Raw genomic sequence first — 112,233 nt, 5'->3', positions numbered from 1 at the left:
TGTAGAGCTCGTTCAGGTCGGAGTTCAGCATCTCCCTGCGGAAGCCGCCGATGTCGGAGCCGTAGTAGTCGATGCCCGACATCGACATGTGCAGCTGCGCGTTCTGCTGCTGGGCCAGCGCGGTCAGCTTCGAGCCGATGTCGGCCGACCACATGGCCACGCCGTGCCGCTGCATGCCCGCCGCGCCGGAGCGGGCCAGCATGAACGGGCGCTTGCTGCCGGAGGCGTAGCCGCGGGCGATGCTCTCGGCCCACTTGAGGTTGTAGACGTTGTGGTAGTCGGCGTGGGCGTGCTTGCCGGGCAGCACGCCGGAGGTCCAGTCGCCGGCGTCGTACATCTCCGGCTCGCCGAGGTCCAGCCAGTGGCCCTGCACCCCGGCGTCGATCAGCGGCTGCCGCTTGACGGCGTGCCAGTGGTCGCCCGCGGCGTCCTGGGTCCAGTCGATCATGCCGCCCCGGCCCCACCAGTCGTTGGTCGTCAGGTACGCGGGCGTACAGCCCGCGCACCCGGCCCGGACCAGATACCCGCGGGAGGCCAGGTCGGCGTGCTCGGGCAGGTTCCTGCCGACGTAGGACTCCTCGATCGTCATCAGCCCGACGCCCTTGTTCGCCTGGTAGTCGGCGATGGTGGCCGCCGGGCTGGGGAAGGCGGTGGTGTCCCAGGTGAGGGAGCCCATCCTGGTGTTGTCGGAGCCGGCCGTCACCCCGCCGAACCACGGCAGGTCGAGCACGAAGCCGTCCACCGGGAACGCCGCCGCGCGCAGCCCGGCGAGCCGGTTGTCGATCTCGGCCCAGTTGTCGTAGCCGAACTCCGACACCCACATCCCGAACGCCTTCTTCGGCGGCACCGGCGGCCGGCCCGTCAGCTCCATGTAGTCCCTGCGCAGGTCGGGCAGGTCGGGGCCGGTCATCGTGTACCACCTGAGCTGGTCACCCCAGGTGTCGACCGTCCACGGGTCGGCGGTCAGGTTCCACTCCTGCTTGTAGACCTGGTCGAGCAGCAGGCCGTAGTTGAGGTTGGCGGCTCCGACGGCGAACAGGACCGGGATCTGGGCGTTGCCCACCGGGCCGTTGTCGCCGTCGAACACCATGGCGTTGCCGTACGGGCCGCCCGGGGAGCGGGTGCGGCCCACCCAGTCGCCGTCGGCGCTGCCGCCCGTGAAGAACTGCTCACCCAGCCCGTACGCGTGCTGCATCGACCCCTTGGTGATCGTCAGGCCCTTCCACGCCTGGGTCAGGTTGCGCGGGCACGCCTCGTACAGCAGCCGGGCCGGGTCGGACACCTTCACGCACAGCGTGCCGGTCGTCACCTCGACCTTCATGGCCGCCGTGGTGAGCGTGTTGCCCGACTGGCTGAAGCCGGACGGGCCCGGGTAGTCGGTCCTGGCCACCTGCGGCGTGGTGAACAGGGGAGAGCCGGTCCCCGGCGACGTGCCGCTCGCCAGCTCGAAGTGCACCAGGTCGTCGTCCAGCAGCTCCACGATGAGGTAGGTGGAGCCGCTGGTGAACTGCACCCGCTGGACCGCCGCCTGCGCGGGCGGCGCCACCAGCAGGGGCAGGAACAGGGCGGTCAGCAGGACGAGCGAGCGTTTCATGGCCGGGCCACCACCAGGTTGTCGAGGTTGATCCCACCGGTGTTCGAGGCGTCGTACGCGATCTTGACGGTGTGGGCGCCCGCGGTGAGCGAGGTGGTCAGCGTGGCCGTGCCCCAGGTGTCCCAGCCGGGCTGGGCGGGCAGCGAGAGCGTGCCCGCGGCGACGCCGTCCACGTAGATCGTCCGGGTGGCGGCCACCGTGGTGGAGTAGCGGAAGACGAGCCGGTGGCTGCCCGCCGCGTCCGCCTTGACGTGGAACGTCACCGCGTCCCCCGAGGTGGCGAACCCGTCGGTGAAGCCGGTGCCGGTGTAGCCGGGGTGGTCGGTGTTGGCGGAGGTCCCGGTGCCGGTGGCGAACTCCGACTCGTAGGCCGCCTTGTCCACGCCGTTGAGCGTGACGGTGCGGCTCGCCGCGGCGCTCGCCAGCTTGACGTGGGTGAGCTGCTGCACCGGGTCCCACCACCAGCCTTCGGCGGCGGCCTTGAGCGCGGCGAGGCTCGCCCGCGCTGTGGCGCCGGTCACCGACGCCGGCTTCGTGCTCGCGACCTGCAGCGTGCCGGTCGTGGTGAGCGCGGGCACGGTGACGGCCACCGTGTGCGCCGCCCAGTTCTCGGCCGAGGTGATCGTGCGGGTGGCGTTCGCCGCGTCCTCGAAGTAGGCGTACGACGTCGAGCCCGCGGGATGGATGCGGAAGGTCAGGTTCTGGTAGGTGTCCACGCTGTTGCCGATCTGGCCGCCGAGCTGGTAGTCGGCGTTGAGGTTGAGCGGGATGATCGCGCCCGGCCTGGCGTAGACGGGGATGCTGTCCAGGCCCGCGTTGTACGTCTTGGTGCCGGGCCCGGTGAAGCGCCCGCCGTTCCACAGGTCGTACCACTCGCCCGCGGGCAGGTAGACGTTCTTGGAGGTGGCGCCCTGCGCGGTGATCGGCGCCACGAGGAGCTGCGAGCCGAACAGGTACTGCTGGTCGTGCCCGGCCGCCGCCGCGTCACCGGGGAAGGCGAAGCTCATGGCCCGCATCATCGGCACGCCCGTCGCCGAGCTCGCCCTGGCCTCGGTGTAGAGGTACGGGATGAGGCTCATCCGCACGTTGGCGAACTTGCGGAAGGCGGGCACCACGCCGGTGTCGCCGGTGCGGGCCTGCACGTTCCACGGGGTGCGGGCCTCCGAGACGCCGGGGCTGGCCTTCTCCGAGTGGTACTGCATGATCGGCGAGAACGTGGCCTGCGCCGCCGAGCGCAGGTAGAGCTCGGCGCCGGGGAAGTCGCCGGTGAAGCCCGCCAGGTCCCACGCCGTGTACGGCACCCCCGACTGCCCCGCGCTGAGCTGGGCCCGCACCGCCTCCTGGAAGGCGGAGAAGCTGGAGTTCTGGTCGCCCGCCCAGTAGATGGACGTCGTCTGGGCGCCGGTCGTGCCCGCCCTGCTGAAGATCGTGCCGTCGGGCTGCTTGCCCTTGACGTAGGCGTTGTAGGCGCCGGTGTAGCTGTTGGGATAGGCGTTGTGCATCTCGTCGCCCTTGCGGCCGTCGGCGAACTGCACGCCCCTGCCGAACACGGCCTCGCTGCCGTCGGTCTTGAAGCCGTCCACGCCGACCTCGTCGATGAGGTAGTCGCGCTTGCTCATCCACCAGTTCGTCGCGGCCGCGCTGGTGAAGTCGGGGATCATGCTGTCGCCGAACCACTGGCCGGACGGCACGCGGTAGGGGCCGTTGGTCGCGTTCCTGGCGAGGTATCCCTGCGCCTGCGCGTACGCCTTGTCGTTGAGGTGCTGCTGCGGCGCGGCGGGCGGGTTGCTGTCGAAGTTCTCCTTCAGCACCGGGATCTGCCAGAGGATCATCCTGATCCCCTTGCCGTGCGCGTCGGTGACCATGGCCTTCGGGTCCTGCCACGCGCTGCCCGGCGGGAACGTCAGGTCGCCGTAGGCCGGCTTGCCGCTGCCGGGCTTGGCCGTGTACGTGGCGCCGTGCCACAGGTAGAACGTGGCCTCGTCGCTCCACTGCTCCAGCACCATCGCGGTGTGCGGGATCTGGTACGCCGTCACGTTCGCCAGCTCGGCGGTCACCTCGGCCTGCGTGTTCCACTCGTTGGCCGACATCCACACCCCGAACGCCCACTTCGGCGGGAGCTGGGGCCGCCCGGTGACCGCCGTGTAGTCGTCCACGATGTCGGCCGGGGCGCCGGCGAAGAAGTGGTAGTCGAGCGTCGAGTTCAGCCCGCCGCCGGTGTCCACGGTGAAGCCGGCCAGGTCGCTCAGGTGCGTGCCCAGGTTGAAGATCGCGTAGCGGGTGCCGGTGACGTGCACGCCGTACCCGGCCGAGTTCAGGAAGAACGGCACGCTCAGGTACGTGCGGCGGGTGGCGCCCTGGTCCCTGTACTGGTTGTAGACGTAGTTGTGCACGTCGGTGCCGCGCTGGTCGAGCCGGTCGTAACGCTCGCCGAACCCCTCGAAGCGCTCTCCGGCCGGCGACAGGAAGTGGTCCTCGATCTTCGTGATCGTGGTGGCGCCGTCGCTGGCCCAGCCGATGGTGCGGAAGACGGCGGGGTCGTACTGGCGGGTGATCAGCGTCGTCCCGTCGCCCTTGTAGACCGACAGCCGGTACGGCGACTTCTGGATCTTCAGGACGAGCGAGCTCGTGGAGATCGTCAGCGTGCTCGCCGAGTTCGCCACCGTGTACCCGGAGACGCCGGAGATGCCGAGCCCCGAGCCGCTGGGGGCGATCTGCGTGCGGAACCGGTCGAGCGCGGGGAAGGCGAAGCGGATCTTCGGGGTGAAGCTCCCCGCGCTGTCACCGGTCGTGACGTCCACCGACGTGCCGTTGTCGGTGAAGCCGGTCACGTTCGTCACCGTGCTCCACGAGGTGACCGTGAACGCGAACGGGCCGGTGCTGCGCTGCCCGCCCCCGTTCACGTCGGCGTTGACCGTGTAGGAGATCTTGTCGCCCCGGGCGAACGTGCCGAGGTTGATCTTCCAGTAGCTGTTGTCGCCGCTGTTGTGGTCCCAGGCGGCGCCCACCGGGGTCTGGCTCACCCCGTTCCTGGTCCAGGTGACCCAGACGGTCTGGCCGGGCTCGACCGGCCAGGTCGTCGCGTTGATCTGGACCGGTTCCCCGGCCATCGGGTCGCGCGGGACACGTTCGGTGGGCTCGCTGGAGTACAGGTCGTCGATTCCGGTCGGATTGTGGTGGACGCCGTCCAGGGCGAAGGCGGGGACGGCGACCAGGGACGCGAGCAGGACGAGCGCCGTGACGGTGCCGGCCGACCGTAACCAACTCATGGGGCGGGTGCTCCTCTCAAACGGTGAACACAGGGGAGAGACGGGTCCAGTGCTCCGCCGCGCACAACACGGGCGGGCGGTCGAGCCGGTCGGCGGGCAGGCTCACCGTCCGCCCGCCGGCCAGCTCGCGCCCGGTCCAGACGTCGACCCAGCCGCCCTGTCTCTCAGGGAGGTAGACGGACGTCCCGGTGATACCGGGCTCGGTCACGGGCGCGACGAGCAGCGCGTCGCCGAGCTGGAACTGCAGCGGGTGCCGCCACACCCCGGGATCGTCAGGGTGGTCGAAGAACAGGCCGCGCATCAGCGGCGCGCCGCCGGCCGTCGCCGCCCGCGCCTGCTCGGCCAGGTACGGCACCAGCCGCTCCCGCAGCTCGGCCAGCCGCCGGAACACCGGGACGACCCGCTCGTCCCCGCTCTGGGCGGCCACGTTCCACGGCGTGCGATCCCGGGCGGGCGTGCGGTGGTGGTTGAACTCGGAGTGGTACTGCATGATCGGCATGAACGCCGAGGCCCCCGCCGCCCGCAGGTACAGCTCGGCGTCCGGCACCGGCCCGGAGAAGCCCGCCAGATCCCAGCCCCAGTACACGATCCCGCAGGCCGAGGCCGTGATCCCGGCCCTGATCGAGGAGCGGAACGCCTCCCAGGTGGAGTCCTCGTCGCCCGCCCAGAACGCGCCGTGCGGCTGCGAGCCCGCGAACCCGGCCCGGCTGAACGTCACCGGCGCCTTGCCGCAGGCACGCAGTAGGTCGCCGAACGCGCGGGCGTAGTGCACGGGGAACAGCCCGTTGCCCGCCGCGCCGTCACGCCCGTCGGCGTAGCGCAGGTCGTGGCCCCAGGCGTGCTCGCCGCCGTCGGTCTTGAACCCGTCGACGCCGACCTCCTCGACCAGGTAGCGGCGCTTGGCCGTCCACCAGTCGCGGACCTCCTGGGAGGACAGGTCGGGCATGAGCGCCAGCGGGAACCACCAGCCCCGGTTGCGGTAGGGGCGGCCGTCGGCCTCGCGCACGCCGTAGCCGCGCTCGGCGAGCTGCCGGGCGTCCACAGCAGCCTGGTGGCGGGGGTGCGGGCGCATCTTCTGCAGCGGGATTTGCCACAGCAGCACCTTGACGTCCCTGCGGTGCAGCTCGTCCACCATGCCCTTGGGATCCGGCCACGGCCCGCCCGCGGGGAAGGTGTAGTCGGCCAGCCGGTGGGGCTCCTCCGACGGCTCGTACTCGGCCCCGCGGAACGCCGTGAACGTCGTCTCGTCGCTCCACGCCTCGATGACCAGCGCGCCCACCGGGATGCCGTGCTCGCGGTGCCGGTCCATCTCGGCCAGCACGCGCTCCTGGGTGTTCCACTCGTTGCCGCTGGCCCACAACCGGAACACCCACTCCGGCAGCTCGGCCGGGCGGCCCACGTCGCCGAGGAAGGCGTTCAGCACGTCCGCCGGGCGCCGGCCGTCGTAGAAGCGCACGCCCAGCTCGCCGTCCGGGCCGGTCTCGGCCTCGACCACGATCCGGCCCGGGCGCGACGCGCCGACGTCGTACCAGGTGCGCCGCGAGGTGCGCACGTGCCAGCCCCAGCTCTCCCGGCCGCCCACCACCATCGCGTACGGCATCGGCAGGTACGTGCGGCCGTGCCGGCCCTGCGCCTTGTACTGCTCGAACACCACCGCGTCGAGGGTGCGGCCCCGCTGGTCCACGGCGTCGAAGCGCTCGCCGAAGCCCACCACGTGCTCGTCCGGGCCGAGGGCCAGCTCGAAGCGCACCCGCAGCGGGCCGTCGCCGTCGGCGAGCCAGCGCACGCTGCCCGGCACCACCCGGTCGGCGCCGGCGATCTCCAGCTTGCCGCCCGCGTCCGTCCAGGTCGCCGCCGTCACCTCGAACCAGCGGGTGGTACGGCCGGCACCGTCGGCCGTCGTGGCGCGGAAGCGGTAGGAGTAGCGGGCGCCCGACCGGAGGGCCGGGGTGCGCACGGCCCAGGAACCGGCCGCGGCCCGGGCGGCACGCGCCTGCGCCGCGGCCAGATGCCCGCCGTCCACCGCCCCGGCCCCTTCCACCGCGCCGGTCGCCGGGCTGGTCCCTTCGGCCGCGTCGGCGGGCGGGCGGTCGTCCCCTCTGGTGAGGGGCAGTTCGGCGGGCGCGGCTCCGTCCACCGACCAGTCGCACACCACGGAGACGACCCGCGCCGACGCGCGCACCCGCAGCTCCACGCTCTCGCCGTCCAGCGGCCTGGCCGGGACGCGCTGGTCCTCCGTCTCCGCGTACGGGTGCCCCGAGCCATGAGGCCGATGCCGGATCACGCCGTCACCCCCAGCTCGTGGGCGAGGATCAGGTACATGCCGTGCGACCACAGCAGCGGCGTGGCCACCGGGCCCCACCGGTCCAGCCACTCCTGCCGCCGGTCCGGGGCCAGCAGCAGGTCCGACACCTGCTCGGGCAGGTCGCCCTCGGGCGTCGCCTGCGCCGCCATCCACTCCAGGTGACGCACGGCCTCGTCCCGCCGCCCGGCGCGGGCGTGGTTCCAGCCGAGGAACCCGGCCAGCAGCAGCCACCGCCCGCCGCCGTAGAAGGTGTCGTCGAGGTAGCGGTACACGCCGCCGTCGCGGGCGAGCTGCCGCTCGACCTCGGCGACCGTCGCCTCGCCGGCCGGATGCCCGGCCGGGTACAGCCCGAACGGCTCGACGCAGGCCAGCAGGCTGCCGTCCACCGCGTCGCTGCCGAGCCACTTGCGCAGATGCCCGCCCTCGGCGAGACCCTCGCGCGCCACGAGCTCCGCGATGCCCTCGACGGCCCCGGCCGCCGCCGCCGACTCCGTCGCGCTCAGCACACCGAGCGCGACGGCGGCCCGCAGGCCCGCGTGGATGGAGCCGAGCGTCGCCACGTGCCGGTGCTCGACGTGCTCCTCCCACCAGTCGTAGCAGGGCACCCGCCAGAACGCGGTCAGGTAGCGGGCCGCCGTCCTGACGCCCTTCTCGACGCCGGCCACCGCCCCGCCGTGCCGGACGACGTGCTCGCGCAGCGCCCACAGCCACGTGCCGTACCCGTCGAGCTGGAAGTCCCACCAGTCGTCGTCGCCGTCCACGCCGTCCAGCGTGAAGCGGGTCGGCAGCATCTCGGCCGCCGTGACCGCCTCGCCGCGCTCCGCGCGGGACACCAGCGCGTCCACCTGGCCCGCGCGGTCGCCGACCACCCGGGCGCACCAGGCGTGGAAGGCGTCCGCGCCGGCCACGTCGCCGTGCCTGCTCACCCCCTCGGCGATGAACGCGCCGTCGCGCAGCCAGGAGTAGCCGCGGTAGGCGGAGAAGGTGGGCGAGGCCGGGTAGGCCCCTGAAGGCGCCTGCAAACTCTTGATCACGTCGAGGCTGTGCGCGACGAGGGACAACGAAACTCTCCTGAGTGCGTAGAAGGGGGAACGGCTAGCCGAGCAGCGCGTCGACTTCGGTGGCGGCCGCCTTGAGCGCGTCCTCGACGCTCTTGCGCCCGGCCGCGGCCTCGCTGAGCTCCTTGGTCACCGCGTCCTGCATCTCCTGCTGGCGCTTGATCACCGGAGGCAGCGCGATGGACTTGAGCGAGTCGAAGACCGCCTGCCGGTTGGCCGGCTTCGGGTCCTTGAGGTAGCCGGACAGCACCTGCTGGTCGGAGACCGGCGGCAGCTCCCACGACGACTGGATCCGGGTGGTGGCCGCGGTGCCGGACGCCGACAGGAACCGGGCCCAGGCCCACGCCTGCTTGCCGTGCTTGGTGGTGGAGGAGGCCGCCACCGCGTTGTGGAAGACCGCGCTGGCCTTGGCGGAGTCACCCGGCTCGACGACGACGTCCCACTCGAAGGGCACGTCCTTCAGGCCGGCGAACTGCCAGATGCCGTTGTGCCACATGGCGAGCTTGCCGGACTTGAACAGGTTGGTGTCGTAGTCGGCGGTGCCGCCGATCTCGGCCTCGGTCGGCATCGTCTCGCCCACCTTGGACACCAGCCAGGTGGCGGCCTTGACGCCCTGCGGGCTGTTGAAGGCCGACTTCTTGCCGTCGGCCGACAGGAACTCGCCGCCCGCCTGCTTGAGCGTCTTGTAGAACTCGAAGAACTGCACCGGCTGGAAGTCGCCGTACACGCCCTTCTTCTTGTCGGTCAGCTTCTCGGCGGCGGCCTGCTCGTCCTGCCAGGTCCAGTCCGCGGTCGGCACGGGCACGCCGGCCGCGTCGAACAGGTCCTTGTTGTAGAAGAGCACGACCGTGGAGAAGGAGGCGGGCAGCGCGTACTGCTTGCCGTCCCGCTTGAAGGCGTTGAGCGACTCCTGCGCGTACACCGAGGTGTCCACGTCGCCCGCCACCGTGCCGAGGTCGAGCAGGGAGCCGGCGCTGGCGTAGGTGACGAAGTTCTCGTAGTTGAGCTCGAAGGTGTCGGGCGCGGTGCCGCCGGCGATGCTGGTCTGCAGCTTGGTGAAGTACTGGTCGAAGGGCGCGGTCTCGACGACCACGTCCACGTTCGGGTTCTCCTTCTCGAAGGCCTTCTCGATCGTGTCGAGGTCCTTCACGTGGTCGGGCGCGGCGGAGAAGGTGAAGTACCGCAGCGTCACCTTGCCGCCGGCCTCGGCGGTGGTGCCCCTGGTGGCCGATCCCTGCGAGCAGGCGGTGGCGAGCAACGCGGCCGCCGCGACGGCAGCGGTGATCTTGATGTGTCGTGACATGGGGGGTTTCCTTTACTTGAGCCCGCTCTGCGCGACGCTGGCGATGACGTGCTTCTGCGCGAAGACGTACAGGATGAGGATCGGGACGACGCTGACGACCGAGCCCGCCATCACCACGTCCCACTGCGTGGTGAACTGGCCGTGCAGGGTCGCCAGACCCAGCGGCAGGGTCATGAACTCCGGCGACTTGATGATGATCAGCGGCCAGAGGTAGCTGTTCCAGCTCGCCATGAAGCCGAAGATGGCGAACGTGGCCAGGGCCGGGCGGATCAGCGGCAGCACCACGTACAGGAAGATGCGGAAATGTCCGGCGCCGTCGAGGACGGCCGCCTCGTCGAACTCCCTGGGCACCTGGTTGACGGCCTGCCGCAGCAGGAACACGCCGAACGCCGAGGCGATCGTCGGCGCGAGCAGCGCGAAGTACGTGTCGACCAGGTTGAACGCGCGCATCTCGATGAACAGCGGCACGACCAGCACCGGCAGCGGCATCATCAGCGTCGCGAGGTAGACCGCGAACAGCGCGCCCCGCCCGGGGAAGGGCAGCCTGGCGAACGCGTAGGCCGCCATCGCGCTGGTGACGAGCTGCAACGTGGTGGAGGCGGCGCCGATCCAGGCGCTGTTGAGCACGATCCGCCAGAACGGCAGCGTCTCCAGCAGCCGCCCGTACGCGTCGAGGCTCGCGCCCTCCGGCGTGAAGTCGGGCGGAACGGACAGGACGGCGTCGCTCGGCGTGATCGAGGTGATCACCGCCCAGCCGAACGGGAACAGCATGACGAGCGCGCCGATCCCCACCAGCAGGTATCGCAGGACCTTACCCATAGGTCACCCACCTCTTCTGGCCGCGGATCTGCACGATCGTCACCAGCAGCACCAGCGCGAACAGCAGCCACGACAACGCCGAGGCGGCCCCGGCCCGGCCGTAGCGGAAGGTCAGGTCGTAGATCTGCGAGACCACCACCTGGGTCGCGCCGCCCGGCCCGCCGCCCGTCATGATCTGGACCTGGTCGAACACCTGGAAACCGTTGATCAGCGAGATCACCACCACGAAGAACGTCGAGGGCGACAGCAGCGGCAGCGTGATGTGCCGGAACCTGCGCCAGGCCGTCGCGCCGTCCACCATGGCGGCCTCCTGGTACTCCCGGGGGATCGCCTGCAGCCCGGCCAGCAGGATGATCATCACGAACCCCAGGTCCTTCCAGGCCGAGGCGAGGATGATCGACGGCATCGCCCAGTCGGGGTCGGTCCACCAGCCGGGCCCGCTCACGCCCACCAGGCCGAGCGCCCAGTTGACGATGCCGCTGGCCGGGTTGAGCAGCCACTTCCACATCAGCGCGACCACGACCCAGCTCGTGATCACGGGCAGGAAGTACACGCCGCGCAGCAGGCCGCGTGCCGGCATCGCCCGGTTGAGCAGCACCGCCAGCCCCAGGCCGCCGAGGTAGACCAGCGGCAGGTAGCCGGCGATGAAGGACAGCGTGTGCAGGAACGCGGCCCGGGTGTCGGGGTCGCCGATGAGCTCGACGTAGTTGCCGAGGCCCACCCAGCGCATCTCGGTGATGAGGTCCCACTCGTGCAGGCTGGTCCAGAACGAGCCGACCATGGGGATCAGCGTGTAGAGGGTCAGGGGCACCAGGCTCGGCAGCAGGAACAGCGCGACCGTGCCGGCGTAGCGCCATCCGCCCCGCCGCTTCGGGCGGGCGTGGCCGGCCGGCGCCTTGGGCGGGGCCTGGGGCATGGCCTGCCGGACGCTCACGAGGCGCCTCCCCTCAGCCGGGCGCGGATCAGCCGGGCGCGGATCGGGCGGGCATGGATCGGGCGGGCATGGATCAGCCGGGCGCGGATCGGGCGGGCGTTCACGAGCCGGCTCCGATCAGGCGGGCGCGGACCAGGCGGCCCTGCTCGCCCGCCGCTCCCGCGGAGTCGAACGGGGTGGCCAGCACGAGGGCCGCCGCGCCCTGCGCCCAGCTCGTGTCGTCCCAGCTCTCCACCTCGACCGAGATGTCGCGCCGCCCCGGGTACAGCTGCGCGCGCAGGGCCGGCTCGAAGCCGGTCCGCCACAGCGGCCAGTCGGCCGTGCCCTCGCCCAGCACCACCACGACCTCCGGGTCCACCACGTTGATCAGCCCCGCCGTGGCGCGGCCCAGGATCGCCCCGGCCTCGGCGAACACCTCCCGCGCCGCCGCGTCACCGCCCGCCGCGGCCCGGCCGAGCCCGGCCACCGCGCCGAGCGGATCCCGCGCCTCCGCCTGCGCCGCGTCCGTGCCCGGCGCGTGGGGGAGGGCGTACCGGGCGCGGGCGGTGGCCAGCAGCCCGGCCGAGCCGACGAACGCCTCCAGGCACCCCCGGGCGCCGCACCCGCAGGGCGGCCCGCCGGGATCCACCTGGAGGTGGCCGAACTCGCCCGCGCCGCCCCGCGCCCCCCGGTAGACCCGGCCGCCGGCGACGATCGCCGCGCCGACGCCGCGACCGATGGTCAGGACGAGGAAGTCGCTGTGCGTACGCCCCCGGCCGTACAGCCGCTCGGCCGCGGCCAGCGCGTTCACGTCGTTCTCGACCAGGACGGGCAGGTTGAGCCGGCGGCGCAGCCGCTCGCCCACCGGCATGGCCTGCCAGCCGAGCGTGGGCGCGTTGACGGTGCCGACGGCCTGGTCGTCCACGCTGCCCGGCACCCCGACCCCGACGCCCAGCAGCGGTGGCACCCCGGGGATCTCGCGGACCACGGACTCCACCGCGTCCGCCAGGTGCTCCAGCGCGTCGGGCGCCGCCGGGTCGTGAGGTCGTTCCCAGGAGCCGAGCACCTCGCCGTCGAGCCGTGCGTCCACCAGCACCAGGTGGTCGGCCGTCACCTTCACCCCGAGCGCCCGGCCGGCGCTGCCCACCAGCCCCAGCCGCTGGGCAGGACGGCCGCCGCGTGACGGCTTCAGGTCGAGCTCCTCCAGCATGCCGTGCCCGATGAGCTCCTTGGTGAGCTGCGTGACGGTGGCGGGGCTGAGGTCGAGCTCGCGGGCTATCTCGCTGCGGCTCAGCGGGCCGACCGTCCCGAGGAGGGCGAGGATGGCCGTCCTGGTGAGGTCGCCGCGGTCCGTGCCTGCCATGTAAGAGGACTTTCTTTAGGAATAAAGTTAGTGGTGAAGATACTGTGGCGTGGTCCCCCTCCTGTCAAGAGTCCGAAACCTTCCTGAAACCGAAGTGCCGGCGTGGTGGCACCACGCCGGCCGATGAGCCCGGGATCGACGGCTCAGAACGCGTTCACGCTGTCGACCCAGAGCTCCTGGTTCAGCGTGAGCAGGTAGAACTCGACACGAATCTGTTTCGGGGCGCCGCCGGTGACGTCCATCGTGCAGGTCACGAACCGCCACTCCGGGGTGGCCGTGAACCGGGCCGACACCGAGCGGCCGGCGCCGAGGTCCCAGAGCGCGAGCGACCCCCGCACCGGGGTCTGGGAGCCGGATCTGACCCAGGCGAAGCAGGAGACGCTCGCGGGCGGCCCGGCGGCGGTGAAGTCCTGGGCGACGGAGCCCTCCTGCTGGCTCGTGCTCATGACGAGAACGGCGCCGCCGGATCTGGCGTCGCCCGTGCCCCAGATCTTGGCCTTGACGGAGCCCGCCTGGTTCATCCGCGTCCAGGGTGCGAGGTCGGGAGCTTCGAAGCTTGGATTGCGCAGGTACGACACGTTCCTCCTCCTTGCCATCGCGGCTACGGCAAGGACAGGGTGCGGCAAGGGGCGGCTGCGCGCATCCGGGAAGGACTCCGGGGAAACCCTGGGCCCGGCGCGCCAGTGGCGTGCCGGGCCTGTGGAAACGGGGGTTCAGGAGGTCGCGGAGGTCTCCAGCGACGGCGAGTCCGCGCCGGCCGGGAGGTCACCGCCGCCGGCGGGCCTGCGCAGGACGGCGAGCGCCACCACGAACGCCGCCAGCAGCAGCCCGGCGGAGATGGCGAACGCGAGCCGGTACCCGCTGGTGAGCGCGGCGGCCTCGCCCGCCCCGGCCGCCAGCAGCTCGCCGGTGCGCGAGGCGGCCATCGTGGACAGCACCGCCACGCCGATGGCCATGCCCACCTGCTGCGTGGTGTTGAACAGGCCGGAGGCCAGGCCCGCGTCGCTGTCCCTGGCGCCGGACATGCCCAGGGTGGCCAGCGCGGGCAGCACCAGCCCGCCGCCCGAGATCAGCACCATGGGCGGGAGCAGGTGGGTGAGGTAACCGGCGTCCACCGTGACCCGGGTGAGCAGCAGCATCGCCGCCACGAGCAGCACCAGGCCGGCGATCAGCACCGTACGGGCGCCGAAGCGGGCGCTGAGCCGGGCGGAGACGAACAGCGAGATCGTGCCGATGCCCACCGCGGCGGGCAGCATGGCCAGGCCGGTCTCCAGGGCGCCGTACCCCAGGACCCGCTGCATGTAGAGCGCGACGAGCACCTGGAAGGCGAACATCCCGGACAGGCTCAGCATCTGGGCGAGGTTCGCGCCGGCGACGTTGCGCGAGCGGAGGATCCGCAGCGGCATCAGCGGGGCCTTCGCGGTGGCCTGGCGTGCCACGAAGGCGCCGAGCAGGGCGAGCGAGAGCGCGCCGAGCCCCAGGGTGTGGGCGGCGAGCCAGCCGTACTCCTCGACCTTGACGATCGTGTAGATGCCCAGCATCAGCCCGGAGGTCACCAGCAGGGCGCCGAGGACGTCGGCGCCGGCGGACAGGCCGGCTCCGCGGTCCGCGGGCAGCGCCGGCAGCGCGAGCAGCATCGTGACCAGCCCGATCGGCACGTTGATGAAGAAGATCCACGGCCAGCTCAGCCCGTCGGTGAGCACGCCGCCCACGACCTGGCCGATCGACGCGCCGGCCGCCCCGGTGAAGCTGAAGATCGCGATCGCCTTGCCGCGCTCCGCCGGGTCCGTGAACAGCGTCACCAGGATGCCCAGCACCACGGCCGAGGCCAGCGCGCTGCCCACACCCTGGAGGAACCGGGCGGCGATCAGCAGGCTCGCGTCGGTGGCCGCGCCCGCCAGCACGGAGGCGGCGGTGAAGACCGCGTTCCCGGCCAGGAACATCGCCCGCCGCCCGATCAGGTCGCCCAGCCGGCCCGCCAGGAGCAGCAATCCGCCGAAGGGGATCAGGTACGCGTTGACGATCCAGCTCAGCCCGGCGGCCGAGAAGTCAAGATCGCGCTGGATGGCCGGCATCGCCACGGTCACGATGCTGCCGTCCAGGATCGTCATCAGTCCCGTCGCGGACAGCACGCCCAGGGCGGTCCAGCGCGAGTTGAGCACATTCGACATGGTCTCTCCCGTCTCAGGTCGACAGGAGAGACCGTAGCAGATAGTTCCGTAATAGACGATCCCTGTCGGAACTACTTCGCACGTTCCCGTGCCCTGCGGGCCTGCTGCGGGCCCTCGGCCGGGGTCGCGAGATGCCCGCTCACCAGCCGGTTCAGGGCGCGGACCAGCACCTCGCGCTCGTCGTCCGGCAGCGTCCCGAGCGCCGCCCGGTGCACGTCGTCGACGACCTCCTGGCTGCGCCTGGCGATCTCGGCGCCCGCCTCGGTGACCGCGATGATCCGGGCCCTCCGGTCGGTGCTGGACGGGCGGCGCTCGGCGTAGCCCGCCTGCTCCAGGGCGTCCACGGTCACCACCATCGTGGTCTTGTCCATGTCGCCCAGCTCGGCGAGCTGGATCTGGGTGCGTTCCTCCTCCAGGGCGTGCACCAGCACGCAGTGCATGCGGGCCGTCAGCCCGATCTCGGCCAGTGCGGCCGCCATCTGGGTGCGCAGCACGTGGCTGGTGTGGTCGAGGAGGAAGGACAGGTCTGTTTCGGTACGTGCGGGAGCCATCGCTGTCATGCCTGCCAGTCTACCCAGATCATCCCGCCACAGATTATCTGCGAGTGAACGATCGACGTGGCGGCCAGGCGAGGACGGCCGGCAGGTGCAGCTCCGTTTCCGACCGGCCCGCCCGGGCGAGCGCGTCGGACGGGCTCCCGGCCGGCGTCATCACAGCCGCACGATCGCGAACGTGCCGGCGGGGCCGATCCACGCCAGGCAGAGCCGGCCGATCGGCTCGCCCGCCTCAGCACCAGTGACCGTCCGACAGTCCATTCGCTGCCCATTTCCCGCCGGCCCCGCGTCGCGCCGTTCACGACGTGTCGGCGCCGTAGAGCTCGCGGTGCCACAGGTCGGCGCAGACGCGTTCGACGCCGGCCGTCAGGTGGCGGCGGTAGGTGGTGAACGGCAGGCCGAGCTGCTCCGCGGCCAGCTCCTGGGTGGGCGTGCCGTGCAGGAACGTGACGGACAGTGCCCGGTGGAACTTGACCGAGCGCGGGTCCTCGCGCAGGCCGTCGATCGCCCGGCGGAGCAGGTCGCCCAGCGCCGTGCCCGGGTCCTGCCCGGCCCGATCGGCGATCAGCCGGGTGCGCGTGAGCGGGGAGGCGGCCAGCGCGCTCGGCCGCGACAGCTGGCGTAACGCTCCGCGGACCGCCTCCGCGAACTGCGCCTGGGACAACACCGCCAGCTCCGCGGCGGCGGCGCCCGGGCCGTCGGCGGAGCCGTGGAGGAGCAGGCGGTTCATCCGCTCCAGCCACGCCTGCGCCGGAACCGCGCGCCAGTCGTGCACGAAGAGGGTGTGGGCGTCGTCGTCCACTTGTGGCGGCCCGGGGATGAGGTGCATCCCGTAACGTTCGAGGTGCTGCACCCAAGCGTGGTTCGGCCGCCGGATCGCGATGTATGACCATGCCATGCGTTCGGTGCGCAGACAGTTGCCGATCATCCGCCACTGGATCAGATCCAGCACCGGCGAATCGCCGCAATACTGCGGCAGCACCCAGAAGCGGCTGACCGCCAGGTGCTCGCCGGCGCGCAACGGCGTGGTGGCCCGCGCGTGCGCCCACGCCGCGGCCACCACGGGATCGGCCGCCACCTCCTGCTCGTCCAGCTTCTCCAGGCGTAGCCAGGCCGAGAAGCCCACGAGCTCGCCGGTCTCGGTCCGCCGGTACAGCCGGAACGCCTCCGGCTGCCGTCCGGCCCAGAAGGCGGCGCGGTGCGCGGAGGCCGTGCCCTCGGCCGCCGTGGCCACCCGGACCAGTGCGCCGACGTCCTCCGGCCTGAACAACTCCTCCTGGAACTCGCCCTCGTCGCGGCAGCGGTCGAAATCGGTCAGCGCCCCGTTGTCCCGATGCAGGTAGAGCAGCGCCGCCACCGCGCCGAGCACGTCCGCCTCACCCGCCGTACGCACCTTCTCCGCCAGATACGCGTAGATACGGTCGTGCATCACCGCGTACCCCTCGGGATCCCGCCAGCGCAGATCCGCCTCCAGCAACTCGCGCACCACATCATGCGGGAACAACCCGAGACTGCTCGACTCCACGAACGGCAACCGCCGCAACCACCGGAACAACCTCGCGGCCTCCTGCGGCAACGCCGCCCGCAGCAACGCCTCCGTCGTCATGTGCGCATGCGCGCAGATCTCCAGGGCATGCTGGTGCGCCGCCGACGGCAGCTCACCCACCAGCTGATCCAGCAACGTGGCCACCACATCCTGATCCGGCACCCACCGCCGGCAGGCCCTGCCGTCCTTCACCGCCACCGCCGCCCCCAGCAGCAACGCCAGCGGATGACCGCCGGCGAACGCCAGCAACGGCTCGCGCATCTCGGCCGGCACCCCGCACGAGTCCAGCAGGGCCTGCGCATCAGCGGCCGGCAGGTCCCGCAACGCCAGCACCTCCAGCGCTCCCGCCCACCCCGGATCGGCCTGCCAGCGCATGTCCGGCGGGTACTGCCCGGCGATCACCACCAGCGCCCCCACGGGCACCCGCGGCAGGAACCGCTCCCGCAGCCACCCCTCCAACCCCTGGACGCGTTCGAAATTGTCGACCAGCAGCACCGCGCCCGCCTCCTCCAGCGCCGGCCCGGCCTCGGCCCCGAACGCCGCCGGCGACGGCTCCAGCGTCCGCCCGTCCACCACCGACACCGGCCTGCCCGCCACCACGGCCTCATGCCCGAGCCGCCGCAACAGAGCCGATTTGCCGATGCCGCCCGGACCGTGTACGTACAACACACTGGCGCCGCCGCCGAACAGCGCCGCCCTGAAAACCGCGACCTCTTCCTCCCGGCCCACGAACGCCAGCTCACGCGCCGCCTCCAGGCGCGATCCCAGCAATTCCGACTGGTTGTCAATCCCCGATGACATATCCCCGATCCCTCTCCGAACACCCGGCTGATACTGCTGGTGAGCGCGCTCCCGGGCGCGCCGGCCGGATTCTCGGTGAACCATCGACAGGTTCGGTCGGCCAGAAATCAACAGGACACACCATGGCGCATCGCCAGGATGTCCTTCTCACCCTATGAAAGGGCGATAAGTCGTGACGATACCGCCCGCTGCCTGCCCCAGGTATAGCAGGCTGTACATTCGCCTTGTTTGCATCGCATAAAACGAAATATCGCCTCTTTTAATGCGCGGATCGTTCATCTGATGATTTCGGGATTCAGTCGGTGGGGACGCCGCTGCCTTCGTAGGAGCCGAGGCCCTCGACGAGGCCGAGCAGTTCGGGGTGGTCGGCGAAGCGGTCGCGGTGCACCTGGGCGATCTTGTCGCCGATCTCGGGGTCGGGGTCGTCGGTGAGGTCCTGAGAGATCATGCCGGCCGCCAGCGGCAGGCCGATCGCGTCGATCCGGCGGTGCAGCGGGTCGTACATGTAGGTGCGGTAGGCGTCGATGTCCTTGAGTGCGTACATGGCGCCGTAGTGGAACTCGCCGCCGAAGTCTCGGCCGACCACGAAGAACTCGACGGCGTCGAGCCTGTCGCCGAGTGCGCGCATCAGGTCGAGCGCGTGCTGGACCTGGTCCTCCGGGGCGTCGGGCTTCAGGGCGATGCGGACCTGGTGGTAGATCATGGTGGTTCTCCTCTTCCATCCCTGATGCAACGATCTGTTGCTTTAACAGCCTAGCCCTTAACGCAACCGATTGTTGGCTTTATTTCGCTTAACGCACCCGGAAGTTGTGTCTAGGATCGGCGCCGCCCTAACCTGGCCGTATGGCAGGAGCCCCCGCGGACGACGTCCAGCACCTGCGCGGCGACGCCGCCACGGTCCGGCCGGGCGGCCGGACCGCGCGCGTGCGCGAAGCCGTCATCGACGCCACCATCGCGGAGCTGACCGAGGTCGGCTACGCCGCGCTGCGCGTCGACGCGGTGGCCGAGCGCGCGGGCGTCAACAAGACGACGGTCTACCGCCGCTGGGGCAACAAGGCCGGCCTGGTGTCCACCGCCCTCATCGAGCGCCGCGGCCGGCTGGTGCCGCCCGCCGACACCGGCACCCTGCGCGGGGATCTCATCGAGCTGCTCAAGGAGATCCGGCTCGGCCTCGACGTCCCCTGGGTCGCCGTGCTGCACCGCGAAGCCGGCCCGCGCGGCGCCGCCAACGCCGACCTGTACGAGCTCCTCGACAGGTTCTGGCCGGCCAGGTTCAAGGTCTCAGGAGTCATCTTCGAGCGCGCGGTCGAACGCGGCGAACTGCCCGCCGACACCGATCCCGGCTTCCTGCTGGAGATGATCTCCGGGCCGCTCTACTTCCACTGGCTCATGCTCGGTCACCCCCTGGACGACGACTTCCTGGAGCGCATGGCCGACTTCATGCTCCACGGCGCCCGGGCCCGGCCACCGGAGAGCGAGGCCCCGTCACCGCGTACGAGCCGTAGCCGCCCGCTGAGCACGTAGAGCCACTCGTCGCCTTCGCGACGCCGCGGCTCGGGCTCGGCCGGCCCCGCCGCGCCAGGGGAGGAGCGGCGGCGTCAGCCGTCCGCGTACGCGCCCGCCTTCCCGTAGCGGGTGCTTCTTGCCGGATCGGCAAGTTTTCGTGTGCCCGCGCCCGGAGGTGACGCACACTCCCACCCGTGCGGCGCCGGACATCTGCCGGCGCGCGGCCACGGCCAGAGAGGACGCTACGGTGAGCACCCATCACCTTCGGAACGCGGCCCCCGATCCGGGCACAGACCGGGTCGTCCCGCCCGCGAACGGCGACGACCCACCCTCCGCGCAGCGGCTGCGCCACGCCGCGGTCATCGTGCCCTGGTCCTCATCGAACGCCGCCACGCCGCCCCCGTCGTGCTGCTGGAGTTCTTCACGCGGATGCGCGGCGCCGCCCCGCTGCTGGCCATGATGCTGATCCCGGCGGGCCAGGCCGGTCTGCTGTACTTCACCGCGCTGTTCACCCAGAACGTGCTGGGCTTCACCCCGCTCCAGACCGGGCTGTCCGTGCTGCCCTTCAGCGCCGCGCTGCTCGCCGCGAACCTGCTGACCGGCCGCCTGGTGCCGCGCCACGGGGAGCGGATCGTCGGCTCCGCAGGGATGTCGGCCCTGCTGGCCGGATCGTGGTGGATGTCGCGGATCGACGCCGCCGACACCTTCGCCGCCGGCCTGCTCGGGCCGTTCGTCCTGCTCGGCCTCGGCGCGGGCCTGACCATCGCGCCGCTCACCGCCGTCATCATGCACCAGGCGCCGCCCGCCCACCTCGGCGCCGCGTCCAGCCTCAACCAGGGCATGCAGCAGCTCGGCGGCGCGCTCGGCCTGGCGGGGATGACCACCGTGTACGGCGGCGCGAGCACCGGCGAGGCGGCGTCCATCGCCACCGCCCTCACCACCGGCACCGTCTTCCCCCTGCTCGCCCTGACCCTCTTCGCCACCTGGGCCCGCCCCACCACGCCCGGCGGAGCCCCACGATGAGCGGCCTCACGACCTGCGGGGGCGGATGGCGCCGCCCCCTACGGTGATCGCGGCCGGGGCGGTCAGCCTCCTGTGGCCGGCCGGGATTGGCGGACGGCGGCCTCCACCAGGCACGCCAGTCGCATCCCGCTCCGAATGACCCCGAACGCCCGGGCGCGGAACCCGTCGGGGAGCACCTGGGGGAACAGCCCGTCGAGCGGCAGGTGGACCGAGCCCGCGACCCCCGTGGCGAGGATCGGCAGCGCCACCACCGCGGCGGGCGGGTCGGCCAGGGCGGGCAGCGGCAGCAGTGGGACGGTGAGGAGCATCGGCCGGACGAGCCGCGGCCGGGTGCGCGGCGGGACCAGCCGGCCGAGCACGAGCCCGTCCAGGGCGACCCCGACGGGGTAGGCGGCCATCAGCAGGCCGCTCGTGCCCGCCCGTCCGGCCCGCCCGTCCGGCCCGCCCGTCCGGCCCGCCCGTCCGGCCCGCCCGTCCGGCCCGCCCGTCCGGCCCGCCCGTCCGGCCCGCCAGCCGGCGAAGCCGGGGCCCGGCGCCGTGCACCCGCTCCAGCTTGGCCGGCTCCTCCAGCACCCGCCGTCCCGGCGTGGCCGGGATCGCCTCCGTCCCGGCCTCGAACCCGTGCTCGGCCTCGGCCGGCGTGACGAAGCCGGGAAGGGACGGCGCCCTGGGCTGCAGCGGGGCCGGCAGCGAGCGGACCATCCGGCCCCGCCCCCGGTCACCGCCAGCCGGTCCCGCACCTCGCGGATCCATCACGCGTGCGCCCAGCGGCCCGGACGTTCCTGAAGCCGGTGCCCCCCGTTCTCCAACGGCCGGGAACGCGCCCGCGTCCTAGGGACGATCACGGAAAGAACAGGTAACGAAAGCGGCTCCGCGGACGCTGACCGGCCGCTCCCATGGAACGGCGACCGGCCGCCGGACGATCAAGCCAATGGGGGAATCCCTGCCGTGAGCCTGCGACGTACGGCACCGGCGCCCCCGCAAGGAAGGTGATCGCGTGTCCCAGCCTGTTACGGTTCCCGGCCCGGGCCGGACGCCCGCGTGGCGCTACGCCATCGGGATGTTCGGCACCTCGATCCCGATCAACATGATCAAGGGGTCGATGATCCTCTACTACGTCGACATCCTCGGGCTCGACGTGCGCGCCTACGGCGCGGTCATGGTGATCTACGCGGTCATCGACGCCCTGGACAACCCGCTGCTCGGCCACCTGTCCGACCGCACCCGCACCCGCTTCGGCCGCCGCCGGCCGTGGCTGCTCGTCGGCGCGCCGATGCTGGCGGCCTGCATGATCGCGTTCTTCTCCGCGCCGGCCTCGCTGGAGGGCATGGGCCTCGTGCTCTGGTTCGCGGTGTTCGCGATCCTGTGCGAGGCTTTCGACTCGATGCTCAACGCGAACTACGGCGCGCTGCTGCCCGAGCTGTACCCGCGCGAGCGCGACCGCGCGGTCGCCAACAGCCTGCGGCAGGGCTTCCAGCTCGTGGCGCTGGTCATCTCGCTCGCGGTCACGCCGCTGCTAACGACGAGCGTGTTCGGCACCGAGGAGTCCACCGAGGGCTTCCGGACCACCGCGATCGTCTACGGCGCGATCGCGGTCGCCGTGATCGTGTTCATGGCGCTCAGCGCGCGGGAGAGGCCGCGCTACTCGACCAGCGAGCGGCCCCGGCTGCTGGCCAGCATCTGGTCGATCGTGCGCAACCCGATGTTCTGGACGGTGGGCCTCACGGGCGCCTGCTACGGCATCGCCATGGCGCTCGTGCTGTCGGGCATCCAGCTCTACGTGCGCTACTCGCTCGGCCTGCCGGTCGGTGACGCGCTCTACCTCCAGGGCGTGGTCATCCTCGTCTCGGCGGCCGGCCTCGCGGTGTGGACGCGCGTCGTGGCCCGCCGCGGCGCCCTGTGGACGTGGCGGCTCGCGTTCGCCGTCCTCGCGATCAGCTTCGCCGTCCTGTTCCTCGCCACCGACCTGGTCACCGCGATCGCCGCCGGGGTGCTCGTCGGGGCCGGGTGGTCGGGCATGCTCGCGACCAACGACCTCATCGTCGCGCGGGTGCTGGACGCCGACGCGACCCGCAACGGGGAGCACCGGGAAGGGCTCTTCCTGTCCGCCTTCGGGTTCTTCTCCCGGCTCAACGGGATCGTGACCGGGCTCGCGCTCACCTCGCTCGGCGTGTTCTTCGGCTACAACTCGGGGGCCGATCCCGGCGCCGACCCCGGCCTGGCGTTCCGGGTGTACCTGTGCGTGTACCCGTTCGTGCTGACGGCGATCGGCGCGGTCGCGGCGCGGTTCGTCTCGGTGCCGATCGAGACGCCGCCCGAGGCGGGCGAGCCTGCCTCGCCACCGCCTCCCGGCCCCGGCGGCGAGCCGGTCGCGCCGCCTCCCGGTTCCGGAGGCGAGCCGGTCGCGCCGCAGACCGGCGACAGCGGCTCGGAGGGGCCCCGATGAGCCGGCGCGTCGTGATCACGGCCGACGATCTCGGCAGGGAGCCGGGCACGACGGACGTCATCGTCGCGCTGCTCGCCGAGGGACAGGTGTCCGCGACGACGCTCATCTGCGTCTCGCCGGAGGCGGAGCGGGCCGCGCGGCGGGTGGCGGCGACCGGCGTCGTGCCGCGCCTGCACGTGACGCTCACCAGCGAGCGCGGGCTGCCGCGCTGGCGTCCGCTCGGCGGCGCGGCCGGCCTCGCCGACCCGGACGGGACGCTCAGCGACGACCCGTTCGTGCTCGGCGCCCGCGGCGAGGCCGGGGACGTCATCGGCGAGGCGGACGCGCAACTGCGGTGGATGCGCGAGCGCGGCCTGGCGCCCGTGGCCGCCGACTCCCACTCCGGCACCTTGTACGGCCTGCACGGCAGATCCTGGCTGGCCGAGACGCTCGCCTGGTGCGCCCGTCACGGCCTGGCCTTCCGGCTGCCCCGCGACCCGGAGCCGTACTTCGGCGGCCCCCTCCCGCCGCCCCTCGCCGCGGCCCACGAACGCGCCGTCGCCCACGCCGACGCGCTCGGCGTCGCCATCCCTCAGACGATCGCGACCAACCGCCGCACCGCCCGCGAGCTCGGCGGCTACGAGCGGCTGCGGGACGACTACCTGCGCCGGCTCGCCGCCCTTCCCGAGGGCACCAGCGAGCTGTTCCTGCACCCGTCCGGCGAGGACGCGGTCACGGGGCCCGACGGCGTCGTGCGGGTCTGGGAGGCGCGGCTGCTGCGCGACCCCGTGTGGCACAAGGCCCTCGACAGCGAGGGCGTCGAGGTCGCCGGCGGCTGGTGGGCCTGACCTGCGCCGCTACCCGAGCTCCGAGAGCTCCGCGAGATCGGCGGGGGACAGCTCCAGCGTGCCCGCCGCGACGTTCTCCTCCAGGTGGACAGGCGAGCCGGTGCCGGGGATGAGCAGGATGTTCGGCGATCGGGCCAGCAGCCAGGCCAGGGCCACCTGCGGCACCGTCGCGCCGTGCCGGGCGGCGACGGCGTCCAGGCGCGCGGCCGTGAGCGGCTGGAAGCCGCCGACCGGGAAGAACGGCACGTAGGCGATCCCCGGCCCGGGCGCAGGCGTCGACCAGCGGGTCGTCCTCGCGCCGCGTCAGGTTGTAGAGGTTCTGCACGCAGGCGATCGGCGCGAGCTTCCTGGCCTCGGCGAACTCGGCGGCCGTGACGTTGGAGACGCCCAGGTGGCGGATCAGGCCCTCCTCGCGCAGCGCGAGCAGCGTCTCCAGGGGCGCGACCGGCGAGCTCCCGTCGAGGGCGCCCATCCGCAGGTTCACCACGTCGAGGCGGTCCACGCCGAGCGAGCGCAGGTTCGCCCCGAGCTCCACGGCCCGCCGCAGGACCGCCAGGGCGGTGTCGCGGCCGGGCCGGTCGCCCCTCGGCCAGCCGGTCAGCTTCATCGCGCCGTAGCCGATCCTCGCGACGCTCAGCTCGCCGCCCAGCGCCCATCGTCCGGTTGTCACGATCACTCACTCTGGGGGCTCGCGGGGTGCGCCCTGGGCTGCCCGCTCCGGCCACCGCCACCGCCGTGCCCGCCCCGCACGCTGTCACCAGCGCAGCAGCACAGTCCCCGAGCTGAGCCCGCTGGCCACGCCCACCAGGGCGACGAGGTCGCCCCGCCGCAGCCGCCCCGCCCGCTCGGCCTGGTGCAGCTGCATCGGCAACGTGGAGGCGGCGAGGTTGCCGTGCTCGGCGATCGTCACCTCGGCCCTGTCCCTGGGCAGCTCGATCAGCTCGCACAGCCAGTGCAGCGCCGCCAGCGACGGCTGGTGCGCGCACACCACGGCCATGTCCTCCCAGCCGAGCCCGCGCTCGGCCAGCGGCTGCCGCAGCACGCTCAGGTCCAGCTTCTGCACCCCGATGGCCAGTGCGATGGGGTCGATGGCGAAGTCGCCGGCGCGGAAACCACCGGAGTCGTCCCGGACGAACGGCATGATCGAGGACTCCCAGTACGCGGAGTTCGCCCCGAACCGGTGCCCGAGCACCCCAGGAGTGCCGCTGGACTCCAGCAGCAGTGCCGAGCCCGAGTCGGACACCGTGTAGGACGGGATCGCCGGCTCGAAGTCCTCCTGCGACTCCACGCGCCACCGGATGCCGGTGGTGACGACCTCGCCGCAGACGACCAGGACCGTACGGTGGTGACCGGCCGTGATGAGCGCGTCGGCCAGGTGGATCGCCCGCAGGACGCTGTTGCAGGCGTCCCGCACGTCGAAGACCGGGCACCCGGCCCCCAGCTTGCTCGCGACCATGTGCCCCGTCGCGGGCTCGACGGCGTCGCCGGACACGCCCGCGTAGATGATCAGGTCGATCGACGGCGGCGTGTGCCCGGTCTGCCGCAGCAGCTCGCGGGCCGCCGCCACCGCCAGATCCGACGCCATGCACTCCGGCGGGGCGACGTGCCGCCTCCGCACGCCGCTCTGCCGCTCGATCAGGCCGCGCGGCACGCGGATCCCGGGGTTGCGCTCGGCCAGCAGGTCTTCCAGCTGCGGCGTCGTCAGGCCGCCGTCCGGCACGTGAACCGCCACCCCCGCCACCCGGGAGTACCGTGACCGGCTCATGCCGGCTTCCCGCGCACGGGCCGCGCAGCTTGCCGATGGAGCATCCTGAATCCGCCTTTCCTGGGCAACAGGCGCTCACGATAGGCAACACCCTGCGGCGAACCCAGCCGAACCGCCGGGGGCGCGACCTTGCTTGCCGCGGCCTTGACCGGCACCCCAGCGGGGCGGAACTGTGTCCGTGACGACCCTGGGCGACGCCGTGGCCCCGTTCTATGGTGACGCTCTCCCGACTCCGCTGGAGGGGCGCCGTGATCGACCCCGAGACCGTCGAACAGTACGACCTCCCCGGCCACCTCGAAGCGGTCCCCGACGAGATCGACGCCGTGGACCTGCCCGTGACCGGCGCGCTGCCGCCCGAGTTGGACGGCCGCTACCTCCGCAACGGCCCGAACCCCCTGCCCGGCCGGCGCGGCGGCCACCTCCAGGCGGGCCACGGCATGCTGCACGGCGTACGGCTGCGCGCCGGCCGCGCCGAGTGGTACCGCAACCGGTGGGTGCGCACCGGGGCCTTCCACGGCAGGCCGTTCGTCAGCCCCGACGGCAGGGTGGACCTGGCCTCGACCTCGGCCAACACCCACGTGATGGCCCACGCCGACCGCATCTACGCCCTGGTCGAGGTGGGCCTGCCGTACGAGGTGACGCCCGAGCTCGGCACCGTCGGCCCCTGCGACTTCGGCGGACGCCTCACCACCGCCATGACCGCCCACCCCAAGCGCGACCCGGACACCGGCGAGCTGCACTTCTTCGGCTACGGCTTCCGCCCGCCGTTCCTGACCTACCACCGGCTGGACGCCAAGGGCGAGCTCGTCCACAGCCGCGAGGTCCCGGTGCGGGCGGGCACGATGATGCACGACTTCGCCGTCACCGAGCACCACGTCGTCTGGCTCGACCTGCCGATGACCTTCCAGCTCGCGCTCGCCGGCCAGGGCATGCCGTACGGCTGGGACGAGGCCCACGGCGCCCGCCTCGGCCTGATGCGGCACGACCGGCCGCAGGCCGCGGTGACCTGGTTCGAGATCGAGCCGTGCTGGGTCTTCCACGTCGGCAACGCGCACGAGGACGCCACCGGCCGGGTCGTCGTGGACGCGGTCCGCTACTCGCCGGCCGAGTGGACGGCGCTGTGGGCGCTGCTGTCGCGGGCCGACGCCGCGCGCGGCTTCGCCCCGCAGGACCCGGCGGTCGGCCGCGCCCGCCTGCACCGCTGGACCCTCGACCCGGCCACCGGCGCCGCCGCCGAGCAGCGGCTCGACGACCGGGTGGTGGAGTTCCCGACGATCGACGACGACCTGACCGGGCGGCGCTCGCGCTTCCTCTACACGGTCACCGGCGGCGAGCCGCGCAGCCGCGACCGCTGCGCGATCGTCAAGTACGACCTCCACGACGGGACGAGCGCCGCCCACGTCCTGGACGGCGACACGATGATCGGCGAGGCGGTGTTCGTGCCCGCGGCGCAGGGGCCGCGCCGGGAGGACGACGGCTGGCTGATGGCCGTCGCCACCCGCCGCGACGGCTCCGCCTCGCAGCTCCTGGTCCTCGACGCCGGCCGCGTGCAGGGCGGGCCGGTGGCGTCGGTGGAGCTGCCCCGCGGCGTGCCGACCGGCTTCCACGGCTCCTGGATCCCGGACCGCCGTCCCTAGGGCGGCAGGACCCGGTCAGGGCCAGGCGGGCTCCCCGTGCCGGTCGGCTGCGACGTGCTGACCGACGGCGGACTCCGAGCTCAAGGTCGTGATCATGACGGCCGCGCCCGGCGTCGCACGCATGCCGGGCGGGCCGCGGGCGGCGACCGGCCCGGCCGCTCACCAGCGTTCCCAGTGCAGGACCTCCTCACGCGGGACGCGGGGAGCGGGCTTGAAATCGGTGCCGACGGTGAAGGCCAGCGGGATGAACGCGGCCAGCATGACCTCCTCGTACGGCACCCCGAGCACCCGGGCCAGCTCAGGCTCCAGCGGCCCCTGCGCCGTCGTCCACACCGTGCCCAGGCCGCGCGCCCGCGCCGCCAGCATGAAGCTCCACACCGCGGGCAGGATCGATCCCCACGTCCCGGCCTGCACGGTCACCGGGGCGCCGTCGGTGCGCCCCTCCACGGCGGGGATGACGAAGGCGGGCACCCGGTGGATGTTGGCGGCCAGGTGGCGCAGGCCGTCGAAGACGCGGTCGGTGGAGCCGGGGTGGTGGCTCATCCGCCACAGGTCGCGCTCGGTCAGCGGCTGGCCTGTGGCCAGGGCCTGGGCGCGCAGGAAGAGGTCGGCCACGGCGCGGCGCTGCTTCGGCTCGGTCACGACGAGGAAGTGCCAGCGCTGCCGGTTGCGGCCGGTGGGCGCCTGCACGGCCAGGTCCACGCACTGCTCGATCAGCTCGCGCGGCACGGGGCGGGTGAGGTCGAGCCGCTTGCGCACCGCGCGGGTGGTGCTCAGCAGCTCGTCGGGGTTCAGGTCCAGCATCACGACGTCCCTCTTTTCATCTGGATGCAAACAGTTGGGATGCAGATGATGCGAGAAACCGTATGCCTACAGATCGTCTATAGTCAAACTATCTGTACGGATATAGACTGGCGGCTCCGAACGGAAGGACGGCGATGGCGACGACGACCAAGGCGGCCCGCGGGACGGCGTACTTCCCGCGACTGGCGGCCGAGCGGCTGGACATCGCGCTGTGCCGGGCCTCTGCCGCGGTGGCCAGAGCCGCGGACGCGCACGCCGCCGAGGAGGGGCTCGGGGTGGGGCAGCATCTCGTTCTCCGGATGCTCGACGCCGTCGGCCCCTGCTCGCAGCAGACCCTCAGCGAGGAGCTGCGCATCGACCGCAGCGTCATGGTCGGCGTCTGCGACGATCTGGAGCGGGAGGGGCACGTCCGCAGGGAGCGCAACCCCCGTGACCGGCGTTCCTACGCCGTCACCATCACCGATTCGGGCCGGCGGCGGCTCGCCGCCGCGCAGGCCTCGATCCCGGCCTTCCTCGACGACACCTTCCAGGCCCTCACCGATGACGAGCGCGGCCAGCTGGGTGCGCTGCTCGGCAAGCTGCTGGGCGGGAGCCGCTAGCGTCGGCGGGAACGGGCGGCCGGGCCGGGCGAACGGCGCCGCCCGGCACGATGGGCGCGGGCGGCGGGGCGTCACGGCGCGCGATGGGCGGGAGCGTCGCGCGGTGCGATGGGCGCGGGCGGTGAATCTTACGCGGAGGCCCTGCCCAGCTCGCGTAGCTGGCCGGGGCTCAGCGCGGAGACGTTCTGGTCGACCGGCGAGTCGGTGTACTGGTGGATCGTCCAGGACTTCCAGTCGGCGGGCGGGGTGATCATGCCCTTGTCCCTGCCGTAGTGCGCCACCCAGAGCGGGTACTCGGCCAGCCCCCTGCCGTAGGTGTCGGCGAAGTTCCAGCCGCTGTAGAACATCGGGGTGACCCCGGTCCTGGCCTTCACGTGGGACAGCCAGGCCCTGGCCCAGGCGTTGACCTCGTCGACGGACCGGCCGTCGGTCGTCTCCAGGTCCAGCACCAGCAGGTCGCCGGGCGCGGCCGGCTGCGCGTTCACCGCGGCGAGGAAGTGGTCGGCCTCGGCGATGGGGTCGTTGCCGGGGTGACCGTAGTGGTAGGCGCCGCGGACGATCCCCTTGTCGCCCAGCTCGCGCCAGTTCCTGGCGAACGACGCGTCGCGGAAGCCGGTGCCCTCGGTGGCCTTGACGATGCCGAACTGGGCCGAGCTGGCGCTCCAGTCGTAGAGCGGCTCGTAGTTGGAGATGTCCAGGCCGTAGGAGAGCCGGTGGGCTTCCTGCCGGGTCTCGTGCGCGGCGACATGCCCGGCGGGCGAGGCCAGTGCCGTGCCCACCACTCCGGTCAGAGCGGCGGCGCCCGCCAGGATCGCGCCGCCGACGGCGAGGCCGAAGCGCTCGGAGATCCGGTTCTTGAGGGTGGCGGCAAGCCGGGGCTTGAGCATGAGGTGATGACTCCTTGCTTTCGTGCCGCCGACCGGGACGGGTTCGGGCTTCGGATGCGGGAGCGGCCTGGCGCTCGGTCCGGCCGGCGGGGCGGGCGACGACACCACAGCAAGGTGTCCGTACGTGCACCGCCGCCTACCGAAGGTACATATCGCCCCAAAAGCGGTGCAAATACGGCAAAAGCAATCCCCGCCTGTGAGGTGCCCGGCGGGGATTGCTTTTGCCGTCCCAGTCGGCGATTACGCGGCTGGGTAAAATATCCGGTTGGTTCGGCGGGAGCGGTGCTCAGTGGCCGGCGGTCACGCGGCGGCGGCCCAGGAGCAGGCCGAGGGCGATCATGCCGATGCCCAGCACCAGGTGCAGCCAGTTGTCGGCGGCGTTGAGCGGGACGAAGTTGGCCGGGCTGTCGTGGCCGACCAGCATGCCGTAGATCCACAGCAACAGGTAGATCACCCCGCCGCCGACGAGGAAGTTGCGCGCGCCGCTCCAGGTGCGGGCGAGCAGCACCCCGGCGATGCCGAACAGCAGGTGGACGATGTTGTGCAGGATGGAGATCTGGAAGACGCCGAGCAGGTGCGCGTCGGACTCATGGCCCGCGAACCGCAGGTCGTCGTAGCCGGTGGTGATGCCGGGGATGAAGCCGAGCACGCCGACGAGCAGGAACACCACGCCGACGACGAGCGCGGCGAGCTGCACGGGGGAGCGGGTGGCCGCAGTGCGCGGGGTGTCCATCAGGACCTCCCTGACTAGGTGAGCCCTCCCTCTACCCTCGGAGCAGTGGACAGTCGCGGCCACCGGGCATCCAGGCAAAATCTACAACGTAAAGGCGTCGGACCGGCTGTCATGATCGGCTCGCGGACCGGCTGTCACCATCGGCTCGCAGGCCGGGGTGTCACCATGGGCTCGCGGGGTCGAAGACTGTCGGCGGCGTCCGGCAGGATGGCCGCCCATGGACGAGGCCGCTGATCTGTTCGCCGGGCTGGACGAGGTTCGCTGGAGCCGCATGCGGCACGCCTACGGCTCCGCGGGCGACGTGCCGGAGCTGCTGCGCGGGCTGGCGCACCCCGATCCCGCCGTTCGCGAGACCGCGCTCGACGGCATGTACGCGGGCGCGCACCACCAGGGTGACGTCTACCCCTGCACGCTCGCGGCGATCCCGTTCCTGCTGCGCATCGCCGCCCGCCCGGGGCTGCCCGGGCGGGCGGAGGTGGTGCGGTTGCTGGCCGGCATCGGCTCGGCCGAGGATCCCGACGAGCTGTCGGGGCCGTACCGGAAGGCCAACCAGGCGGTCGCGGCGGCGTACCCGCTGTGGGAGCGCCTGCTTGAGGACGCCGATCCGCGGGTGCGGGAAGCGGCGGCCGAGGTCCTGCCCGCCTGCACCGGCCAGGGCCGCGCGGCGCTCGCCCGTTTGACGGCCCGGCTGGCGGACGAGGGCGACACGAGCGTGCGGGCCGCGTTCCTCCGTACGCTGGGCACGCTGGCGCGGCGCGCGGGGGAGTCCGGCGCGGCGCCGCGCGACCTGCTGGCCGGCATCGTCGCCGCCGATCCGGACCCGGAGCTTCGGCTGGTCGCCCTGGCCGAGCTCACCTCGCTGCCTGCCGCGGGCCGGCCCGATCGGGTGAGTGACGACGGTCCCGGCGCGACGGGAGAGAGCCGGCCCGGTCAGGGCGGTAACCATGGTCCCGGCGGGGCGGGCGGGCGTCGATCCGGCCTGGGCGGTGATGGCGGTCCTGGTGTGGCGGACGGGAAGCGACCCGGCCTGGGCGCTGATGGCGAGCCGGGCGGGAGCCCACCCGGCCAGGGGAGTGACGGCGGGCTTGGGCCGACGGGTGGTTCGCCGCTGGTCGAGGTCGGTGACGCGCTGCGGATGGTCGCCGCCGTCTACCGCTCGGGCACGGCCGGCGTCCCGACCGCGGGTTTCGAGACCGGCACGCTCGTCGGGGCCGTGCGCCGGCTGCGCGAGCGGGAGGACGAGGGCCGGCGCGCGCCCCGGGCCGCCGAGCTGGTGCGCAGCCTGAGCTCCTCCTACGGCGACCGGGTGGCCGACCGGGTGCGCCTGCTGACCGCGCTGCTGCGCGCACCGGACTGGGAGTGCCGCCTGGACGCGCTGTGGCCGTCGAGCCTGCTCATCGAGGGCTGGCGCGGCGACTACGGAGAGCTGGTCGGGGCGATCGGCGAGCAGGTCCGCGACGGGCACGCACGGACGCGCCCGCGTGCCGTCAACGTGCTGCAGTCGCTGGGCCCGCTGGCCGCGCCGGCCGCCGGCGCGCTGGTGGAGGCGCTGGGGGCCGCTCCCGTACGGGCGCTGCCGCACACGAGCGCCGACGAGGGGCACCTGGCCTGGGTCGTCGAGTGGCCCGGTGACCTGCCGACCGTCGGCGGGGCGCTGGAAGCGCTCAGCCATGCGGGGGACGAGCGGGCCCTGCCGATGCTGGCCTGGGTCCTCGACCGCGAGCCCTTGCCCCGCCACACCGGCTCGCTCCTGGTCCCCTTCGGGCCGCGCGCCGCCCCGCTGGTGCCGCTGGTGCGCCGCCGCCTGCGCGACCTGCCCGCCGGCGACCCGCACGACCATCGCCGCGACGGCATGGCGTACGCGCTCGCCGCCATCGGCCCCGTCGCCGCCGAGGCCCTGCCCGACCTGCTCGACGGGCCGATCACCCCCGCCGTGCTCCGCGCGCTCGTGGCCGTCGCGCCCGCCGAGCCGGCATGCCTGCCGATCCTGCGCGAGGCCGCCGCCGGCCAGGACCGGCGGCTGGCGGTGCCGGCGGCCGAGGCGTTGTGGCGAATAAGCCAGGCAACCAACGCCAACAACGACGGCCACGTCTGTGGCCATGACCGTGGCGACGCCCACCTTCACGCCGACGCTGCTGGCCGCGCTCACGCCGACGCCCATGGCCACGGCCGCGCTCACGCCGACGCCCATGGCCACGGCCGCGCCCACGGCAACGCGGACGGCAATGGCCGAGGCCACGGCGACGCCCGCGCCGAGGTCCGCGGTGAGGCCGAGGTCCGTGGTGAGGCCGAGGTCCGTGGTGAGGCCGATGCTGCGCTCGCGGTCGCCGGGCGCTGTCTTGACGACGACAGCCCGTACGCGTGGCGGGACGGGACGGAGTTGCTTGCCGCGATCGGCCCGGCGGCGAGGCCGTACCTGGCGCGGCTGCGGCGCCTGGCCCGGCGTAAGGACCCGCACCACTGGCTGCCGCTGTCGGCGGCCCGCGCGTTGTGGCGGGCGACCGGGGACCCGGGGCCGGTGCTGCCGGTGCTGGAGCGGGCCTGGGCGGCGAACGTGCACACGCGGGGCGAGGTCGCCGCGCTCTGGGCCGAGATGGGGCCGGAGGCGGCGAACGTTGCCGGGTTGCTGGCCGCCGAGCTGGGCCGGGTGCGCCGGCACAACGCGAGCGACGACAGCCACCACAGCGCGGCGGTCGGTGAGGACGAGAAACTGCTCGCCCTCTGCCGGACGGCGCTCGCCGCAGTGGACGGCGCCACACCGGAGGCCGGGGAGTAAGGACAGCCACGAGCGCTTCCCGCCGGTGTGACCGGCCTTGGCCGCCCCGGCACGGGGAAGCGCCCGCGCGTGCTCACCGGAGGCGGCGCTTGTGCCTGCGTGGGAGTCCGCCCGAGCCTGCGGGGGAGTCCGCCCGAGCCCGCGCGGGAGTGCACACGTGACCACGCGGGAGTGCAGACGTGACCGCGCGGGAGCCCGCCCGGGCCCGCCGGTCGGGAGGCTGCCGTCATGGTCGCCGTAGGAGAGCCCGCCCGGTAGCCGCAGTCGCGGCCACCGGGCGGGGCCCTCGCATCACGGTCGTGCCTACGTGCCCGGTCCGGTGTGTGCCGCCACGAACGTGAAGGAGCCCGAGGCGACCCGGTAGACGGCGTGTTCACCGTCCATCCGCAGGAACGTGGCCCGGTGCGGTGCCGTCACCAGGCGCCGGTCCCCGGCCGGGACCCACACCTCGGCGGTGGTGTTCGCAGGGATGCCGACCTTCAGCTCGAAGCGCCGATCGTTCCTGGTCCACTCCGATCGGGCGGTGCCCTGGGGTGTGTCGTAGCTGCCCTTGACGTAGGCGAGGTCGCCGACCGGCTTGGGCTGGATGACGAGCTCGCGGTAGGCGATGGAGCCGTCGGCCGCGCGGATGCCGGCCAGGCCGGTGTGGAACCACTCCTCGATCTGGGCGAGGATCATGTGGTTCTTGGAGTCGCCGCGGTTCCAGCGCTCGCCGATGGTGGTCATGCCGCCGGGGTTGGCGGGGGTGGAGGCCATGAAGTAGCCGTAGCTGGGCTGGGCGTCGCTCTGCAGCAGCTCCCACAGGACGTCGTCGCGCCCGCCGTCGGCCAGGGCCCGGACGGTGGGGGCCATGCCGATGGTGCCGCCGCTGAAGTGCGGGCCTTCGCCGTTGGGGTGGAAGGCGTGGACGAGCTCGACGAGGGCGTCGATGACGGCCTGGCGTTCCCCGTCGGGGACGAGGCCGGCGTCGAGGGCGAGCGCCTGGGCGGTCTGGGTGGCGCCTGTGGTGCCGGCGTTGCCGCCGGTGGTGTAGCGGCGCAGCTGCTGGTTGTAGAAGTGGCTGTTGAAGGCGGTCTTGATGTCGGCGGCGAGCGCCTGGTAGCGGGTGGCGTCGTCGGTGTGGCCGGTCAGCCCGGCCATCATGGCCAGCTTGGTGATCATGACGTAGTAGCCCCAGGTGCCGGTGATCCGGCCGGAGGTCTGGTCGGCGGAGACCCAGTCGGCCAGGGCGGCGTCCACGATGTGCGCGTTCTCGCCGGTGCCGGCCTTCTGCCGCTGGATGTAGTCGGCGAAGTCCACCATCCGGTCGTAGTAGCGGCTCATGGTCTTGGTGTCGCCGTACAGCTCGTACAGCATGGCCGGGACGAGGATGATGGCGTTGCCCCAGTTGATCTCGTCGCCGAAGCGGCCGCTGTAGCCCCAGTCGTAGACGGGTGTCTTGAGTGCGACGTTGCCGCGCATCGGGGTGTCGGCGAGCGACTGGCCCTCCACGAGGTGCCGCATGGTCGTCTTCAGGTACGCGGCGAGGTCGTGGTCGCGGTGGATGGCGCCCATCGGCATCGTGTAGTCGGCCGGGTAGGACAGCTTCTCGCGGCCGGGGCAGTCGGTGAAGACCGACATGATGTTGGAGGCGAAGGAGTAGCGGGACATCTTGTGGATGCGGTTGATCCGGGCGTCGGACGTGGTCACCCGTCCGGACACGGGGGTGTCGGCCTGGAGCCGGATGCCCTTGATCAGGTTCTCGTCCGGGGTGTAGCCCTCGGGCAGGCCGGTGACCTGGACCCACTGCATGCCGAAGTAGTTGAAGTCGGGGTGCCAGCTCTCGCCGCCGCGCAGCCCGGCCGTGGTGTAGGTGTTGAACAGGTCGCGGCCCCGGTTGCCGCCTCCGCCCATGAGGGAGGCCTGGTCGACGGTGCCGTCGGGGGCGAGCGATTCGGCGGGTGACATGCGGATCACGGTGCCGGCCGGCACGGTGCCCTTGAGGTTCAGCTGCGGCCACCCGACGATGTTCTGCCCGAAGTCGAACACCCAGACGCCCGGCGCGGGGTTGGTCAGCGAGACGGGGGTGAAGGTCTCGACGGCCTTGACCGGCTCGGCCGTGCGGGCGACGAGCCGGGTGGCGAGGTTCGGCGGCGGCGCGATGCCGGCGTCCGTCCAGGCCATGGGGGTGCCGTCGCGGCGCTCGGCAGCAGGGGAGAGGTCGGCGCCGGGGAGGTCCCAGCCGGGTTGCTCGCGGCGGGCGTCGTGGTCGGAGCCGGAGTACCACGCGTCGGTGACCAGGGGGCCCAGGGCGGTGCGCCAGCTCCGGTCGGAGACGATCACGTCCGGCGAGCCGTCGGTGTAGGTGATCTCCATGCGTGCGATCAGGCGCGGGGTCACCGCAGCGCCGGCGCTCGGGTCGCTGGCGGCGATGTTGTTGCCCGAGCCGGTCACCGTCGCGCCGGCGGAGTGGGGCCTGCCGAGCGCGGGGGTGAAGGTGATGTCGGAGGCGCCGATCGCGGTGATCGTGCGGGATTCGAGGTTGCCGCCGCCGTCTCCGGTGTCGATGTTGACGGTGCCGCCGACGTGGTAGCCGGTCACGCTGTCCAGGGACACGGTGGTGGCGCCGGGTGCGGTGGCGGCGGTCAGGGTGCCGCTGCCCTTGAGCTGGCTCTGCCACCAGGAGTAGGGGGAGGTGCGGCCGACGGCCGGGTTGGTGACGCTGCGCCGCACGTAGGCGGGGCCGTTGCCGAGCCGGACGCCTAGGGTGTTGGCGCCGGCGCGCAGGGCGCGGGTGAGGTCGTAGGTGCGGTACTCGCTGGAGAGCTGGTAGTTGGAGTTGCCGGGGGCGAGCACCTCGCCGGTGAGCTCGCGGCCGTTCAGGGTCGGCAGGTGCAGGCCGACGCCGGACAGGTAGAGGCGGGCGCTCGCCACGCGCCTGCGCCGGTCGAGGTCGAACGCGCGGGCGAAGATCGGCATGGGCTGCGTCTCGGTGCGGCCGGGGTGGTCGATCCAGCGTGCCTGCCCCCAGTCGCTCTGCTGGAGCAGGCCCATCTCCCAGGAGGACGGCCGGCTCCAGTCCGAGGGCTGCTCGCCGGCGTCCCAGACGCGTACGTGCCAGCTGACCCGCTGCCGCGAGGCGAGCGGCCGTCCGGCGTAGCGGACGCCGGACTGGACGGCGGAGCGCACCTTCCCGGAGTCCCACAGCAGCCGCCCGCGGCCGAGATCGCTCTCGCTCGCGGCGACCTGGATCTGGTACGCGGTCTGCGCGTCGGCCGGGCAGGCGGCCCGGGAGCCGGGCCGGTGGCACGGATGGCCGGCGGAGCGCCGGGCCGGGTTCATCCGCCAGCCCAGCAAGGGGGCGGGGTTGTCGAGGCCGAGGGGCTGGTCGCGCCGGCCGTCCACGCGCAGGTCCACGACCTCGACGTGGGGCTGTCCGGCGGCGGCCGGCGCGGGGTGGAGGGGCTGCCCGAGGACGAGGGTGAACGTCACTCCCAGTCCTGCCCATAAGCGGATGCGGCGGCGTAATGAGGACACAAGTCACTCCCTGCGGCTCTAAAACGATTTAAGAACCTTGCAGACGCCGTTAACGTAAGCGTTGCGGGATGTGTCGTCAAGGGAGATCCGAATAACGGTTCCCGCAGTCACCGCACGTCAGTTCACTGGTATGCGGTGCTTTCGGGTATCGGTATGCACGAGGGCGGCGGGGAGACGCGGCGCCGCCGTGAGCTCGTAGAATCGGACGACGCCTCGGAAATGGAGTTCCATGGTCACGTCCGGCCCACGACGACGAGTGACGATCGCCGACGTGGCGAGCCACGCACAGGTCTCCGTCACCGCGGTGTCCAAGGTGCTCAACAACGCCTACGGCGTCAGCCCGGCCATGAAGAACAAGGTCAAGACCGCCATCGAGGAGCTCGGCTACCGGCCCCAGGCGGTCGCCCGCGGCATGCGCGGCCGCACCTTCACCCTCGGCCTCGTCCTGCCGCACATCCGCAACCCGTTCTTCGCCGACATCCTCGACGGGCTGACCGCCTACCTCGAGACCACCGACTACCAGGCGTTCATGATCCAGGGCGGCGCCACCCGCAAGGTCGAGCAGCGGGCGGTGGACGCCCTGCTGTCCCGGCAGGTGGACGGCATCATCATGGTCGCCCCGCTGGCGTCGAAGGCGCGGCTGGAGGAGGTGGCCAAGGAGAAGCCCGTCGTGGTGCTCGCCCGCCACGAACGCTCGCCCCACTACGACTCGGTCTTCGACGACGACGAGGCGGGCGCCGAGCTCGTGGTCAGGCACCTCATCGAGCTGGGCCACCGCCGCATCGCGCACATCACCCACCAGGACGACAGCATCGCCAGGTCCGCCGACCTGCTGCACAGCATCCGGTCGGCGGCCTACGAGCGGGTCATGCGCGAGCACGGCCTCGAGGACGAGATCGCCATCGCGACCAGCTTCTACCACGAGCAGGGCGGCTACGACGGCGCCCGCGAGCTGCTGCGCCGGGCACCACGCCCGACGGCGATCTTCGCGGGCGCCGACCAGGCGGCGCTCGGCGCCCTCGCCGCCGCCCACGAGGCCGGCCTGTCCGTCCCGGCGGACGTGTCGGTCGCCGGCTACGACAACACCCACCTGGCCGCGCTGCCCAACATCTCCCTGACCAGCATCGACCAGGACGGCCACGAGATGGGCCGCGCCGCCGGCAAGCTCCTGCTCGAACGCATCGAAGGCCGCAGAACACCCGTACGCTTCACCGTCACGCCGACCCTCGTCGTCCGCGCCTCGACCGCCGCGCCCCGCTGATCTGGAAAACGATTCAACAGCCTCCGGGCTGGGTGAAGCGCACGAGGTTGCCGGACGGATCGAGGAAGGCGCAGTCGCGGCTGCCGTCCGGCCGCCCGATCGGCTCCTGCATCACCTCGGCCCCCGCCTCCTCCAGGAGCCCGAACGTGGCGTCACAGTCGTCGGTGACGAGGACGAGACGGCCCAGCAGCCCCTTGGCCAGCAGCTCCTCGATCGCCCGCCGGTCCGCCGGCGGGACACCCGGGCCCGCGCCGGGCGACCCGAGAAGGATCCGCACGTCCGGCTGCGCGGGCGGGCCGACGCTCACCCATCGCGCCCCGCCGGCGTCGGCGGCGGCGTCGTCGGCGTCGTCGGCGTCGCGCACCTCGAAGCCGAGCACGTCACGGTAGAAGCCGAGCGCCTGGTCCAGGTCGTGGACGGCGAGGGCGAACCGCGAGAGCCGCAGCCGCGGGCCGCTCAACGCCGCTCCTTGAGCAGGACGACGTCGAGGCCGCCGAGCCGGCCGGGATCGGTGTCGATGGCGATGCGGCTGATCCTCCCGCCGGTGACGGTGAACGAGAAGACGGCCCGCGGCCGGCCCCGGTGCAGCCAGACGGCCGCCGGCACGCCGTCGACCAGGGCGAGCAGGGCCGCCCTCGCCCCGCCGGCGAAGAAGGTCGCCACCGCCTGGCCGCCGCGGATCTCGCCGACCACCACGTCAGGATCGAGGATGTCGATCAGGGCGGCGAAGTCCCCGTTCCTGGAGGCGGACAGGAAGGCCTCGACGAGGTCCCGCTTCGCCGACCGCGCGGCCTCGGACTCTCCGGCCGCTCCCCGCACCCGGCGCCGGGCCCGGCTGGCCAGCTGCCGGGCCGCGGCGGGGGAGCGGTCGATGATCTCGCCGATCTCGCCGAACGACACGGCGAACACGTCGTGCAGGACGAACGCGAGCCGTTCGGCGGGCGCCAGCGTGTCCAGCACCACCATCAGCGCGACCCCGACCGAATCGGCCAGCAGCACCTCCTCCTCGGGGCCGGCCCGCCCGGCCGGCTGGACGCCCGCGGGCGTGGCCGGCTCGGGTGGCAGCGTCCCGGCCGCGTCCTCACGCCGGTGGCGGCGGGCCTCCAGCATGTTCAGGCAGACGCGGGCGACGACCGTGGTCAGCCAGCCGGCCGGGTTCTCCACCTGCCCCGTGTCGGCGCGGCTGACCCGCAGCCACGCCTCCTGCACGGCGTCCTCGGCCTCGCCGGGTGAGCCGAGCATCCGGTAGGCCACCGCGTGCAAGCGGTCCTGGTGCTCGGTGAACCGCCCGCTGACCCAGTCCTGCTCGACCATCTGTCACATTCCTCCGTCTCGCCGGTCATTCACATTGACCGACACAACAGGGAAATGTGACATCGGGGCCTGGCTCCGGTGCCGCACCTGTCAGCTCAGACAGAGGAGACACGACATGAAGGCGCACGTGAGCTCGATCCTGCTCGGCGTCCGGGACATGGAGCGGGCCAAGCGGTTCTACACCGACGGCCTCGGCTGGAAGGTCAAGAACGACTACGGCATCTCGGTGTTCTTCGAGTCGGACGGAGCCTCGCCCGTCGGCTTCTACGGCCGCGAGGGGCTGGCCGGCCAGGTGGGCACCAGCCCGGAGGGCAGCGGGTTCAGCGGGCTGGTGCTGACCTACGTCGTCCGCAGCGAGGCGCGGGTGGACGAGGTCATGGCGGAGGCCGAGAAGGCCGGCGCCACGATCCTCAACCCCGCCGGCGCGCTGCCGTGGGGCGGGTACGGCGGCACGTTCGCCGACCCGGACGGCTACATCTGGAGCCTCGGGTACAGCGGCCGGGGCGCGGACCAGCCGTACGCGGAGTAGGGGCCTGACCTGTACCGGGCCCGGTACAGGTCGTTCGTCACCTCGGCCGGGGACCTTCGGCCCTGCCGGCCCCCGGCCCGTACGGTGATCATGGAAGCAGACACCCGCCGAGGGGGAGATCCCCATCCCCGAGGCGGCCCCCGCCCGGCAGCGGTCCGGTGGTGACCGGCAGTCACAGTGGCGAGCCCGACCGGCCGGGCGGGGGGCCGCGTCCCTCCCCTCCCGGCGGGTGTCTTTCAGCGAAGCCCCGCCGCCGCCGGATGCGGACGCGGGACGTGCCGTCCCTCCCAGGGCCGTTCGGCCCTCGCCTCGCCGGCCTCCGGCCCTGCCAAGGCGGCCCCGCGCATGATGCGATGGAGGTGACGAAGGAGGCAATCATGATCATCGCAGGAGTGGACGGATCCGTGGCCTCGCGAGCCGCCGTGGAATGGGCGGCCGCCGACGCCGCCCGCAGGGACCTGCCGCTGCGGATCGTGCACGTCGTGGACACCTCGTGGTACCTGGTCGGCAAGCGGCCCGACGCCCCCCTGCCCGACACGCTGCTGCGCGGCGGGCGGCAGGTGTTGCAGGAGGCGGAGACCCTGGCCCGCGAGCGGCAGCCGGCCGTCGAGGTCGCCACGGAACTGGTGACGGGCAGGCCCGCCGACGTGCTGCGCGAGCGGGCCGTCGACGCCGAGGAACTGGTGGCGGGCAGCCGCGGGCTCGGCGGGTTCGCCGGCGCGCTGGTGGGCTCGGTGAGCATGCACCTGGCCGGGCACGTGCACTGCCCCGTGGTGGTGGTGCACGCCGCGCACCTGCCAGCCCAGGGGGAGGTCGTGGTGGGGGTGGACGACTCGCCGGAGTGCGAGCCCGCGCTGGCCTACGCCTACGAGCAGGCGGAGCTGCGCGGCGCGACGCTCAGGGCCGTGCACGCCTGGCAGCTCCCGGTGCACGCCTACGCCCCCGACATCGTCTACGACATGGACGAGGTCCGCGCCGCGCGGCTCCAGGTCGTCCGCGACCGGCTGAAGACGCTCGGCCGCGACCACCCGAAGGTCAACGTGATCGAGGACGTGCAGAGCGCGCACCCCGTGGACGCGCTCACCGCGGCAGCCGAACGGGCCGACCTGCTCGTCGTCGGCTCGCACGGGCGCGGCGCTCTCGGATCGGCGCTGCTCGGCTCCGTCAGCCGGAACGTGGTGCAGCACGCCCGCTGCCCCGTGGCCGTGGTCCGCGCCTGACGGAGCGGGACGTCCGCCGCTGCCGCAGGAGCCTCGTCAGCGGAAGTCGGTGAGGCGGAAGACCGCCAGCATGTCCCCCGACCGCGACGAGCCGGTCGAGAAGGAGGCCTCGGCGCCGACCCAGCCGCGGAAGGCCCCGCGGTCGTCGATGACCTGCATGAGCGGCTTGACGTGCGAGTTGCCGGTGTAGCAGAACTCGCGGCGCTCCATCGCCAGGCAGGTGCACCAGTGCCACATCGTGTCGCGGCGGTCGGAGTTGGAGATCTTCGTCAGGTAGTACTGGATGGAGCTGACCCCGGCCTTCGTGCCGCCGCCGTAACGGGGGCAGCCGCCCGACTTCTGGCAGGCGCCGCGCGAGGACGGCTGCAGGTAGGTCAGGCACGAGGTCGTGGTCGTGCAGGCCCGGAAGGAGGAGTGGCTGAACGGCTGGTTGCCGGAGGTGACGAGCCTGCCGCCGGCCCAGCTCGTGAGGTCCTGCCTGAGCGAGCCGGGGAACGCCTTCACCGAGCTCATCTCGCGCCGGGTGCCGAGGGAGGCGTTGCTGCCGTATCCGTACCCGTGCGTGGCCAGGGTGCTGCGTTTGAGGTCGAGGCGGGCCAGCCTGCCGTCGGGCGAGCGGCGCACGTACCACTGCTCCGTCCACGTCTGGGCGATCTTCCACCGGATGGTGAGCACGTCGCCCGCCATGCTGTACGTCCCGGTGCGGCTCTCGTCGGGGGCGCCGGTGTAACCGCCGGCGGTGAGCACCCGGCAGGTACGGGCGCGCGAGGCGGAGCCGCCCGCCTTGGTGGTGCAGCCCTGGTCGGGCACCATGCCGGTGCGCTGCCTGGCCTCGGGGCGGCGCTGCCACCACAGGTACAGGGAGGCGCTGACCGTGCCGTTCGCGGCGAAGCGGTAGCTGCCCAGGCGCAGCCAGTTCTGCTGGGAGGCGGCCTTCAGGTGGCCCTGTGAGACGACGAAGGTGGTCTTGCCGCCGGGAAGCGCCGCGGCGGCGGCGGGCTGGACGGGCAGGAGGGTGATGGCGAGGACGAAGGAGAGGATCGCCGCTGCGGTTCGCATGAAGCAGGCTCCGGGTGGCTTTCGGGCTTGGCCGGTCATCAACCGGTCACCGTACGCGATCTCCGCCGGGTCTGTCAGGGAAACGGCCACAGCGCGCCTCACCTGGGGGGCAGGCCCCGGCAGGTCACGGCCCGGCGGGAGCGCTCAGGGCGCCGGCGCGCGCGGCGGCCAGCGCGACGTGCGCCGCCCGGTCGGCGACGCTCTCGTCCACCGGGTCGCCGGTCATGAGCAGGCGCAGGTAGATCGGCGCGGCCAGGGTCCTCAGCAGCTCGGCGGCGTCCGTGCCGGCGGGGAGCTCGCCGCGTTCGACGGCGCGCAGCACCACCGGCTCGGCCCTGGCGAGCCGGTCGCCGAACACGTGCCGCCGGGCCGCGGCGATCTCCGGCAGGTGGGCCGCTCCGGTGAACATGGCGGCCAGGACGGCCTGGCCGGTGGGGCTGGTGAACGCCTGGACGAGCGAGCGGGCCAGCGCCCGCAGGTCGCCGCCGATCGCGCCGGTGTCGGGGACGGGGATGTCGGCGGCCATGTGCTCGGCCAGGGCGTCGGTGAGCAGGCTCTCCCGGTCCTTCCACCGCCGGTAGACCGTCGTCTTGTGGACGCCGGCGCGCTGGGCGACGCTCTCGACGGTCAGCGCGGCGTAACCCACGTCGACGAGCTCGGCGAGCGCGGCGGCGTGGACGGCGGCGCGCACCTTGGCGCCGCGGCCGACCGGCCTGGCGGGCGACTGATCAGAGGACATTGCAACTCCGAGTTGCGATACTTCGGGAGCGGATGGCAGGATCAGCGTATCGCAACTTCGAGTTGCGATGCGTTCCCCGTCGCGTCCTTCCCCGAGGTGGCACATCATGCGGACCTCCGCCGCTTGGACCCTCCAGTCCGTTCCCGACCAGACCGGCCGCGTCGCCGTGGTGACCGGCGCCAACAGCGGCATCGGCTACGTCACCGCCCGCGAGCTGGCCCGCCGCGGCGCGCACGTCGTGCTGGCCTGCCGCGACCCGGGACGCGGCGGCGCCGCGCTCGCCCGCATGCGCGAGGAGGTGCCCGGCGCGCGCCTGGAGCTGCGCCAGGTGGACCTCGCCAGCCTGGCCTCCATCCGGGAGTTCGCCGCCGGCTGGCGGCGCGGGCCGCTCGATCTGCTGGTCAACAACGCCGGGGTGGCGATGGTGCCGTACGCCGTGACCGCCGACGGGTTCGAGTCGCAGTTCGGCATCGACCATCTGGGCACCTTCGCCCTGACCGGCCTGCTCCTGCCCCACCTGCTGGCCGCGCCCGATCCGCGGGTGGTCACGGTCAGCAGCGAGGGGCAGCGGTTCGCCCGCTTCGACCTGGGCAACCTCAACGCCGAGCGCGGCTACCGCGCGGCGTTCGCGTACGTGCAGGCCAAGCGGGCCAACCTCTACTTCGCCGTCGAGCTGCAGCGCCGGGCCGACGCCGCCGGGCTCAGGCTGCGCAGCACGGCCGTGGCGCCCGGGCTCACCCGCACCAACGTGCTCACCGGCGGCGCCAACGGCAGCAGGGGGCGGCTGTACGCGGCCCTCGCCCGCCTGCTGGTGCGGGTCGCCTTCCGCCCGCCCCTGGAGGGGGCGAAGACCTCCCTGTACGCGGCGACCGAGCCGGATCTGCCGGGCGGCAGCTACATCGTCCCCGGCGGCCCGCTGCAGCTGCGGGGCGAGCCGGTCCGCCGCACCCGCGAGCGGGCCATCCGCGACGCCGCCACGGCCGCCGAACTGTGGCGGCTGTCCGAGCGCCTCACCGGCGTCGGCTACCTGTCCGCGGCGCCCTGCTGACCGAGATCGCCGTGCGCCTGCGCCGACAGCTCCTGCCAGTCGTCCCACGTCCTGAGCCGGTCGGCGTAGGCCTGCTGGATCATCGGGTGGAAGCCCTGGCCGAAGAGCACCCGCAGGGGCGGGTTGTCCAGGTCGGCGAGCTTGAGGAGCGCCTGGGCGGCGGCGGCAGGGTCGCCCGCGGGCTGCTTTCCCGCGACCGCGCCCAGGCGCACGCGGAGGTCGTCGTAGGCCGGGTCGGGCAGGGCCACGTGCCCGTTGTCGAGCGGGTCGGGGTTCTTGCCGCCCCTGGTGGCGAAGCCGCCGGGCTCGATGATGGTCACCTTGACGCCGAAGCCCGCGACCTCACCGGCCAGGGCTTCGTTCAGGCCCTCCAGGGCCCACTTGGAGGCGTGGTACGCGCCGCCGAGCGGCATCGCGATGAGCCCGGCCGCCGAGGAGAGCTGCACGATGTGCCCCGAGCGCTGCTCGCGCAGGTAGGGCAGCGCGGCCTGGACCACCCACACCGCGCCGAACAGGTTGGTCTCCATCTGGTCGCGCAACTGCTGCTCGGTCAGCTCCTCGACCGCGCCGATCTGGGCGAAGCCGGCGTTGTTCACGATGACGTCCAGGCGGCCGAAGTGCTCCTGGGCCCGCTTGACGCTCTCGAAGACGGCGGCCCGGTCGGTGACGTCCATCGCGAGCGGGAGCACCGCGTCGCCGTAGGCGGCCACCAGGTCGTCCAGCCCGGCGGTGGCGCGGGCGGTCGCGGCCACCCTGTCGCCGCGCGACAGGGCCGCCTCCACGAACTGACGGCCCAGGCCGCGCGACGAACCGGTGATGAACCAGACCTTGCTCATGATGTCTTCCCGTTCTCCATGCTGTGGCGGATGAGCCTTGACGACCATGAGACGACGGCTGCCCCGGCCCCTGTGACACGGCGGGCATGTGGCGTACGCCACCCGTCACGGGTGTCACACGGCGGCGGCGGGCGGCGACTCGTGAATGGAGCACACTGGACAGCGAACAGCTAGGAGCGGGACATGGACGAGCGCAGCGAGCTGACGGCGGCCACGGACGGGCCGCCGGCCGGCGGCGTCGCGGCGGACGCCGCCACCGAGGCGTTCGTCGCCCACCGCAACCTGCTGTTCACCGTCGCCTACGAGATGCTCGGATCGGTGGCCGACGCCGAGGACGTCCTGCAGGAGACCTGGCTGGGGTGGATGAAGGTCGATCTGGAGCAGGTGCTCGACCGGCGTGCCTACCTGGTCAGGATCGCGACCAGGCGGGCGCTGGACCGGCTGCGCTCGATGAAGCGCCGCAGGGAGGAGTACGTCGGCCCCTGGTTGCCGGAGCCGCTGCTCACCACGCCGGACGTGGCCGAGAACGCCGAGCTCGCGGAGAGCGTGTCGATGGCGCTCATGCTCGTGCTGGAGACGCTGTCGCCGACCGAGCGGGCCGTGTTCGTGCTGCGCGAGGTGTTCGACGTCGGCTACGACGAGATCGCGGCCGCCGTGGGCAAGAGCACCGCGGCCGTCCGGCAGATCGCGCACCGCGCCCGCCGGCACGTCGACGCCCGCCGCCCCCGCGAGGTGGTCCCCCCGGGGGTGGCCAGGGCCGCGCTGGAGTCGTTCCAGCGCGCGTTCGAGACCGGCGACCTGCAGGGGCTGCTGGACGTGCTGGCCCCCGAGGTCGTGCTGATCAGCGACGGCGGCGGCGTCAAGCAGGCCGCGCCGCGGCCGATCGTCGGCGCGGGCAAGGTGGCCCGCTTCATCGTCGGCGGGATCGGCAAGGCCCAGGTCACGCTCAGCGGCGACCCCACCGTGGTCAACGGCAGCCCGGCACTCGTGCTCCGCGTCGACGGCGAGATCGACGGCGTCATCGCGGTCAGGGTCGAGGACGCCCGCATCACCGGCCTCTACTACGTCCGCAACCCGGAGAAGCTGACCGGCATCGCGTCGGAGGTGCCGCTCGCCCTGCGCTGAACGCGGGCCCGCGAGCAGGCGACGATCAGCAGGTAGAGTCCAAGATTGTGGATGTCTACCTGCTGATCCTGGGGGATCACCTGCCGGATCCACGCACCGGGCGAGCGTCCTCCGAGCCGGATCGCGTCCGCGCCATCGTCGACCAGGCCGTCGCGGCCGAACAGGCCGGGTTCACCGGCGTCGCCATCGGCGAGCACCACTTCACCCGCTACATCGTCTCCGCGCCGGAGCTGCTGCTCGCCGCCATCGCGGCCCGCACCACCACCCTGCGGCTGTCCACCGGCGTCACCCTGCTGGCCCACCACGACCCCGTGCGCGTCGCGGAGGAGCTCGCCACCCTCGACGTGCTGTCCAGCGGGCGCGCCGAGCTCATCGTGGCCCGGGGCGTGTCGAAGGAGACCGACGTCGCCTTCGGCATCGCCCCCTCCGACCTGCGGCCGCGCTTCCACGAGTACCTGCGCCTGCTGCTGAAGCTGCTGCAGGAGGAGAACGTCACCTGGCGCGGCACGTTCCGCAGCCCGCTGGAGGGCGTGACCACCACCCCGCGCCCGGTCCAGCGGCCGCACCCGACGTTATGGGTCGGCAGCGGCTCGGCGGCCTCCGCCGACTTCGCCGCCGAGCTGGGCATGCCGCTCATGCTGCCCAGCACCCTGCGCGATCCCGGCGTCTTCGCGGACGTCGTGGCCGGCTACCGGCGCGACCATCCCGGCCGGGTCGCGCTGCCCAGCCACGTGTTCGTCGCCGAGCGGGGCGCGCGGGAGCGGTGGCGGCCCTACCTGGAGGCGTACGCCGCGTTCGCCAGCCCGTGGCGGGGCGACGGCAGGGCGATCGACATCGACACGCTGATGGAGGGCGCGGCGATCTGCGGCGACCCCGGCGAGGTCGCCGACCGGCTCAACGCGCAGCAGAAGCTGCTCGGGCTCGACGCGCACCTGGTGCTGATCGACATCGGCGGCCTGCCGCGCGACGAGGTGCTGGCCGCGATCCGGCTGTTCGGCGAGCAGGTCATCCCCCGGCTCACCGCCTGACGCGAGGGCGAGCGATGAGTTCGGCGGCCGGGCCGGGTCTACCTCTGCGCACCGCAAGTCGCGCACCCCATCAGTGAGGGACCCATGAGCACCAACGCACTACCGCCCGTCGTCGACGCCGCCACGTGGCAGAAGCAGCTCGACGAGCTGCGCGCCAGGGAGAAGGCCGCCACGCGGGAGCTCGACGCCATCGCCGCCCAGCGCCGCCGCCTGCCCATGGTGGCGATGCCGGACTACACCCTCGAAGGCGAGCACGGGCCGGTCCGGCTCGCGGACGTCTTCGAGGGCAAGAGGCAGCTGATCGTCTACAACCACATGTGGTTCCCGGGCAAGCAGTGGCAGTGCCCCGGCTGCACGGGATTCACCTCGCAGTACACCCGGCTGGAGTTCCTGGACGGCTACGACGCCCGGTTCGTCGTCGTCACCCAGGGCCCGATCGACGAGGCGCTCGCCTACAAGAGGCGGGTCGGGAACAGGATGACCTGGTACTCCACCGCGAACAGCCCGTTCGGGTCCGACGTCGGCGCGCCGCCCGGCGGCGGCTTCGCCGTCAACGTGTTCCTGCGCGACGGCGAGAGCGTGTACCGCACCTGGCACACCAACGGCCGGGGCACCGAGCAGCTCAGCCACAGCTTCGCGCTGATCGACCTGCTGCCGTACGGGCGGCAGGAGGAGTGGCAGGACTCGCCCGACGGCTGGCCGCAGTCGCCCACCTACAGCCGGTGGACCGGCTCCGAGGAGATCGCCGCGCTGTACGGCCCGGACCCCGTCTAGGCACACCGTCGGGCCACACGGTGGCCGGCGGGTCCGCCGGCCACCGTGGTCGCGGCCGGTCTGATATGTAAACGCATCCGTATGCGTTTACGGCGGCCTGGACGGCTGGGAAGGGCTGAACGGCTACCTGCGCACCCTGGTGGACAAGGCGCAGATCGCGGTGCCCGTCCACGCCTACCTCATCGACCACCCCCGGCACGGGGTCATGAAGGTCGACACCGGCGTCAACTGGGAGCAGGCCCACGACCACGACGGGTACTACGACCTGACCTCGCGCCTGCTGACCGAGCGCGACGAGTACCGCCTCGACCCTGGCCAGGACCTGCGCGTCCGGCTGGCCCGGCTCGGCTACGACGCCGCGCAGGTCGGCACCGTATTTCTCACCCACGTCCACGACGACCACGCGGGCGGGCTGCGCAGCCTGCCCGGGCCGAGGTGGTGCTGGACCGCCGGGACCGGGACCACGGCGTGCTCTACCCGCACTCCTTCGGCCTGGTCGAGGACAACCTCTCCTTCCCGGCCTTCGACTCCGGCCCCTTCGGCGCGTTCCCCGACAGCCAGGACCACTTCGGCGACGGCAGCGTCATCCTGCTGCCCACCCCCGGCCACTCGCCCGGTCACATGTGCGTGCTGCTGCGCATGGACGGCGGCAGCGTGCTGTTCGTCGGCGACACCCTCTACACGCTGCCCCACCTGGCCGTCGACCAGGTCCGCCGGATGACCATCGGCGGCGCCGACACCGCCCGCCAGATCGAGGCGGCCCGGCGCGTCCAGGCCCTGCTGGCCGCCGAGCCCGCCACCGTGCCGCTGTTCGCCCACGACAACACCCGCTACCATGCCGACCGGGTCGTTCCCGCGTTCGCCGGCGGGAGGCCCGGCAAGGAGGGCTGCGGGAGTTGCGTACGCACATGGAGGCCGTTCTCACCCCTGGCTGGCGGCTGCGGGCCGGGCACGCGCCCCACTTTGTCCCGCCGGCGTCCGGCACGGGGCCGGGACGGGTGGAGTTCCGATGACCCCGGCGCGGCGCACCCGGGGCAGGCCGCGCGACCCCGAGGCCGACGAGGCGATCATGAAGGCGGCGCTGGAGCTGTTCGTGGAGCGCGGCCCGGAGGGCGCCAACGTCGAGCAGATCGCCAAGCGCGCCGGGGTCGCCAAGGTCACCGTCTACCGGCGCTGGTCCTCCAAGGAGGAGCTGCTGGTCCAGGCGATCGAGCAGGCCCGCACCCTCGTTCCCGGGGCCGAGGTCTGGGAGGCCGCCGACGCCGCGGCGCGGCCGGTCGACGAGCGGCTCGCCGGCTCCTGGGCGGGCACCCTCAGCGACGAGCGTTTCCGCGCGGTCCTGGCCCTGCTCATCGGCTCCAGTGTCACCCAGCCGTCCCTGCTGGCCACCTACCGCGAGCAGTACATCGAGCCCCGCCGCCGGCTGATCCGCGCCGCGCTGGAACGCGCCCATCCGGAGGCCGGCGCCGACCTCGACACCGTGATCGACATGGTCGTCGGCGCGGCCATGTACCGCATGCTCATCGACCCGGACACCCCCGCCGGCGGCCGCGAGTACCTGGACGGCCTGCTCCGCCAGGCCGACCGGCTGCTGCGTGCCGCAGAGGGGTGACGCGGGCGTTTCCGGCCGCGTCCGGAGGGCAACGGCCCTGCATGGTAAGCGATCTCATGAAAGGCGCCGCGGGCGGCGCGCTCGCCACCGCGGCGATGAGCGGGGTCATGGTGGCGGGCCGCCGGCTGGGCCTCATGCCCGACCAGCCGCCGAAACGGATCGTCCGGGCGCTGCTCCCTGGCCACCGGCACCGGCCCAAGCCCGGCGAGGGCGTCGCGGGCGCGCTGGCGCACGCCGGTTTCGGCATCACCCTGGGCGCCCTGTACGGCGCGCTGGCCAGGGGCCGCCGCGTCCCGGCGGCCGCCGGCGCCGGCTACGCCCTGACCATCTGGGCCTCCAGCTACCAGGGCTGGATCCCCGGGCTGGGCATCCTGCCGCCGGCCTCGCGGGACCGGCAGGACCGGCAGGCGGTCATGGTCGCCGGGCACGTGGTGTACGGCACCGTGCTGGCGCTGGCGGTGAACCGGCTCAACGCAGCTGGCTCCCAGGGGGAGCCTCGGTGAGGAGCCGCTGTTCGAGCACCGCGTCGAGCTGCAGCTCCCGGTAACCGGCCGTGTCGAACAGGACGGTCAGCCGGTCCTCGCCGACCTGCACGACCTCGCCCGCCCCCCAGGTGCGATGCACCACCCTGGCGTGCGCGGGGAACGGCCCGCTCTCCTCCGGCTGCCGTCCGGCGGTGCCTGCCCGGCAGTTGTCGCAGTCGCCGCACGGGTCGGCGAGCTGCTCGCCGAAGTAGCCGAGCAGGAAACGCCGCCGGCAGTCCCCGGTCTCGGCGTAGCGGCGCATCATCTCCAGCCGGGTGCGCTCGACGTCGCGCCGGCGCTCGGCCAGCCGCCGGGCCAGTTCCGCCGCGGTGGCCGGGCCGGGCCCGCCGGGCGCCGGGCCGACGCGGCGGGCGCCCAGCTCCACCGCCCCCGTCCGCTCCAGCAGGTCGAGCAGCAGCGTCAGGCGGCGCGGCGACAACCCCGTACGCTCGCGCAGCGCCTTGCGGTCGCTGCCCGGCCCGGCCTCGGCGACCGCCTCCGCCACCCGGGTCAGCGTCTCCAGGTCCGGTACGGCCGAGGTGAAGTAGCGCTGCAGGCCCAGGTCCTCGGGACGGTAGAACAGCACCGCCCTGGCCGCCTCGCCGTCCCGGCCGGCCCGGCCGATCTCCTGGTAATAGGCGTCCGGCGACCCCGGCACCTCGGCGTGCAGCACGAACCGCACGTCCGACTTGTCGATCCCCATCCCGAACGCGCTGGTGGCGACCACCACGTCCAGCTCGCCGGCCATGAACCTGCCGTGCACGTCGTCGCGCTCGGATCGCCGCAGCCCGGCATGGTACGGCGCCGCCCGCACCCCCGCCTCGTTCAGCAGCCCGCTCAGGCGGCAGGTCTGCCGGCGCACCGCCGTGTAGACGATGCCCGGCCCCGCTTCCTCGCGCACCGCGGCGACGATCTCGGGGGCGGGGTCGTCCAGCATGCGGCGCACCTCGAGCGAGATGTTCGGCCGGTCGAACCCCTGCACGATCTCCAAGGGATCGCGCAGGCCCAGCCGCTCGGCGATCTCCGCCCGCACGGGCGGGGCCGCGGTGGCCGTCAGGGCGGCGATCGCCGGGCGGCCCAGCGCCCGCGCCAGCGACCCCAGCCGCAGGTAGTCGGGGCGGAAGTCGTGCCCCCAGGAGGAGATCAGGTGGGCCTCGTCCACCACCAGGAGGGAGGGCTCGACCTCGGCCAGGTCGCGCACCACGTCCGGGCGGGCGAGCTGCTCCGGCGCGCAGAACAGGAACTCCGTCTCGCCCGCTCGCAGCGACTCGAACGTCGTGCGCCGCCTGCCGGCCGAAGTGCCGGCGTCCAGGCTCGCCGCCGCCTCGTCGTGCTCGCGCAGCGCTTCGACCTGGTCGCGCTGCAGGGCGATCAGGGGCGAGACCACCACGGTGGGGCCGGGCAGGAGCAGCGCGGGCACCTGGTAGATCGCGGACTTGCCGGCGCCGGTCGGCATCACCACCAGCACGTCGCGGCCCCGCGCCAGCGCGGTCATCGCGGCGAGCTGGCCCGGCCGCAGGTCGGTCAGGCCGAGCGCCTGCCGCGCCACCCGCTCGCACCGCGCGCCCGCCTCCTGCGCGCCCGTGTCCTTCCCCGCACCGGCGTCCTGCGCGCCTGTGTCCTCCGCGCCTGTGTCCTCCGCGTCCGTGTCCTGCCCCGCGCCCGTGTCCTTCATCGGCTCTCCCCTCGCACCCCGCCTCGCCGGGAGGTCGCTCCTGCCCAGGCAGGCGGCGGGCATGTCACCGGAGCCCGGCTACCAGCCCGGCTCCACCCACGCCGCGACCGAGGGCAGCCCCAGCCGGAAGCGGGCCCGGGGCGCCTCGCCCAGCCCGTACGACACCGAGCCGAAGGTCCGGATCGGCCACTCGGGAACCCCGGGCACGCAGATCGGCACCGTGTCGTCCGCGAGCAGCTCCTCGGCCTCGGCGGCCGTGCCCTCCGCCCGCCAGGAGGCCTCCAGGAACCTCAGCCGCGCCTGCGAGTCGCGCACGCTGCCCCGCTCGCTCAGCTCCCGCAGGGCGCCCGCGTCCAGGTCGCCGCTGGCCAGGGCATGGTTGGTGTGCACGAGACGGCCCCGCCGCAGGGCGACGGGGACCGCGCCGCCCGCCGAGCACTCCAGGCTGTCGATGCCGCCGCCGTCGCCGACCGCGTAGTGCTGCCCGCTGGCATGCGGGACGCCACGAAGGAAGGCCGTCGCCGCGGCCCGGTCCCGCTGCGCCAGGACGCCGCGGATCACGGCGGCCACGGGCAGCCCGTGCGGGTCGCCGTTCAGCATGCCCAGGGTGTTGACGCAGACCGCGACGCCCGCGGCGTTGACGCCGGTGAGCGCCAGCATCCCGGCGGAGGTCAGCACGAGCTGCTCGGGCCCGTCCTGCGGGCGCAGCCGCAGGATCAGCTGCGAGCCGTCCATGAACGCCGGCAGGTCCATGTTCTGGGCCAGGCAGCCGCCCGCGCCCACGACGCTGCAGCCGTGCCGGCGCAGCTGCCGACGGCGCATCCACCAGGCCTCGTCCATCCAGTTGCAGGCCACCACGTCCGCGAACGGCACGCCGGCGCCCTCCGCGATGCCGCGCAGCTCGTCCGCCAGCCCCGGCAGCAGCCGCCGGACGGTGCCCAGCAGCGGCGAGCCGGTGACCAGCTCGGCCGACGAGCGGGCCGTCGACTCCCGCCACACCTCCAGCGCGCGGCGGACGGCCTCGCGCGCCTGCTCGCCGTGCGCCCGCCCCATCTCCAGGTGGCCGCCCGCGCACTCGATCACCGTCATCGCGGCCCGCAGGTGCACATCCGCCTCACCCTTGCCTTCCCTCATCGTCAAGGCCGGCGCGGCGGCACCCTCAGGCGGTGCGCCAGCCAGTCCGCCACCCTGGTCACGAAACTGATCCTGTTGCCGATCCGCCGGATCTCGTGGCCCTCGTCCTGGAAGACGAGGTGATCGCAGGGTACGCCCAGGGCGGTGGCCGCCTCGATCACCTGCTCGGCCTCGTACAGCGGGACGTTGGTGTCCTGGGCGCCGTGCACCACCAGCAGGGGCACGGCCAGCCGGTCCAGGGAGTGCAGCGGCGACAGGGCGCGCAGCAGCTCCCGGTCGGCGTCCGGATGGCCGTACTCGCCGACCGCGGCGGCGGCGATCCAGGGCTCGGCGCGGGCGTAGAAGGTCGCGAAGTCGGCGATGCCGCTGACGGTCACGCCGGCCCTGAACAGGTGCGGGTGCGTGACCAGCGTGGCGAGCGTGAGGTAGCCGCCGTACGACCAGCCCATGCAGGCCAGCCTGGACGGGTCGCCGGCGCCGAGACGCACCAGCTCCGCCACGCAGTCGGCCACGTCGTTCACCGCGTCGAAGCGCAGCTCGCGGTCGTCGGCCTGGCGGAAGGCGCGGCCGTACCCGCCGGAGCCGCGCACGTTCGGGGCGAACACGCCGATCCCGGCGGCCAGCAGGTTCTGGTAGAGGGGGTTGAAGGTGGGCCGCTCCTGGTCCTCCGGCCCGCCGTGCAGGAACACCGCGAACGGCACGGGCCCTCGCGTGAGCGGCGGCCGGTAGAGCCAGGCCGCCAGCTCCAGGCCGTCCCTGGCGCGGAAGCGCACCAGCTCGGCGCCGGCCGCCGTGGGCAGCGGGCCCGCGCCGGCGGCGGTCCGGTAGCCCTCCCAGTGGTCGCCCGCGTCCAGGTCGCACAGCAGGACGTGCGAGGGCTCCTGCGGGCTCTCGGCGGCCAGCGCGGCCAGCGTGCCGTCCCAGCCGATCCGGGCCGAGGTGATCACGGCGGCGGGCGGCGGCGGGAGGTGATGCAGCTCGCCGCTGTCCAGCTCCATGACGTCCAGCTCGGAGCGGCCGTGCGCGTTCCACACCAGCAGCGCGCGGCGGCCGTCCGCGCTGAGCGCGAGCCGGTCCAGCTCCGCGTCCCGCCGTTCGGCCAGCACGACGGCCTCGGCGCCCTGCCGTACGGCCAGCAGCGCGGCCCGGTCGCGGCCGGCGTCCGACACCAGGTAGGCGATGCGGCCGTCGGGAGAGAGGGCGCCGTCGTCGGTGGTTCCCGGGAGGCCGGGCAGCAGCGGCCGTTCGCCGCTCGGCACGTGCGCGCCCAGCGCCTCGGCGGCCAGGTCGGCCACGAACATGCGCCGGCGGCCGCGCGGGCCCCGCCGCAGCAGCATCGTCACGTGGTCCCGGCTGATGGCCACCGGCCTCAGCAGCGGGCCGGCCGCGATGACCTGGCGGCCGCCGGTGACCGCGTCGATGAGCACGGCCCGGGCCAGGCCGGTGGCGGAGGTCTCGGTGACCAGGAGCGTCTCGCCCCGGCCCGTCCAGCGGACCACCCCGGCGGAGCCGCCGGCCGGGGCGGACAGCAGGCGCAGGTCGCCGCCGTGCGGCTGAACGGTCCACACCTGGGTGTGCTCGCCGCCGCCGGGCGCCACCAGCACGGCCAGGTGGGTTCCCGTCGGCGCCCAGCTCACGTCCACCGCCGGCTGCGGCCCGGTGTCGACGGCCCACGCCTCGGCGCCGTCCCTGAGGGGCCGGACCCACACCCGGGGCGAGCCGTCGTGGTCGCTGATGAAGGCGACGGCGCTGTTGTCGGGGGCAAGGGCGGGGGCCAGGCAGCTCCACGCGGTCAGGCTCTCGGCCGCGGGCAGGTGCGGCCGGCCACCGGCCGGCCGCGCGGGCGCGGCCACGTGCGGCGGTTCGCCGCCCGGGCCCGCCGCCGTGGGCAGGCGCGCCAGACCCCCGGCCGGGCCCGGCGCGGGCGGGGACAGGTGCGGCGGGTCGGCGGCGGGCCGCGGCGTCACACGCCGTGGGTCTGCAGCCACAACTCCAGCAGCCCCAGCTGCCACAGCGTGTTCACGCCGGTCGTCGCCCTGTCCTGCTCGGGGTCGGCGAGCAGCCGATCCACGTAGTCCTGCCGGAACAGCCCCCGCTCGCGGGCGGCCCGGCTGGTCAGCGCGTCGCGGACGAGGTCGAGCAGGGCCCCGTCCACGTGCCGGACGGCCGGGACGGGGAAGTACCCCTTGGGCCGGTCGACGATCTCGGCCGGCAGCAGCCGCCGGGCGGCGTCCTTGAGCACGCCCTTGCCGCCGTGGGCCAGCTTGAGCTCGGCGGGGCAGGCGGCGGCCAGCTCGACCAGCTCGTGGTCGAGGAACGGCGTGCGCGCCTCCAGCCCGTGGGCCATCGTCATGTTGTCGACCCGCTTGACCGGGTCGTCCACCAGCATGGCGGTGGTCTCCAGGCGCAGCACGGCGTCCAGCGCGGTCTCGGCGCCCGGCCGGCCCAGGTGGGCGCGGACGAAGTCGCCGCTGGCGTCGCGCTCCAGCAGGCGATCGGGCGACAGGATCGCGGCCAGCCCGTCGTGGGGCCGGTCGAAGAACTCGCGGGCGTACACCTCGGCGGCCTGCTCCCGGGGCACGCCCGCCAGCGGCGGGAACCAGCTGTAACCGGCGAACACCTCGTCGGCCCCCTGCCCCGACTGCACGACCTTGACGTGCCGCGCGACCTCCTGCGACAGCAGGTAGAAGGCGACGCAGTCGTGGCTGACCATCGGCTCGCTCATGGCCCGCACCGCGTCCTGCAGCCCGTCCATCAGGCGCGCGTCCGGGATGCGGATGCGGTGGTGGTCGGTGCCGAACCGCCGGGCGACCAGGTCCGAGTAGGCGAACTCCTCGCCCCGCTCGCCGCCGGCCGGCTCGAAGCCGATGCTGAACGTGGCCAGGTCCTGCTGCCCCTGCTCCGCCAGCAGCGCCACGATGAGGCTGGAGTCCAGGCCGCCGGACAGCAGCACGCCGACCGGCACGTCGGCCACCATCCGGCGGCGCACCGCGACGCGCAGCGCCTCCAGCACGGCCTGGCACCACTCCGGGCCGCTCAGCCCGGCATGCTCGGGCAGGGCGCCCCGCGTGTGGGCCGGCTCCCAGTAACGGTGCTCGGTGCCGCCGCCGTCCGGCTCGATCACCCGTACCGTGGCGGGCGGCAGCTTGCGCACCCCGGACAGGATGGTGCGCTCGCCCGGCACCAGCGAGTGGAAGGTCATGTAGTGGTGCAGCGCCACCGGGTCGATGCCGGTGTCCACCTCGCCGGCTGCCAGCAGGGCGGGCAGCGAGGAGGCGAAGCGCAGCCGCCGGGCGCCCTCGGCCACGTACATCGGCTTGATGCCGAGCCGGTCCCTGCCCAGCGTCAGCCGTCCCGTGTCACGCTCGTGCACGGCGAAGGCGAACATGCCCTTGAACCGCTCGACGCAGGCCGGCCCCCACCGGTGGAAGGCCTTCACCAGCACCTCGGTGTCGGAGGTGGAGAAGAACCGGTAACCCGCGCCGCGCAGCTCGTCCCGCAGCTCGCCGTAGTTGTAGAGGCAGCCGTTGAACACCACCGCCAGCCCCAGCTCGCCGTCCACCATCGGCTGGGCCGCCTTGTCCGACAGGTCGATGATCTTCAACCGGCGGTGGCCCAGCGCGACCGGCCCCTGCGACCACAGGCCGGAGCCGTCCGGGCCGCGCTCGTGCATCGCCTCCGCCATCCGGCCGACGGCCCCGATGTCCGCCTCGGCGCCGTCGAAGCGCAACTCTCCGCTCAGTCCGCACATTCCAGGCTCCTCAGGACGCCGCGGACCGGTACGCCGGGGGATCCGTCGGGGGATCGTCCGCCGGCCGGTCCCACCGGCAGTGCCTGGTCTCGGTCAGCAGCAGGTCCACCACGTCGGCCAGCCGCCCCCGCCGGGCGAACGCCTGCCGCTGGCGCTGCGCGGAGCTGCCCCTGGCCAGCGCCTCCTCGATCAGCTCGGAGACCAGCTCCGCGTCCCCCGACTCCTCCAACTGCGGGCGCAGCCCTTCGACCAGGCGCCGGATCACCACGGGCGCCGGCCGGGGCACCCCGCCCACGGGGTCGATCAGCTCGCCCTCCAGCCCCGACCGGGCGGCCTGCCAGGTCGCGGCCCGGGCCGCCTCCAGGTGCACGTCCCGTTCCACTCCCTGGCGCACCGCCTCCAGCTCCCTGGCCACCAGCGCCCGGAACAGGCCGGCGATCAGCACGACGTCCTGGACCCGCGGGCAGGAGTCGCAGATGCGCAGCTCGACCGTGGGCACATGCTGCGACGGGCGGATGTCGGAGTAGATCATCCCGGGATCGGTGATCACCCCCGAGCGGATCAACTCCTTGATCATGTCCTTGTACTCGGCGGCGGAGTCGTACTTGGCGATCGGGCCCGCGGTGGGCCAGCGCTGCCAGACCAGGCTGCGATAGCTGGCGTACCCGGTGTCGTCGCCGTCCCAGTACGGCGAGCTGGCCGACAACGCCAGCAGCGGCGGCAGCCACGGCGTCAGCCGGTGCGCCACCGCGACCGCCAGGTCCGGGTCGCGCACCTCCGCGTGCACATGCGTGCCGCAGATCAGCTGCTCCCGCGTGAGCTGCTGGTAGTCGCTCAGCATCTGCTCGTAGCGCGGCTCAGGGGAGACCTTCACCTCCCCCATCTCGACCAGCGGAGCGCTGCCCGCCGCGCTGATCCCGAGCCCGATCTCGTCGGCCTGCCTGATCAGCCGCCCGCGCAACCCGCACACGTCGCGCGCCAGATCCTCCAGCCGCCGGAAGGGCGCGCTGTTGGACTCCACCGTCGAACGTTGCAGCTCCCGCGCGAAGCTGTCCTCGGGCAACGCCTCCAGCAACAGTTCGGCCCGCGCCGCCAGGCGGCGAGTGTGGACGTCCACCACATGGAACTCTTCCTCCACTCCCACCCGGATCGCTTTCTCTTCTCCCTCCACGACCTTCACCCCCGGTTCATTCCGACTCGTACCAGGCTTGTCTACTCCCCAGAGAACGGCCCAATGCACGTGAGGATTTTTTGCACTGAACAGGTTTGACGCGGGGAATCGCCGAGGTGGAGGCGGTGGGCCGCGGGTAGCGGGGGACCCCGCGAGGGGAGATCGGCCGTCGTTGAGCGGGCTGCCGTTCAACCGGCCGGGCTGCTCGCCCGAACCAGGTGGCCCGGCCGGAGGTGTTCCCCGGGTCAAGCGGTTAGGCCGAGCGGGCCGGTGACGGGTGCCGCCGGTGCGTCGCGGCTGGACGTCTCGCCGTGCCTCTGACGGCGCGGGGGAGGGGTCAGCGGAAGGAACGGCGGTAGGCGGCCGGGGTGGTGCGCAGGGCGGTGTGGAAGCGCCGGCGGAGGTTGACCGCCGAGGAGAGGCCGACGCGGGTGGCGATGGTCTCGACCGGCAGGTCGGTCTCCTCCAGCAGCGCGCGGGTGGCGGCCAGGCGGCGTTCCAGCAGCCAGTGGGCGGGCGGGACGCCGAGCTGCGCGGTGAACTGGCGGGTCAGGGTGCGGGCGGAGACGCCGGAGAAGGCGGCCATGTCCTCGACGGTGACCGGGTCGGGCAGGCGGGACAGGAGCCATTCCAGCAGCGGCGCCAGCGAGTCCGGCATGGGGCCGGTGGTGGGCAGGGGAGGGTACTGGCGCTGGCAGCCCTCGCGGTGCGGGCCGGCGGCGAGCTGGCGGCCGATGCGCATGGCGTGGGCCGCGCCGTGCTCCTGGAGGACCTGGTGCAGGCAGAGGTCGCCGGTGGCGGCCGAGGCTCCGGCGGTGGCGACGTCGCCGTGGTCGACGTAGATGACGGTGTCGTCCAGGACGACGCGCGGGTGGCGGGCGGCGACCTCGGCGGACAGCTCCCAGTGGACGGAGGCGCGGCGGCCGTCCAGCAGGCCCAGCGCCGCGGGGATGAGGATGCCGGCGCAGACGGCGACGAGGCGGGCGCCCCGGGCGTGGGCGCGGGACACCGCGCCGAGCACGGCGGGGGAGGAGGCGATGGTCCAGCCCGCGAGGAGCACGGTGTCGGCGCCGTCGAGTGCTTCGAGGCCGTCGTCCACCTGGATGGGCACGCCGAGGGTGGTGGGGAGGGAGCCGGGGTGCTCGGCGCACAGCCGGAAGCTGTAGTGCTGGGGGATGTCGGGCCCGTGGTAGCCGAAGACGGCCGAGGCGGCGGTGACCGGGTAGAGCTCCTGGTCCGGGGCGACCAGGGCGACGACGCGGTGCGGGCCGGAGGGCGTGGGAGGCGTCTCCGGGCAGTTCACGAGCATGGCGCAAATGTACCTAATGATGTCATTCGGGACACCGGTGCTCTGATCTGGAAAAATCCAGAATTGAGGCTCATGTGGACGAGGAACTTCACCCTCTACTTCGGTGCCCGCACGATCTCGCTGCTCGGCGACGCGATGATGCCCGTCGCCTCGGCGCTGGCGATCGGCGAAGTCTACGGGATCGCCGGCGTCGGTTACGTGCTCGCGCTCTGGACCGCGTCGGCCGTGCTGGTCATGTTGTTCGGCGGGGTCGTCGCCGATCGGATCGGCGCCCGGCGCGTGATGATCGGCGCGGACGTCGTCAGGGTCGTCACCCAGGGGGCCGTGGCCGTCGCCTTCCTGGACGGCGCCCCGCCGTTCGCCCTGCTGCTGGTGATGGCGTTCCTGTCGGGCACGGCCGCCGGGATGTTCGAACCGGGCGTCAACGGCATGGTTCCCCTGGTCGCCACGGACGCGCAGCGGGCCAACGGGACACTGAAGCTCGCCGAGGCGGTCACCCAGCTGGCGGGGCCCGCGCTGGCGGGAGTCCTCATCGTCGTGGGCGGGCCGGTCTTCGTCTACACGGTGGACGCCGCGACGTTCCTGGTCAGCGGGGTGGCGCTGCTGCTGATCCGGGTCGTCGCACCCAGGCCGGAGCCCTCCGACCTGCTGAGCGACCTACGCAGGGGCTGGGAGGAGTTCAGGGCCAGAAGCTGGATGTGGTCCGTCATCCTGGTCTGGGTGTTCTGGGGCGTGCTGGTGATCGGCCCGTCCGTGCCCTTGTCGTCGCAGGTCATCGGGTCCGGCTACGGCTGGGTGATGGCCGCGCTCGGCCTCGGCACCGTCCTGGGCGGCCTGGTGGCGATCAGGCTCCGGCCGCGCAGGCCACTGGCGGCCGGAGCGGTGGCGCTGACCGGGTACGTGGCCGTACCGCTGACCGTCGCCCTCGGGCTGCCGCTGCCGGCGCTGATGGCCGGGCACCTGCTCGGCGGGTGCGCGTGGGCGTTCTGGTCGGTGATGTGGTCGACCAGCGTGCAGACACAGATCGCCCCGGACGTGCTCAACCGGGTCAACGCCTACCAGGTGGCCGGGTCGGTCGCGGGCATGGCGGTGGGTCAGGCGCTGGCCGGCCCGATCGCCACGCTGGTCGAACCGCGCACCTTCATGCTGGGGTCGGCGCTGGTGGCGGCCGGCGTCGTGGCGGCACTGCTGCTGATCAGGCCGGTCAGGCGGCTGGGCCGGGAGCCGCAGGAGGCCGGAGCCCGACCGGCCCCGGTCCCGGCCGGCTCGTCGGCTTAGCCTCCCACGTCGGCCGCGAGGCGCAGCACCCGTCCGCCGATTCCTCCGACATCCACCCCCCGTGGCCAGTTCCGGTGCCTGCCGTCGGCCGATGTCACCCGTCCGCCCCGCTCGCTCCGAACCGGTGGATGCCCCGTCATGCTCACCCCGTTGCTGACCTCGCCGGTGCCACCAGCGGCGGGAGGGCGGGGCTGGTAGCGCGGGTGGTCGGCCAGGATGCGCTCGGCAGTCTGGCGGACCTGCGTTCCTCGTACGGACCTGCTTCCGGTTCTGCTGATCCCGGCCGGCGTCGCGGCGCCTCCCGCGCAGGCCGCCGCCCCGGAGGTCCGCCGCTGCCTGGGCGGTGAGCCGGCTGGCCGCCCACCCGGGCCGGCTGGTCGTCTTCGACAACGTCGAGGAGGTCGCCGACGTCGAGCCGTACCTGGCCCGCCTGGCCCACGGCCACGTGCTGATCACCACCCGCCGCGACATCGGCTGGCAGCACCTCGACAGCACCCCTGTGCGCCTGGACCTGATGTCCCGCTCGGCCCGGACCCATTGACGGGGAGGCGGGAGCAGCCGCCGCCCGCGATCAATTCGCCGCCCTGCTCCTTCTCCGCGAACGCGTCCAAGTGCAGACCACCCCGACATCCTGATCACCCGGCGCAACCTCGCCCGCTGGACGAAGGAGGCGGAGGGGACGGAGCCGGGTGATGGGTGATGGTTCTTCGTTCACATCATTGTGGTGCGCCGGAATCGCCTGGGAGCCTGGCCGGATAGGCAGCCAGAGCGGCTTCGAAGTCCAGGTTGTGCTTGATGGCCATGCGGTACCTGCGGCGACACCCGCCGCTCAAACGCTCCTCACCGGCCAGAACCGAGTCGACGAGCCGTGCCACCTTGGCCGGTTCAGGCAGTACACCCAGGTCGAGGTCGTGGTAGGTGTAGGCGTGACCGCGCACGGCACCGGGCTCGTTGACGTCGAGCAACGCCCACCCGTGTTCCTCGTCCCATTCGAGGCTCATCCTGACGGAGTTCCCGAAGTCCGGGATATGCCAGTAGAGCTCCAGGAGCGAGATGCTCAGGGCACGCTTCAACTTGCCCGGCTCCCCGGCCGGTGTGGCACCACTGTTCTCGATGCCCACCGCCGTCAGCGCGTTCGCTACAGCCCGGCCGTAACCGATGGCGTCGGCGCGTTCCCGCGTGCCCATGACCACGATCCTTTCAACCAGCGCCGGACCGGATTCTCGACTGTTCAACGACGCCACCACCACCGCCAAGGCCGCACGCGAAGCCCTCTTGCTGGTCGAGCTTCTTGCCGTCTTGGGTGACGGCGAGCAGGACCTTCTCGCACTGAGCCGTGCCGGTGCGGTGGCGTTCTTGGGTTCCAGCCGCAGCGCCGGCAGGAGAGCGGCCGCGTGCACGAGTGACAGCGTGATCTTCGTCCCGGCGAGGGCTTCCAAGCGTCTTCGCCGTAATCACTCGTGAGCGGGCCATTCCTCGGCCAGGAGCGCGTATGAGAGACCGTCCAGCCATCCCTTGGTGCGGTGGAGCGAGTCTCTCACCGTGTGCTGTTCGCGGCGCATCCCGACCCGCTCCATCAGCCGCCACGAGGGTTCGTTGTCGTAGAAGCAGTCCGCGTGCAGGCGGCGCAGGCCAAGACTCCTGAAGGAGATGTCGATGAGGGCGCGTACCGCTTCGGTGGCGTAGCCCTTGCCGCCGTAGGAGGGATCGAGCGTCCACCCGAGCTCTCCTTGGACGCTTTTCGCCTGGTCAGCGACCTCTTCCTGGGCCCAGCCGTCCTGGATCTTCAGTGTCAGGTCGCCGATCACCCGGCCGTCCAGCTCGACGATGAGCAGGTCTACGAGCCGCTCCTCGCGCAGGAAACGCTCACGGTAGTCGTCGTAGGTCTCTGTGGCGGCCGCGACCCATTCGTGAGTCTCCGGCAGTTGCCGGAAGACCCACGTCGCGTCCAGGTCGTCGGGGGCGGCCCGGCGCAACAGCAGCCGCTCGGTGAAAATCGGCCAGTCCAGCGTGTCAAGAGGGTGACGCATGGGCCCTCATACTGACAGCGGGCTGTGGTGATACACAAACGGATTACTGCGGACGACCGCTCCGACAACGACGCGGCGATCGCCCTGCAGGAACCGACAGGACACCGAAGCGACCAGGGCTCCCGGAAACCCGCGTCCTGAAAATCAAGCGGGCCCGGAGGCCGGGGCGGGATTGGCCGGGTGTCACAGGGCGGGCGGGGTCGCCGGCTCCGTCCGGGGGCCTCGTGGAGGGCATTGGCGAGGCGTGAAACCCTCTGGAAGCCTTCAGCAGCTCCTTCCACAACCCCGGCGGTTCAACAACCCCGCAACACTGTTTGTTGACAGACGGCGGACGGGACCGACGCTTCCAGCCACCGCGGGGAGGGCTCCACAAGCGTTGGAAGCCGGTTACCGGTTCGCCCGCTCGTAGCCCGCGGCGACGATGTGCTTCGCGCCGGCCGGTGCTGATGGGAGCCGGGAACGATGCGTTCTCGCAAGCTCGCGGCGGCTACTGCTTGTATCTGACTGATCATTGACAGTAGTGAACGGTGCGAGGTGCGGGTAGACGCGAAGAGTCGTCTTCTGATCCGGAGGAACTCATGCCCATCCGCGTCCGCGCCACCAGCGCCCTGCTGGCCGCCGCCGCCACGATCATTCTCGCGCCCGCCGCGTCGGCCGCCACCGATCCCGTCGACGTTCCCGGCTTCGGCAAGGTGGTCACCCCCGAGACGTGCACGGAAGCCGGAGGTGAGATCGCCCTGGTGGGCAGCGTGAACTGGGAGCCCACCAGAATGTGTTTCGGTGGCGCGCACAATGAGGCCCGCGTCCAGCCGGCTGAGGTGGTCGCGGAGCTCGCGACGTTCACCAAGAAGTAGGCCCACGGCTGCACGCCGGGGCTCGCTTCCACCGTAGCGCCGGGGCGGGCACTGTCGCGTCTGCGCCGTGCACGGCCGAGACGCTCGCGGTCGGGCAGCTCGCCGAGCTGCCCGCCCGCGCCCGCTACCTCGGCAGGATCGCCGGCCCCCGGACGCCGTTCCTGAAACCCATGCGTATCCTCACGCGGGCGCCGGGCGCCGGGCGCCGGGCGTCCTGCTGGCCGTCGCTGCACTCTGAGCAGCGGGCACGATCACGGCGATCACCGCGACGCCGGCAGCCGCCGCCGAGGGCTGCACGCTCTGCTACAGCCTGGAATGCCGAGCGGGCCGGGTGTTGCCTGGCTGTACGCCAACTCGCGCTGTCCCCGATGGGCAGGTGAGTGGCGGCGTCGCAGTCGTGGGAGCCGACCCGGACCATTACGAGAGATCGAAGGGGGCGGGGGAGTGGTCTTCCCAGATCTGGCGGGACGCCTGTTCGGGGTAGGGCAGAGTCTTCGACTCGGTGTCCAGGAGGCGAGTGAGGTGCTCGCCGGGCCGGTGGGCGGACCAGCCCGCGTCGCCGGTGGTGACGAAGCGGACCCATGCCTCCTGGAGCTCGCGGGAGAGCGCGACGGCCTCGGGAGTGGGCTCCTCGCCGATGAGCTGGGTGCCGACGGGGCTGTCCAGCGTGCCGAACGCCAGGGGCACGTCGAGGCTGTGGCAGGCGCCCAGGATGCCGCCGAGGGCCGGGGCGACCCAGCACAGTTCGAACAGGTACGAGGTGCCGCCGGCTGCGGCGTTCGCCTCGGCCAGCTTCTGTGACGGCATGCGGAAGAGGGCGTCGGAGTACACCGTCTCCACCAGCTCCTCCGGGCCTGCCTGCGGGAACGCGGTACGGTAGGCCCGCGCGCCGTCCGGCTGCGGGGCGTGCAGGTCCAGGGCTGCGTGGGCGTCCTCCGCGGTGAAGGTGCCGTAACGTCCGCTCATGACGCTGAAGTAGCGGAATTCGTCCCGGGTGTGGCCGACGAGCAGTTCGGTCCCGCTCGCGCGCGCGTCGGTCAGCGCGGGCCAGGGCGTTTCCGGGAGGACCTCGCCGTCGACGACGGGGCACAGCGCGGTGCCGGTCTCCGTGAGGCGTCCCCAGCTCTCCCGGTGCGCGTGGAGGCCGGCGTTGAAGGAGGTGAGCTCGGCGGCCAGGTGCCATGGGTCGATGTCGCGCAGGGCCTCGGCGGTGGGGGCCGCCGCGCCGAGCCGGTCCGCGAACGCGGCGGTGACCTGGCGTGCCAGCGCGGGGGTGCTGTGCAGCCCCGGCACCGAATGGGCGATGGCCCGCCGGAACAGGCCGCGCGCGGGCTTCATCGTCAGCAGAGCGGCGACTGAGCCCGCCCCGGCGGACACCCCGCCCACGGTGACCAGGCCGGGGTCGCCTCCGAAGGCGGCGATGTTGCGCTGCACCCACTCCAGCGCCGCGATCTGGTCGAGGAATCCGCGGTTGGGCGGCACGTCGTCGAGGAACGCGAATCCCTCCGCGCCCACGCGGCAGTTGATGGTCACCACGACGACTCCCGCCTCGGTCAGCGCTGCCGGGTCGTACATCGGGTCGCTCGACGCCGCCGAGAGGTAGCCGCCCACGGGGATCCACACCAGCACCGGCAGTCCCGCCGCGCCGGGATCAGGAGTGCCGACGTTGAGCGTCAGCCAGTCGGTGCCCTGCGGGGGCACGTCGATCGGCAGGGACAGCGGCACCACGGGGCCGAACTCGACCGCCTGCCTCGTCCCCTCCCAGCGGTGCGGCGGCGCGGGCGCGGCGAAGCGGAGCGCTCCGACCGGGGGCTGGGCGTAGGGGATGCCGCGGAACACCGCGTGCCCCTGCCGCCGGCGCCCCTGCACCACGCCTTCCGTGGTCCGTACCTTTGGCTGTCCGGACATGACGATTCCTTCCCTCGAATGGATCCCAGGGTTACGGGTCAGGTGTATTATGTCAATTGTATTGGAAAAGTCCCGGGGTACGAGGGAGGGGCCGGCGATGCCGAAACAGGTGGATCACCGCGGTCGCCGCGAAGCGATCGCCCGCGCACTGTGGCGGGTCGTGGAGCAGCGCGGCGTCACACAGCTGACGATGCGCGTGGTGGCGCAGGAGGCGGGCATGTCACTCGGGCAGCTGCAGCACTACTTCGCCTCCCGGACCGCCATGCTCTCCTTCGCCATGGACTTCGCGTCCGAGCAGACCTCGGTGCGCGTACACCAGGGGCTCGAAAAGCTCGGTGACCGTCCGCACCCCCGTGACGTGCTGCGACTCACGCTCGCGGAAATGCTCCCCCTGCATGCCGACGCCCGCGCGACCAGCCGGATGAGCGCCGCCTACGTCCTGGAGGCGCTGCACGACGAGGCCGTGCACGAGCAGGCACGCCGCGGCCTCGTCCAAGGGCGGGCCCTCGTCGAGCAGTTGGTCCGCCAGGCGATCGCCGACGGGCACATCGACTCCGGCCGCGACCCGGCGACCGAGACCAACCTGCTCCTCGCCCTCACCGGCTTCACCTCCCTGATCGAACTCGACGTGATCGAGCCCCAGGACGCGCTCGCCGCGATCGACGTGCATCTGGACCGGCTGTTCAGGAGTACGTGACCTGCCCCGGGCGCAGGGGCAGGTGAGGACGAGATCAGCTCTAGACCGGCCGCTCCCCGGCCGCTCCCCGGCCGCTCCCCGGCCGCTCCCCGGCCTGGTCCACGACGCCGATCGCGACGCGAGTGAAGACCGACCAGGTCGCTCCCTTCTCGATGCACCCTTCCAGATGGGGAGGAACGGGAACCTGCGCGCCGTCCTTCATGGTGAACTTCCGGGCGCCGTTCGGCTCGGGGTGACGCGGCCGCCGACCTCTGCCCGCACACCGGCCGCGCCCGCCTGGGCTACGACCGCGCCCGATCGGCCGCCGCGCTGCGCGGCTGGGCGGCCTGACTTCACCGCATGTCATTGCCGTCCGTGCATCACGAGCCATGTCGGCGCCTCGTCCCGGCCTGATCGGTCACCGCCGCTGTGGGGCGTCCGTACCGTCAGCGTGCCGGTGGGGTGGAGTCCGAGGGTCAGCCGGCCTGATCACCGGATCGGATCCATCGGCGTTCCCAGGCCAGGGCCGCGACCACACCGATGGCATAGGCGACCAGGTCCCATGGGTCGGGGAACGCGCCGACCAGGACACCGCCGAAGCCCGGCGGGGTCATGCCGACTATTTGGTAGATCTCGACGGCGGCGGCGATCGCGGCCGTGGCCAGGGTGCGGTGCGCGGCGCTGGTGCGCCACAGCAGCCCCAAGAGCGCGTAGACCAGCATGGTGGCGCCGACGTCGCTCACGTAACCGCGGATGAACGGTTGTCCCGGGCCCCGGTAGAAGAGGGCGAACGCGCCGACGGCAAGGGCGACGCCACCCAGAAGGACCATGGCACGGCGCATGTGATCGACATCTTCTCCGAATCTCACCGATCAGGACGAACCTGATCATAGAGCTCGTCCCTTCTGGAGGCATGCTGATGGCGGCAGGTCAGCGACCGTGGTACCTGAATTCGTGCATCCGGTCGACTACTTGCTGTGAGAGATTCTCGTGTTGAGGGCAGTCGGAAAGCGCGCAGTCCCGCGCTCGTGCCGCTCACCCGGCTGCCTCAAGCAAGACGCCCATGGGCGAGCGGGCCGTCTCCTCCTACAGTGGAGAGGAGGTGAGGCCGATGAGCTTCGGCGAGCGATGAAGGCGGCACTGGAGTGGTTGGGCCTGCTGCTGATGGGGGTGGGCCTGTTCGGCGGCGTGTGTGGCTTCGCGGTCGGGCTGTTGGTGGCGGCCGTCACGAGCGAGGGCTGGGGCCTGCTGGCCGGCCTGGTCACGGCCCTGGCGGTGGGCATCCCGATCACCATCAGCGCTGACACCATCGGCCGCTACGGCGACCCGGGCGCATCCAGCTATGACGGCGGCGAGTAGCCCGGCCGAGCGCAGCCGCACGGGGTGGAGCGCCGGGCCGGGAAGACGGCCGGCAGTGGTCCGGGGGTCGTCTCGAACGCCGCGCTGCGCTTCCCCCGGGAATCCTCCCGATCGAGGTCGTCGGGCATGGCGTCACGGCACCTGGCCGACCACCGGCTGCTCTCCATGCTGCTGGCACTCATCTGGGAGTACGAGTGCGGGGGGACTGGCTTCACGAGCGTGTTCCCGGCATCCAGTCGGCCCTCGCCACCAGCATGGTGAATTGACGGGCCGTGGTCACGATGGGAAAGGGGCGTGCATGAGAATGGAGTCCATGAAGGTCGCCGTCATCGGAGCGGGCATCCTCGGAGCCGGCGTGGGGTGGCACCTGTCCCGGCACGGCGCCAAGGTGATCTTCATCGACGCGGCTCAGCCGGGCGAAGGCGTCACCGACTGGTCGTTCTCCTGGGTCAACGCCAGCAACAAGACCGCCCGCAAGTCCTACTTCGACCTGAACGTCGCGGGCATGGCCGAGCACCGTCAGCTCGCCAGGACCATCGGCGCGGACACCTGGTGGTACCCCAGCGGCCACCTGCGCTGGACGGACGATCCCGCGGCGGAGGCGAAGCTCCTGAAGACAGCCGAGCTGCTGGCCCGCTGGGACTACCGGGTCGAGGTGCGCACAGGGGCCGAGGTGCGCCGCCACCTCGAACCCGCTCTCACCATGCCCGTCGAGGTCCCGGCCGTGTTCTACCCCGACGAAGCCTGGGTGCACGGACGCCACCTCGTCGGCCGCCTGGTCGGCCAGGCGGTGGCGTCCGGCGCCGAGCACCGGTTCGGCACCGCGGTCCGCGACCTCGGCACGGGTGCCGGCGGGGGCGTCCGGACGGTCACGCTGTCCGACGGGAGCCGTCTCGACGCCGACATCGTCGTGAACGCGGCGGGCCCCAGCGCCGCCCACGTCGCCGGGCTCCTCTCACGGCACCTCCCGATGCGCCACGAACCCGGCGTCGTCACCCGGATCAGCTGTGCCCGGGTCCCGATTCAGCACGTCATGCACGCGCCTCACCTCGAGCTGCGCCCTGACGGAGACGCCTCGATGCTCCTCCACAGCCGCGAGGTCGACGCCCTCATCGACACAGGCGAAGATCCCGCGCAGCTCGCCCGGCTGCTCCACGAGTCGGCGCGGCACGTCGTTCCCGAGCTGCGAGACTCCCGCATCGTGAAGACCCGGGTGTCCAACCGGCCGATCCCGGCCGACGGATACCCCTCGGTGGGGGCGGTGCCGGCGGTGCCGGGCTACTTCGAGGCCGTTTCCCACAGCGGCATCACGCTCGGGCCGGTCCTCGGCCGGCTGCTCGCCTCGGAGATCCTCACCGGGAAGAGAGACGAGATGCTCGCGGACTTCCGCCCGGAGCGATTCTCCCGGTGACACGGCACCGGCCCATCGAAGCGCAGGATCGACTTGCATGGCCGTCCCGGCCCGGCGCTCCCATTCCCAGGCCGTTCCCCAGCCTGGCGCGGCAATACCGCACCACCATCGGACGCAACTCGCCCAGCAGGGATTCGATGGCACCGCGATCTCCCCTGACGCGGCAGACTGTGCATCCATCAGGCTGCACCTCCAGTGCCGGGCTGGTGTCCGCCATAGCCCAGCTCATCGATGAACGGGACGCCTGGCCCGAGTTCTCGGCGAAGCACGTCACGGGCGGCCTCGCGATGGACGCGGACGGTCGAGTGGCCAATCCCCGGGCGAGCGGAGATCTCGCCAGTGCCCCGCCCAGCACGCGATCGTCATCGGTGACGACAGCGTCGTAACGGGGGGCGGTGATGAGCGGTGGCGGCGTGATCACGTTCGCTGGACGCGGTGGCGGGCGGACCATTGCCGTGACCGGAGGCCTGTCCAAGGGCATGGTGTTCGCCGGCGGCCTGTTACCGCCGCGGCGGCCCCTGCCCGATGCCGCCCAGGTGCCAGGCCGCGGCCCTGCTCCAGGCCGCCCTTCCCGACGATGCCCGCACGTTGCCACCTGGTCGGCCTACCTGCGGCTTCTTACCCATGCCCGCACCGCCCTGCCCCTGGACTCACCTGGCCTGCAGCAGATACTCGACTATCTGGACGACAGCGGCGACCGCACCACCGGTCCGGCCATCCAGCGCGACACCTACGCGCACCACCTGCACGCGTCAGGCCCGGAACACCCCGACACCCTGGCCACCCGGCGCCAACGTGCCCATCGGACAGGACAAGCGGAAGAGCAAGGTGCGACATCCCTGCTCAGCAGAAGTTGCGCGGTCCCGTATGCCTCTGGGGAGCATGCACAGCTTCCCGCGTGCGGTTGTCCCACGTGAAGTGCTGCGGCGACGGCGGTCCTGTCCCTGGGGCGGAACGGCCGAGGTGGGCTTGGGCGACAACACGGGACAGAAGATTCATTTCCTGAAAAGATCAGGGTCTGTCGCGCGTATCTCTTCGAAAGGGTGGCGTATGGAGCCGCTGCGGGCGGATGATCCGCGCCAGGTGGGCCCCTACCGGCTGCAGGGGCGGCTGGGCGGCGGTGGTATGGGACAGGTGTTCCTGGGCCGTTCCCGGGGTGGCCGGCCGGTCGCGGTGAAGGTGGTGCGACCGGAACTGGCCCACGATGAAGGGTTCCGGCGCCGGTTCGCGATCGAGGTGGAGGCGGCCCGGCTGGTTGGCGGGTTCTACACCGCGCAGGTGGTGGACGCCGACACCGACACTGATCAGCCGTGGCTGGCCACTGACTACATTCCCGGCCCGTCCCTGCAGCAGGCCGTCGCCGCACACGGAGTGCTGCCGCCCGCCGCGGTCGGTGTGCTGGCGGCAGGCCTGGCCGAGGGCCTGGCCGCGATACACAACTGCAAACTCGTGCACCGTGATCTCAAACCCGGCAACGTGATCCTGGCCGCCAACGGTCCCCGAGTCATCGACTTCGGCGTCGCCCGCGCCTGGGACGCCACCTCCCACACCGCCACGGGGGCCGTGATGGGCACTCCGGCGTTCATGTCCCCCGAACAGATCCGAAGCGATGAGGTCGGCCCTGCCGGCGATGTGTTCTCCCTGGGCGCGGTGCTGGTGTTCGCCGCCACCGGCCGCGGCCCGTTCGGCGACGGCCACTCTCACGCGATCATGTATCGCATCCTCCATGACGATCCTGACCTGGCCGGCCTGCCGAGCGACCTGACTGACCTGGTGGGCGCCTGCCTGACCAAGACACCCCAGAACCGGCCCAGCCTCGACGATCTTCTCGATCGGTTGACCGCACCGGCTGAGGGCGCCACGCGATGGCTCCCGCCTGCAATCACCACGATGATCACCCGGCTCGAACAGGCACCCGTCGATGCGTTCATCAGCCTGCCCCAGAAAGAGGAGGCCGGGGATACGGAGCAGGCCGGCAAGCTGCACCAGCAGGCCGCCGAGGTCAGCGGTAATCCCGAGTTGAGGGCTGCGGCGCTCATCGACCTGGGCTGGTTGGAGAAGGCGGCCGGGAAGCTGGATGAGGCGCGCATGCTGTTCCAGGAGGCCGCCGGATTGGGTAATCCCTGGCAGAAGGCCAAGGCGCTTATTTGTCTGGGTTGTTTGGAGTATGACGATGCGCGTGATGTGGAACGGGCTCGCGGGTTCTGGCAGCGAGCGGCCGAGACCGGCCAGCCAGGCATAGCCCCGCAGGCGTTGGTGAACCTGGGCTCGCTGGAGAAGGCGGCCGGGAACCTGGATGAGGCCCGCGCGCTCTTTCAGCAGGCCGCCGGGACCGGCGATGCCGACGCGGTGGCTCAGGCGCTCAACGGCTGGGCCCACCTGGAACACAGCGCCGGGAATATGGAGCAGGCCGGCAAGCTCTACCAGCAGGCTACCGAGGTCAGCGGTAATCCCGAGTTGAGGGCTGCGGCGCTCATCGACCTGGGCTGGTTGGAGAAGGCGGCCGGGAAGCTGGATGAGGCGCGCATGCTGTTCCAGGAGGCCGCCGGATTGGGTAATCCCTGGCAGAAGGCCAAGGCGCTTATTTGTCTGGGTTGTTTGGAGTATGACGATGCGCGTGATGTGGAACGGGCTCGCGGGTTCTGGCAGCGAGCGGCCGAGACCGGCCAGCCAGGCATAGCCCCGCAGGCGTTGGTGAACCTGGGCTCGCTGGAGAAGGCGGCCGGGAACCTGGATGAGGCCCGCGCGCTCTTTCAGCAGGCCGCCGGGACCGGCGATCCCGACGCGGTGGCTCAGGCGCTCAACGGCTGGGCCCACCTGGAACACAGCGCCGGGAATCCGGAGCAGGCCCGCCGGCTCTACCGGCGACTCCTTGACATCGAGCAACCACCTGCCGAATCCGGCGAGTAAGGCGGCGCAGGTTCCGCCAATGTCGCCTCCCACGACCGAACGGGACGCCGTTCGGGGCTCATGACACGTTTCTCAACATGTTCGCGACGAAAGTCCCTCAGTCCGGCTGGCACGTCCGCCGTGAGTTCAGGATGCTCGTGTTGTGACTGATGTGGATCTCGCGCGTCGGGTTCGTGACCGTTGCCGGTTGAGTGGCCGGTTCGTGTTGCGTTCGGGACGAGTGGCCGAGGAGTACTTCGACAAGTACCAGTTCGAGGCCGATCCGGGGGACTGAGGTGTTGGCGGGCCTGGAGATGGGCGGCATCGCGGTGGTCACGGCGCTGGGGCGGCGCGCCGGCTTGCCCTGCGCGGTCGTGCGCAAGACAGCGAAGTCCTGTGGCACTGCCCGGCTGGCCGAGGGCGCCGACGTCATCGGCAGGAAGGCGGCGCCGAGGCCTTGGCCGCAGCTGGGATCCGACTCCTTTCACTGCTCAAGCGCGAGGATTTCGAGCGAGACCAAGATCTCTCAAGATGAGTGGGACGCCCGGTCGGGTTCGTCGGATCGTACGGGGTGCAGCAGGCGGCGGTGCGGCGGCAGGTCCTCCGGTGCGCTGTCGGTACTCTTTTTCTCCGCGGTGGTGAGGGGTCGCCCGCGATGGCGGCTGGAAAATCGATTTTCGGTTGCCGGAACGCGGTGATAGAGATTCAGGGTGACAATGACACTCGAGTTCCCCGTTCTGCTGCGACTGATCGAGGAACGGTCGGCTGCCTTCCGCGCCGCGGTCGCCTCCGCGCCCAGCCTCGACGTACAGGTGCCGACCTGCCCCGAGTGGACGCTGTTCGATCTGGCGCAGCACATCGGCGAGGGGCGCCGCGACTGGGCCGCCACCGTCGCCGCGGGGCCTGCTCCGGCCAAGTCCGCAGCGGAGGGCGCCCCGGCTGCGCCTCGGGAGCGCGAGGCCCTGCTGGCCTGGTTGGCGGAGTCCACGGAGCAACTGGTGGACGCACTGCGGAAGGCCGGCCCTGATCGCGGTTGCTGGACGTGGTGGGGGACGTCGCAGTCGCCGCAGACCTCCGGTGCCGTAGCCCGGCACCAGCTCCAGCAGATGGCGGTGCACACGTACGACGCCCAGATCACCGTAGGCGCCCCGCAGCCGCTGCCGGCCGAGGTGGCGCTCGACGGTGTCGACGAGTTCCTGTCCACCTGCGTCGCAACGACAAGTGCCTGGCCGCACAAGCCCGCTGTCGTCGACTTCCACGCCTCCGAGGGTCGCTCCTGGCGCCTCTCGCTCTCCGCCGACGGCGCACGGACCGTCCGCCTCCCCGGGCCCGGCACCATGCCGGCCACCGCTGACGGCCAGGACCCGGACGCCGCCTCCGCCTCCGCTCAGGGCACGGCCGGCGAGCTGGTCCTCATCCTGTACGACCGCATCCCGTTCAACTCCCTGGAGCTCGACGGCGACCGACGTCTCTTCGAGCAGCTCAGCGCCTGGGACCCGGACGAGTAGGACGTGACGACGCGCCACCTCCCATAGCTCCGGGGCATGTCTCCCGCCAACGGCTACAACCACGCCGTGGTGGCCTCGGGGCCGCGGGGAGTAGACCGTCACGGCTGCGAGGCGGCTGACCAAGGCGGCGGCTCACATGCTGATCGGCCTGGTTTGCACCTGACGCCGGCCGCCCTCCGTCCTCGCCACGGATCTCATGACCCTCCGCGCGAAGCTGGACGACGGCGGCGTCGATGTAGCGGGTCGTCCTGAGCACCACGGCGTTCAGGACCAGGCCGAGTGAACCGAACTGGTCATCCATCCCGTCCCGTTACGCCTGGTGGATGGTGCCCCTCTTGCCGTGGCAGAGGTCGCGGGCGAGTTTGTGCCGGGACTCCTGGACGCACATCTTGAGCGCGAAGCCGAGCCGGTTGTGATCACCACGCCGCTTCGCGATCAGGGTTCCGGTCCTCGCCATCGAGGAAGAACCGCTCCAGTTCGGGCCTCGTCGGCTCCTCGGCGAACTTCCCGTACGCCTTCGTCGCTCGCCGGCACCGCGGCGCGCCTGGCCGACGCGGCTGGGGCCGCCAGGCCGGCTGCGGTACGTCTCCCGTCCTGCGCCAGGGGGGTCGGCCGCCTGCTGCGGGGTCAGGTCGCCGGAGAGCTCCACAGCGACGGCGGTGCCTATCTGCGGTCGTTCGCGCCGGGATTGTAGGGTTCCACCCACTCCGACCCGGGCCCGTGTACGTGTTCGCTCCCTCGCCGCTGCTCACGTCGCTGCATCCCTTTGCCGTGTACGCGCACACGGGACGCGGTCCGCTCCGGGCGGCGTGCAGCGGCAGTCCGGCGGTGGTCATGATCGCCGTGAGAGTGTCCGTACCGGTGACGCGCTGGCCGGCCAGAGTGTCGTGCGCGGGCCGCTTCAGGTCCTGTTGTCGGCGAACCGCGCGTGCACGGGTGTCCGTTCAGGTGAGGAGTTTCGCGAACCGGGCCATCTCGGTGGGTGGGTCGATCACCGGCTGGATGAGCAGTTCGTCGATGCCGGCCTGCTCCAGGGTGGTGATGCGGGCGCGGAGGTCGTCGCGGGTGCCGACCAGGGCCAGGGTGCTCATCAGTGAGGGCAGGATCAGGTCCCGGTCCTCCGGCGCGATGCGTTCGAGATAGTTGAGGTAGAGCTTGGTGTGCCGGTCGGGCGCGGTGGCGGTGGTGCCGCGCCGGTCGAGGAGCCGCCGGACCACCTCGCGCTCCTCGGGGCCGAGCTGCTCGGCGAAGGGGCGTGCGTCGGCGGCGGTGTCTGCGGCGGTGTCTGCGGCGAAGGCCAGCAGCGGCAGGACGATGTGGCCGGTTGCGTCCCGGGCCGCGTCGCCGCGGGGGTCCTCGTCCTCGCCGAGGACGTGCAGCGCGGTGACCACGTACGAGCTCGTGCGGGAACCGGGGGCGCGTGACGCGTCGTGAGCGGCGCGGCGGCGGGCGTCATGAAGCGCTCGCCAGGCGGTGGGGTCCAGCAGGCCGAAGGAGATCAGGCCGGCGCCGAGGCGGCCGGCGACGGCGGCGGCCTTCGGCCCGAGCGCGGCCACGACGAACTCGATCGGGTCGGCCGTGTTCACGCGCGCCCCGACGTGTAGGAACCGGACATCGCGGGCGCGATCACCTTCGCGGTACTCGATGGTGCGCCCGGCGCACAGGTCCTGCAGTGCGGCGGTGAAGCTCTCCAGCGTGGCCGCCGTGGTCGGCCGCATGCCCAGCGTGCGCCGGGCGGTGTTCCCGGTGCCGATCCCGCAGATGATCCGGCCCGGCGCCAGAGCGTTGAGGCTGGCGAACGCGCTCGCGGCGGCCGGGGCCGAGCGCAGCGCCGGTGAGGTCACGCCGATGCCGAGCCTGATGCGGCTGGTGGCCTTCGCGCAAAGCCCCAGGGTGATGAAGGGGTCGCCGTGGACCATCGGGGTGTCGTAGACCCAGAAACTGTCCAGGCCCAACTCCTCGGCCTGGACAGCGAGATCCTCCACACCGGGGTGTGCGGTGACCACGACGCCTGCACGCATCAAACCTCCAGGGCACAGAGAGTAGAACGTACCCAGCCTGACACCAGACGGTGGACGGGGCACGTTGAAATCGGTGCCGAGCGGGCTGCGAGGGACGTCCGGAACGCACACTACGAGGCCGCCGAACACCGCGCCCAGGCTCAGCAGGACTTGTAGGTCGCTCAGGCGTGGGATGCCATGGCCGAAACGGCAGGCCGCACAGGCCGCTACCTGCGCGGCCTGTGGTGGGCGGCTGCGGGATGATCGCAGGAGGCGTACCGTGGGCTCACCACAAGATCGAAAGGTGCGCCGTGACCATCCCCCTCACCGCGTTACTCCTGGCCTCGTTGTTCACCTCGCCGTCCGCCGCGCTGCCCGCGTGCCCGCAGATCTTCGGGCACGGCGGCTACCCCACCGGCGCCAACGCCTGGGAACGGGACCAGATCCGCCAGCCCAACAACCCCACCGCCATCCGCCAGTACAAGGCCTGGGGCGCGGCGGGTGTCGAGGCCGACCTGCAGCTCACCAGGAACGGCACCAAGGCCGTCATGTGGCACAACACCTCCACCTGGGGGTTGACGGGCACGAAGAAGAACATCACCGAGATCTGGTGGGCGAGCGGCGACACGAAGCTCGACGGCCGGACGATCACCCGTGGCCCCTTCCAGGGGGAGACCGTCCATACCTTCCGCGAATGGCTGGCCGCGATGAGGTCGGCCGGCATGGTGGGATTGGTGGAGGTCAAGCCGGAGGCGCGGCAGTCGCTGTTCAACGCGGACGCCGCGATCAAGGCGCGGGCCTGGGCGGAGGTGCTCGACCCGGTCAGGGAGAACCACCGGTCGCAGGAGATCATTTTGTACTCCCACGACAGCGGGATCGCCACCGAGCTGAGGAGCCGGGTGACGGCCGCGGGCATGACGCAGGTGCTCAGCGGCGGACCGATCTGGCCCGACGTCACCAAGTGGGAGGAGCCGCCGCCCTCCTGGACGCTGAACGAGAACGCGTGGAAGGCGGCGCTCCAGAGCGGCGCCAGGCGGATCGCCACCGACTATCCGTCCCAGCTGCGGTCCTGGCTCGTGGGCAAGTGCCAATGAGGGTGGGCCGGCCTGTCGCAACGCGTGCTCAGGCGAGCTGACCGCTCGTTCCCCCGTATTTCCGTATTATTGGGGCATGAACGCTGGGCTTCCGGAACCCGTCCGCCGTGATGAGTGGCGCGTCTCGCACGACGAGCGCGAAGCGGTGGTAGAACGACTGAACACGGCGGCGGCCGAGGGGCGCATCGACCTCGGCGAGCTGGACGCGCGGCTCGACCTGGCGTTGAACGCCAAGACGTACGCCGACCTGGCGCCGCTCACCGCCGATCTGCCGCCGGACGTCCCGGTGAACCAGGAGCCGCTGATCATCAAGGGCGGCATGAACGGCGCGACGCGCTCCGGGCGCTGGGACGTGCCCGGGCGCATCAGCGCGTACGGCGGCATGGGCGCCGTCAAGCTCGACTTCACCCAGACCGAGTGCCGGCTGCCCGAGATCCAGATCGAGGCGCAGGGCCAGATGGGCGGCATCACGATCATCATCCCCGACGGGTGGGCCGCGGAGACCTCCCGGATGGACGGGGGCATCGGGGGGTTCACGGACAAGACCACGCCGCAGCGGCTCCCCAGGACACCGCTGATCCGCCTCACCGGCAGCGGTGGCGCGGGAGGGGTGGTCATCCGGCACCCGAACAGCTGGGAACGCCGCAAGCAGCGGCGCCTGCAGGGGCAGTGAGGGCGGGGCTCGCGGCCCGAGCCCGCTGACCAGCGAAATTCGCAGATCATGACATCGGCGGTCACAACCCGACATTGGAGGCGGCGGAGGGCCGCGCCGTGAGAAGATCGAGATCATGATTGCACTGCCTGGCTCAGGCCGCAGCGGCGTCCCCGCCTGCTCGCCGGCCGCCGACCCGTCCGTGACGTCCAAGGCGCGGCCGGAGCTGCTCGGCCTCGCGGGCGTGGCCGTGTGGGCGGGTGCGGGCGGGTGCTGAGCATGTCGAGAACGGACGCCTCCGCCCTTCCGGCGACCGGCGAGGAGCAGGGCACGGGGCTTCACGAGGGCACGGCGCCCGAAGGGCAGCGCACGACACCGGTCGCGGACGAGTGGCGCCTGGCGGCGATGGCGGAGGAGCGAGGTGAGACCGGGGTGGCGCAGGCCGTTCCGGAAGAGGCCGTGACGGATCCGGCGGCGCTCAGCGTGGGGCGCATCGGCGGGTTGTCGCCGCGCCGCCGCCCCGGCGACGGAGGCGAGGCGTCCGGCGCCGACGTCGATCTGGTCGACTCCCTGGCGCCGGCCACCCGGCGCACGGTGGCCGCCTGGCTGCTGGACAAGCAGTCCGCGGCCACCCGGCAGACCCGGCTGCAGGTGCTGGCCGCGTTCGTGCGCTGGCTGCGCAGCGTGGACCCGGCGATCGAGCTGCTCGCGGTCACCGGCGCCCACCTCGACGCCTACTGCGACGCCGCGCGCGCCGGGAAGCTGACCATCGGCGTGCGCAACCCGGGCAGGCCGCTGTCGAACGCGACCGTGTCCAGGAAGCGGGCCGTGCTGTCGTCGTTCTACACCTTCGCCTGGCGCAGCGGCGTCGTGCGGCACGACCGCACCGCCGCCGTGCCGCGCCCGGCGCCGGCCCGCGACCGCGACGTGCCGAGCCGCGAGGAGCGGCGGCTGCTGCGCGAGGGCGCCGCCCGGCTGGCCGCCGAGGGCAGGGACGCCGAGGCCGCGGCCGTCGCGCTGCTGGACGCGACGGGCGCGCCCGTGTCCGCCCTGGCCGGGCTGACCGTGCAGGACCTGCGGGTGGTGACGGCCGGCGAGCCCGCCGTCGTGACCGTGCACGACGGGCGGGGCGACCTGGTGGCCTTCCCGATCCCGCCGCTGGCCCGGTCACTGCTGCGTGCCCTGGCCTCCGCCCGTACGGCAGGGGAGCCGCTGCTCATGCGGGCCGACGGCCATCCGGTGGACGCGCGGTGGCTCAGCACCGCGCTCACCGACGCCGCCGTGGCGGGCGGCGTCCCCCGCGAGCGGGCCGAGCTGCTGGACCCGCAGCTGATGCGCGCCACCACCGTGACGGAGCTGATGCGCGACCAGGCGGGCTGACCCGCCGCCCCTCCACACCCACCCGGGACGGCCAGGGCAGGACGCCTGCCGCCTCACCGGGCGGGGTCAGGGCAGGACGCCTGCCGCCTCACCGGGCAGGGTCAGGCCCAGGACCTTGCCGTACCTCTTCAGCAGCCGGGCCTGGCCGGTCCGGATGTCGACCGTGTAGGTCTCCCAGCCGGCCTTACTGCTGTCGAACCTGACCACGAGCTCCGAAGCGTTGCGCCAGATGGTGGGGTGGACCATGCCGCGGTCCGACGGCAGCCCGCTGACCGGGAACTCCCGCACGATCCGTCCGGTCCCGACATCGAGCACGGTGAGCACCTGCCTCGTGCGCTTGCTGCCCTTGGCGGTGTACGCGACCACCGTGCGGCCGTCCGGCGAGAGCTCGCTGGGCGCGATGAACTTCCCGTCGAACCGCACCGGCTTGCCGCCGCCGGTGACCGGCATGAACCACAGGTCCGTCTTCACGTAGCGGATCCACTGGACGACGCCGTCCTTGATGGTGACCGGCTCGTACTTGCCGTTGATCGTCGTCCGCTTCCCGGTCCGCGTGTCGATGAGCCGCCCCGGGTACCTGGTGCCCTCCCTCGGGTCGAAGACCAGATAACGGCCACCGTCGGACACCGCCAGCATGGGGCCGATCTCGATCTCCTCCTCCGGCAGCGGCACGGTCACCTCCGCACCCGTCACCATGTCGCGCACCATGTACCCCTGGGCCTGCCTGCTGTAGTAGGCGAACGTGCGCCCGTCCCGGCTGAGCGCGACGAGAGCGTTGCGGTCCCCGGCGGTGCGGACGAGCGCCTGCGGCACCCGGTACGTCTTCCCCGCGCCCGTGACCACCCGCCACTCCACGTCGTCGCAGTCGATCCCGCGCGGCTCGGAGACCCGCCGGCACGGCGTGTGGTACGCGTGGCTCAGCACCCCCACGCCGCCGCCCTCGGGCAGGTCGGGCACCACGGCGGACCGCAACGGCCCGGCAGGGGCGGCGCCGCGCTGCCATGGCAACGCCACGGCGGCGCCGGTCACCCCCACCACGGCCGCCGTCGCGGCGGCGGCCAGCATGGTGGCGGTCCGCCGCCGGCGCCGGTGACCGGCGATGGCCGCGTTCAGCAGGTCCACCTGGGGTGCTTCGGCGGCGATGCCGTCGAGGGTCTCGCGCAGCCGCGTCATCGGGTCACCTCCGCGAGCTCGGGGTCGTTCAGCAGGTGCGCCAGCTCGGGGGCGATCGTCCGCAGCCGGGCCAGGGCGTGATGCGTCTGGCTCTTGACGTTGCCGAGGGAGCAGCCCAGCACCTCCGCCGTCTGCGCCTCGGTCAGGTCCTCCCAGAAGCGCAGCACGATCACAGCCCGCTGCCTGGGGCCCAGCTTGGCCAGCGCCTGGCGCAGCACGATGCGGTCGAGCGCGGCCTCGTCGCAGGAGGCGCCCCGCTCGGGCACCTCGGCGCTCGGCAGCTCGGGGCGCGACCGGCGCCGCCAGGAGATGTACTGGTTGACCAGGGCCTTGCGGGTGTACGCCTCGGGGCTGCCGTCCCTGGACAGCTTGGCCCACTGTCCCACGACCTTGACCAGGACGCTCTGCAGCAGGTCCTCGGCGAGATGGGCGTCTCCCGTGAGCAGGTAGGCCGTCCGCATCAGCGCTTGCTGGCGGGCGAGCACGAACTCGCGGAAGCCGTCATGACGGTCCAATGTGATCTCCTCTCGCCCGTTCCCAACGCCAACCGCCGGACGAAAGGTTGCACGCGGCAGCGGGAAAGGCACGACCGGGCGGCCGGCCATGCCTTTCCGCGTGCCGTCATCCCAGGCGGGCGAGCTCCTCCGCGCTCAGCTCCAGGGAGGCGGCGGCGGCCGAGTCGACGATGGTCTCCGGGCGGCTGGCGCCGGGGATCGGGATGACGACCGGGCTGCGGGCCAGCTCCCAGGCCAGGCAGACCTGCTGCGGCGTGACGCCGTGGGCGTCGGCGATCTCGATGAAGGCGGAGTTGCGCTCGCGCAGCTCACCGGTGCGGCCGATGCCGCCGAGCGGCGACCACGGCAGGAAGGCCAGGCCGAGCTCGGCGCACACGTCGATCTCCGGCTCGCTGGAGCGGAACCGCGGCGAGTACTCGTTCTGCACGCTCACCAGGCGCTCGCCCAGGATGTCGTGGGCGAGCCTGATCTGCCCGGGGTCGGCGTTCGAGATGCCCGCGAACTGGATCTTGCCCGCGTCGTGCAGCTCCTTCAGCGCCCCGATCGTCTCCTCGTAGGGCACCTTCGGGTCGGGCCGGTGGTGCTGGTAGAGGCCGATGCTGTCCACCCCGAGCGCCTTCAGCGAGCGGTCGCAGGCCGCCCGCAGGTAGGCCGGGCTGCCGTCCACGTCCCAGCCGCCGGGCGTGCGGGTGTGCCCGCCCTTGGTCGCGACCAGCACCGCGGCGGTGTTGCCGCCCCACAGGGACAGGGCCCGGGCCACCAGCCGCTCGTTGTGGCCGACGTCCTCGTGGGACGGGGTGTAGGCGTCGGCCGTGTCGATCAAGGTGATGCCGGCGTCGAGGGCGGCGTGGATCGTCCTGATGGACTGCTCCTCGTCCGGCATGTGACCGGCCACCGACATGGGCATGGCCCCCAGCCCGATGGCCCCGACCCGCCGGTCGCCGATGGTGCGCGTTGTCATGGTGTTGTGCATGGGACCAGCCTGGCCCCTGGAGCGCACTCCAGGTCAACCGGCTCGGCCGCGGCCCATCCGGTCGCCGGGGGAGAGGTGCTCCACGGTGACGCCGGTCTCGGTGAACGTACGGGTCACGTAGCCGGAGGAGTACACCCACAGGCCGAGCAGCGACACCCGGGCCTTGATGATCACGGTCAAGGTGGCCTCCCTTCGGTCGGTGGTCCGAGGCTGGAACCGCCGCCCCTGCCGCGTGAGTCACGGGGCGTGCAGCTTCACCTTGCATCCGCCGGCCTGTGAGCCCCTGACCGGCCGCTGTGGCGTCGGCCGAAACCGACTCCAGGCGAAGGCAGTGCTTGCTCATGAGACTTCCCATCGTCGGCCCGGACGAGATGAACGAGCGCCAGGCGGAGATCGCCCGCGCGCATCGCCGGGCGCAGGGGCGCGGTGCGCGGGCCCTTCCTGGTGCGGCTGCACAGCCCCGGGCTGTGCGAGCGGGTCGAGGCGCTGGGCAGGATCGCGCAGTACCGCAACAGCGGGCAGCCGCTGCCCGAAGGCGCCGCGGCCACCGCGGACGGCGTGCCCACCACGGACCCGGAGCTGGCCAGGATGCCGCTGCCGCTCGGCGGGGCCAAGGGGGCGGGAGGTCGCTGCTGTTCGAGCTGCTGACCGGCGCGCTGGTGCAGGCGCCCATCCTGGCCGCCCGCCACGGCGGGGGAGACCTGCTGACCTGACGCGCGGCCCGGCCTGAGCGCCAGGCCGGTTCACCCGTCAGGCCACGTCACGCGCCGGGCCGTGTGATCGCGGTCCGGCGTGGCCGCCGGACCGGGGCGTGGCGTCAGGTGGTGGCGCCACGGCGGAGGCCGGCGGCGGCCAGGACCCCGCCGGCGAGGCAGAGCACGCCCGTGAGCAGCACCGCCGTGTGCACGCCGTTCATGAACGCGTTCCCGCTCCCCTCGGCCACGGCCGCCGCCACCCGGGCGGGCACCCCGCCGGGCACGGGGGAGACGCCCATGGCCACCGCGTCCCGGGCGTGCGCGAGCCCGGCCGCCGTGCCGGCCGGGACACCCGCGGCGGTCAGCTCGCCCGTGAGCGTCGCCCCCACCCGGGCGCCGATCAGGGAGACCAGCACGGACGTGCCGAGCGCCCCGCCGACCTGCAACGCCGTGGCCTGCAGCCCGCCGGCCACGCCGGCGTCCCTGGCCGGGGCGTTGCCCACGATCGCGTCGGAGGAGGCGGACATCACCATGCCGACGCCCAGGCCGAGCGCGAGGAACGGCGGCCACATGGCGGCGTAGGAGGAGTGGGCGTCCCAGGTCAGCATCCAGAAGGAGGCGGCGGCCTGCAGCGCCATGCCGATGGGCATGGCCACCCGGGCCCCGAACCGCCCGGTCACCGCGGCCCCCAGCGGCGAGGCGACCACGGTGGCCAGGCTCAGCGGCAGCGTCCGCACGCCCGACTCCACGGGCGTGAAGCCGCGCACGTTCTGCAGGTACAACATCAGGAAGAAGACCACGCCGAGCAGCACGAAGAAGTTGACCGCGGTGACGATCGCGCCGACGGTCAGCGCGGGGCTGCGGAACAGCCGCATCGGCAGCAGGGGGTGCGCCAGGCGCGTCTCGTACCAGCCGAAGACCACCAGGACGACCACGCCCGCCGCCAGCGCGCCGAGCGTGCCGCCGGACGTCCAGCCCCACGTCTCGCCCTTGATCACGCCGAAGACCAGCGAGATCAGGCCGATCGCGAGCAGGACCACGCCGGGCAGGTCGAAGCGGTGGTGGCCGGTGGAGTTCCTGCTCTGCGGCAGCACGAGCGCGCTGAAGACGAGGGCGATCACGCCGATGGGCAGGTTGATGAGGAAGACCGACTCCCAGGTGACGTGCTCGACGAGCAGGCCGCCGACGATCGGCCCGAGCGCGGTGGAGCACGAGGCCACCATGGCCCACAGGCCCACCGCCATGCCGAACTTCCTGGGCGGGAAGACCGCGCGCAGCAGGCCGAGCGTGTTCGGGATGAGCAGCGCGGCGAAGACGCCCTGGGCGGCGCGGAAGGCGATGACGCCCCCGATCGAGCCGGCGACGCCGATCGCGACCGACGCGGCGGTGAAGCCCAGCGTGCCGATCATGTAGTAAGTGCGCCGCCCGAACCGGTCGCCGAGCTTGCCGCCGAGGATGAGCAGGGCGGCCATCGCGATGAGGTAGGAGTTGGTGACCCACTGCAGGTCGGCGGTGGTGGCGTTGAGGTCGCGGCCGATCTCGGGGTTGGCGATGGCGACCACGGAGCCGTCGAGGTTGACCATGAACAGGCCGATGGCGACGGCGATCAGCGTCAGCCAGGGGTTGGCCCGCCTGCTCGGCGGGGCGTGCGCGGGCAGGGTGGAGGCGTCCACGGTGGTGGAGGACATGAAGGTGCCTTGTCTGTGAGTGAGGGACGCGGGAGGCGCGCGCGAACGGGCCGGGCTCGCGAGAGGGAGCGGCCGGCCGGGAAGGTGGTGCGGCGTCAGAGAGACGTCAGCGCGCCGAGCACGGAGCCCAGGGCGTCCCGCTGCCCGTCGGTGAGGGCATGCAGCGCGGGCACGAGCGCGCGGACGGCGCGGTCGTGGTCCGGAACGGACACGCTGGAAACGGGCATGCCGTGCAGGATAGAAAAATTTCCGCCCCTATGTCAAAACACTGACATGTCAGGAGTCATCCAGCGGGGGACGCCGGGCACGGGCAACCCGAAACCGGTCCGGGATCCGTCAGGAGCCGTCCGAGGTGTGCTCGCCGGCGCCGCGGTAGGTGTACAGGTCGTCGACGAACTTGCGTCTGAGTGCCGGGACCCGGCCGGTCACCCCGAAGTAGGCGCGCGTCATCGCCAGCACCGCGCGGCCGATGACCGGCTTGTGGATGGCGGCGTCGCCGTCCATGCGGGCCAGCGAGTCGCGCACGCGGGCGAAGCCGTACGGGATCATCTCCCGCTCGTACGCGGCCACGGCGTCCACGACCCCCTTGCCGCTGCCGAGCTCCCGGCACAGCAGCATGGCGTCGCGCAGCGCGGTGTTGGCGCCGACTCCCTGGCCCGGCGTCATGGTGTGGACGGCGTCGCCGAGCAGGGTGACGTTCGTGCTGGGCCACGGCTCGACGGGCACGGAGGTGCGGATGTTGACGGGGAAGCAGGTCTCCGGCTCCGCCAGCGCGAACAGCCGGCGCAGGTCGGGGTGCCAGGTCCTGGTCATGCCGAGGGCCACCTCCACCAGCTCCTTGCCGCCCATCCGCATGACGCCGGCGGGGAGCCTGCGCGCCGCGGCCGACAGGCCCCAGTTGATGTAGTCGCGGGTGTTGTCGTAGAGCAGGCCGGGCCAGCGTTCGATCAGCTCCCGCTCGTTGCCGCCCACGCCGTGCTTGAGCCCGCCGTCGCGGTCCCACTTGAACTCCATGACGTGCCAGATGCAGAACAGGCCGCCAGGGGCGAACAGCGTGGAGATCCCGTGGAACATCTCGGGCGTGAGCAGGGCCCTGGTCTCCTCGGTGACCGGCACCTTGGCGGAGACGGCCACGATGCCGGACTCCTCGATCCTGGCGTGCGGCAGGTACTGGCGGCGTACGCGGGAGCCGGTGCCGTCGGCGGCCACGAGCAGGTCGCCCGTCGCGCTGGTGCCGTCGGCGAAGTGGGCGGTGACGGTGCCGTCGCCGTGTTGCTCGTAGCGGGTGAACTCCTTGCCGAAGTGGACCACGTCCTCCATCCCCGTCAGCAGGATCTGGCGCAGCGTCATCCGGGAGACCGAGCGCTCGCTGTCGATCGGGTCGTCGTCGGGCCGCAGCGGGAACGAGGCGGTGACCCCGCGCTTCTCGGTCAGGACGTTGAAGAAGCGGGGAGCGCGGGCGCAGGTGGCGACGAAGGTGTCGAACAGCTCGGGCGGCAGGCACGCGCGCAGGGCCCGGTTGCCGGCGGAGTCGATGCCGACGCGGTAGCCGTACAGGTTGTCGGTCCGGGTGTGGTCGCGCTCGTAGACGGCCACCGACACCCCGGCCCGCCGCAGGCCGTGCGCCAGGCACATGCCGCCGGTGCCCGCGCCGATCACGATGATGTGCATGGAAGTCTCCTTGGAGGTCATGTATCTTGATGTTCGAGACATATTTATCTTGAAAGGCGAGAAGCTTGAATGTCAAGTGAAAAGCTGGACGAGCTGAGAGCCGCCGTCGCCCAGGAGATGCAGCACATGCAGGCGGCGGTGGACGCCTACGACGAGGCCGCCGCGATCTTCCTCGGGGTGAACCGCACCGACCTGCGCTGCCTGGAGATCCTCGGCACCCAGGGCCCGGTCACGCCCAGCGTGCTCGGCCCCGCGCTCGGCCTGACCACGGGCAGCGTCACCGCGATGCTCGACCGGCTGGAGAAGCTGGGCTACCTCACCCGCTCGCCGGACCCGTCCGACCGGCGCAAGGTCGTCATACGGATCACCGAGGAGGCCGCCGCGAAGAGCTGGGAGCTGTACGGGCCCATCGCCACCGAGGGCGAGGCGGTGATGGCGGAGTTCGGCGCCGCCGAGCTGGAGCGCGTGCGGCTCTTCCTGAGCCGTTCGCGGGAGCTGTACGAGCGGCACCTCGAACGCGTCCGCGCCGAGCCGGCGAGACGGGGGCGGCGGGCACGCGGCTGACGGCGCGTGGCCGCGCGATCGGCCGGGCCTTTCGTTTTCCGGATGAAAGGCGGCCGAACGGTTCGTCGCCCGACCTGACCGGCGCGGTGGGACGGGGTGATCGTGGAGATGGCTCCAGCGAGTCCCTGGCGAGGGAAGGGCGAGATGCGATGCAGGCCGTGGGCCGTGATCCGACTGCTCGGGACGTTGAAGAAGGCTCCAGCCTCGTGGAGCGGGTGGCGGAGGTGTGCGCCGCCGCGGAGAGGCTCGTGCTCCAGGCACGCGGCATCCGCGCCGACTCCAGGCGCATCGCGACCGCCGGGCGGAGGATCCAGCGAGAGCTCGCCGCGCAGCGCGAACGCCTCAGCGCCGGTTACCTCGTGATCCGGCTGCGGCGTGCCGAGCGGGGGTGGGGCGAGGCCGGGTGGCCATGAGGGCATCCCCGGCCTGCGGCGCCGGGCGGTTGCGGATGGCTTCTGTGGTTGCGGTTGGGCTCAGATGGCCAGGGTGGCGCGGGGCGGCCTGCCGTAGACGCTGCGGTAGTAGGCGGAGAACCGGCCCAGATGGTAGAAGCCCCACCGGGCGGCGATGGCGCTGACCGTGGCGCCGCCGGTGGGATCGGCGGCCAGCAGGTCGGCGTGGGCGGCGGCCAGCCGCACCTGCCGCACGTACCCCATCGGCGTCGTGCCGTGGTGGCGGCGGAAGGCGTACTGCACGGCCTGGGGGGTGGCGCAGGCGGCCGCCGCGATGTCGGCCAGCGACAGGCCGGGCTCCGCGTAGTGCGCCTCGATGTGGTCGACGGCCCGGCGCAGCACGGCCGGGGTGGCGTCGGCGCGATCGGCGGGGATCTCGTCCCGGAGCGTCAGGGTGGTGGGGAACGCGGCCAGGACCCCGGCCGCCAGCAGCCGTGCCGCGTTGCCGACGACGAGGGGATGCGCGGCCGCGGGGCCGGTCAGCAGCTCGTCGGTGAGGGTGATGGTGTCGGCGACCACCCGGGAGGCGGCGGGGCCGAGGGCCGAGCGCGACAGCAGCCGCGGCGGCACGGCGGGGCCGTTCGTAGCGGCGCCGGCGACGTCGGCCAGCAGGTCGAGCGGCAGGGCCACGGTCCGGATGCGCAGGTTCTCGGCGCGCGAGAGGAGGTCGTCCCGGGGGAAGGTGGCCATCAGCGCGTCGCCCGGGCCGTAGCGGTTGACGGCGTCCCCGTCGTCGATCGTGGCCGTGCCGCTGACGACGACGCCGACCCGGACGGTGTCGATGTTCTGGTTACGGCAGGTGAAGACGCCCGGGATGGCCAGGTCGGTGGTGCGGAAGGAGCCGGCGTCCGCGACCGACACCGCCAGCCGGGCCGCGCCGTCGCTGATCGAGCCCATCAGCAGGCGGCTGCCGTAGATCCGGTCCAGCCACTCGCGGACCTCCTGCACATCATCGGTGACATACCGGGTCATGGCCGGCACGGTGAACCCTTGGTGAGCGCTCACGGGCACCATCCCCCTCCGCAGGACGGCGCCCGGCCACGGAGCAGACGAGCCGCGCGTACCCGCTCGAACACCCTTCGTGCCCGAGAGACTACTGCCAATCGTTCGCTGAACGAAGCCCCTCGGCTGTCATGTTGGCGCGCAGGTGAGGGAAACGGGCCGGAAACGCGCCCTTGACAATCGTGTCATCCGGCACGCACAGTACTAGCCATCGCTGACTACGTAGTCAGACGCGAGGAGCTGCGCATGTCCGGGACCAGACGCAGGCCTCCCGGCAGCACGGACGTCGCCAGACTGGCCGGGGTGTCGCAGAAGACGGTGTCACGCGTGATGAACGCCGAGCCGTACGTGAGCGACGAGATCCGCGAGCGGGTCCTCGCGGCGGCGCGCGAGCTCGGCTACCGCCGCAACACGGCGGCCCGCGCGCTGAACCTGGGCCGCTTCCACCGCATCGGCGTGGTCTCCCTCGGCAGCGCCCTGTACGGCCCCGCCTCGCAGCTCATCGAGCTGGAGCGGCGGACCAGGGCGATCGGTTACGCCTTCAGCGTGGTCAACACCCTCGAGGGCGACGACGGCGGCGTGGTCAGGGCCGTGGAGTCGCTGCTGGAGCAGGGCGTGGACGGTATCGTGCTGTCCGAGCCGATCGACGTCGGCCAGGAGTTGCGCATCGAGCCCGGCGTGCCGGTGCTCAGCCTGGGGCCGCTGCCCGGGCTCGCGGGTCCCGACGTGATCATCAACAGCCCGTCCAACGTGGACGCGGGCCGCGAGGCCACCCTTCACCTGCTCGGCCTCGGCCACGCCACCGTGTGGCACGTCGCCGGCCCCGGGCGGTGGTGGGCCTCGCGGGACCGCGTGCGCGGCTGGCGCGCGGCGCTGGCCGCGGCCGGCGCCCCCGAGCCGCCGATGCTCGAAGGCGACTGGACGCCCGCCTCCGGCTACGCGGCGGGCCGCGTCCTCGCGGCGGATCCCGAGGTCACGGCGGTGTTCGTGGCCAACGACGACATGGCGATCGGCGTGCTGCGCGCCCTGGCCGAGGCCGGCCGCGCGGTGCCCGGGCAGGTGAGCGTCATCGGGATGGACGACATCCCGGCCGCCGCGTACCTGTCGCCGCCCCTGACCACCATCCGGCAGGACTTCGCGGCCTCCGTCGCCCAGGGCCTCGCGCTGCTCGTCGAGCGCATCGAGGGCCGTCCCGGCGCGTCCGCACCCGGCCTCCCGACCACGCACCTGGTCAAGCGTCAGTCCACCCGACCCCCCAAGGAGAAGACATGACCATGACACGCACCCGGTGGCTCGCCATGGCGGCCGCGGCCACCCTGTTCCTCGCCGGCTGCGGCGGTGGCGGCGGCGCCCAGCAGGCCGCCGACCGGCCGCCCGCCGCCGCGGTCGGCCAGGCCGACATCGACAAGGCCATGCAGACGCCCACGGAGCTGACGTTCTGGACCTGGGTGCCGGACATCGGCAAGGAGGTGGCGCTGTTCGAGAAGAAGTACCCGGCGATCAAGGTCAACGTCGTCAACGCCGGGCAGGGCGAGCCCCAGTACACCAAGCTGCGCACCGCGCTGAAGGCCGGCAGCGGCGCTCCCGACGTCGTGCAGATCGAGTTCCAGTACATCCCGACCTTCACCATCATCGACAGCCTGCTCGACCTGCGCCCCTACGGGGCCGAGGCGCTGAAGGACAAGTTCGTGGACTGGACGTGGGGCCAGGTCACGGGCAAGAACGGCGAGGTGTGGGCGATCCCGCAGGACACCGGCCCGATGGGCATGCTGTACCGCAAGGACATCTTCGACAAGCACGGCATCCAGCCGCCCGAGACGTGGGACGAGTTCGCCGCCGCGGCCCGCAAGCTGCACGCCGCCGACCCCGGCGTCTACCTGACCAACCTGGCTTCCAACCAGAACGGCGCCTGGATGGGCCTGCTGTGGCAGGCGGGCGGCAAACCGTTCCAGATGGCGAGCGCGCAGGACATCGATGTTAGCGTTAACGACGAGGTCTCCAAGAAGCTCGGCACCTACTGGGGCGGGCTCGTCAAGGAGGGTGTCGTCTCCACCGACCCCGACTTCACCGACCAGTGGTACCAGGCGCTCAACAAGGGCAAGTACGCCACCTGGCTGACCGCCGCCTGGGGCCCCGTCTTCCTGGCCGGCAACGCCAAGGACACCAGCGGCAAGTGGCGGGCCGCGCCCCTGCCGCAGTGGGCGGCGGGTGAGAACAAGTCCGGCAACTGGGGCGGCTCCACCAGCGCCGTCATCAAGAGCACGAAGAACCCGATCGCCGCGGCCAAGTTCGCCGAGTTCCTCAACACCGACCCCGAGTCGACCAAGATGATGGCGACCGAGCAGTTCCTGTTCCCGCCGACGAAGGCGCTGCTGAGCGACGCGTCGTTCGCCGAGCAGAAGCCCGAGTTCTACGGCGGGCAGGCCGTCAACCAGATCTTCGCCGGGATCAGCGACACCGTGGACAAGGGCTTCGGCTGGCCGCCCTTCCTGGACCAGACGGTCAACGACTGGGACGAGACCGTCGGCAAGTCGCTGGCCGACAAGAGCGACACCCCGGCCGCGCTCGACCAGTGGCAGCAGCGGATCACCACGTACGCCGAGAGCCAGGGCTTCAAGGTCGCCCAGTGACGAGCACCCGGACCGCCCCGCGGAGGCCGGCCGCGGGATACCTGTTCATCGCGCCCTTCATGATCGTGTTCGTGGCCATGCTGGTGGTGCCGCTGGCCTACGCCGGATACCTGAGCCTGTTCAGGGAGCAGCTCATCGGCGGCACCACGTTCGTCGGCCTCGACAACTACGTGCGCGCGCTGACAGACGAGCGGCTGCTCGGCGGCGTGCTGCGGGTGGCCGAATTCTTCCTCCTCCAGGTGCCGCTCATGCTGCTGCTCGGGCTGCTGTTCGCGCTCGCGCTCGACAGCGGCGTGCTGTGGTTGTCGCGCTTCATCCGGCTGGGCATCTTCGTGCCGTACGCGGTGCCCAGCGTGGTCGCCGCACTCATGTGGGGCTACCTGTACGGCCCCGAGTTCGGCCCGATCGCCCAGCTCGCCGGCACGCTCGGCCTGCCCGCGCCCAACCTGCTCGGCGGCGACCTCATGCTCGGCTCCCTGGCCAACATCGTGACGTGGGAGTTCGCCGGCTACAACATGATCATTCTGTACGCGGCGCTGCGCGCCGTCCCCTCGGAGCTGTACGAGGCCGCGGCCGTGGACGGCGCCGGCGCCTGGCGCACCGCGTGGAGCGTGAAGATCCCGGCGCTGCGGCCCGCCCTGATGATGGCGCTGATCTTCTCGGTCATCGGCAGCTTCCAGCTCTTCAACGAGCCGCAGCTCATGCAGCGCCTGGCCCCGAGCGTCATCGACAGCGCCTACACCCCCAACCTGTACGCCTACTCCCTGGCCTTCACCAGCCAGGACCTCAACTACGCGGCGGCGGTGTCGTTCCTGCTCGGCCTGGTCATCGTCGCCGTCTCCTACACCGTCCAGCTGGCCCTCACCCGGAGGCGGACATGACCACGACCGCCGCGCGGACGGCGAGCGCGCAGGCCGCCGCGCCCGGCAGGCGGCGCAGCCCGCTGCTTACCCTCGGCATGCTGGCGTTCCTCGTCTACTTCCTGCTGCCGCTGTTCTGGCTGCTGGTGGCGGCCACGAAGACCACCGGGGACCTGTTCTCCAGTTTCGGGCTCTGGTCCGCCGACGACTTCGCCCTCGCCGGCAACATCGGCAACGTGTTCGCCGCCGAGGACGGCGTCTTCGGCCGCTGGCTGCTCAACACCGCCCTCTACGCGATCGTCAGCGCCGGCGGCGCGGCGCTGCTGTGCGCGCTCGGCGGCTACGGGTTCGCCAAGTTCGGCTTCCGCGGCAACAAGGCGCTGTTCGGCCTCGTGCTCGGCGCGATCATGGTGCCGAGCACGGCGCTGGCCATCCCCACGTACCTGATCTTCGCGCAGATCGGGCTGGTCAACACGCCCTGGGCGATCATCCTGCCGTCGCTGGTGAACCCCTTCGGCCTGTACCTCATGCGCGTCTACGCCGAGGACGCCGTGCCCGACAGCCTTCTGGAGGCCGCCCGCATCGACGGCGCGGGCGAGCTGCGGATCTTCTGGCAGGTGGTCATGCGGCTGCTGGCGCCCGGGTTCGTCACCGTGCTGCTGTTCACGCTCGTGGCCACCTGGAACAACTACTTCCTGCCGCTGATCATGCTCAGCAACCCGTCGCTCTACCCGGTCACCGTGGGCCTGGCCAACTGGGCCGGGCAGGCCACGGTCGCCGGCGGCAGCGGCGACGTCATCCCCCTCGTCGTCACCGGCTCGCTGCTGTCGATCATTCCGCTGGTCGTGGCGTTCCTGCTGCTCCAGCGGTACTGGCAGAGCGGCCTGGCCGCCGGCGGGGTCAAACAATGAAAGGATCATCCGTGTCGCGAGTGCTCTTCGGCGCCGCCTACTACCCCGAGTACCATCCCAGCGAGCTGCTGAAGACCGACCTGGACCTGATGGCCGAGGCCCGCTTCTCCGTGATCCGGGTCGGAGAGTCGGTCTGGTCCACCTGGGAGCCCGAGAACGGCCGGTTCGACCTCGACTGGCTGCAGCCCGCGCTCGACGGCGCGTACGAGCGCGGCATCGGCGTCATCCTGGGCACGCCCACGTACGCGGCGCCGCCGTGGCTGACCCGCCTCTACCCGGAGATCGCGGGCGAGCGCGAGACCGGGCGGCGCATCGGCTGGGGCGCCCGCCAGGAGATGGACTTCACCCACCCGGCGTTCCTGTTCCACGCCGAGCGCGTCATCCGCAAGGTCGTCGAGCGGTACGCCGGCCACCCGTCGGTCATCGGCTACCAGGTGGACAACGAGCCGGGCCTGCACCTGCTGCACAACCACGGCATCTTCCAGCGCTTCACCGACTGGCTGCGGCAGCAGTACGGCGACGTGCGGAGGCTGAACGAGGAGTGGGGCCTGGTCTACTGGTCGCACCGGCTGTCCACCTGGGCCGACCTGTGGACGCCCGACGGCAACGCCCAGCCCCAGTACGAGCAGGCGTGGCGGCGCTTCCAGGCCGACCAGGTGAGCGAGTTCATCGGCTGGCAGGCCGGCATCGTGCGCGAGTACGCCCGCCCCGAGCAGTTCGTCACCACCTGCATCGCCTACGACCGGCCCGCCGTCGCCGACGACGAGCTGACCGCCGGCCTCGACGTGGCCGCCGGGAACCCGTACTACGCGATGCAGGACGGGCTCGCCCTGCCCGCCAGGCCGCACGCCGCACAGGACTGGCGCACCCGCGACACGTGGGCGTTCTACCGGGTGGCCGACCGGATGTACTCCTCCCGGCAGGAGCCGTTCCTCGTCACCGAGACCAACGCCCAGGCCATCGGCGCGCCGTGGGTCAACCAGCCCGCCTACGACGGGCAGTGGCGGCAGGCCGCCTGGGCGCTCGTCTCCCGCGGCGCCTCCATGATCGAATACTGGCAGTGGCGGACTCTCGTGTTCGGCGCCGAGACGTACTGGGGCGGCGTGCTGCCGCACAGCGGCCGGCCCGGGCGCACGTACCGGGAGATCGCCCGGATCGGCGCCGAGCTGGAGCAGGCCGGCGACCTGGTGGAGGGCCTGACCCCGGACGGGGACGTCGCCCTGCTGTACTCCCACCCGAGCAAGTGGGCGCTGGCCGCGCAGCCGCCGCTCCAGGCGCCGGACGGCGGGCCCGACCGGCGCTCGTACGAGGCCGTCTTCGACGCCTTCTACCGCGGCGCGTTCGACGCCGGCCTGCAGGCGCGCGTGGTGCACGCCGGGCAGGCCGTCGCCGAGGAGCCCTCGGCGGTGGCGCGCCGGCACCCGGTGCTGGTGGCCGCCGGGCTCTACGTGGCCGACGACGCCACCCTCGACTGGCTGCGGGCGTACGCGGCGGCGGGCGGTCACCTCGTGCTCGGGCCGCGCACCGCGTACGCCGACCACGAGGCCCGCGCCCGGCGCGACGTGCAGCCGGCGCGGCTCGCGGAGGCGGCGGGGGCCTGGTACGACGAGTTCAGCAACCTCGACGCCGACCTGCCGGTGCGGGCGGTGGAAGGCTCGCCGCTCGCGGTGCCGGGCGGCGAGGCGGTGCGGGAGGCGCCGGGTGGTGAGGCGCTGCGGGCGGCGCCTGAGGACGCGGCAGGTGGCTGGGCCGGCACCCGGTGGGCCGACGGGCTGCAGGCCGACGGTGCGGACGTGCTGGCCTCCTACCGGCACCCGCACTTCGGCCGCTTCGCCGCCGTCACCACCCGCGCGCACGGGGCGGGCCGCGTGACCTGCGTCGGCACCCTCCCGAACCCGTCGCTCGGCCAGGCCCTGTTCCGCTGGCTGGCCCCGGACCCCGGCCCGTGGCACCCCGCCCCGTCCAGCGTCACCTCCACCGGCGCGACGGCCCGGGACGGGCGGCGGGTGCGGTTCCTGCACAACTGGAGCTGGGAGGAGACCGCCGTGCCCGTCCCGGTCGCCGTCCGCGACGTCCTGGACGGCGGCGAGCACGCCCCCGGGACGGAGCTGCGGCTCGGCCCCTGGGACGTGCGCGTGCTGGTGGAGGTGTAGGCACCACCGGCGCGTGCGCCCGCGCCGCCGCGCCGGTCGCGCGCGGGCTCGGCCGACTGCGCCGTCTCCGGCGGCGTCACCACGGTGGTGCTCGACGGCGGCACGGCCGGCGCGTCCCTGCTGCTGTCGGCACCCCAGCGGCCCGAGCTGACGATCGTCGGCACCAGCCTGCCCGAGGGGCCGTCGTGGTGGTGGCTGCTCGGCCTGTCCGGCACCACCCCGCTGGAGATCACGGTCAGGAACGACGGCGCCGCCCCGGCCGTGGACCCGCCGGTCAGCCTGTCGGCGGGGCCCGAGGGCGTTCCCGGCGCGACGGTCACCCCGCCGGAGCTCGGCACGATCCAGCCCGGCGAGCAGCGCACCTTCCGCGTGGAGGTGCCGCTGGAGGCTCCGGTGTTCGGCACGTTCGAGGTGTCGGGGACGATCCAGGACGCCGCCGTGCGCACCGGCGACTCGATCTACCCGCTGGGACTGCTCGCTCTGCTGGCCGTCCCCCTGCACCTGACGACCGCGTGGATCGTCTTCTCCACCGGGGTCCCGCCGTCCGCAGACCGCCCCTCGGCCCGTGCGGCCGGGGAGCCGGCGTCCGCGCCGCCCGCGCGGCCGGTGGCGAGCCGGCTCCGGTGACCGGGACTACCCGGTCAGGCACTCCCTGCCCTCGTCCCATCTCCACCGCACGTCCCGGCCGGTCAGGTGGACGCCGCCGATCCACCGGTCGACGCCGTTGAGCCTCACGTGGTCGGCCTCGCCCGCCAGCACGCGTTCGCCGTCGCCGGTCAGGGCGACCTCGGTGGCGGGCCCGGCGGGCGTGCCGGCGGGCCGGATGCGCAGCAGCGGGTGCGGGGCGGCGGCGAGGCGGTCGATCGCCGCGAAGCACCAGGTGTCCCCGAGGTAGATGCGGGCCTCGCGGGCCGAGGCGCGGGCGAAGACGTCCGCCGCCGTGGACCCCTGCCCGGCGGCGGCGAGAATGCGGCGTTCGGTGAGGGAGAGCCCGTCACGGGTGGAGGGGTATTCGCGGCAGAGGCGTTCGAAGGCCTCGCCGAGGAAGCGCAGCTCGGTGGAGCGGGCGGCGGCGACGGCGGGCAGCCCGTCCGGCGCGGGCGCGCGGAAGGCGGCCCACGCGCGGGTGGCCAGGTCGAGGGCGGCAGGGGTGAGGGTGGCGCAGGCCCGGGTCGCGGGCAGCTCGGCGAGCTGGTCGGGGCGCAGCTGGCCGAGCCCGCCGAAGCGGGCGATGCCGGGATGCTCGCCGATGCAGATCAGCGTGATGCGCCCGGCCGGCACCTGCAGCTCGGCCAGGCGGGACAGGATCTGCGCGATCTGGAGCTGGTCGTACAGGTCCGCCTCGAACCACAGCACGTACTCGCCGTCGCGGTGCGCCTCCAGAGCGGCGTCCCGGCGCTCGAACATGCGCAGGCCCTCGGCGTGGTCGTCGGCGCCCGCCCCCATGAGGAACGCGGCCCTGACCCGCCGCAGCTCCTCGTGCCCCAGCGCGGGCACCGGCCCCTCGTGCAGCGTGTCGCGCCAGTACACGATGTGCCGGGCCAGCCCCGTCCCGGCCAGGTCGGTGCAGTCGCCGTTGCTGACGTGCAGCGCCGCCGCCATCCGCGCCTCGGCGCTCTCGTCCAGCAGCCTGCGGCGGGCGATCGTGTAGGACTCGCCGGTCCTGGCCATGCGGGCGCGTACGCGCCGCTTGAAGTCCGCTTGCTTGGTCATGAACGTCTCCCGCGCACCCTCCGCGCGTCCCCCGGCGACCGGTGCGGCGGGCGCACGATCGGCGAACGGCTCCTCCGCCCGAGAGGTGAGCCTCCCTTTGCCTCCTGGAGGTGACCCGGCCGGGGCGGGTCGCCGGAGGTTGGGCGGGTGACGGCCGCCACTTCCCATGCTATCCGGACCCTCCTCGATCACCATGGACAACGCTGGTCAATGTGCCGTCCTGGCTGGTCAACGCGGCGCGCCGTACAAACGACGGCAGACAGCCCATTGAGGAGGCAATCATGACCAGCTTGTACGGCTCCGCCGAGCGGAGCGCGCCATGACCCGGCGCTCAGGCTCGCGCCGGCTCCTGGCCGCAGCCGTGACCGCCGTCGCGGTGATCTCCGCGGGCACGCTCCAGCTCGGCGGGACGGCCGCCTGGGCCGCCGCGCCGACGAGCCCCGAGTCGCCCGGCGAGCTCCTGGTTCCCCAGGTGGAGGAGGGCTCGGAGCAGATCAGGGACCCTGACGGCGACGAGGAGGCCCTGGATCCCGGCTCCGGCGAGGATTGCGAGGTCACGGATGCCGCGCCCGACGAGTCGGCCTTCGAGGTCACCGCCATCGACCGGGACCGGGTGCCGCGCCATGCCAGGCCCGCGCTGGCGAGGTCCGCCAGGGACGACAGGGTCAGCATCCCGCCCCCGGACGAGGCCAACGCCCAGCAGCGCTACTTCGGCGTCGACTACACGCTGCCGGCCGGCGTCGAGCTCACCTGCGTACGGGTGGACCTGCTCGACACCAGCCCGAAGGCCCGCGGCGCGGTGCTGCAGACCGTCACCCAGGCGGCGCCGACCGCCGACGGCGGCGAAGGGGTCAAGAGCGTCGGCCGGGGCAGGCTCAAGGTGCGGGTGACCTTCGACGAGCAGCACCCCTCCAAGGTGAGCAGCAAGCCGTCGCAGGTGACCAGGATCGGCTACCGGGTCAGCCTGTACGGCAGGGGCCAGGACGGCGCCGTGGTGACCACCAGCAAGGACTCCGCGAGCCTGTTCCCGCTGTGGCGGCTGCCCGCCGGGATCGGCAGGTTCGGGACGCGTTCCGAGGACGGCGACGACTGGTGCTCGTCCTTCACCCACGGCTGGCTGTCGGTCGCGGCCGACCGGGCGCTGCTGCCGGAGATCAACGACGTCTCCGGCGAGCACGCGCGCAACCTCGGTCACCAGACGCACCTGACCGGCAACGACCTCGACACGTTCCACCTCTACCGGTTCGCGGGCGTGAGGGCCGGCGCGGCCGGCTCCGGCGGCCTCAACTACGACAAGCTGGTGGCCGCGACGAAGGCCGCGATGAACGGCGGCGAGGAGGGGCTGCGCCAGGTCAGGGACTGGGCGCAGACGACCAGGACGCGGCTGGGCAGGCTGATCGACGACAAGAACGTCGTGCGGATCTACTACGCGGCCGGAAGCCGGGTCAAGGGAGACTCCCGGTTCGCGGTGGGCTGGGCGGCCGCCCTGCTCAGGGAGGGTGCGTACACCTTCACGAACGCCAAGAAGGAGCGGATGGAGCTCGACCTCGGGATCGGCGCCTGGAGCAGGATCGACAACCCGATCATCCGGGAGAAGGACTTCCGCACCGATCACAACGACCACCTCCACGTGGCGCTGAGCGAGACGAAGAGGAAGTAGCCGGCGCACCTGGCGCGTGATCGCCCGTGGAGCGAGCACGCGCCGTCGGTCGCATCACGGGCGACGCCGGAGCGGCGTCGGCTGCGTCACGGGGCGACGCCGGAGCGCGGGAGCTCAGCCGTAGCGCTTGGCCAGCAGATGGAAGGCCTCCTTCGGCTCCCACGACGTCTCACCGGTCACCCGGACGACGCCGTAGCTGGCCGCGTCGAGCTCCCCGGGCAGGTCGAACTGCGCGAAGGTGTTGACGAACACGCTGTCCACGCCCGCCTGCTCGCACACGTCCAGCACCTCCCGCAGGTAGGTGGCCTGCTCGCCCTCGTCACGCGCGAGCGGCCGGCTCAGCCCCACCGGCCGGTGCCCGTCGTACTCCACCACCTCCGTGCCCCGCGCCCCGAGATCGCCGGCGCCCTGGAACGTCATGCATCCCACCTCGGTGATCGCCACCGGCTTGCCGCTGCGCGCGACCAGGTCGCGCACCCCGTCGCGGTACCGGTCGGCGATCTCCGCCGACCGGTACAGGTCCATCCCGACGATGTCGAACGGCGACCAGTCCACGGACTCGAAGGGGATGGCCGCGTACGTGATCCTCCCGGTGAACCGCTGCCTGATCACCGTCACGGCGTCCTCCAGGAACGCGTTGATCAGCGCGGGCACCCGCCCGAGGTGCTCGCGCAGCCGCTCCGGCTCCGACAGCAGCCCGATCCGGTCCCCGATCGTGTCGCCGGGCAGGAAACCCCGGTTGAGCAGGCTGTGCTCCGCCCCCGCCACGAACACCATGCCGGTGCCCTCGATCCTCCCGGCACAGTCGGCGAACAGGTCGAGCAGCTCCGACGGCGACAGGTCGGCGGTGAACGGGGAGAACCACACCTCCAGCCCGGCGGCGGCCGCCTCGCGGGCGGCCGCCTCCAGCCTGCCGGGGTTCGAGCCGATGATCCTGACGGCCGTGCAGCGCAGGTCGCGCGCGATCACCCGGAGGTCGTGCCGGACGGCGTCGAGGTCGAACGTCTGCCTGGTGTCGTGGCCGCCGATCACGATGCCGGTGTCGTACACGATGCCCTTGCCGCGCATGTTCTCATCCCTTCCAAAAGGTACGGTACGTACCGTACCCTGGTACGCATGAGGCGTCGCGGTCAAGAGCTGGAGCAGGCCATTCTGAAGGCGGCCCAGGATGAGCTACTCGAATCCGGATATGCCCGGCTGACCATGGAACGGGTGGCCCAGCGGGCGGGCACCAACAAGAACGCGCTCTACCGCCGCTGGCCCAACCGCGCCGCGCTCGGCGTCGCCGCCTACGCGGGGCTGGCCGCCGAACGCACGGTGATCCCCGACACGGGCAGCCTGCGCGGCGACGTCCTGGCCCTGCTGCGCGCCGCCAACAGCCACTGGTCGTCGCCGCTCGGCGAGATCCTGCGCGGGCTGCTGGCCGGCGCGGCGGACGACCCGGAACTGCTGGCCATCCTGCACTCGCGCGCCACGGCCGGCACAACGGCCGGCACAACGGACGGGGCCACGGACGGCGGCGCGGGCATGTGGCAGGCCGTGCTGCGGCGGGCGGGCATCGAGGTCACGGGCAGGGTCGCGACGGTGGCGGTGGGCCTGCTGCGCAACGAGTTCGTCACCAGGGGCGAGCCCACCGTCCCCGACGAGGTGCTGGTCGAGATCGCCGACGAGGTCTACCTGCCGCTGGTCACGGCCCTGTCCCGCTCCCGCGACACCGGGCCCGCACCGGGCCCGCCCCCCGGGCGGGCCGCTCGGGTCACCTCCTGATCGGGATCCGGTCCAGCTGGAACGGCGTGGCGGGGGGCGCAGTCTTCGCCGTGGCCGTGGCGGACGGCCCGCAGGCCGCGGCCAGGAGGTGCTCCCAGACCGCCGCGTCAACGGGATGCGGCACCGGGTTGCCGTTCTCGTCGAAGCGCTGGTAACCCGTCAGGTTGAAGCCCATCGAGAAGCGGCGCTCGCCGTCCGGGCTGGAGAACGACACCGTGGTCATGCCGATGACCCCGCCCTCGTGCCCCCAGAACCGGCCGCACGGCAGATCCAGCGGGAAGATGCCCAGACCGTAGTCGGACACGGACGCGCCCGCCCTGAGCGGCACCGTCCTCATCATCTCGGCGAGCAGCCCGGCGTCGATCAGGTCGCCGCGCAGCAGCAGCCGGTAGAAGCGGTTGAGGTCCTCCATGGTCGAGACGATGGCGCCCGCCGTCCAGGCGAGCGACATGTCGTAGACGCTGTAGTCCCTGGGCGGGTCGATGAGCCCGGACAACCCCTCGTACGCCTTGGAGTGCGGCCCCGGGATGTGCGGGGTGCGCGGGAAGGACGTGTGGCGCAGCCCCGCCTTGCGGATGACGTGGTCGGTGATGTACCGCTCGGCCTTGACGCCTGTGACCTTCTCCAGCAGCAGGCCCGCGACGATGTAGTTGGTGTTGGAGTACTCACCGGGCGTCACCCCGGGCTGGCCGGTCGCGGGGGCGGCGAGAGCCAGGTCGATCAGCTCCTGCGGCTGCCAGGTGCGCAAGCGGTTGGCGTCCAGGTCCTCGACCGTCCGGAAGATCAGGTGGTCGTAGTCGGAGAGGTGGCTGGTGTGGTTGAGCAGCATGCGAACGGTGATCTGCTGCCCGCGCTCGCCCGGGATCAGGCCCGGCAGGTAGCGGGCCACGGGCGCGTCGAGCTCGATCGTGCCCCGGCCGACCTGCTGGAGGACGGCCACGGCGGCGAACGTCTTGGTGATGCTGCCGATCCGGTGCACCATGCCGGGGTGTACGGGGCGGCGGGTGTCCACGTCGGCGACGCCGGCGGCGCCCTTCCAGCTCTCGCGGCCGCCGGCCACGTGGGAGTAGGTGCCGTACATGCCGGCCTCGTGGACGGCGTTCAAACTCTGGCGCAGTCGCTGCCGGTCCAGCTCGGAGCCCTGGGCCCCCGCGGCGGTTCCGGACAGCGTCGTGGCTCCCACCGATAACGCGGCGAGAAACGCGATCATGATTCTTCTCAAGGTCCCCTCCTCAGCGTGTGAGTACCTCGATCCTCGACCGGCGCCGTCCGGTCGGGCCATCCGGCTGGAGGAGGAACGGCGCGTCATCCTCAGGTACCGGCGAGGGTGTCCACGGTGGTCCGGTCAACGCTGGTCATCATGGTGAGCAGGCCGGTCATCACATCCGGTCGTATTCAGGAGCGGAGGGCCGCTCCGAGGGAGGGCGGCAGCCGGCATCCAGGGGGCCACGATGACGAGCAAGAGAGCGGCGGGTGGGCGGCACAGGCAGGGACAGCCGGTGCCCGTGCCCGCGCCACCGGACCGGACCCAGCGCCCCGCGCGCGGCGAGCGGGGCCAGCGCCCCGTACGGGAGGAGCGGGGCCGGCGCCCCGTACGGGACGAGCGGGCGGACAGGAGTGATCGGCCCGACGAGGCGGCCGTGGCCACGGTGCAGTTCCGGCAGGTCCGCCCGGCGACCCCGCCACCACGCCGGACACAGGCTCCGGCGCCGCCTCCCCGCCCGGCCGAAGCCGTGGCGCCGCCGCCCCGCACCGCGACGGCCCCTGCGGCGCACGCCCTCGCGCCCTCCGCGCAGGCACCCGTACCTACGCCGCAGGCACCCGTACCTACGCCGCAGGCACCATCATCCCCAGCACAGGCGCCCGCATCCCCAGCGCAGGCGCCCGCCTCCGTGGCGCGGGCGCGACGGTGGCGGGGGTCCATCAAGGTGTGGGTGGCGGCCGGAGTGCTCGCCCAGGTCGGCTTGCTGGCCGTCACCCTGCTCAACCAGGACGCGAAGCCCACCACGGCACTGGCCGCACCGGCCGGGCCCACGGCCGCCCCCACCGCCCGGCCCACCCGCTCGGAGGAACAGGCCACGCGGGAGCGCAGGACCGGGAGCGACCTCGCCTTCTCGGCCGTCGCCGGCCCGAGCTGCCCCCGCGACACCACCCGGAGCGTGAACATCATCGGCGCCCCGGGCCGGGCTGGCTGGAAGGACGCCAGGGCCGGCGGCTGGACCGGCGCGGGCTGCGGGGAGGGCTTCCTGTTCTCGGACCTGACGTACGACCCCGCCGCCGCCGTACGAACGGCGAACACGTTCCAGTGGCGTTTCACCACCGGCCTGCGCGGCAGGCACCAGTGCGCGGTGGGCGTGTACATCCCCAACTCGGGCCTGGCCGGACAGCGCGTCTGGTACACGGTCAGCGACGGCTTCGACAAGGACGCCCGCACGGTCGCCGAGTTCACCCTCGACCAGCGCATGCGCCGCGGCACCTGGGTCGCCGCGCCCTCGACCGTCACGGTCACCGGCGGCCTGGTCATGGTGGAGATCAAGGACACCGGCAGGGGCAACACGACGGGCGACCAGTCGATGGTGGCGGGCCCCGTCCGGCTCTCGTGCGCCTGAGCTACGGCTCGACCGCCTCCACGACGGAGACCACCGTCCCCGTCGGCACGACCCGGGACATCCGCAGCCCGGCCGCCGCGAGCAGATCGGCGAACTCCGCCTCCGTGCGCTCCCGCCCGGGGAACGCGGTCATCAGCATCATGTCCACGGCCTTGGCCTGGTGGGGCTCGTTGCCGGGCGGCACGACCGCGTCGATGACCAGGATCCGCCCCCCGGGCACCATCGCGCGCCGGCAGTTGCGCAGGATGGTCACGCAGCTCTCGTCGTCCCAGTCGTGCAGGACGCGCTTGATCACGTAGACGTCCGCCCCGGCGGGCACCTCGGCGAAGAAGTCGCCGGGCACCACCCGCCAGCGGCCCTTGACCTCCTCGGTGTCGAGCCGGTGCCCGGCCACCACGTGCTCCTCGTCCATCAGCACGCCGTCCAGGCCGGGACGCCGGCGCAGCACCTCCAGCAGGAACCCGCCGTGCCCGCCGCCGACGTCGGCCACGACCCCGGACCCGGGGAAGTCGTAGGCGGCGGCGATGAGCTCGTTCTCCTGGTCGGAGAAGGCCGCCATGCCGGTGTGGAAGGCGGCGGCGGTCTGCGGGCTCCCGGCGATGTAGTCGAAGAACGACATGCCGAAGATGTCCTCGAACACCGAGCCGCCCCGCTGCAGCGACAGCTCCACCTCGCCGGCGGGCCGCCACAGGGTGGTGTCGGTGAGCATGATGACGGCCGGCCGCGCCGACAGGGGCGCGTCGGAGCGCAGCGCCTGCCCGATCGGGGTGAGGCCGAAGCGGCCGTCGGCCAGCTCCTCGAAGACGCCGCGCGTGGCCAGCACCCGCAGGACCCGGCGCAGGCCCGCCTCGTGCACGCCGGTCTGCCCGGCCAGCTCCGCCACGGTCAGCGGCCCGCCGGCCAGCAGGTCCGCGACGCCGAGCGAGGCCGCCGCGCGCAGCGCGCCCGGGTAGACGTAGCCGAGCGCCTCGTCGATGAGGTACCGCGTCGCTTCCCGCCCGTCGGCGGGCCTCTCACCGCTGATCTCTGTCGGCATGGCGAAGCCTCCGGTCGGCTGGGGATCCAGGAGACACGGTAAACGCGCTCTGCCGAGGAGACAAGCGGGGCGCGCGGCCTCCCCGGAGCAGCGGCAGGCCGGGCGCGCGAACCCTCTCAGCGGCGGGTCAGACGCGGCGGCCGACACCGGCCAGGACGCCGCCCTTGGCCAGTCCAGGCGGCAGGTACGGGTCGTCGTTGCGCCACTCCTGAGCCGGCACGATCCCGGGCTCCAGCAGCTCCAGCCCGTCGAAGTAGCCGCGCACGGTCTCGCGGTCGCGCCAGGCGACCGCGCCCGAGGCCGAGCGCCGGTAGACGCCGCGCGCCTCGTCCAGCCTGTCCGGGTCGCCCTCGCCCGGCTCGACGTAGCCGTGCGAGAGGACCAGGTACCCGCCCGGCGCCAGCGTCTCCCGCAGGGTGGCCGCGATCGCGGCCACCTCGCCGTCGTCGTGGAAGAAGTGCAGGACGGCGGCCACGACGATCGCCACGGGCCGCTCGAAGTCCAGGTGGGCGGCGGCGGCCTTGAGGATGTCCGCCGGCCGGTGCAGGTCGCCCTGGACGGCGAACGTGTCGGGGTTGTCGGCCAGCAGGGCCTGGGCGTGGGTCAGCACGATCGGATCGTTGTCGACGTAGACGACCTTCGAGCCCGGCGCGATGCGCTGCACCACCTGGTGCACGTTGTCCTGCGTGGGCAGCCCGGCGCCGATGTCGAGGAACTGCCGCACCCCGGCCTCGGCGAGGTGCTGCACGGCGCGGGTGAGGAACCCGCGGTTGGCCAGGGCCACCTCCCGCACGTCGGTGCCGGCCTCGCGGGCGAGCCGGATGATCTGCTCGGCCGCCTCCCGGTCCGCCGCGAAGTTGTCCTTGCCGCCCAGGTAGTAGTCGTACATCCGGGCGACGCTGGGCACCGTCGGGTCGATGCCCTGGGGAACGTTCTCGTCCACCGCTGCCTGCCTTCCTCGCCTGGACGGGATCATACGGGTAAATCCGGCGTTCCATGATCTTCCAGACCTTCGAGAAACCCCAAGTTCAGCTGAACGCGGCCCGGTCGGGCTCGGGCAGCCACTGGCGCGCGGGGTCGAACGCCGGCCGGTCGGCCGTCACGAACCGCACGAGCGCCTCCAGCACCGGATGGCGGTTGCGCCGGTGGAACAGCAGCGAGGCCGGGTAGACGGGTGCGGGCTCGACGAGCGGGACCTGCACGGTGTCCGGATGCCAGGGCAGGCGGATCAGGCCGCCGACGAGGCTCACCCCCCGGCCGGCGCCGACGTCGGCCACGAAGTGCTCCCAGCCGAAGTCCGGCCCCGAGGCGTCGATCCGGAAGCCGAACGCGTCACCGAGCAGGCGGTAGAGCTCCTCCCACTCGCTGCCGGGGACGTTGCCGGGCATCCACACCACCGTGCCGGCCAGCTCCGCCATCCGCACCGACGTCCGCCCGGCGAGCGGATGGCCGCGGCTGACCAGCAGGTGGATCGGCTCCAGGACGGCGGGCACGCTGCCGAGCTCCTCCAGCGGGCCGCTCGCGCGGCAGAAGGCGGCGTCCACGGCGCCGCGCTCGAGCGCGACGCGGGCGGATCTGAGCCCGTTGGAGGTGACGATCTCGACGCCCGCCTCCTGGTTCGCCCGTTGGAGGGCCCGGTGGAAGGTTCTGAGGAGGTCGGTGGCGGGCAGCCGGGTGTCCAGGACGTCCACCCGCAGCGCGCGCCGCCGCCCCCGCAGGACCTCCCGCGTCTGGTCGGCGATCGCGACCAGGGCGCGGGCGTGGGGCAGGAACGCCCGCCCGTCCTCGGTCGGCTCGGCCCCGTTGCGGGTGCGGGACAGCAGCCTCAGCCCCAGGTCCGACTCCAGCTTCGCGATCCGCTTCGAGACGGCTTGCTGGCTGATCCCCAGGCGGGTGGCGGCCTCGCTGAAGTACCGCTCCTCGGTGACGGCCACGAACGCGCGGACCGTGCCGAGATCCAGGTCCGCCTCACCTTCTTCCACAACCAATGGTTGTGCCGGATCGGCGTGTCGATTGTTGGACAACCCCACCTGCTCTCGGGTCGAATTGCGCGGGCCGTCCCAGAGCCTACAACCAGCAGGGGTGATCAGCCGGTGGGATCCTTCGTCCATCTGCACGTGCACACCGAGTACAGCATGCTCGACGGCGCCGCGAAGGTCGGCCTGCTGATGGCGGAGGTGGCCCGGCAGGGCATGCCCGCCGTGGCGATGAGCGACCACGGCAACGTGCACGGGGCGTACGAGTTCCACCGGTCCGCGCGCGAGGCCGGCGTCAAGCCGGTCATCGGCATCGAGGCGTACCTGGCCCCCGCCTCCCGGCGCCACCGCCAGCCGGTCTACTACAGCGACAACCTCGCGCTGCGCCGCTCGAACGACGACACCGGCGAGGGCGGCGACGTCTCCGGGCGCGGCCTCTACACGCACCTGACCATGTGGGCGGCCGACGCCCAGGGCCTGCGGAACCTGTTCCGCCTCCAGTCCCGCGCCTGGCTGGAAGGACACGTCCAGAAATATCCGCGCATGGACGATGAGCTGCTCGCCGAGTACGGCGCCGGGCTCATCGCCACCACCGGCTGCCCGTCCGGTGAGGTCCAGACCCGGCTCCGCCTCGGCCAGTACGACCGGGCCGTCGAGGCCGCCGCCCGCTACCGCGACCTCTTCGGCGCCGGCAACTACTACCTGGAGCTGATGGACCACGGCCTGCCCATCGAGCGCCGCATCCGCGAGGACCTGCTGCGCCTGGGCAGGCGGCTCGCGCTGCCGCCGCTGGCCACCAACGACTCCCACTACGTCACCGAGGACCAGGCGGACGCGCACGACGCGCTGCTGTGCGTCGGCACCGGCAAGCGGCTCGCCGACGCCGACCGCTTCCGCTTCAGCGGCAGCGGCTACCACCTCAAGCCCGCCGCCCGGATGCGCGAGCTGTGGGACGCCGAGGTGCCCGGCGCGTGCGACAACACGCTGCTGATCGCCGAGCGCGTCGGCGACTACGGCGAGGTGTTCGCCCACCGCGACCTGACGCCGCGTTTCCCCGTGCCGGAAGGCGAGACCGAGTCGTCCTGGCTGCGCCGGGAGACCCTCGCCGGCGCCCGCCGACGCTACGGCGGCGACCCGCCGCCCGACGTGCTCGGCCGCATCGACCACGAGCTGTCCGTCATCGACGCCATGGGCTTCCCCGGCTACTTCCTCGTGGTGGCCGACATCTGCCGCCACGCCCGCGAGCACGGCATCGGCCTCGGCCCGGGGCGCGGCTCCGCCACCGGGTCGATGGTCGCGTACTGCACCGGCATCACCCAGCTCGACCCGATCGAGCACAAGCTCATCTTCGAGCGCTTCCTCAACCCCGAGCGCATCACCATGCCGGACGTCGACCTCGACTTCGACGACCGGCGGCGGGACGAGATGATCGACTACGTCACCCGCAAGTACGGCGACGACCGCGTCTGCCAGATCGTCACCTTCAGCACCATCAAGGCCAAGGCCGCCGTCAAGGACTCCTGCCGCGTGCTGGGCCTGCCCTACGCCGTCGGCGACCGCATCACCAAGGCCTTCCCCGCCGCGGTCGGCGGCAAGGAGATCCCCCTGGCCGCCATCCACGACCGGAGCCACGCCCGCCACGGCGAGGCGGCCGAGCTGCGCGCCATGTACGAGCAGGACCCCGACGTCAGACGGGTGATCGACACCGCGACCGGCATCGAGGGCCTCACCCGCGGCACCGGCGTGCACGCCGCCGGCGTCATCCTGTCCAGCGAGCCGCTCATCGACGTGATCCCGCTGGTCAAGCCCAAGGCCGGCGGGCCCGTCATCACCGGCTTCCCGTTCACGCAGGCCGAGGACATGGGCCTGCTGAAGATGGACTTCCTCGGGCTGCGCAACCTGACCGTGATCGGCGACGCGATCGCCAACGTCCGCGCCAACAAGGGCGTCGAGATCGACATCTTCGAGGTCCCGACCGACGACGCCACCACCTACGAGCTGCTGGCCCGCGGCGACACGCTCGGCGTCTTCCAGCTCGACAGCGGCGGCATGCGGGTCCTGCTGCGGCTCATGCAGCCCACCACGTTCACCGACATCGCGGCCGTCAACGCGCTCTACCGGCCGGGCCCGATGGAGATGAACGCCCACACCAACTACGCGCTGCGCAAGACCGGCAAGCAGCGGGTCGAGCCGATCCACCCCGAGCTGGAGGACGTGCTCGAGCCCATCCTGGGCGACACCTACCACCTGGTCGTCTTCCAGGAGCAGGTCATGGCCATCGCCCAGCAGCTCGCCGGCTACTCGCTCGGCGCCGCCGACCTGCTGCGCCGCGCCATGGGCAAGAAGAAGAAGGAGGTGCTGGACGCCGAGTGGGACAGGTTCTCGGCGGGCATGCGCGGCCGTGGCTTCTCCGCCGAGGCGATCAAGGCCGTCTGGGACGTGCTCGTGCCCTTCAGCGGCTACGGCTTCAACAAGTCGCACACCGCCGGCTACGGCCTGGTCTCCTACTGGACGGCCTACCTCAAGGCCAACCACCCCTGCGAGTACCTGGCCGCGCTGCTCACCTCCGTCGGCGACGACAAGGACAAGATGGCCGTCTACCTGTCCGACTGCCGCCGCCTCGGCATCAAGGTGCTGCCGCCCGACGTCAACGCCAGCAGGCTCGACTTCACCGCCGTCGGCTCCGACATCCGCTTCGGCCTCGGCGCCGTGCGCAACGTCGGCGCCAACGTCGTGGACGCCGTCGTCAGCACCCGTGAGGCCAAGGGCCCCTACACCGGCTTCGACGACTTCCTCACCAAGGTGCCGTCCGTCGTCTGCAACAAGCGCGTCATCGAGTCGCTGGCCAAGGCGGGCGCCTTCGACTCGCTGGGGCACGTGCGCAAGGGCCTGGTGGCGGTGCACGAGCAGGCCGTCGACGCGATCATCGACGTCAAGCGCAACGAGGCCCACGGCCAGGACACGCTGTTCGGCTCCGGCGAGGCGGGCCAGGGCAGCGCCTTCTCGATCGCGGTCCCCGGCGGCGAGTGGGACAAGGCCACCCTGCTCGCCTTCGAACGCGAGATGCTCGGCCTGTACGTCTCCAGCCACCCCCTCGACGGCGCCGAACGCGTCCTGGACGCCGGCCGCGACACCACGATCGCCGACCTGATCGCCTCGGGACGCCAGGACGGGGCCGTCCGGGTCAGCGGCATTGTCTCCGGCCTCCAGCGCAAGGTCACCAAGCAGGGCAGCCCGTGGGCGATCGTCACCCTGGAGGACCACGACGCCTCCGTGGAGTGCCTGATCTTCCCCAAGACGTACACGCTGTACGGCGAGGCGCTGGCCGAGGACCGGGTCATCTCGCTGCGCGGCCGGATCAACGTGCGCGACGAGACGGTCAGCGTGTACGGCGAGGAGGTCTCCGTCCTGGACGTCTCGGCGGCCGGCGCCGAGCAGCCCGTGGTGATCTCGATCCAGGAGGGCCATCTGAGCGCGCGCGTCGTCCAGGAGTTCAAGCACATCCTGGCCGCCCATCCCGGCCGCGCGCCCGTCCACGTGCACCTGCACCGCCGGCACGCCGGCAACCTCCTGCTCGACCTGGTCCCCTTCCAGGTCACTCCGGGCCCGGCGTTCTACGGCGACATCAAGGCCCTCCTCGGCGCCGCTGCGATCGGCAGCGCATGAGCGGCACCCCCGCGAGCCGCGGTGTTTCCGCGGGCCGCGGCTCGCTGGGAGGCGGCCGGGCATGAGCAGTGTGCCGCCCGCCTGCCCCCGCTGCCGCACCGGCGAGGTGCTGGCCGTCCTGCGCCTGCCGAGCACCTGGACGAACGCGTCGGGCCGCCCGGTGCGCGGGCACGGCGAGGTGCTGCTGTGCGCCCGCTGCGACGCCGGCGACCCGCTCGTCACCTACTTCGCCGTCCACGGCACGGCCCGCACCGAGCACGCGGAACTCCTGGCCAGGCTGCTGCACCAGTGGCTCGGCCGCGCCCGCCCGCAGACGCCGGACGACGACGCGCTGCGGGCCGAGACGGAGGCCTGGCACAGGGGTGAGCTGTGACCGCCCATCTCTGTACCTACTAGTATGTCTGCTCGTGGACACGAGGGAACGACTCATCGAGAGCACCCGCGAGCTGCTGTGGGAGCGCGGCTACGTGGGCACCAGCCCCAAGGCGATCCAGCAGCGCTCCGGCGCTGGCCAGGGCAGCATGTACCACCACTTCCACGGCAAGCCCGACCTGGCGCTCGCCGCGATCACCCGCAGCGCCGACGAGCTGCGCGAGCGGGCCCGCGCCGCGTTCGACGGCCCCGGCACCGTGGCCGAGCGCATCGCCGCCTACCTGCGCCGCGAGCGCGACGCGCTCAAGGGCTGCCCGGTCGGCCGCCTCACCCAGGACCCGGACGTCATGGCCGATCCCGAGCTGCGCAGGCCCGTCGAGGAGACGTTCGCCTGGCTCACCGGCACCCTGGCCGGCCTGCTCGCGCAGGGTCGCGCCGAGGGCGAGCTGCACCCCGCCCTCGACCCCGCGGCCACGGCCGCCGCGCTGGTCGCGGTCGTGCAGGGCGGCTACGTCCTGGCCCGCGCCGCCGGCTCCCCGCAGGTCTACGCCCAGGCCGTCGAGGGCGCACTCGCCCTCGTCCTGCAGCAGAAGGAGAACCGCTGACATGCCCTTCGTCCGCATAGACGCCCTGCGGGCCGACGCCGCCCGGCTCGACGCGCTCGGCCGCGCCGTGCACGACGCCCTGATCGAGACGATCGGCATCCCGCCCGGCGACCTGTTCCAGGTGCTGACCGCCCACGACGGCGCGCGCGGCACGCTGCGTTACGGCGACTTCCCCGGCATCCGCCGCGACGACGACCTCGTGTACGTCGCGATCACCCTGCGCTCCGGCCGTTCGTCCGAGCAGAAGCAGGCGCTCTACCGGCGGATCGCGGAACTCGCCCGCTCCTACGCGGGCACCGACCCGCGCAACGTGTTCGTCTTCCTGACCGAGAACGAGTCGATCGACTGGTCGTTCGGGGAGGGCCTCGCCCAGTACGCCGTTTCCCAGGGGACGGACGGTCCCGCCGATTGAGCGATCGACGCGTGCCCCGGGCGACGTGTGCCTCGGGCGGCGCGAGCTGCCGGCGTCGTTCGCGTGCTGGTGGGACGGCCGGGCGGCGTGCGGGTGCGACGACCGGCCGGCGTGCGCTCTCAGTGGCGCGCCCAGGACAACACCCGCGCCGCCAGCTCGTCGTGCCCCCCGCCTACGGCCTGGAACACGGTGGGGATGAGCGCACGTCCCTGCGCTGCGTCCGCCACCGCGTCGTCGATCCACTCCTGAGGCGCGCCACGCTCGCGCAACCTGCGCACCCGCTCGTCATCGGGGCAGTCCAGCAGCGCCCACCGCACCGGCCCGTCCCAGCGCGCTCCCGGAGCGAGCTCGTCGGCGTCGGGAATCGGGCACATCAGCAGCACAGGATGCCCGGCGCGGCGCACCATCGACACGACGCGTCCCCACAACCGGTCGTAGGCAGGCCACACCGGCGCGGCCTCCGGCTCCGCGATCGCCACCCCGATCAGTCCGCCGTCCTCCAGCAACTCGTCCATGTCCATCACGACCAGCCCGTCCGCCGCCCGGACGAGGTGCGGGAGCAGGGTGGTCTTGCCCGCTCCCGGCGCGCCGGCGAGCAGGCACAGCGGTCCACACGAACGATCATCCATCCGCCGATGCCAGCCACCCGCGCCCTCGCCGCCGCCCCGCGCCCGTCGCTTCCGCGCGCCCCCGCCCTGTGCCGTCAGCGTGGCAGGAGGGCGGTGGTGCCGATGAGCAGGATCCCGGCGACGGCGATCGCCGCCCGTCCGCCGACCACGCCCGCCAGCACGCCCCACAGGGCCGTGGCCGTGGCGATGGCCGCGCGGCTGGTGATCGTCCACGCCGTCAGGACGCGGGCCAGCGTCTCCTTCGGCGGCCTGCGCAGCCGGTACGTCGCCAGCACCGGATTGAAGACCCCGATGCACGTGATCATGGCCATCTCGACCGCCATGACGACGAGCAGCCCACCCGTGCCGGGCCCGACGAAGACCAGCCCGACCAGCCAGACGGCGCGGGCGGCGCCGAAGCCGAGCAGGATCCGCCGCTCCCCGAAGCGGCGCACCAGCGGCCGGGACAGCCGCGCCCCCACGATGCCGCCGAGGCACGGGACGCCGAAGCCGAGCCCGTACTCCAGCGGCGTGAAGCCCAGGTCGTTCAGCATCAGGTGGAGCAGCAGGGGAGCGGTGGCCATGATGAGCGCGTTCACCAGCACGGTGTTGGCGAGCAGCAGCCGCAGGTCGCGGTCGGCGGCGATCACGCGCCAGCCCGCCGCCACCTCCCCCGGCCGGGAGCCGCCGGCGGCCCGACCGGCAGGGGGCGGCGGGTCCGATGGGGCAGGCGGCGGAGACGTAGGCGGAGCAGGAGGCGCAGGCTCGGCAGGAGGCGCAGACGGGGCAGGCGGGGCAGGCGGGGCCGGGTGGGACGGCGGCGCGGGTGGAGGAGGCTGGGCCGGTCGGACGGGCGGAGGGGGCTCAGGTGCGGTGATCGCGCGGATGCCGAGCGCGGACAGCGCGTAGCTGACGGCGTTCAGGACGACCGTGGCGACCGGCCCGAGCAGGCCGATGAGCGCGCCGCCGGCCGGCGGGCCGATGGCCGTGGACACCCAGGTGACGGTTTCGAACCGGCCGTTGGCCCGCGTCAGGTGCCGGTCGGGGACCAGGGACTTCAGGTGCGCCCCGCTGGCCCCGACGAAGACGATGTCCGACACGGCGACCACCATGGCCACCGCCAGGAGCTGCACGTAGGTCAGCAGCCCCAGCACGTACGCGGCCGGCACGCTCATCAGCACGAGGAAGCGCACCAGATCCGCGCGGATCATCAGCGGCCGTTTCCGCTGGAACTCGACCCACGGCCCCAGCGGCACCGCCAGCAGCGCCCCGGCCGCTCCTGAGGCCGCCGCCATCCAGGAGAGCTGCGCGGCGCTCGCGTCCAGCACGAGGACGGCGATCAGCGGGAGCGAGTCCAGCGCCAGCCATGTGCCCAGGGAACTGGTCGCGTAGGCCCCCCACAGCCGGCCGAAGTCACGCCCCAGCCTCTCGTCGCCCGCCATCCCTCTCCCTCCGATCGGACCGGGTGCCGATCCAACACGGAAAAGGGCCGCACGCTCAAACAACGGGCGCGGACGTACGGACAACCAGCGGTTGTGCGCCGAGGTGGGCTACGCCGGACGGCCGGGGCCGGTGATGAGCGGGGTGGGCGGCTTGCGGGTGAAGCGGGCGCGGATCAGGCCGGGGACGGACGGGCCGCCGGCGAAGCACCACAGGGCGATCACCGGATCGCAGATGGCGCAGCCGAAGGAGGAGTCGTGCGAGAAGGGCAGGATGGGGCTGCCCTTGAGGTGGTGGAAGACGTCCCAGACGGTGTGGAGCAGCCAGCCGACGCCGATCCAGGTCCAGCTCTTCAAGCCCCGGTAGGCGACGTACGCCATGACGACGGGCAACACGAACTCCCAGTATCCGAGCCCGAACCCGCTCAGGTAGGCGGCGCCCGCACCGCCGACCAGGATGGCGTTGAGCGGGCGGCGGTGCGGCTCGGGAACGAGGGAGAGGATGGTGACGGCGATCAGGCCGATCACGATCGGCATGATGATGGACATTTCAGTCCGTTCTGTGAACGTGGCAGGAAGGGAGGTTGACCCCGGCCGAGGGCGCCGCCAGCTTAGAACGGCCGTCCGGCCGCGCCCCACGGGGTGAATGGACAACTTCCAACGGATTTCTGCCACGTTCACCGGCGAACGGGCCAAGCCGGGCCTCAGAGGGAAGGCCCGGCCTGACCGGCTCGTGGACGCCGCCGGTTACGGCTCCAGCAGGATGGAGTTGACCGGCGACAGGTTCGCGACGTAGTGGCCCGGCCCCAGGCGGACACCGCAGTTCTGCCCGCCGTAGGCGGCGCAGAGCCGGAAGCCCGCGCCGCCGGTCTGGTTGTTGATGATCAGGCGGTCGCCGAAGACGTTCCTCAGGTTGTGGGCGCCGTACCGGTAGTAGGTGTCCGGGTTGCCGTTGGAGGACGTGTCCGGGTAGATGCACACGTTCCCGGACGGGCATGCCGCTCTCGCACGCTGCACCTCCGTGGCCGAGGGATGCTGCGGCGCCGCGGCGGCCGGGACGGACAGGCAGGCCACGACCGCCAGGGCGGTGACGCCGCAGGAGGCGAGCGCGGTGCGCACGCGGAACGAGCGGGTGGCCTGGTGGAGGTTCTTACGCATGATGGGTGCTGCTTTCTCGTGTCGGATGGCCGTGGTCCGGGGGCTCCCGGCCGGCGCGGTGCCAGCTAAACGGGGCCGTGGGGGTGTCCAACAGAGGGGCAGACGGACGCGTGCGAACTCGTCCGGAACCGTCCGGCCGCGCGCCGGCCCCGGACACTTTGCCGCCAGAGTCGGACGCGCTGAGTAATGATTCGTATACTTTCCGATGTGGGCGAGGTCAGGGGCGGGCCGGGGCACGAGGGGGCGGCGAACACGAATCCGGACAGGGATCTCCCGGCGGTGGCGGGGGAGGACGGCGGCGGGCCCGCGCCGGAGTCGGTGAGCACACATGAGGAACTGGTGGCGCTGCTGGCCGAGCAGTTCGCTCGGGCCGACGTGTCGCTGCGGGAGTTGCAGGCGCGGGCCGACCGGGCGGGCGGGACACGGCTGCCCCGCGCCACCTGCGCCGACATGCTGGCGGGGCGGCGCTTTCCGCGCAAGGCGGTGATGATGGCGTTCGTGCGGGCGTGCCAGGTGCCCGAGCACCGGCTGCCCGCGTGGGAGCGGGCCTGGGAGCGGGTAC

At 72.6% G+C, this 112,233-nt stretch carries 101 protein-coding genes and 5 pseudogenes (2 of these 106 cut by a window edge); 48 read left to right on the top strand and 58 right to left on the bottom strand.

All coding sequences use genetic code 11. The annotated features are described in order from the left end of the window. The 13 genes from HD597_RS23010 to HD597_RS22950 all read right to left on the bottom strand — a co-directional run. Window positions 1–1,594, bottom strand: partial view of a TIM-barrel domain-containing protein gene (locus HD597_RS23010; protein ID WP_253744750.1) — the 5' portion only. It extends 1,235 nt beyond the left edge of the window; only the first 1,594 of its 2,829 coding nucleotides appear in the window; its start codon is at window positions 1,592–1,594; the stop codon falls past the left edge of the window. Next, window positions 1,591–4,863 carry a TIM-barrel domain-containing protein gene (locus tag HD597_RS23005; RefSeq protein WP_253744749.1) on the bottom strand — a complete coding sequence of 1,091 codons (3,273 nt, stop codon included), beginning with the start codon at window positions 4,861–4,863 and terminating at the stop codon, window positions 1,591–1,593. Before HD597_RS23005 ends, HD597_RS23010 begins: the two co-directional genes overlap by 4 nt. A gap of 16 nt (window positions 4,864–4,879) precedes the next feature. Continuing rightward, window positions 4,880–7,147, bottom strand: coding sequence for a glycoside hydrolase family 31 protein (locus HD597_RS23000; protein WP_253744748.1), 2,268 nt, complete (start codon window positions 7,145–7,147; stop codon window positions 4,880–4,882). After that, window positions 7,144–8,229, bottom strand: a complete 1,086-nt coding sequence (locus HD597_RS22995; RefSeq protein WP_253744747.1) for a glycoside hydrolase family 15 protein — start codon at window positions 8,227–8,229, stop codon at window positions 7,144–7,146. The genes HD597_RS23000 and HD597_RS22995 overlap by 4 nt, the downstream gene beginning before the upstream one ends. Window positions 8,230–8,263: 34 nt before the next feature. Continuing rightward, window positions 8,264–9,529 carry an ABC transporter substrate-binding protein gene (locus tag HD597_RS22990; RefSeq protein ID WP_253744746.1) on the bottom strand — a complete coding sequence of 422 codons (1,266 nt, stop codon included), beginning with the start codon at window positions 9,527–9,529 and terminating at the stop codon, window positions 8,264–8,266. A gap of 12 nt (window positions 9,530–9,541) precedes the next feature. Next, window positions 9,542–10,348: a carbohydrate ABC transporter permease gene (locus tag HD597_RS22985; protein WP_253744745.1), complete on the bottom strand. Its 807-nt coding sequence runs from the start codon at window positions 10,346–10,348 to the stop codon at window positions 9,542–9,544. After that, the gene (locus tag HD597_RS22980) at window positions 10,341–11,282 is read right to left on the bottom strand and encodes a carbohydrate ABC transporter permease (RefSeq protein ID WP_253744744.1); all 942 of its coding nucleotides are present in this window, start codon (window positions 11,280–11,282) and stop codon (window positions 10,341–10,343) included. The genes HD597_RS22985 and HD597_RS22980 overlap by 8 nt, the downstream gene beginning before the upstream one ends. A gap of 100 nt (window positions 11,283–11,382) precedes the next feature. Continuing rightward, window positions 11,383–12,624, bottom strand: coding sequence for an ROK family transcriptional regulator (locus HD597_RS22975; protein ID WP_253744743.1), 1,242 nt, complete (start codon window positions 12,622–12,624; stop codon window positions 11,383–11,385). Window positions 12,625–12,767: 143 nt separating this feature from the next. Continuing rightward, on the bottom strand, window positions 12,768–13,202 hold the full coding sequence (locus HD597_RS22970; protein ID WP_253744742.1) for a hypothetical protein: 435 nt from the start codon (window positions 13,200–13,202) through the stop codon (window positions 12,768–12,770). Window positions 13,203–13,337: 135 nt separating this feature from the next. Further along, on the bottom strand, window positions 13,338–14,795 hold the full coding sequence (locus tag HD597_RS22965; protein WP_253744741.1) for an MFS transporter: 1,458 nt from the start codon (window positions 14,793–14,795) through the stop codon (window positions 13,338–13,340). 71 nt (window positions 14,796–14,866) lie between these two features. Beyond that, on the bottom strand, window positions 14,867–15,355 hold the full coding sequence (locus HD597_RS22960) for a MarR family winged helix-turn-helix transcriptional regulator (RefSeq protein WP_253744740.1): 489 nt from the start codon (window positions 15,353–15,355) through the stop codon (window positions 14,867–14,869). Window positions 15,356–15,647: 292 nt separating this feature from the next. Beyond that, on the bottom strand, window positions 15,648–17,696 hold the full coding sequence (locus HD597_RS22955) for an ATP-binding protein (protein ID WP_253744739.1): 2,049 nt from the start codon (window positions 17,694–17,696) through the stop codon (window positions 15,648–15,650). Window positions 17,697–17,991: 295 nt separating this feature from the next. Continuing rightward, a complete protein-coding gene (locus tag HD597_RS22950) occupies window positions 17,992–18,399 on the bottom strand; it encodes a Dabb family protein (RefSeq protein ID WP_253744738.1) in 408 nt (135 codons plus the stop codon). Window positions 18,400–18,539: 140 nt separating this feature from the next. Here HD597_RS22950 and HD597_RS22945 point away from each other — a divergent pair, with 140 nt between their 5' ends. Both HD597_RS22945 and HD597_RS22940 read left to right on the top strand, forming a co-directional pair. After that, window positions 18,540–19,220, top strand: coding sequence for a TetR/AcrR family transcriptional regulator (locus HD597_RS22945; protein ID WP_253744737.1), 681 nt, complete (start codon window positions 18,540–18,542; stop codon window positions 19,218–19,220). Window positions 19,221–19,331: 111 nt separating this feature from the next. Next, on the top strand, window positions 19,332–20,225 hold the full coding sequence (locus HD597_RS22940) for an MFS transporter (RefSeq protein WP_308210684.1): 894 nt from the start codon (window positions 19,332–19,334) through the stop codon (window positions 20,223–20,225). Window positions 20,226–20,287: 62 nt separating this feature from the next. Here HD597_RS22940 and HD597_RS22935 read toward each other — a convergent pair whose 3' ends face one another. Beyond that, window positions 20,288–20,623 carry a hypothetical protein gene (locus tag HD597_RS22935; protein WP_253744735.1) on the bottom strand — a complete coding sequence of 112 codons (336 nt, stop codon included), beginning with the start codon at window positions 20,621–20,623 and terminating at the stop codon, window positions 20,288–20,290. A gap of 599 nt (window positions 20,624–21,222) precedes the next feature. Between HD597_RS22935 and HD597_RS22930 the strand changes: the two genes are divergently transcribed. Continuing rightward, window positions 21,223–22,671, top strand: coding sequence for an MFS transporter (locus HD597_RS22930; RefSeq protein WP_253744734.1), 1,449 nt, complete (start codon window positions 21,223–21,225; stop codon window positions 22,669–22,671). Then, on the top strand, window positions 22,668–23,498 hold the full coding sequence (locus HD597_RS22925) for a ChbG/HpnK family deacetylase (RefSeq protein ID WP_253744733.1): 831 nt from the start codon (window positions 22,668–22,670) through the stop codon (window positions 23,496–23,498). Before HD597_RS22930 ends, HD597_RS22925 begins: the two co-directional genes overlap by 4 nt. A gap of 9 nt (window positions 23,499–23,507) precedes the next feature. On the opposite strand, the gene HD597_RS65920 is transcribed toward HD597_RS22925, so the two are convergent. The 3 genes and pseudogenes from HD597_RS65920 to HD597_RS22915 form a co-directional block, all read right to left on the bottom strand. Next, the gene (locus HD597_RS65920) at window positions 23,508–23,744 is read right to left on the bottom strand and encodes an aldo/keto reductase (protein WP_308210682.1); all 237 of its coding nucleotides are present in this window, start codon (window positions 23,742–23,744) and stop codon (window positions 23,508–23,510) included. A gap of 70 nt (window positions 23,745–23,814) precedes the next feature. Then, window positions 23,815–23,970, bottom strand: a pseudogene (locus HD597_RS65915) (aldo/keto reductase); the annotation flags it as partial. A gap of 282 nt (window positions 23,971–24,252) precedes the next feature. After that, on the bottom strand, window positions 24,253–25,263 hold the full coding sequence (locus tag HD597_RS22915) for a 3-oxoacyl-ACP synthase III family protein (protein WP_253744732.1): 1,011 nt from the start codon (window positions 25,261–25,263) through the stop codon (window positions 24,253–24,255). A 248-nt stretch (window positions 25,264–25,511) separates the two neighbouring features. Between HD597_RS22915 and HD597_RS22910 the strand changes: the two genes are divergently transcribed. Beyond that, window positions 25,512–26,900: a carotenoid oxygenase family protein gene (locus HD597_RS22910; protein ID WP_253744731.1), complete on the top strand. Its 1,389-nt coding sequence runs from the start codon at window positions 25,512–25,514 to the stop codon at window positions 26,898–26,900. Window positions 26,901–27,059: 159 nt separating this feature from the next. On the opposite strand, the gene HD597_RS22905 is transcribed toward HD597_RS22910, so the two are convergent. After that, window positions 27,060–27,704: a nitroreductase family protein gene (locus HD597_RS22905; protein ID WP_253759457.1), complete on the bottom strand. Its 645-nt coding sequence runs from the start codon at window positions 27,702–27,704 to the stop codon at window positions 27,060–27,062. Between the two features lie 134 nt (window positions 27,705–27,838). Between HD597_RS22905 and HD597_RS22900 the strand changes: the two genes are divergently transcribed. Beyond that, complete coding sequence (locus HD597_RS22900; RefSeq protein WP_253744730.1) at window positions 27,839–28,303, top strand: MarR family winged helix-turn-helix transcriptional regulator; 465 nt, start codon at window positions 27,839–27,841, stop codon at window positions 28,301–28,303. Between the two features lie 128 nt (window positions 28,304–28,431). Here HD597_RS22900 and HD597_RS22895 read toward each other — a convergent pair whose 3' ends face one another. Then, window positions 28,432–29,190 (bottom strand): glycoside hydrolase family 25 protein, encoded by a 759-nt coding sequence (locus HD597_RS22895; protein WP_253744729.1) that lies wholly within the window; start codon window positions 29,188–29,190, stop codon window positions 28,432–28,434. A gap of 286 nt (window positions 29,191–29,476) precedes the next feature. Then, on the bottom strand, window positions 29,477–29,923 hold the full coding sequence (locus HD597_RS22890; protein ID WP_253744728.1) for a DUF4383 domain-containing protein: 447 nt from the start codon (window positions 29,921–29,923) through the stop codon (window positions 29,477–29,479). A gap of 217 nt (window positions 29,924–30,140) precedes the next feature. On the opposite strand from HD597_RS22890, the gene HD597_RS22885 reads away from it, so the two are divergent. Continuing rightward, entirely contained in the window at window positions 30,141–32,699 is a 2,559-nt protein-coding gene (locus HD597_RS22885; RefSeq protein ID WP_253744727.1) for a HEAT repeat domain-containing protein, read from the top strand. Window positions 32,700–33,002: 303 nt separating this feature from the next. Here HD597_RS22885 and HD597_RS22880 read toward each other — a convergent pair whose 3' ends face one another. Then, window positions 33,003–36,170: an alpha-L-rhamnosidase gene (locus HD597_RS22880; RefSeq protein WP_253744726.1), complete on the bottom strand. Its 3,168-nt coding sequence runs from the start codon at window positions 36,168–36,170 to the stop codon at window positions 33,003–33,005. 274 nt (window positions 36,171–36,444) lie between these two features. On the opposite strand from HD597_RS22880, the gene HD597_RS22875 reads away from it, so the two are divergent. Beyond that, window positions 36,445–37,476: a LacI family DNA-binding transcriptional regulator gene (locus HD597_RS22875; protein WP_253744725.1), complete on the top strand. Its 1,032-nt coding sequence runs from the start codon at window positions 36,445–36,447 to the stop codon at window positions 37,474–37,476. 13 nt (window positions 37,477–37,489) lie between these two features. Here the strand turns inward: HD597_RS22875 and HD597_RS22870 are convergent, their stop codons facing one another. After that, window positions 37,490–37,936, bottom strand: a complete 447-nt coding sequence (locus HD597_RS22870) for a VOC family protein (protein ID WP_253744724.1) — start codon at window positions 37,934–37,936, stop codon at window positions 37,490–37,492. After that, on the bottom strand, window positions 37,933–38,790 hold the full coding sequence (locus HD597_RS22865) for a sigma-70 family RNA polymerase sigma factor (RefSeq protein WP_253744723.1): 858 nt from the start codon (window positions 38,788–38,790) through the stop codon (window positions 37,933–37,935). Before HD597_RS22865 ends, HD597_RS22870 begins: the two co-directional genes overlap by 4 nt. A 115-nt stretch (window positions 38,791–38,905) precedes the next feature. Here HD597_RS22865 and HD597_RS22860 point away from each other — a divergent pair, with 115 nt between their 5' ends. Together HD597_RS22860 and HD597_RS22855 are read left to right on the top strand one after the other, a co-directional pair. Next, window positions 38,906–39,319 carry a VOC family protein gene (locus HD597_RS22860; protein ID WP_253744722.1) on the top strand — a complete coding sequence of 138 codons (414 nt, stop codon included), beginning with the start codon at window positions 38,906–38,908 and terminating at the stop codon, window positions 39,317–39,319. A 377-nt stretch (window positions 39,320–39,696) separates the two neighbouring features. Beyond that, window positions 39,697–40,539, top strand: a complete 843-nt coding sequence (locus tag HD597_RS22855) for a universal stress protein (protein WP_253744721.1) — start codon at window positions 39,697–39,699, stop codon at window positions 40,537–40,539. Window positions 40,540–40,575: 36 nt separating this feature from the next. On the opposite strand, the gene HD597_RS22850 is transcribed toward HD597_RS22855, so the two are convergent. Then, on the bottom strand, window positions 40,576–41,598 hold the full coding sequence (locus HD597_RS22850) for a hypothetical protein (protein ID WP_253744720.1): 1,023 nt from the start codon (window positions 41,596–41,598) through the stop codon (window positions 40,576–40,578). Window positions 41,599–41,722: 124 nt separating this feature from the next. After that, complete coding sequence (locus tag HD597_RS22845) at window positions 41,723–42,337, bottom strand: TetR/AcrR family transcriptional regulator (protein WP_253744719.1); 615 nt, start codon at window positions 42,335–42,337, stop codon at window positions 41,723–41,725. Between the two features lie 106 nt (window positions 42,338–42,443). Between HD597_RS22845 and HD597_RS22840 the strand changes: the two genes are divergently transcribed. Then, entirely contained in the window at window positions 42,444–43,385 is a 942-nt protein-coding gene (locus HD597_RS22840) for an oxidoreductase (protein WP_253744718.1), read from the top strand. Here HD597_RS22840 and HD597_RS22835 read toward each other — a convergent pair. Continuing rightward, window positions 43,361–44,221: an SDR family NAD(P)-dependent oxidoreductase gene (locus tag HD597_RS22835; RefSeq protein ID WP_253744717.1), complete on the bottom strand. Its 861-nt coding sequence runs from the start codon at window positions 44,219–44,221 to the stop codon at window positions 43,361–43,363. The two genes, HD597_RS22840 and HD597_RS22835, sit on opposite strands and share 25 nt — an antisense overlap. A 183-nt stretch (window positions 44,222–44,404) precedes the next feature. On the opposite strand from HD597_RS22835, the gene HD597_RS22830 reads away from it, so the two are divergent. The 7 genes and pseudogenes from HD597_RS22830 to HD597_RS22805 all read left to right on the top strand — a co-directional run bounded on the left by HD597_RS22830 (window position 44,405) and on the right by HD597_RS22805 (window position 49,263). Then, window positions 44,405–45,346 carry an RNA polymerase sigma-70 factor gene (locus HD597_RS22830; protein WP_253744716.1) on the top strand — a complete coding sequence of 314 codons (942 nt, stop codon included), beginning with the start codon at window positions 44,405–44,407 and terminating at the stop codon, window positions 45,344–45,346. Between the two features lie 47 nt (window positions 45,347–45,393). Continuing rightward, entirely contained in the window at window positions 45,394–46,374 is a 981-nt protein-coding gene (locus tag HD597_RS22825) for an LLM class flavin-dependent oxidoreductase (RefSeq protein ID WP_253744715.1), read from the top strand. Window positions 46,375–46,458: 84 nt separating this feature from the next. Then, window positions 46,459–47,148 carry a DUF899 domain-containing protein gene (locus HD597_RS22820; RefSeq protein WP_253744714.1) on the top strand — a complete coding sequence of 230 codons (690 nt, stop codon included), beginning with the start codon at window positions 46,459–46,461 and terminating at the stop codon, window positions 47,146–47,148. 205 nt (window positions 47,149–47,353) lie between these two features. Continuing rightward, a pseudogene (locus HD597_RS66855) lies at window positions 47,354–47,524 on the top strand (hypothetical protein); the annotation flags it as partial. A 59-nt stretch (window positions 47,525–47,583) separates the two neighbouring features. After that, a pseudogene (locus HD597_RS66850) lies at window positions 47,584–47,817 on the top strand (MBL fold metallo-hydrolase); the annotation flags it as partial. Window positions 47,818–48,157: 340 nt separating this feature from the next. Continuing rightward, window positions 48,158–48,760 carry a TetR/AcrR family transcriptional regulator gene (locus HD597_RS22810; protein WP_253744713.1) on the top strand — a complete coding sequence of 201 codons (603 nt, stop codon included), beginning with the start codon at window positions 48,158–48,160 and terminating at the stop codon, window positions 48,758–48,760. 56 nt (window positions 48,761–48,816) lie between these two features. Then, window positions 48,817–49,263 carry a DUF6789 family protein gene (locus tag HD597_RS22805; protein WP_253759455.1) on the top strand — a complete coding sequence of 149 codons (447 nt, stop codon included), beginning with the start codon at window positions 48,817–48,819 and terminating at the stop codon, window positions 49,261–49,263. Here HD597_RS22805 and HD597_RS22800 read toward each other — a convergent pair. The 6 genes from HD597_RS22800 to HD597_RS22775 all read right to left on the bottom strand — a co-directional run bounded on the left by HD597_RS22800 (window position 49,229) and on the right by HD597_RS22775 (window position 58,324). Continuing rightward, entirely contained in the window at window positions 49,229–50,959 is a 1,731-nt protein-coding gene (locus tag HD597_RS22800) for a RecQ family ATP-dependent DNA helicase (RefSeq protein WP_253744712.1), read from the bottom strand. The genes HD597_RS22805 and HD597_RS22800 overlap by 35 nt on opposite strands. Before the next feature lie 78 nt (window positions 50,960–51,037). After that, complete coding sequence (locus HD597_RS22795) at window positions 51,038–52,093, bottom strand: C45 family autoproteolytic acyltransferase/hydrolase (protein ID WP_253759452.1); 1,056 nt, start codon at window positions 52,091–52,093, stop codon at window positions 51,038–51,040. 2 nt (window positions 52,094–52,095) lie between these two features. Next, a complete protein-coding gene (locus tag HD597_RS22790; protein WP_253744711.1) occupies window positions 52,096–54,060 on the bottom strand; it encodes a S9 family peptidase in 1,965 nt (654 codons plus the stop codon). Continuing rightward, on the bottom strand, window positions 54,057–55,844 hold the full coding sequence (locus tag HD597_RS22785; RefSeq protein WP_253744710.1) for an N-acetylglutaminylglutamine amidotransferase: 1,788 nt from the start codon (window positions 55,842–55,844) through the stop codon (window positions 54,057–54,059). The genes HD597_RS22790 and HD597_RS22785 overlap by 4 nt, the downstream gene beginning before the upstream one ends. Window positions 55,845–55,854: 10 nt before the next feature. Then, window positions 55,855–57,015 (bottom strand): carboxylate-amine ligase, encoded by a 1,161-nt coding sequence (locus HD597_RS22780; RefSeq protein WP_253744709.1) that lies wholly within the window; start codon window positions 57,013–57,015, stop codon window positions 55,855–55,857. Between the two features lie 337 nt (window positions 57,016–57,352). After that, complete coding sequence (locus HD597_RS22775; protein WP_253744708.1) at window positions 57,353–58,324, bottom strand: GlxA family transcriptional regulator; 972 nt, start codon at window positions 58,322–58,324, stop codon at window positions 57,353–57,355. 72 nt (window positions 58,325–58,396) lie between these two features. Between HD597_RS22775 and HD597_RS22770 the strand changes: the two genes are divergently transcribed. Beyond that, complete coding sequence (locus HD597_RS22770) at window positions 58,397–59,602, top strand: MFS transporter (protein ID WP_253744707.1); 1,206 nt, start codon at window positions 58,397–58,399, stop codon at window positions 59,600–59,602. Between the two features lie 343 nt (window positions 59,603–59,945). Further along, the gene (locus tag HD597_RS22765) at window positions 59,946–60,143 is read left to right on the top strand and encodes a hypothetical protein (RefSeq protein WP_253744706.1); all 198 of its coding nucleotides are present in this window, start codon (window positions 59,946–59,948) and stop codon (window positions 60,141–60,143) included. A gap of 175 nt (window positions 60,144–60,318) precedes the next feature. On the opposite strand, the gene HD597_RS22760 is transcribed toward HD597_RS22765, so the two are convergent. Beyond that, on the bottom strand, window positions 60,319–60,789 hold the full coding sequence (locus tag HD597_RS22760; protein ID WP_253744705.1) for a DUF6292 family protein: 471 nt from the start codon (window positions 60,787–60,789) through the stop codon (window positions 60,319–60,321). On the opposite strand from HD597_RS22760, the gene HD597_RS22755 reads away from it, so the two are divergent. Next, on the top strand, window positions 60,788–61,066 hold the full coding sequence (locus tag HD597_RS22755; protein ID WP_253744704.1) for a hypothetical protein: 279 nt from the start codon (window positions 60,788–60,790) through the stop codon (window positions 61,064–61,066). The genes HD597_RS22760 and HD597_RS22755 overlap by 2 nt on opposite strands. Here the strand turns inward: HD597_RS22755 and HD597_RS22750 are convergent. Then, complete coding sequence (locus HD597_RS22750; RefSeq protein WP_253744703.1) at window positions 61,057–61,632, bottom strand: GNAT family N-acetyltransferase; 576 nt, start codon at window positions 61,630–61,632, stop codon at window positions 61,057–61,059. The genes HD597_RS22755 and HD597_RS22750 overlap by 10 nt on opposite strands. Before the next feature lie 578 nt (window positions 61,633–62,210). Between HD597_RS22750 and HD597_RS22745 the strand changes: the two genes are divergently transcribed. After that, on the top strand, window positions 62,211–62,486 hold the full coding sequence (locus tag HD597_RS22745; protein ID WP_253744702.1) for a hypothetical protein: 276 nt from the start codon (window positions 62,211–62,213) through the stop codon (window positions 62,484–62,486). Between the two features lie 417 nt (window positions 62,487–62,903). Here the strand turns inward: HD597_RS22745 and HD597_RS22740 are convergent, their stop codons facing one another. Then, the gene (locus tag HD597_RS22740) at window positions 62,904–64,394 is read right to left on the bottom strand and encodes a carboxylesterase/lipase family protein (RefSeq protein ID WP_253744701.1); all 1,491 of its coding nucleotides are present in this window, start codon (window positions 64,392–64,394) and stop codon (window positions 62,904–62,906) included. Window positions 64,395–64,491: 97 nt separating this feature from the next. On the opposite strand from HD597_RS22740, the gene HD597_RS22735 reads away from it, so the two are divergent. Then, entirely contained in the window at window positions 64,492–65,091 is a 600-nt protein-coding gene (locus HD597_RS22735; protein WP_253744700.1) for a TetR/AcrR family transcriptional regulator, read from the top strand. A gap of 40 nt (window positions 65,092–65,131) precedes the next feature. Here the strand turns inward: HD597_RS22735 and HD597_RS22730 are convergent, their stop codons facing one another. Together HD597_RS22730 and HD597_RS22725 are read right to left on the bottom strand one after the other, a co-directional pair. Next, complete coding sequence (locus HD597_RS22730; protein ID WP_253744699.1) at window positions 65,132–65,293, bottom strand: hypothetical protein; 162 nt, start codon at window positions 65,291–65,293, stop codon at window positions 65,132–65,134. Window positions 65,294–65,546: 253 nt separating this feature from the next. Beyond that, window positions 65,547–65,900: a DUF2809 domain-containing protein gene (locus HD597_RS22725; RefSeq protein ID WP_253744698.1), complete on the bottom strand. Its 354-nt coding sequence runs from the start codon at window positions 65,898–65,900 to the stop codon at window positions 65,547–65,549. A gap of 298 nt (window positions 65,901–66,198) precedes the next feature. On the opposite strand from HD597_RS22725, the gene HD597_RS22720 reads away from it, so the two are divergent. Both HD597_RS22720 and HD597_RS22715 read left to right on the top strand, forming a co-directional pair. Continuing rightward, window positions 66,199–66,429 (top strand): hypothetical protein, encoded by a 231-nt coding sequence (locus HD597_RS22720; protein ID WP_253744697.1) that lies wholly within the window; start codon window positions 66,199–66,201, stop codon window positions 66,427–66,429. Between the two features lie 298 nt (window positions 66,430–66,727). After that, window positions 66,728–67,840 (top strand): NAD(P)/FAD-dependent oxidoreductase, encoded by a 1,113-nt coding sequence (locus tag HD597_RS22715; protein WP_253744696.1) that lies wholly within the window; start codon window positions 66,728–66,730, stop codon window positions 67,838–67,840. A 72-nt stretch (window positions 67,841–67,912) separates the two neighbouring features. Here HD597_RS22715 and HD597_RS22710 read toward each other — a convergent pair. Beyond that, window positions 67,913–68,057, bottom strand: a pseudogene (locus HD597_RS22710) (RNA polymerase sigma factor ShbA); the annotation flags it as partial. 833 nt (window positions 68,058–68,890) lie between these two features. On the opposite strand from HD597_RS22710, the gene HD597_RS22705 reads away from it, so the two are divergent. Together HD597_RS22705 and HD597_RS22700 are read left to right on the top strand one after the other, a co-directional pair. Continuing rightward, window positions 68,891–70,750 carry a serine/threonine-protein kinase gene (locus HD597_RS22705; protein ID WP_253744695.1) on the top strand — a complete coding sequence of 620 codons (1,860 nt, stop codon included), beginning with the start codon at window positions 68,891–68,893 and terminating at the stop codon, window positions 70,748–70,750. A gap of 695 nt (window positions 70,751–71,445) precedes the next feature. Further along, window positions 71,446–72,237, top strand: coding sequence for a maleylpyruvate isomerase N-terminal domain-containing protein (locus tag HD597_RS22700; protein ID WP_253759450.1), 792 nt, complete (start codon window positions 71,446–71,448; stop codon window positions 72,235–72,237). Between the two features lie 385 nt (window positions 72,238–72,622). Here HD597_RS22700 and HD597_RS66845 read toward each other — a convergent pair. Together HD597_RS66845 and HD597_RS22690 are read right to left on the bottom strand one after the other, a co-directional pair. After that, window positions 72,623–72,749: pseudogene (locus HD597_RS66845) on the bottom strand (DUF4158 domain-containing protein); the annotation flags it as partial. 432 nt (window positions 72,750–73,181) lie between these two features. Then, window positions 73,182–74,258: an LLM class flavin-dependent oxidoreductase gene (locus HD597_RS22690; RefSeq protein ID WP_253744693.1), complete on the bottom strand. Its 1,077-nt coding sequence runs from the start codon at window positions 74,256–74,258 to the stop codon at window positions 73,182–73,184. Window positions 74,259–74,548: 290 nt separating this feature from the next. Between HD597_RS22690 and HD597_RS22685 the strand changes: the two genes are divergently transcribed. The 4 genes from HD597_RS22685 to HD597_RS22670 all read left to right on the top strand — a co-directional run bounded on the left by HD597_RS22685 (window position 74,549) and on the right by HD597_RS22670 (window position 77,363). Next, window positions 74,549–75,331, top strand: coding sequence for a glycerophosphodiester phosphodiesterase (locus HD597_RS22685; protein WP_253744692.1), 783 nt, complete (start codon window positions 74,549–74,551; stop codon window positions 75,329–75,331). 76 nt (window positions 75,332–75,407) lie between these two features. Beyond that, window positions 75,408–76,004, top strand: coding sequence for a DUF1707 SHOCT-like domain-containing protein (locus HD597_RS22680; RefSeq protein WP_253744691.1), 597 nt, complete (start codon window positions 75,408–75,410; stop codon window positions 76,002–76,004). 115 nt (window positions 76,005–76,119) lie between these two features. Further along, a complete protein-coding gene (locus HD597_RS22675; RefSeq protein ID WP_253744690.1) occupies window positions 76,120–76,260 on the top strand; it encodes a hypothetical protein in 141 nt (46 codons plus the stop codon). Window positions 76,261–76,262: 2 nt separating this feature from the next. Then, window positions 76,263–77,363, top strand: a complete 1,101-nt coding sequence (locus HD597_RS22670) for a tyrosine-type recombinase/integrase (RefSeq protein WP_253744689.1) — start codon at window positions 76,263–76,265, stop codon at window positions 77,361–77,363. A 66-nt stretch (window positions 77,364–77,429) separates the two neighbouring features. Here the strand turns inward: HD597_RS22670 and HD597_RS22665 are convergent, their stop codons facing one another. From HD597_RS22665 to HD597_RS22650, 4 genes are all read right to left on the bottom strand, one after another. Then, entirely contained in the window at window positions 77,430–78,536 is a 1,107-nt protein-coding gene (locus HD597_RS22665; RefSeq protein WP_253744688.1) for a hypothetical protein, read from the bottom strand. Continuing rightward, window positions 78,533–79,051 carry a SigE family RNA polymerase sigma factor gene (locus HD597_RS22660; RefSeq protein ID WP_253744687.1) on the bottom strand — a complete coding sequence of 173 codons (519 nt, stop codon included), beginning with the start codon at window positions 79,049–79,051 and terminating at the stop codon, window positions 78,533–78,535. Before HD597_RS22660 ends, HD597_RS22665 begins: the two co-directional genes overlap by 4 nt. Before the next feature lie 106 nt (window positions 79,052–79,157). Continuing rightward, entirely contained in the window at window positions 79,158–80,012 is an 855-nt protein-coding gene (locus HD597_RS22655) for an aldo/keto reductase (RefSeq protein ID WP_253744686.1), read from the bottom strand. Window positions 80,013–80,057: 45 nt separating this feature from the next. Next, entirely contained in the window at window positions 80,058–80,204 is a 147-nt protein-coding gene (locus tag HD597_RS22650; protein WP_253744685.1) for a hypothetical protein, read from the bottom strand. A gap of 246 nt (window positions 80,205–80,450) precedes the next feature. On the opposite strand from HD597_RS22650, the gene HD597_RS22645 reads away from it, so the two are divergent. Continuing rightward, on the top strand, window positions 80,451–80,672 hold the full coding sequence (locus HD597_RS22645; RefSeq protein ID WP_253744684.1) for an Ldh family oxidoreductase: 222 nt from the start codon (window positions 80,451–80,453) through the stop codon (window positions 80,670–80,672). Between the two features lie 169 nt (window positions 80,673–80,841). Here the strand turns inward: HD597_RS22645 and HD597_RS22640 are convergent, their stop codons facing one another. The 3 genes from HD597_RS22640 to HD597_RS22635 form a co-directional block, all read right to left on the bottom strand. Then, the gene (locus tag HD597_RS22640; RefSeq protein WP_253744683.1) at window positions 80,842–82,407 is read right to left on the bottom strand and encodes a DHA2 family efflux MFS transporter permease subunit; all 1,566 of its coding nucleotides are present in this window, start codon (window positions 82,405–82,407) and stop codon (window positions 80,842–80,844) included. A gap of 95 nt (window positions 82,408–82,502) precedes the next feature. Next, entirely contained in the window at window positions 82,503–82,634 is a 132-nt protein-coding gene (locus tag HD597_RS64695; protein WP_276082993.1) for a hypothetical protein, read from the bottom strand. Window positions 82,635–82,743: 109 nt separating this feature from the next. After that, window positions 82,744–84,078 carry an FAD-dependent oxidoreductase gene (locus HD597_RS22635; RefSeq protein WP_253744682.1) on the bottom strand — a complete coding sequence of 445 codons (1,335 nt, stop codon included), beginning with the start codon at window positions 84,076–84,078 and terminating at the stop codon, window positions 82,744–82,746. 69 nt (window positions 84,079–84,147) lie between these two features. Between HD597_RS22635 and HD597_RS22630 the strand changes: the two genes are divergently transcribed. After that, complete coding sequence (locus tag HD597_RS22630) at window positions 84,148–84,642, top strand: MarR family transcriptional regulator (protein ID WP_253744681.1); 495 nt, start codon at window positions 84,148–84,150, stop codon at window positions 84,640–84,642. Window positions 84,643–84,848: 206 nt separating this feature from the next. Next, window positions 84,849–85,055, top strand: a complete 207-nt coding sequence (locus tag HD597_RS22625; RefSeq protein ID WP_253744680.1) for a hypothetical protein — start codon at window positions 84,849–84,851, stop codon at window positions 85,053–85,055. A 60-nt stretch (window positions 85,056–85,115) separates the two neighbouring features. On the opposite strand, the gene HD597_RS22620 is transcribed toward HD597_RS22625, so the two are convergent. Continuing rightward, window positions 85,116–86,066: an AraC family transcriptional regulator gene (locus HD597_RS22620; protein ID WP_253744679.1), complete on the bottom strand. Its 951-nt coding sequence runs from the start codon at window positions 86,064–86,066 to the stop codon at window positions 85,116–85,118. Between the two features lie 276 nt (window positions 86,067–86,342). Here HD597_RS22620 and HD597_RS22615 point away from each other — a divergent pair, with 276 nt between their 5' ends. The 6 genes from HD597_RS22615 (at window position 86,343) to HD597_RS22590 (ending at window position 93,277) form a co-directional block, all read left to right on the top strand. Continuing rightward, complete coding sequence (locus tag HD597_RS22615) at window positions 86,343–87,368, top strand: LacI family DNA-binding transcriptional regulator (protein ID WP_253744678.1); 1,026 nt, start codon at window positions 86,343–86,345, stop codon at window positions 87,366–87,368. Continuing rightward, window positions 87,365–88,726, top strand: coding sequence for an extracellular solute-binding protein (locus tag HD597_RS22610; protein WP_253744677.1), 1,362 nt, complete (start codon window positions 87,365–87,367; stop codon window positions 88,724–88,726). The genes HD597_RS22615 and HD597_RS22610 overlap by 4 nt, the downstream gene beginning before the upstream one ends. Continuing rightward, window positions 88,723–89,607 (top strand): carbohydrate ABC transporter permease, encoded by an 885-nt coding sequence (locus tag HD597_RS22605; RefSeq protein ID WP_253744676.1) that lies wholly within the window; start codon window positions 88,723–88,725, stop codon window positions 89,605–89,607. The genes HD597_RS22610 and HD597_RS22605 overlap by 4 nt, the downstream gene beginning before the upstream one ends. Continuing rightward, on the top strand, window positions 89,604–90,497 hold the full coding sequence (locus HD597_RS22600) for a carbohydrate ABC transporter permease (RefSeq protein ID WP_253744675.1): 894 nt from the start codon (window positions 89,604–89,606) through the stop codon (window positions 90,495–90,497). The genes HD597_RS22605 and HD597_RS22600 overlap by 4 nt, the downstream gene beginning before the upstream one ends. Before the next feature lie 11 nt (window positions 90,498–90,508). Next, window positions 90,509–92,650: a beta-galactosidase gene (locus HD597_RS22595; protein ID WP_253744674.1), complete on the top strand. Its 2,142-nt coding sequence runs from the start codon at window positions 90,509–90,511 to the stop codon at window positions 92,648–92,650. A gap of 84 nt (window positions 92,651–92,734) precedes the next feature. Then, on the top strand, window positions 92,735–93,277 hold the full coding sequence (locus HD597_RS22590) for a hypothetical protein (protein WP_253744673.1): 543 nt from the start codon (window positions 92,735–92,737) through the stop codon (window positions 93,275–93,277). 6 nt (window positions 93,278–93,283) lie between these two features. Here the strand turns inward: HD597_RS22590 and HD597_RS22585 are convergent, their stop codons facing one another. Further along, complete coding sequence (locus tag HD597_RS22585) at window positions 93,284–94,363, bottom strand: hypothetical protein (protein WP_253744672.1); 1,080 nt, start codon at window positions 94,361–94,363, stop codon at window positions 93,284–93,286. A gap of 319 nt (window positions 94,364–94,682) precedes the next feature. Between HD597_RS22585 and HD597_RS22580 the strand changes: the two genes are divergently transcribed. Further along, window positions 94,683–96,023 (top strand): hypothetical protein, encoded by a 1,341-nt coding sequence (locus tag HD597_RS22580; RefSeq protein WP_253744671.1) that lies wholly within the window; start codon window positions 94,683–94,685, stop codon window positions 96,021–96,023. 114 nt (window positions 96,024–96,137) lie between these two features. Here HD597_RS22580 and HD597_RS22575 read toward each other — a convergent pair whose 3' ends face one another. Beyond that, on the bottom strand, window positions 96,138–97,091 hold the full coding sequence (locus HD597_RS22575; RefSeq protein ID WP_253744670.1) for a glycoside hydrolase family 113 protein: 954 nt from the start codon (window positions 97,089–97,091) through the stop codon (window positions 96,138–96,140). A gap of 48 nt (window positions 97,092–97,139) precedes the next feature. On the opposite strand from HD597_RS22575, the gene HD597_RS22570 reads away from it, so the two are divergent. Next, window positions 97,140–97,790 carry a TetR/AcrR family transcriptional regulator gene (locus tag HD597_RS22570; protein WP_253744669.1) on the top strand — a complete coding sequence of 217 codons (651 nt, stop codon included), beginning with the start codon at window positions 97,140–97,142 and terminating at the stop codon, window positions 97,788–97,790. Here the strand turns inward: HD597_RS22570 and HD597_RS22565 are convergent. Next, a complete protein-coding gene (locus HD597_RS22565; RefSeq protein WP_253744668.1) occupies window positions 97,780–99,012 on the bottom strand; it encodes a serine hydrolase domain-containing protein in 1,233 nt (410 codons plus the stop codon). The genes HD597_RS22570 and HD597_RS22565 overlap by 11 nt on opposite strands. 229 nt (window positions 99,013–99,241) lie before the next feature. Here HD597_RS22565 and HD597_RS22560 point away from each other — a divergent pair, with 229 nt between their 5' ends. Continuing rightward, window positions 99,242–100,399, top strand: a complete 1,158-nt coding sequence (locus HD597_RS22560) for a hypothetical protein (RefSeq protein WP_253744667.1) — start codon at window positions 99,242–99,244, stop codon at window positions 100,397–100,399. Between the two features lies 1 nt (window position 100,400). Here HD597_RS22560 and HD597_RS22555 read toward each other — a convergent pair whose 3' ends face one another. From HD597_RS22555 to HD597_RS22545, 3 genes are all read right to left on the bottom strand, one after another. Next, the gene (locus tag HD597_RS22555; protein WP_253744666.1) at window positions 100,401–101,435 is read right to left on the bottom strand and encodes a methyltransferase; all 1,035 of its coding nucleotides are present in this window, start codon (window positions 101,433–101,435) and stop codon (window positions 100,401–100,403) included. 127 nt (window positions 101,436–101,562) lie between these two features. After that, window positions 101,563–102,378: an SAM-dependent methyltransferase gene (locus HD597_RS22550; protein WP_253744665.1), complete on the bottom strand. Its 816-nt coding sequence runs from the start codon at window positions 102,376–102,378 to the stop codon at window positions 101,563–101,565. 85 nt (window positions 102,379–102,463) lie between these two features. After that, a complete protein-coding gene (locus HD597_RS22545; RefSeq protein WP_253744664.1) occupies window positions 102,464–103,417 on the bottom strand; it encodes a LysR family transcriptional regulator in 954 nt (317 codons plus the stop codon). Window positions 103,418–103,528: 111 nt separating this feature from the next. On the opposite strand from HD597_RS22545, the gene dnaE reads away from it, so the two are divergent. From dnaE to HD597_RS22525, 4 genes are all read left to right on the top strand, one after another. Further along, window positions 103,529–107,077, top strand: a complete 3,549-nt coding sequence (gene dnaE / locus HD597_RS22540) for a DNA polymerase III subunit alpha (protein ID WP_308210678.1) — start codon at window positions 103,529–103,531, stop codon at window positions 107,075–107,077. A gap of 61 nt (window positions 107,078–107,138) precedes the next feature. Beyond that, complete coding sequence (locus tag HD597_RS22535; RefSeq protein WP_253744663.1) at window positions 107,139–107,450, top strand: DUF6300 family protein; 312 nt, start codon at window positions 107,139–107,141, stop codon at window positions 107,448–107,450. A 34-nt stretch (window positions 107,451–107,484) separates the two neighbouring features. After that, window positions 107,485–108,054 (top strand): TetR/AcrR family transcriptional regulator, encoded by a 570-nt coding sequence (locus tag HD597_RS22530; RefSeq protein WP_253744662.1) that lies wholly within the window; start codon window positions 107,485–107,487, stop codon window positions 108,052–108,054. Between the two features lies 1 nt (window position 108,055). After that, window positions 108,056–108,466 carry a tautomerase family protein gene (locus tag HD597_RS22525; RefSeq protein WP_253744661.1) on the top strand — a complete coding sequence of 137 codons (411 nt, stop codon included), beginning with the start codon at window positions 108,056–108,058 and terminating at the stop codon, window positions 108,464–108,466. A gap of 119 nt (window positions 108,467–108,585) precedes the next feature. Here HD597_RS22525 and HD597_RS22520 read toward each other — a convergent pair whose 3' ends face one another. The 4 genes from HD597_RS22520 to HD597_RS22505 form a co-directional block, all read right to left on the bottom strand. Next, window positions 108,586–109,095: an AAA family ATPase gene (locus HD597_RS22520; protein ID WP_253744660.1), complete on the bottom strand. Its 510-nt coding sequence runs from the start codon at window positions 109,093–109,095 to the stop codon at window positions 108,586–108,588. A 74-nt stretch (window positions 109,096–109,169) separates the two neighbouring features. Further along, entirely contained in the window at window positions 109,170–110,516 is a 1,347-nt protein-coding gene (locus HD597_RS22515) for an MFS transporter (protein WP_253744659.1), read from the bottom strand. 108 nt (window positions 110,517–110,624) lie between these two features. Next, window positions 110,625–111,062: a DUF6010 family protein gene (locus tag HD597_RS22510; RefSeq protein WP_253744658.1), complete on the bottom strand. Its 438-nt coding sequence runs from the start codon at window positions 111,060–111,062 to the stop codon at window positions 110,625–110,627. Window positions 111,063–111,260: 198 nt separating this feature from the next. Then, window positions 111,261–111,671 (bottom strand): hypothetical protein, encoded by a 411-nt coding sequence (locus HD597_RS22505; RefSeq protein WP_253744657.1) that lies wholly within the window; start codon window positions 111,669–111,671, stop codon window positions 111,261–111,263. Between the two features lie 207 nt (window positions 111,672–111,878). Here HD597_RS22505 and HD597_RS65910 point away from each other — a divergent pair, with 207 nt between their 5' ends. Further along, a protein-coding gene (locus tag HD597_RS65910; protein WP_253744656.1) for a CBM35 domain-containing protein crosses the window boundary here: on the top strand, window positions 111,879–112,233 show its start. Its footprint extends 1,235 nt past the window's final position; 355 of the gene's 1,590 nt are visible here — the first part of the coding sequence; it begins with the start codon at window positions 111,879–111,881; its stop codon lies beyond the right edge, outside the window.

The sequence above is a fragment of the Nonomuraea thailandensis genome (assembly GCF_024172165.1).
Classification (GTDB): domain Bacteria; phylum Actinomycetota; class Actinomycetes; order Streptosporangiales; family Streptosporangiaceae; genus Nonomuraea; species Nonomuraea thailandensis.
The sequence above is the reverse complement of the archived record's forward strand: the minus strand, read 5'-3'. Positions and strand labels throughout refer to the sequence as shown.

What these genes read in the sequence shown, in the direction of transcription:
- HD597_RS23005 (WP_253744749.1), bottom strand. Translation starts at nt 4,863, where the DNA reads ATGAGTTGGTTACGGTCGGCCGGCACCGTCACGGCGCTCGTCCTGCTC.
- HD597_RS22990 (WP_253744746.1), bottom strand. Translation starts at nt 9,529, where the DNA reads ATGTCACGACACATCAAGATCACCGCTGCCGTCGCGGCGGCCGCGTTG.
- HD597_RS22985 (WP_253744745.1), bottom strand. Translation starts at nt 10,348, where the DNA reads ATGGGTAAGGTCCTGCGATACCTGCTGGTGGGGATCGGCGCGCTCGTC.
- HD597_RS22975 (WP_253744743.1), bottom strand. Translation starts at nt 12,624, where the DNA reads ATGGCAGGCACGGACCGCGGCGACCTCACCAGGACGGCCATCCTCGCC.
- HD597_RS22965 (WP_253744741.1), bottom strand. Translation starts at nt 14,795, where the DNA reads ATGTCGAATGTGCTCAACTCGCGCTGGACCGCCCTGGGCGTGCTGTCC.
- HD597_RS22960 (WP_253744740.1), bottom strand. Translation starts at nt 15,355, where the DNA reads ATGACAGCGATGGCTCCCGCACGTACCGAAACAGACCTGTCCTTCCTC.
- HD597_RS22955 (WP_253744739.1), bottom strand. Translation starts at nt 17,696, where the DNA reads ATGTCATCGGGGATTGACAACCAGTCGGAATTGCTGGGATCGCGCCTG.
- HD597_RS22950 (WP_253744738.1), bottom strand. Translation starts at nt 18,399, where the DNA reads ATGATCTACCACCAGGTCCGCATCGCCCTGAAGCCCGACGCCCCGGAG.
- HD597_RS22945 (WP_253744737.1), top strand. Translation starts at nt 18,540, where the DNA reads ATGGCAGGAGCCCCCGCGGACGACGTCCAGCACCTGCGCGGCGACGCC.
- HD597_RS22935 (WP_253744735.1), bottom strand. Translation starts at nt 20,623, where the DNA reads ATGGCCGCCTACCCCGTCGGGGTCGCCCTGGACGGGCTCGTGCTCGGC.
- HD597_RS22925 (WP_253744733.1), top strand. Translation starts at nt 22,668, where the DNA reads ATGAGCCGGCGCGTCGTGATCACGGCCGACGATCTCGGCAGGGAGCCG.
- HD597_RS22915 (WP_253744732.1), bottom strand. Translation starts at nt 25,263, where the DNA reads ATGAGCCGGTCACGGTACTCCCGGGTGGCGGGGGTGGCGGTTCACGTG.
- HD597_RS22905 (WP_253759457.1), bottom strand. Translation starts at nt 27,704, where the DNA reads ATGCTGGACCTGAACCCCGACGAGCTGCTGAGCACCACCCGCGCGGTG.
- HD597_RS22900 (WP_253744730.1), top strand. Translation starts at nt 27,839, where the DNA reads ATGGCGACGACGACCAAGGCGGCCCGCGGGACGGCGTACTTCCCGCGA.
- HD597_RS22895 (WP_253744729.1), bottom strand. Translation starts at nt 29,190, where the DNA reads ATGCTCAAGCCCCGGCTTGCCGCCACCCTCAAGAACCGGATCTCCGAG.
- HD597_RS22890 (WP_253744728.1), bottom strand. Translation starts at nt 29,923, where the DNA reads ATGGACACCCCGCGCACTGCGGCCACCCGCTCCCCCGTGCAGCTCGCC.
- HD597_RS22885 (WP_253744727.1), top strand. Translation starts at nt 30,141, where the DNA reads ATGGACGAGGCCGCTGATCTGTTCGCCGGGCTGGACGAGGTTCGCTGG.
- HD597_RS22875 (WP_253744725.1), top strand. Translation starts at nt 36,445, where the DNA reads ATGGTCACGTCCGGCCCACGACGACGAGTGACGATCGCCGACGTGGCG.
- HD597_RS22865 (WP_253744723.1), bottom strand. Translation starts at nt 38,790, where the DNA reads ATGGTCGAGCAGGACTGGGTCAGCGGGCGGTTCACCGAGCACCAGGAC.
- HD597_RS22860 (WP_253744722.1), top strand. Translation starts at nt 38,906, where the DNA reads ATGAAGGCGCACGTGAGCTCGATCCTGCTCGGCGTCCGGGACATGGAG.
- HD597_RS22855 (WP_253744721.1), top strand. Translation starts at nt 39,697, where the DNA reads ATGATCATCGCAGGAGTGGACGGATCCGTGGCCTCGCGAGCCGCCGTG.
- HD597_RS22850 (WP_253744720.1), bottom strand. Translation starts at nt 41,598, where the DNA reads ATGCGAACCGCAGCGGCGATCCTCTCCTTCGTCCTCGCCATCACCCTC.
- HD597_RS22845 (WP_253744719.1), bottom strand. Translation starts at nt 42,337, where the DNA reads ATGTCCTCTGATCAGTCGCCCGCCAGGCCGGTCGGCCGCGGCGCCAAG.
- HD597_RS22840 (WP_253744718.1), top strand. Translation starts at nt 42,444, where the DNA reads ATGCGGACCTCCGCCGCTTGGACCCTCCAGTCCGTTCCCGACCAGACC.
- HD597_RS22835 (WP_253744717.1), bottom strand. Translation starts at nt 44,221, where the DNA reads ATGAGCAAGGTCTGGTTCATCACCGGTTCGTCGCGCGGCCTGGGCCGT.
- HD597_RS22830 (WP_253744716.1), top strand. Translation starts at nt 44,405, where the DNA reads ATGGACGAGCGCAGCGAGCTGACGGCGGCCACGGACGGGCCGCCGGCC.
- HD597_RS22820 (WP_253744714.1), top strand. Translation starts at nt 46,459, where the DNA reads ATGAGCACCAACGCACTACCGCCCGTCGTCGACGCCGCCACGTGGCAG.
- HD597_RS22810 (WP_253744713.1), top strand. Translation starts at nt 48,158, where the DNA reads ATGACCCCGGCGCGGCGCACCCGGGGCAGGCCGCGCGACCCCGAGGCC.
- HD597_RS22805 (WP_253759455.1), top strand. Translation starts at nt 48,817, where the DNA reads ATGAAAGGCGCCGCGGGCGGCGCGCTCGCCACCGCGGCGATGAGCGGG.
- HD597_RS22800 (WP_253744712.1), bottom strand. Translation starts at nt 50,959, where the DNA reads ATGAAGGACACGGGCGCGGGGCAGGACACGGACGCGGAGGACACAGGC.
- HD597_RS22795 (WP_253759452.1), bottom strand. Translation starts at nt 52,093, where the DNA reads ATGAGGGAAGGCAAGGGTGAGGCGGATGTGCACCTGCGGGCCGCGATG.
- HD597_RS22785 (WP_253744710.1), bottom strand. Translation starts at nt 55,844, where the DNA reads ATGTGCGGACTGAGCGGAGAGTTGCGCTTCGACGGCGCCGAGGCGGAC.
- HD597_RS22775 (WP_253744708.1), bottom strand. Translation starts at nt 58,324, where the DNA reads ATGCTCGTGAACTGCCCGGAGACGCCTCCCACGCCCTCCGGCCCGCAC.
- HD597_RS22770 (WP_253744707.1), top strand. Translation starts at nt 58,397, where the DNA reads ATGTGGACGAGGAACTTCACCCTCTACTTCGGTGCCCGCACGATCTCG.
- HD597_RS22755 (WP_253744704.1), top strand. Translation starts at nt 60,788, where the DNA reads ATGACCACGATCCTTTCAACCAGCGCCGGACCGGATTCTCGACTGTTC.
- HD597_RS22760 (WP_253744705.1), bottom strand. Translation starts at nt 60,789, where the DNA reads ATGGGCACGCGGGAACGCGCCGACGCCATCGGTTACGGCCGGGCTGTA.
- HD597_RS22750 (WP_253744703.1), bottom strand. Translation starts at nt 61,632, where the DNA reads ATGCGTCACCCTCTTGACACGCTGGACTGGCCGATTTTCACCGAGCGG.
- HD597_RS22745 (WP_253744702.1), top strand. Translation starts at nt 62,211, where the DNA reads ATGCCCATCCGCGTCCGCGCCACCAGCGCCCTGCTGGCCGCCGCCGCC.
- HD597_RS22740 (WP_253744701.1), bottom strand. Translation starts at nt 64,394, where the DNA reads ATGTCCGGACAGCCAAAGGTACGGACCACGGAAGGCGTGGTGCAGGGG.
- HD597_RS22735 (WP_253744700.1), top strand. Translation starts at nt 64,492, where the DNA reads ATGCCGAAACAGGTGGATCACCGCGGTCGCCGCGAAGCGATCGCCCGC.
- HD597_RS22730 (WP_253744699.1), bottom strand. Translation starts at nt 65,293, where the DNA reads ATGAAGGACGGCGCGCAGGTTCCCGTTCCTCCCCATCTGGAAGGGTGC.
- HD597_RS22725 (WP_253744698.1), bottom strand. Translation starts at nt 65,900, where the DNA reads ATGGTCCTTCTGGGTGGCGTCGCCCTTGCCGTCGGCGCGTTCGCCCTC.
- HD597_RS22720 (WP_253744697.1), top strand. Translation starts at nt 66,199, where the DNA reads ATGAAGGCGGCACTGGAGTGGTTGGGCCTGCTGCTGATGGGGGTGGGC.
- HD597_RS22715 (WP_253744696.1), top strand. Translation starts at nt 66,728, where the DNA reads ATGAGAATGGAGTCCATGAAGGTCGCCGTCATCGGAGCGGGCATCCTC.
- HD597_RS22705 (WP_253744695.1), top strand. Translation starts at nt 68,891, where the DNA reads ATGGAGCCGCTGCGGGCGGATGATCCGCGCCAGGTGGGCCCCTACCGG.
- HD597_RS22700 (WP_253759450.1), top strand. Translation starts at nt 71,446, where the DNA reads ATGACACTCGAGTTCCCCGTTCTGCTGCGACTGATCGAGGAACGGTCG.
- HD597_RS22690 (WP_253744693.1), bottom strand. Translation starts at nt 74,258, where the DNA reads ATGCGTGCAGGCGTCGTGGTCACCGCACACCCCGGTGTGGAGGATCTC.
- HD597_RS22680 (WP_253744691.1), top strand. Translation starts at nt 75,408, where the DNA reads ATGAACGCTGGGCTTCCGGAACCCGTCCGCCGTGATGAGTGGCGCGTC.
- HD597_RS22675 (WP_253744690.1), top strand. Translation starts at nt 76,120, where the DNA reads ATGATTGCACTGCCTGGCTCAGGCCGCAGCGGCGTCCCCGCCTGCTCG.
- HD597_RS22670 (WP_253744689.1), top strand. Translation starts at nt 76,263, where the DNA reads ATGTCGAGAACGGACGCCTCCGCCCTTCCGGCGACCGGCGAGGAGCAG.
- HD597_RS22665 (WP_253744688.1), bottom strand. Translation starts at nt 78,536, where the DNA reads ATGACGCGGCTGCGCGAGACCCTCGACGGCATCGCCGCCGAAGCACCC.
- HD597_RS22655 (WP_253744686.1), bottom strand. Translation starts at nt 80,012, where the DNA reads ATGACAACGCGCACCATCGGCGACCGGCGGGTCGGGGCCATCGGGCTG.
- HD597_RS22640 (WP_253744683.1), bottom strand. Translation starts at nt 82,407, where the DNA reads ATGTCCTCCACCACCGTGGACGCCTCCACCCTGCCCGCGCACGCCCCG.
- HD597_RS64695 (WP_276082993.1), bottom strand. Translation starts at nt 82,634, where the DNA reads ATGCCCGTTTCCAGCGTGTCCGTTCCGGACCACGACCGCGCCGTCCGC.
- HD597_RS22635 (WP_253744682.1), bottom strand. Translation starts at nt 84,078, where the DNA reads ATGCACATCATCGTGATCGGCGCGGGCACCGGCGGCATGTGCCTGGCG.
- HD597_RS22630 (WP_253744681.1), top strand. Translation starts at nt 84,148, where the DNA reads ATGTCAAGTGAAAAGCTGGACGAGCTGAGAGCCGCCGTCGCCCAGGAG.
- HD597_RS22620 (WP_253744679.1), bottom strand. Translation starts at nt 86,066, where the DNA reads ATGACCCGGTATGTCACCGATGATGTGCAGGAGGTCCGCGAGTGGCTG.
- HD597_RS22615 (WP_253744678.1), top strand. Translation starts at nt 86,343, where the DNA reads ATGTCCGGGACCAGACGCAGGCCTCCCGGCAGCACGGACGTCGCCAGA.
- HD597_RS22610 (WP_253744677.1), top strand. Translation starts at nt 87,365, where the DNA reads ATGACCATGACACGCACCCGGTGGCTCGCCATGGCGGCCGCGGCCACC.
- HD597_RS22600 (WP_253744675.1), top strand. Translation starts at nt 89,604, where the DNA reads ATGACCACGACCGCCGCGCGGACGGCGAGCGCGCAGGCCGCCGCGCCC.
- HD597_RS22585 (WP_253744672.1), bottom strand. Translation starts at nt 94,363, where the DNA reads ATGACCAAGCAAGCGGACTTCAAGCGGCGCGTACGCGCCCGCATGGCC.
- HD597_RS22580 (WP_253744671.1), top strand. Translation starts at nt 94,683, where the DNA reads ATGACCCGGCGCTCAGGCTCGCGCCGGCTCCTGGCCGCAGCCGTGACC.
- HD597_RS22575 (WP_253744670.1), bottom strand. Translation starts at nt 97,091, where the DNA reads ATGCGCGGCAAGGGCATCGTGTACGACACCGGCATCGTGATCGGCGGC.
- HD597_RS22570 (WP_253744669.1), top strand. Translation starts at nt 97,140, where the DNA reads ATGAGGCGTCGCGGTCAAGAGCTGGAGCAGGCCATTCTGAAGGCGGCC.
- HD597_RS22560 (WP_253744667.1), top strand. Translation starts at nt 99,242, where the DNA reads ATGACGAGCAAGAGAGCGGCGGGTGGGCGGCACAGGCAGGGACAGCCG.
- HD597_RS22555 (WP_253744666.1), bottom strand. Translation starts at nt 101,435, where the DNA reads ATGCCGACAGAGATCAGCGGTGAGAGGCCCGCCGACGGGCGGGAAGCG.
- HD597_RS22535 (WP_253744663.1), top strand. Translation starts at nt 107,139, where the DNA reads ATGAGCAGTGTGCCGCCCGCCTGCCCCCGCTGCCGCACCGGCGAGGTG.
- HD597_RS22525 (WP_253744661.1), top strand. Translation starts at nt 108,056, where the DNA reads ATGCCCTTCGTCCGCATAGACGCCCTGCGGGCCGACGCCGCCCGGCTC.
- HD597_RS22520 (WP_253744660.1), bottom strand. Translation starts at nt 109,095, where the DNA reads ATGGATGATCGTTCGTGTGGACCGCTGTGCCTGCTCGCCGGCGCGCCG.
- HD597_RS22515 (WP_253744659.1), bottom strand. Translation starts at nt 110,516, where the DNA reads ATGGCGGGCGACGAGAGGCTGGGGCGTGACTTCGGCCGGCTGTGGGGG.
- HD597_RS22510 (WP_253744658.1), bottom strand. Translation starts at nt 111,062, where the DNA reads ATGTCCATCATCATGCCGATCGTGATCGGCCTGATCGCCGTCACCATC.
- HD597_RS22505 (WP_253744657.1), bottom strand. Translation starts at nt 111,671, where the DNA reads ATGCGTAAGAACCTCCACCAGGCCACCCGCTCGTTCCGCGTGCGCACC.